General features: G+C 65.7%; 106 protein-coding genes, 3 tRNA genes and 1 pseudogene (1 of these 110 only partly in view). 71 read left to right on the plus strand and 39 right to left on the minus strand.

The window, feature by feature from the left end:
* Positions 1-652, minus strand: partial view of an inositol monophosphatase family protein gene (locus tag ACOCMH_RS22220; RefSeq protein WP_427313030.1) — the 5' portion only. Its footprint begins 170 nt before the window's first position; the window shows 652 of its 822 coding nt (coding positions 1-652); the start codon lies at positions 650-652; its stop codon lies beyond the left edge, outside the window.
* A gap of 213 nt (positions 653-865) precedes the next feature.
* Between ACOCMH_RS22220 and ACOCMH_RS22225 the strand changes: the two genes are divergently transcribed.
* On the plus strand, positions 866-1,684 hold the full coding sequence (locus ACOCMH_RS22225) for an RNA methyltransferase (protein WP_427313342.1): 819 nt from the start codon (positions 866-868) through the stop codon (positions 1,682-1,684).
* A gap of 305 nt (positions 1,685-1,989) precedes the next feature.
* Positions 1,990-2,733: a serine O-acetyltransferase gene (gene cysE / locus ACOCMH_RS22230; protein ID WP_427313031.1), complete on the plus strand. Its 744-nt coding sequence runs from the start codon at positions 1,990-1,992 to the stop codon at positions 2,731-2,733.
* 49 nt (positions 2,734-2,782) lie between these two features.
* Here the strand turns inward: cysE and ACOCMH_RS22235 are convergent, their stop codons facing one another.
* From ACOCMH_RS22235 to ACOCMH_RS22250, 4 genes are all read right to left on the minus strand, one after another.
* On the minus strand, positions 2,783-3,580 hold the full coding sequence (locus ACOCMH_RS22235) for a UDP-2,3-diacylglucosamine diphosphatase (RefSeq protein ID WP_427313032.1): 798 nt from the start codon (positions 3,578-3,580) through the stop codon (positions 2,783-2,785).
* A 66-nt stretch (positions 3,581-3,646) separates the two neighbouring features.
* Positions 3,647-4,147, minus strand: a complete 501-nt coding sequence (locus ACOCMH_RS22240; protein ID WP_427313033.1) for a peptidylprolyl isomerase — start codon at positions 4,145-4,147, stop codon at positions 3,647-3,649.
* Between the two features lie 22 nt (positions 4,148-4,169).
* Positions 4,170-4,754, minus strand: a complete 585-nt coding sequence (locus ACOCMH_RS22245; RefSeq protein WP_171517299.1) for a peptidylprolyl isomerase — start codon at positions 4,752-4,754, stop codon at positions 4,170-4,172.
* A 70-nt stretch (positions 4,755-4,824) separates the two neighbouring features.
* Positions 4,825-5,535, minus strand: coding sequence for a tetratricopeptide repeat protein (locus ACOCMH_RS22250; RefSeq protein WP_427313034.1), 711 nt, complete (start codon positions 5,533-5,535; stop codon positions 4,825-4,827).
* A gap of 270 nt (positions 5,536-5,805) precedes the next feature.
* Between ACOCMH_RS22250 and cysS the strand changes: the two genes are divergently transcribed.
* The 7 genes from cysS (at position 5,806) to ACOCMH_RS22285 (ending at position 13,501) form a co-directional block, all read left to right on the plus strand.
* A complete protein-coding gene (gene cysS, locus ACOCMH_RS22255) occupies positions 5,806-7,194 on the plus strand; it encodes a cysteine--tRNA ligase (RefSeq protein WP_427313035.1) in 1,389 nt (462 codons plus the stop codon).
* The gene (locus tag ACOCMH_RS22260; RefSeq protein WP_427313036.1) at positions 7,191-8,042 is read left to right on the plus strand and encodes a DNA-3-methyladenine glycosylase family protein; all 852 of its coding nucleotides are present in this window, start codon (positions 7,191-7,193) and stop codon (positions 8,040-8,042) included. Before cysS ends, ACOCMH_RS22260 begins: the two co-directional genes overlap by 4 nt.
* 114 nt (positions 8,043-8,156) lie before the next feature.
* Positions 8,157-9,128 carry an acetyl-CoA carboxylase carboxyltransferase subunit alpha gene (locus ACOCMH_RS22265; RefSeq protein ID WP_171517295.1) on the plus strand — a complete coding sequence of 324 codons (972 nt, stop codon included), beginning with the start codon at positions 8,157-8,159 and terminating at the stop codon, positions 9,126-9,128.
* Positions 9,094-10,548: a tRNA lysidine(34) synthetase TilS gene (gene tilS / locus ACOCMH_RS22270; RefSeq protein WP_427313037.1), complete on the plus strand. Its 1,455-nt coding sequence runs from the start codon at positions 9,094-9,096 to the stop codon at positions 10,546-10,548. The genes ACOCMH_RS22265 and tilS overlap by 35 nt, the downstream gene beginning before the upstream one ends.
* A 154-nt stretch (positions 10,549-10,702) precedes the next feature.
* Positions 10,703-11,956 carry an aspartate kinase gene (locus tag ACOCMH_RS22275; protein WP_427313038.1) on the plus strand — a complete coding sequence of 418 codons (1,254 nt, stop codon included), beginning with the start codon at positions 10,703-10,705 and terminating at the stop codon, positions 11,954-11,956.
* Positions 11,957-12,082: 126 nt separating this feature from the next.
* Positions 12,083-12,176 (plus strand) — tRNA-Ser (locus ACOCMH_RS22280).
* Positions 12,177-12,286: 110 nt separating this feature from the next.
* Positions 12,287-13,501 carry a DUF6538 domain-containing protein gene (locus ACOCMH_RS22285; protein WP_427313039.1) on the plus strand — a complete coding sequence of 405 codons (1,215 nt, stop codon included), beginning with the start codon at positions 12,287-12,289 and terminating at the stop codon, positions 13,499-13,501.
* Between the two features lie 1,165 nt (positions 13,502-14,666).
* Here ACOCMH_RS22285 and ACOCMH_RS22290 read toward each other — a convergent pair.
* Positions 14,667-15,368, minus strand: coding sequence for a hypothetical protein (locus ACOCMH_RS22290; RefSeq protein ID WP_427313040.1), 702 nt, complete (start codon positions 15,366-15,368; stop codon positions 14,667-14,669).
* Positions 15,369-15,417: 49 nt separating this feature from the next.
* Positions 15,418-16,134: a hypothetical protein gene (locus ACOCMH_RS22295; protein ID WP_427313041.1), complete on the minus strand. Its 717-nt coding sequence runs from the start codon at positions 16,132-16,134 to the stop codon at positions 15,418-15,420.
* A gap of 332 nt (positions 16,135-16,466) precedes the next feature.
* Between ACOCMH_RS22295 and ACOCMH_RS22300 the strand changes: the two genes are divergently transcribed.
* From ACOCMH_RS22300 to ACOCMH_RS22330, 7 genes are all read left to right on the plus strand, one after another.
* Entirely contained in the window at positions 16,467-17,078 is a 612-nt protein-coding gene (locus ACOCMH_RS22300; protein ID WP_427313042.1) for a recombinase family protein, read from the plus strand.
* A gap of 592 nt (positions 17,079-17,670) precedes the next feature.
* The gene (locus ACOCMH_RS22305; protein ID WP_427313043.1) at positions 17,671-18,171 is read left to right on the plus strand and encodes a hypothetical protein; all 501 of its coding nucleotides are present in this window, start codon (positions 17,671-17,673) and stop codon (positions 18,169-18,171) included.
* A gap of 348 nt (positions 18,172-18,519) precedes the next feature.
* Entirely contained in the window at positions 18,520-19,095 is a 576-nt protein-coding gene (locus ACOCMH_RS22310) for a hypothetical protein (protein WP_427313044.1), read from the plus strand.
* 594 nt (positions 19,096-19,689) lie between these two features.
* Positions 19,690-19,881, plus strand: coding sequence for a hypothetical protein (locus ACOCMH_RS22315; protein ID WP_427313045.1), 192 nt, complete (start codon positions 19,690-19,692; stop codon positions 19,879-19,881).
* A gap of 351 nt (positions 19,882-20,232) precedes the next feature.
* Positions 20,233-22,599, plus strand: a complete 2,367-nt coding sequence (locus tag ACOCMH_RS22320) for a hypothetical protein (protein ID WP_427313046.1) — start codon at positions 20,233-20,235, stop codon at positions 22,597-22,599.
* Between the two features lie 109 nt (positions 22,600-22,708).
* Positions 22,709-23,284: a hypothetical protein gene (locus ACOCMH_RS22325; protein WP_427313047.1), complete on the plus strand. Its 576-nt coding sequence runs from the start codon at positions 22,709-22,711 to the stop codon at positions 23,282-23,284.
* A 147-nt stretch (positions 23,285-23,431) separates the two neighbouring features.
* A complete protein-coding gene (locus ACOCMH_RS22330) occupies positions 23,432-24,301 on the plus strand; it encodes a restriction endonuclease (RefSeq protein ID WP_427313048.1) in 870 nt (289 codons plus the stop codon).
* A 7-nt stretch (positions 24,302-24,308) separates the two neighbouring features.
* Here ACOCMH_RS22330 and ACOCMH_RS22335 read toward each other — a convergent pair whose 3' ends face one another.
* Positions 24,309-25,373, minus strand: a complete 1,065-nt coding sequence (locus tag ACOCMH_RS22335) for a site-specific integrase (RefSeq protein ID WP_427313049.1) — start codon at positions 25,371-25,373, stop codon at positions 24,309-24,311.
* 273 nt (positions 25,374-25,646) lie between these two features.
* Positions 25,647-25,901 carry a hypothetical protein gene (locus ACOCMH_RS22340; RefSeq protein WP_427313050.1) on the minus strand — a complete coding sequence of 85 codons (255 nt, stop codon included), beginning with the start codon at positions 25,899-25,901 and terminating at the stop codon, positions 25,647-25,649.
* 75 nt (positions 25,902-25,976) lie between these two features.
* Here ACOCMH_RS22340 and ACOCMH_RS22345 point away from each other — a divergent pair, with 75 nt between their 5' ends.
* From ACOCMH_RS22345 to ACOCMH_RS22360, 4 genes are all read left to right on the plus strand, one after another.
* Positions 25,977-26,900 (plus strand): adenylate/guanylate cyclase domain-containing protein, encoded by a 924-nt coding sequence (locus ACOCMH_RS22345; protein WP_427313051.1) that lies wholly within the window; start codon positions 25,977-25,979, stop codon positions 26,898-26,900.
* A 212-nt stretch (positions 26,901-27,112) separates the two neighbouring features.
* The gene (locus ACOCMH_RS22350) at positions 27,113-30,616 is read left to right on the plus strand and encodes a pyruvate carboxylase (protein WP_427313052.1); all 3,504 of its coding nucleotides are present in this window, start codon (positions 27,113-27,115) and stop codon (positions 30,614-30,616) included.
* Between the two features lie 262 nt (positions 30,617-30,878).
* Positions 30,879-31,454 carry an acyloxyacyl hydrolase gene (locus ACOCMH_RS22355; protein ID WP_427313053.1) on the plus strand — a complete coding sequence of 192 codons (576 nt, stop codon included), beginning with the start codon at positions 30,879-30,881 and terminating at the stop codon, positions 31,452-31,454.
* A gap of 138 nt (positions 31,455-31,592) precedes the next feature.
* The gene (locus tag ACOCMH_RS22360; RefSeq protein WP_427313054.1) at positions 31,593-32,468 is read left to right on the plus strand and encodes a pirin family protein; all 876 of its coding nucleotides are present in this window, start codon (positions 31,593-31,595) and stop codon (positions 32,466-32,468) included.
* Between the two features lie 50 nt (positions 32,469-32,518).
* Here ACOCMH_RS22360 and ACOCMH_RS22365 read toward each other — a convergent pair whose 3' ends face one another.
* Both ACOCMH_RS22365 and ACOCMH_RS22370 read right to left on the minus strand, forming a co-directional pair.
* The gene (locus tag ACOCMH_RS22365) at positions 32,519-32,917 is read right to left on the minus strand and encodes a Zn-ribbon domain-containing OB-fold protein (protein WP_427313055.1); all 399 of its coding nucleotides are present in this window, start codon (positions 32,915-32,917) and stop codon (positions 32,519-32,521) included.
* Positions 32,918-32,934: 17 nt separating this feature from the next.
* On the minus strand, positions 32,935-34,101 hold the full coding sequence (locus ACOCMH_RS22370; RefSeq protein ID WP_427313056.1) for a thiolase domain-containing protein: 1,167 nt from the start codon (positions 34,099-34,101) through the stop codon (positions 32,935-32,937).
* 244 nt (positions 34,102-34,345) lie between these two features.
* On the opposite strand from ACOCMH_RS22370, the gene ACOCMH_RS22375 reads away from it, so the two are divergent.
* The 8 genes from ACOCMH_RS22375 (at position 34,346) to ACOCMH_RS22410 (ending at position 42,940) form a co-directional block, all read left to right on the plus strand.
* A complete protein-coding gene (locus ACOCMH_RS22375; RefSeq protein WP_427313057.1) occupies positions 34,346-35,104 on the plus strand; it encodes an IclR family transcriptional regulator in 759 nt (252 codons plus the stop codon).
* Positions 35,105-35,287: 183 nt separating this feature from the next.
* Positions 35,288-36,937: an ABC transporter substrate-binding protein gene (locus tag ACOCMH_RS22380; protein WP_427313058.1), complete on the plus strand. Its 1,650-nt coding sequence runs from the start codon at positions 35,288-35,290 to the stop codon at positions 36,935-36,937.
* Positions 36,938-36,967: 30 nt separating this feature from the next.
* Positions 36,968-37,939, plus strand: coding sequence for an ABC transporter permease (locus ACOCMH_RS22385; protein WP_427313059.1), 972 nt, complete (start codon positions 36,968-36,970; stop codon positions 37,937-37,939).
* A 70-nt stretch (positions 37,940-38,009) separates the two neighbouring features.
* Positions 38,010-38,957 (plus strand): ABC transporter permease, encoded by a 948-nt coding sequence (locus ACOCMH_RS22390; RefSeq protein WP_427313060.1) that lies wholly within the window; start codon positions 38,010-38,012, stop codon positions 38,955-38,957.
* A 10-nt stretch (positions 38,958-38,967) separates the two neighbouring features.
* Positions 38,968-39,930: an ABC transporter ATP-binding protein gene (locus ACOCMH_RS22395; protein ID WP_427313061.1), complete on the plus strand. Its 963-nt coding sequence runs from the start codon at positions 38,968-38,970 to the stop codon at positions 39,928-39,930.
* Positions 39,927-40,886 (plus strand): ABC transporter ATP-binding protein, encoded by a 960-nt coding sequence (locus ACOCMH_RS22400; RefSeq protein ID WP_427313062.1) that lies wholly within the window; start codon positions 39,927-39,929, stop codon positions 40,884-40,886. The genes ACOCMH_RS22395 and ACOCMH_RS22400 overlap by 4 nt, the downstream gene beginning before the upstream one ends.
* A 165-nt stretch (positions 40,887-41,051) precedes the next feature.
* Positions 41,052-42,089, plus strand: a complete 1,038-nt coding sequence (locus ACOCMH_RS22405; protein WP_427313063.1) for a porin — start codon at positions 41,052-41,054, stop codon at positions 42,087-42,089.
* A gap of 2 nt (positions 42,090-42,091) precedes the next feature.
* Positions 42,092-42,940, plus strand: a complete 849-nt coding sequence (locus ACOCMH_RS22410; protein WP_427313064.1) for an N-formylglutamate amidohydrolase — start codon at positions 42,092-42,094, stop codon at positions 42,938-42,940.
* A 10-nt stretch (positions 42,941-42,950) separates the two neighbouring features.
* Here ACOCMH_RS22410 and ACOCMH_RS22415 read toward each other — a convergent pair whose 3' ends face one another.
* Genes ACOCMH_RS22415 through wrbA form a run of 3 tightly spaced genes read right to left on the minus strand, consistent with a single transcriptional unit; the run spans position 42,951 to position 45,395 of the window.
* Positions 42,951-44,369: an FAD-binding oxidoreductase gene (locus tag ACOCMH_RS22415; RefSeq protein WP_427313065.1), complete on the minus strand. Its 1,419-nt coding sequence runs from the start codon at positions 44,367-44,369 to the stop codon at positions 42,951-42,953.
* Between the two features lie 19 nt (positions 44,370-44,388).
* Positions 44,389-44,796: a DUF2069 domain-containing protein gene (locus ACOCMH_RS22420; protein ID WP_427313066.1), complete on the minus strand. Its 408-nt coding sequence runs from the start codon at positions 44,794-44,796 to the stop codon at positions 44,389-44,391.
* A complete protein-coding gene (gene wrbA / locus ACOCMH_RS22425) occupies positions 44,793-45,395 on the minus strand; it encodes an NAD(P)H:quinone oxidoreductase (protein WP_171517277.1) in 603 nt (200 codons plus the stop codon). Before wrbA ends, ACOCMH_RS22420 begins: the two co-directional genes overlap by 4 nt.
* Positions 45,396-45,579: 184 nt before the next feature.
* Here wrbA and ACOCMH_RS22430 point away from each other — a divergent pair, with 184 nt between their 5' ends.
* Positions 45,580-46,926, plus strand: coding sequence for a YihY family inner membrane protein (locus ACOCMH_RS22430; protein ID WP_427313067.1), 1,347 nt, complete (start codon positions 45,580-45,582; stop codon positions 46,924-46,926).
* Positions 46,927-47,385: 459 nt separating this feature from the next.
* Here ACOCMH_RS22430 and ACOCMH_RS22435 read toward each other — a convergent pair whose 3' ends face one another.
* The 3 genes from ACOCMH_RS22435 to ACOCMH_RS22445 form a co-directional block, all read right to left on the minus strand.
* Positions 47,386-47,703: an Mpo1-like protein gene (locus tag ACOCMH_RS22435; RefSeq protein ID WP_427313068.1), complete on the minus strand. Its 318-nt coding sequence runs from the start codon at positions 47,701-47,703 to the stop codon at positions 47,386-47,388.
* A 102-nt stretch (positions 47,704-47,805) separates the two neighbouring features.
* On the minus strand, positions 47,806-48,630 hold the full coding sequence (locus tag ACOCMH_RS22440; protein ID WP_427313069.1) for an alpha/beta fold hydrolase: 825 nt from the start codon (positions 48,628-48,630) through the stop codon (positions 47,806-47,808).
* Positions 48,630-49,952, minus strand: coding sequence for an O-acetylhomoserine aminocarboxypropyltransferase (locus ACOCMH_RS22445; protein WP_427313070.1), 1,323 nt, complete (start codon positions 49,950-49,952; stop codon positions 48,630-48,632). Before ACOCMH_RS22445 ends, ACOCMH_RS22440 begins: the two co-directional genes overlap by 1 nt.
* Positions 49,953-50,197: 245 nt before the next feature.
* On the opposite strand from ACOCMH_RS22445, the gene ACOCMH_RS22450 reads away from it, so the two are divergent.
* From ACOCMH_RS22450 to ACOCMH_RS22470, 5 genes and pseudogenes are all read left to right on the plus strand, one after another.
* The gene (locus ACOCMH_RS22450; RefSeq protein ID WP_171517272.1) at positions 50,198-50,644 is read left to right on the plus strand and encodes a CBS domain-containing protein; all 447 of its coding nucleotides are present in this window, start codon (positions 50,198-50,200) and stop codon (positions 50,642-50,644) included.
* Between the two features lie 151 nt (positions 50,645-50,795).
* Entirely contained in the window at positions 50,796-52,694 is a 1,899-nt protein-coding gene (locus ACOCMH_RS22455) for an MFS transporter (RefSeq protein ID WP_427313071.1), read from the plus strand.
* Positions 52,695-52,717: 23 nt separating this feature from the next.
* Positions 52,718-53,453, plus strand: a pseudogene (locus ACOCMH_RS22460) (glutathione S-transferase C-terminal domain-containing protein).
* A gap of 85 nt (positions 53,454-53,538) precedes the next feature.
* Complete coding sequence (gene aroC, locus ACOCMH_RS22465; RefSeq protein WP_427313072.1) at positions 53,539-54,648, plus strand: chorismate synthase; 1,110 nt, start codon at positions 53,539-53,541, stop codon at positions 54,646-54,648.
* Position 54,649: 1 nt separating this feature from the next.
* Complete coding sequence (locus tag ACOCMH_RS22470) at positions 54,650-55,885, plus strand: MFS transporter (RefSeq protein WP_427313073.1); 1,236 nt, start codon at positions 54,650-54,652, stop codon at positions 55,883-55,885.
* Positions 55,886-55,899: 14 nt separating this feature from the next.
* Here the strand turns inward: ACOCMH_RS22470 and ACOCMH_RS22475 are convergent, their stop codons facing one another.
* Both ACOCMH_RS22475 and ACOCMH_RS22480 read right to left on the minus strand, forming a co-directional pair.
* Positions 55,900-56,946: a porin gene (locus ACOCMH_RS22475; RefSeq protein WP_427313074.1), complete on the minus strand. Its 1,047-nt coding sequence runs from the start codon at positions 56,944-56,946 to the stop codon at positions 55,900-55,902.
* A 95-nt stretch (positions 56,947-57,041) separates the two neighbouring features.
* Positions 57,042-58,475, minus strand: a complete 1,434-nt coding sequence (locus ACOCMH_RS22480; RefSeq protein ID WP_427313075.1) for an aldehyde dehydrogenase family protein — start codon at positions 58,473-58,475, stop codon at positions 57,042-57,044.
* Between the two features lie 66 nt (positions 58,476-58,541).
* Between ACOCMH_RS22480 and ACOCMH_RS22485 the strand changes: the two genes are divergently transcribed.
* From ACOCMH_RS22485 to ACOCMH_RS22515, 7 genes are all read left to right on the plus strand, one after another.
* Positions 58,542-59,195: a GntR family transcriptional regulator gene (locus ACOCMH_RS22485; RefSeq protein WP_427313076.1), complete on the plus strand. Its 654-nt coding sequence runs from the start codon at positions 58,542-58,544 to the stop codon at positions 59,193-59,195.
* A gap of 60 nt (positions 59,196-59,255) precedes the next feature.
* On the plus strand, positions 59,256-60,242 hold the full coding sequence (locus tag ACOCMH_RS22490) for a Bug family tripartite tricarboxylate transporter substrate binding protein (RefSeq protein WP_427313077.1): 987 nt from the start codon (positions 59,256-59,258) through the stop codon (positions 60,240-60,242).
* Positions 60,243-60,254: 12 nt separating this feature from the next.
* Complete coding sequence (locus ACOCMH_RS22495; protein ID WP_427313078.1) at positions 60,255-61,442, plus strand: mandelate racemase/muconate lactonizing enzyme family protein; 1,188 nt, start codon at positions 60,255-60,257, stop codon at positions 61,440-61,442.
* Positions 61,443-61,457: 15 nt separating this feature from the next.
* Complete coding sequence (locus ACOCMH_RS22500) at positions 61,458-62,183, plus strand: ribonuclease activity regulator RraA (RefSeq protein ID WP_427313079.1); 726 nt, start codon at positions 61,458-61,460, stop codon at positions 62,181-62,183.
* The gene (locus ACOCMH_RS22505) at positions 62,176-62,997 is read left to right on the plus strand and encodes an NAD-dependent epimerase/dehydratase family protein (protein WP_427313080.1); all 822 of its coding nucleotides are present in this window, start codon (positions 62,176-62,178) and stop codon (positions 62,995-62,997) included. Before ACOCMH_RS22500 ends, ACOCMH_RS22505 begins: the two co-directional genes overlap by 8 nt.
* The gene (locus ACOCMH_RS22510; protein WP_427313081.1) at positions 62,966-63,892 is read left to right on the plus strand and encodes an SMP-30/gluconolactonase/LRE family protein; all 927 of its coding nucleotides are present in this window, start codon (positions 62,966-62,968) and stop codon (positions 63,890-63,892) included. The genes ACOCMH_RS22505 and ACOCMH_RS22510 overlap by 32 nt, the downstream gene beginning before the upstream one ends.
* 110 nt (positions 63,893-64,002) lie before the next feature.
* Complete coding sequence (locus ACOCMH_RS22515; RefSeq protein WP_427313082.1) at positions 64,003-65,745, plus strand: hypothetical protein; 1,743 nt, start codon at positions 64,003-64,005, stop codon at positions 65,743-65,745.
* Between the two features lie 52 nt (positions 65,746-65,797).
* On the opposite strand, the gene ACOCMH_RS22520 is transcribed toward ACOCMH_RS22515, so the two are convergent.
* Both ACOCMH_RS22520 and ACOCMH_RS22525 read right to left on the minus strand, forming a co-directional pair.
* Positions 65,798-66,904: an NAD(P)/FAD-dependent oxidoreductase gene (locus ACOCMH_RS22520; protein ID WP_427313083.1), complete on the minus strand. Its 1,107-nt coding sequence runs from the start codon at positions 66,902-66,904 to the stop codon at positions 65,798-65,800.
* Between the two features lie 37 nt (positions 66,905-66,941).
* Entirely contained in the window at positions 66,942-67,658 is a 717-nt protein-coding gene (locus tag ACOCMH_RS22525; protein WP_427313084.1) for a FadR/GntR family transcriptional regulator, read from the minus strand.
* 251 nt (positions 67,659-67,909) lie between these two features.
* Between ACOCMH_RS22525 and ACOCMH_RS22530 the strand changes: the two genes are divergently transcribed.
* The 3 genes from ACOCMH_RS22530 to ACOCMH_RS22540 all read left to right on the plus strand — a co-directional run bounded on the left by ACOCMH_RS22530 (position 67,910) and on the right by ACOCMH_RS22540 (position 71,035).
* Positions 67,910-68,800 carry a flagellar brake protein gene (locus tag ACOCMH_RS22530; RefSeq protein WP_427313085.1) on the plus strand — a complete coding sequence of 297 codons (891 nt, stop codon included), beginning with the start codon at positions 67,910-67,912 and terminating at the stop codon, positions 68,798-68,800.
* Between the two features lie 89 nt (positions 68,801-68,889).
* A complete protein-coding gene (locus tag ACOCMH_RS22535) occupies positions 68,890-70,002 on the plus strand; it encodes an esterase/lipase family protein (protein ID WP_427313086.1) in 1,113 nt (370 codons plus the stop codon).
* Positions 69,989-71,035, plus strand: a complete 1,047-nt coding sequence (locus ACOCMH_RS22540) for a lipase secretion chaperone (RefSeq protein ID WP_427313087.1) — start codon at positions 69,989-69,991, stop codon at positions 71,033-71,035. The genes ACOCMH_RS22535 and ACOCMH_RS22540 overlap by 14 nt, the downstream gene beginning before the upstream one ends.
* A gap of 75 nt (positions 71,036-71,110) precedes the next feature.
* On the opposite strand, the gene ACOCMH_RS22545 is transcribed toward ACOCMH_RS22540, so the two are convergent.
* Positions 71,111-72,799: a 4Fe-4S dicluster domain-containing protein gene (locus ACOCMH_RS22545; protein WP_427313088.1), complete on the minus strand. Its 1,689-nt coding sequence runs from the start codon at positions 72,797-72,799 to the stop codon at positions 71,111-71,113.
* A 340-nt stretch (positions 72,800-73,139) separates the two neighbouring features.
* Between ACOCMH_RS22545 and ACOCMH_RS22550 the strand changes: the two genes are divergently transcribed.
* The 5 genes from ACOCMH_RS22550 (at position 73,140) to ACOCMH_RS22570 (ending at position 77,643) form a co-directional block, all read left to right on the plus strand.
* On the plus strand, positions 73,140-73,925 hold the full coding sequence (locus ACOCMH_RS22550; protein WP_427313089.1) for an SDR family oxidoreductase: 786 nt from the start codon (positions 73,140-73,142) through the stop codon (positions 73,923-73,925).
* 267 nt (positions 73,926-74,192) lie between these two features.
* On the plus strand, positions 74,193-74,795 hold the full coding sequence (locus tag ACOCMH_RS22555; protein WP_427313090.1) for a TRAP transporter small permease: 603 nt from the start codon (positions 74,193-74,195) through the stop codon (positions 74,793-74,795).
* Positions 74,792-76,096 (plus strand): TRAP transporter large permease, encoded by a 1,305-nt coding sequence (locus ACOCMH_RS22560; RefSeq protein ID WP_427313091.1) that lies wholly within the window; start codon positions 74,792-74,794, stop codon positions 76,094-76,096. The genes ACOCMH_RS22555 and ACOCMH_RS22560 overlap by 4 nt, the downstream gene beginning before the upstream one ends.
* Before the next feature lie 64 nt (positions 76,097-76,160).
* Positions 76,161-77,189, plus strand: a complete 1,029-nt coding sequence (locus tag ACOCMH_RS22565) for a DctP family TRAP transporter solute-binding subunit (RefSeq protein WP_427313092.1) — start codon at positions 76,161-76,163, stop codon at positions 77,187-77,189.
* Positions 77,190-77,241: 52 nt separating this feature from the next.
* A complete protein-coding gene (locus tag ACOCMH_RS22570; RefSeq protein ID WP_427313093.1) occupies positions 77,242-77,643 on the plus strand; it encodes an acyl-CoA thioesterase in 402 nt (133 codons plus the stop codon).
* Between the two features lie 233 nt (positions 77,644-77,876).
* On the opposite strand, the gene ACOCMH_RS22575 is transcribed toward ACOCMH_RS22570, so the two are convergent.
* Positions 77,877-78,422 (minus strand): PAS and helix-turn-helix domain-containing protein, encoded by a 546-nt coding sequence (locus tag ACOCMH_RS22575; RefSeq protein WP_171517248.1) that lies wholly within the window; start codon positions 78,420-78,422, stop codon positions 77,877-77,879.
* Between the two features lie 170 nt (positions 78,423-78,592).
* On the opposite strand from ACOCMH_RS22575, the gene ACOCMH_RS22580 reads away from it, so the two are divergent.
* Both ACOCMH_RS22580 and ACOCMH_RS22585 read left to right on the plus strand, forming a co-directional pair.
* Positions 78,593-79,294, plus strand: a complete 702-nt coding sequence (locus tag ACOCMH_RS22580) for a CoA transferase subunit A (protein WP_427313094.1) — start codon at positions 78,593-78,595, stop codon at positions 79,292-79,294.
* 11 nt (positions 79,295-79,305) lie between these two features.
* Positions 79,306-79,944: a CoA transferase subunit B gene (locus tag ACOCMH_RS22585; protein ID WP_171517246.1), complete on the plus strand. Its 639-nt coding sequence runs from the start codon at positions 79,306-79,308 to the stop codon at positions 79,942-79,944.
* A 239-nt stretch (positions 79,945-80,183) separates the two neighbouring features.
* Here the strand turns inward: ACOCMH_RS22585 and ACOCMH_RS22590 are convergent, their stop codons facing one another.
* Together ACOCMH_RS22590 and ACOCMH_RS22595 are read right to left on the minus strand one after the other, a co-directional pair.
* Positions 80,184-80,672: a DUF411 domain-containing protein gene (locus ACOCMH_RS22590; protein ID WP_427313095.1), complete on the minus strand. Its 489-nt coding sequence runs from the start codon at positions 80,670-80,672 to the stop codon at positions 80,184-80,186.
* Between the two features lie 23 nt (positions 80,673-80,695).
* Positions 80,696-81,472, minus strand: a complete 777-nt coding sequence (locus tag ACOCMH_RS22595; protein WP_427313096.1) for a 3-hydroxybutyrate dehydrogenase — start codon at positions 81,470-81,472, stop codon at positions 80,696-80,698.
* A gap of 217 nt (positions 81,473-81,689) precedes the next feature.
* Between ACOCMH_RS22595 and ACOCMH_RS22600 the strand changes: the two genes are divergently transcribed.
* The 15 genes from ACOCMH_RS22600 to ACOCMH_RS22670 all read left to right on the plus strand — a co-directional run bounded on the left by ACOCMH_RS22600 (position 81,690) and on the right by ACOCMH_RS22670 (position 97,039).
* A complete protein-coding gene (locus ACOCMH_RS22600) occupies positions 81,690-82,568 on the plus strand; it encodes an alpha/beta fold hydrolase (protein WP_427313097.1) in 879 nt (292 codons plus the stop codon).
* Between the two features lie 51 nt (positions 82,569-82,619).
* Positions 82,620-82,982, plus strand: a complete 363-nt coding sequence (locus tag ACOCMH_RS22605) for a RidA family protein (RefSeq protein WP_116336675.1) — start codon at positions 82,620-82,622, stop codon at positions 82,980-82,982.
* 15 nt (positions 82,983-82,997) lie between these two features.
* Complete coding sequence (locus tag ACOCMH_RS22610) at positions 82,998-85,226, plus strand: RelA/SpoT family protein (protein ID WP_427313098.1); 2,229 nt, start codon at positions 82,998-83,000, stop codon at positions 85,224-85,226.
* A 21-nt stretch (positions 85,227-85,247) separates the two neighbouring features.
* Positions 85,248-85,324 (plus strand) — tRNA-Val (locus tag ACOCMH_RS22615).
* 355 nt (positions 85,325-85,679) lie between these two features.
* On the plus strand, positions 85,680-87,587 hold the full coding sequence (gene thrS, locus ACOCMH_RS22620; protein WP_427313099.1) for a threonine--tRNA ligase: 1,908 nt from the start codon (positions 85,680-85,682) through the stop codon (positions 87,585-87,587).
* 48 nt (positions 87,588-87,635) lie between these two features.
* The gene (gene infC, locus ACOCMH_RS22625) at positions 87,636-88,157 is read left to right on the plus strand and encodes a translation initiation factor IF-3 (protein WP_171517362.1); all 522 of its coding nucleotides are present in this window, start codon (positions 87,636-87,638) and stop codon (positions 88,155-88,157) included.
* Positions 88,158-88,324: 167 nt separating this feature from the next.
* Entirely contained in the window at positions 88,325-88,522 is a 198-nt protein-coding gene (gene rpmI, locus ACOCMH_RS22630) for a 50S ribosomal protein L35 (RefSeq protein WP_006575466.1), read from the plus strand.
* Between the two features lie 28 nt (positions 88,523-88,550).
* Positions 88,551-88,907: a 50S ribosomal protein L20 gene (gene rplT / locus ACOCMH_RS22635; protein ID WP_008650487.1), complete on the plus strand. Its 357-nt coding sequence runs from the start codon at positions 88,551-88,553 to the stop codon at positions 88,905-88,907.
* A 239-nt stretch (positions 88,908-89,146) separates the two neighbouring features.
* Positions 89,147-90,178, plus strand: a complete 1,032-nt coding sequence (gene pheS, locus ACOCMH_RS22640) for a phenylalanine--tRNA ligase subunit alpha (RefSeq protein WP_427313100.1) — start codon at positions 89,147-89,149, stop codon at positions 90,176-90,178.
* A gap of 59 nt (positions 90,179-90,237) precedes the next feature.
* Entirely contained in the window at positions 90,238-92,685 is a 2,448-nt protein-coding gene (pheT, locus tag ACOCMH_RS22645) for a phenylalanine--tRNA ligase subunit beta (RefSeq protein ID WP_427313101.1), read from the plus strand.
* A gap of 87 nt (positions 92,686-92,772) precedes the next feature.
* A complete protein-coding gene (locus ACOCMH_RS22650; protein WP_171517236.1) occupies positions 92,773-93,180 on the plus strand; it encodes an integration host factor subunit alpha in 408 nt (135 codons plus the stop codon).
* Between the two features lie 114 nt (positions 93,181-93,294).
* On the plus strand, positions 93,295-93,720 hold the full coding sequence (locus ACOCMH_RS22655) for a MerR family transcriptional regulator (protein ID WP_427313102.1): 426 nt from the start codon (positions 93,295-93,297) through the stop codon (positions 93,718-93,720).
* A 55-nt stretch (positions 93,721-93,775) separates the two neighbouring features.
* Positions 93,776-93,852: transfer RNA gene (locus ACOCMH_RS22660), tRNA-Pro, on the plus strand.
* Between the two features lie 134 nt (positions 93,853-93,986).
* Positions 93,987-95,669 carry a tyrosine-type recombinase/integrase gene (locus tag ACOCMH_RS22665; protein ID WP_427313103.1) on the plus strand — a complete coding sequence of 561 codons (1,683 nt, stop codon included), beginning with the start codon at positions 93,987-93,989 and terminating at the stop codon, positions 95,667-95,669.
* A gap of 701 nt (positions 95,670-96,370) precedes the next feature.
* On the plus strand, positions 96,371-97,039 hold the full coding sequence (locus ACOCMH_RS22670; RefSeq protein WP_427313104.1) for a hypothetical protein: 669 nt from the start codon (positions 96,371-96,373) through the stop codon (positions 97,037-97,039).
* 601 nt (positions 97,040-97,640) lie between these two features.
* On the opposite strand, the gene ACOCMH_RS22675 is transcribed toward ACOCMH_RS22670, so the two are convergent.
* The gene (locus ACOCMH_RS22675; protein ID WP_427313105.1) at positions 97,641-98,648 is read right to left on the minus strand and encodes a hypothetical protein; all 1,008 of its coding nucleotides are present in this window, start codon (positions 98,646-98,648) and stop codon (positions 97,641-97,643) included.
* A 1,426-nt stretch (positions 98,649-100,074) separates the two neighbouring features.
* Here ACOCMH_RS22675 and ACOCMH_RS22680 point away from each other — a divergent pair.
* Entirely contained in the window at positions 100,075-100,656 is a 582-nt protein-coding gene (locus tag ACOCMH_RS22680; RefSeq protein WP_427313106.1) for a recombinase family protein, read from the plus strand.
* A gap of 217 nt (positions 100,657-100,873) precedes the next feature.
* Here ACOCMH_RS22680 and ACOCMH_RS22685 read toward each other — a convergent pair whose 3' ends face one another.
* The 10 genes from ACOCMH_RS22685 to ACOCMH_RS22730 all read right to left on the minus strand — a co-directional run bounded on the left by ACOCMH_RS22685 (position 100,874) and on the right by ACOCMH_RS22730 (position 108,061).
* Complete coding sequence (locus ACOCMH_RS22685; protein ID WP_427313107.1) at positions 100,874-101,092, minus strand: hypothetical protein; 219 nt, start codon at positions 101,090-101,092, stop codon at positions 100,874-100,876.
* 235 nt (positions 101,093-101,327) lie between these two features.
* Positions 101,328-101,975 carry a hypothetical protein gene (locus tag ACOCMH_RS22690; protein ID WP_427313108.1) on the minus strand — a complete coding sequence of 216 codons (648 nt, stop codon included), beginning with the start codon at positions 101,973-101,975 and terminating at the stop codon, positions 101,328-101,330.
* Between the two features lie 529 nt (positions 101,976-102,504).
* Entirely contained in the window at positions 102,505-102,819 is a 315-nt protein-coding gene (locus ACOCMH_RS22695) for a hypothetical protein (protein WP_427313109.1), read from the minus strand.
* A gap of 2 nt (positions 102,820-102,821) precedes the next feature.
* Positions 102,822-103,226 (minus strand): hypothetical protein, encoded by a 405-nt coding sequence (locus ACOCMH_RS22700; protein WP_427313110.1) that lies wholly within the window; start codon positions 103,224-103,226, stop codon positions 102,822-102,824.
* Positions 103,223-103,858, minus strand: a complete 636-nt coding sequence (locus tag ACOCMH_RS22705; RefSeq protein WP_427313111.1) for a pentapeptide repeat-containing protein — start codon at positions 103,856-103,858, stop codon at positions 103,223-103,225. The genes ACOCMH_RS22700 and ACOCMH_RS22705 overlap by 4 nt, the downstream gene beginning before the upstream one ends.
* A gap of 864 nt (positions 103,859-104,722) precedes the next feature.
* Positions 104,723-104,950, minus strand: a complete 228-nt coding sequence (locus tag ACOCMH_RS22710; RefSeq protein WP_427313112.1) for a DUF2188 domain-containing protein — start codon at positions 104,948-104,950, stop codon at positions 104,723-104,725.
* 202 nt (positions 104,951-105,152) lie between these two features.
* Positions 105,153-105,374 (minus strand): DUF2188 domain-containing protein, encoded by a 222-nt coding sequence (locus tag ACOCMH_RS22715; protein WP_427313113.1) that lies wholly within the window; start codon positions 105,372-105,374, stop codon positions 105,153-105,155.
* A 66-nt stretch (positions 105,375-105,440) separates the two neighbouring features.
* Positions 105,441-105,662, minus strand: coding sequence for a DUF2188 domain-containing protein (locus ACOCMH_RS22720; RefSeq protein WP_427313114.1), 222 nt, complete (start codon positions 105,660-105,662; stop codon positions 105,441-105,443).
* A 1,357-nt stretch (positions 105,663-107,019) separates the two neighbouring features.
* A complete protein-coding gene (locus ACOCMH_RS22725) occupies positions 107,020-107,460 on the minus strand; it encodes a hypothetical protein (protein ID WP_427313115.1) in 441 nt (146 codons plus the stop codon).
* Positions 107,461-107,755: 295 nt separating this feature from the next.
* On the minus strand, positions 107,756-108,061 hold the full coding sequence (locus ACOCMH_RS22730; RefSeq protein WP_427313116.1) for a BRO-N domain-containing protein: 306 nt from the start codon (positions 108,059-108,061) through the stop codon (positions 107,756-107,758).
* Positions 108,062-108,395: 334 nt separating this feature from the next.
* Between ACOCMH_RS22730 and ACOCMH_RS22735 the strand changes: the two genes are divergently transcribed.
* The 3 genes from ACOCMH_RS22735 (at position 108,396) to ACOCMH_RS22745 (ending at position 109,773) form a co-directional block, all read left to right on the plus strand.
* Complete coding sequence (locus ACOCMH_RS22735) at positions 108,396-109,001, plus strand: recombinase family protein (RefSeq protein ID WP_427313117.1); 606 nt, start codon at positions 108,396-108,398, stop codon at positions 108,999-109,001.
* A 16-nt stretch (positions 109,002-109,017) separates the two neighbouring features.
* Positions 109,018-109,278, plus strand: a complete 261-nt coding sequence (locus tag ACOCMH_RS22740; protein ID WP_427313118.1) for a hypothetical protein — start codon at positions 109,018-109,020, stop codon at positions 109,276-109,278.
* A gap of 354 nt (positions 109,279-109,632) precedes the next feature.
* Positions 109,633-109,773, plus strand: coding sequence for a hypothetical protein (locus ACOCMH_RS22745; RefSeq protein ID WP_181487009.1), 141 nt, complete (start codon positions 109,633-109,635; stop codon positions 109,771-109,773).
* Positions 109,774-109,788: 15 nt separating this feature from the next.
* Here the strand turns inward: ACOCMH_RS22745 and ACOCMH_RS22750 are convergent, their stop codons facing one another.
* From ACOCMH_RS22750 to ACOCMH_RS22760, 3 genes are all read right to left on the minus strand, one after another.
* Positions 109,789-110,013, minus strand: a complete 225-nt coding sequence (locus ACOCMH_RS22750) for a DUF2188 domain-containing protein (protein ID WP_427313119.1) — start codon at positions 110,011-110,013, stop codon at positions 109,789-109,791.
* Between the two features lie 261 nt (positions 110,014-110,274).
* The gene (locus ACOCMH_RS22755; RefSeq protein WP_427313120.1) at positions 110,275-110,781 is read right to left on the minus strand and encodes a cupin domain-containing protein; all 507 of its coding nucleotides are present in this window, start codon (positions 110,779-110,781) and stop codon (positions 110,275-110,277) included.
* Positions 110,782-110,825: 44 nt separating this feature from the next.
* A complete protein-coding gene (locus tag ACOCMH_RS22760; protein ID WP_171514753.1) occupies positions 110,826-111,086 on the minus strand; it encodes a hypothetical protein in 261 nt (86 codons plus the stop codon).
* A gap of 182 nt (positions 111,087-111,268) precedes the next feature.
* Here ACOCMH_RS22760 and ACOCMH_RS22765 point away from each other — a divergent pair, with 182 nt between their 5' ends.
* Positions 111,269-111,655 carry a hypothetical protein gene (locus ACOCMH_RS22765; protein WP_427313121.1) on the plus strand — a complete coding sequence of 129 codons (387 nt, stop codon included), beginning with the start codon at positions 111,269-111,271 and terminating at the stop codon, positions 111,653-111,655.
* The last annotated feature ends 424 nt before the right edge of the window (positions 111,656-112,079 follow it).

Below are 112,079 nucleotides of genomic sequence, written 5' to 3' on the forward strand. Positions count from 1 at the left end.
CGGCCATGTCCCACGGCTGCAGGCCGCGCTCGAAGAAGCCGTCGAGGCGGCCGCAGGCCACGTAGGCCAGGTCCAGCGCCGCGGCGCCCGGGCGGCGCAGGCCGGCGCAGCTGCGCGTCATCAGCGAGAAGATCTCGAGGTACTCTTCCACGCCCTCCAGGTCGCGGAACGGGAAGCCCGTGCCGATCAGGCAGTCGGCCAGCTTGTCGCGGCGGGTGACGCGGATGCGCCGGTTGTTCAGGAAGGCGCCGGCGCCCTTGGTGGCGGTGAACAGCTCGTCGCGGGTCGGGTCGTAGACCACCGCCTGCACGGGCGTGCCGCGGTGCAGCTGGGCGATCGAGACCGCGTATTGCGGGAAGCCGTGGATGAAGTTGGTGGTACCGTCGAGCGGGTCGATGACCCAGGTGTATTCGTGGCCGGCTTCGTCCTCGGCCCAGGACTGGCCGGACTCTTCCGCTAGAATGCCGTGTTCCGGGTAGGCCGTGCGCAGGATCTCGATGATCGCGGCTTCGGCGGCGCGGTCCACCTCGGTGACGAAATCGTTGTGTTGCTTGCGCGAGACGCGCACCAGATCGACGTCGAGCGACGCGCGGTTGATGATGGATCCCGCCTTGCGGGCCGCCTTGATGGCGATATTGAGCATCGGATGCATGAATCTCTCCAGGCCGGCCACGACCGCGCGGCGGGGCGCCAAAGCGCCGCACGCCCGCTCATGGGCAGCTGACAACACAACGGATTGTAGAAGAACGTGGGGCGTCGCCGGGGCTGAGTGGTTCTGCGGCAAAACGTCCTGCAATTGTGCCGTGAACGTCTCGCGGCCATGAACAAACCTGGCGCCGCGCCAAAGAAGAACCCCGAATTGTATATGAACCCGGCCATGGATACGAGCCAGCCCGCCATCCCTTCCACCAACGGCGATGTCTTCGACCGCGTGCGCTTCGTGCTGGTGGAAACCAGCCATCCCGGCAACGTGGGCTCGGTGGCACGGGCCATTAAGACCATGGGCTTCGGCAGCCTGGTGCTGGTGTCCCCGCGCGAGCCGGAGGTGCTGCGGCATCCCGACGCCGTGGCCATGGCCAGCGGCGCCGACGACGTGCTGGCCGCGGCCGTGATCGTCGACCAGGTTGACGCAGCCCTGGCAGGGGCCGCGCTGACCGTGGCCATGACCGCGCGCCAGCGCGAGTTCGGCCCGCCGCGGCTGCTGCCACGCGCCGCTGCCGCACGGGCGCGCCAGACGCTCTCGGGCAGCAGCGGCGTCGCCTTCGTGTTCGGCAACGAGCGCTATGGCCTGCCTAACGAGGTGGTCGAGCGCTGCAACGCCGTGACCCATATCCCCGCCAATCCCGCCTACGCCTCGCTGAATCTGGCGCAGGCCGTGCAGTTGATCGCCTATGAGATGCGCCTGGCGCTGCTCGAGGCGGCCCCGGACGCGGGCGCCAATATCGGCTATGCTGGCGAGCCGGCCACGGCCGAACAGGTCGAGGCCATGTTCGGGCACCTGCAGAGCGGGCTGGAGGCGATCGGTTTTCTCGATCCGTCCAATCCGCGCAAGCTGATGACCCGGCTGCGCCGGCTGCTGGCACGCAGCGGCCTGGAGCGCGAGGAAGTGAACATCCTGCGCGGCATCGCCAAGCACATGCTGGTTGCCGCGCGGAACCAGCCTGGTCCGCCAGCGGACCGGTGACAGGAGCAAAGGACTGTGGCAGCAACCCGTACTGATGCGATGTGGGACCAGGCTGGCGCATGCCGATGCGGCGCGGCCGGGGGCCCTGTCGCCGCGGGTTGGCGCATGCCTGGTCGATGTTGATCGCGGCATCGAAGCAATGTCCCTGGCGGATCAGGGGCCAAACGCCGGCGCCGCAAGGCGGGCCGGTAAATCCCTTACACTCCTGATCCTGTCTTCACCGGCCCCCGACCTCGCCGGCGACCCTGCCCCGGGCCCTGGCCCGCGTGGCGCGGCGCACGGCGCGGCACCACGACACGACCAAGATGTTCTCTCGCCTGAAGGAAGATATCGACACGATCATGCTGCGCGATCCCGCCGCGCGCAGCCGCCTGGAAGTCCTGACCTGTTATCCGGGCTTGCATGCGGTGCTGTTGCACCGGCTGGCGCACGCGTGCTGGCGCGCGGGCTGGCACTGGCTGGGCCGCTGGATTTCGCACTGGTCGCGCTTTTTCACCGGCATCGAGATCCATCCGGCGGCAACGCTGGGCCGGCGCGTGTTCATCGACCACGGCATGGGCGTGGTGATCGGCGAGACCGCGCAGATCGGCGACGACTGCACCATCTACCAGGGCGTGACGCTGGGCGGCACGTCGCTGTACAAGGGCCAGAAGCGGCATCCGACCCTGGGCGCCGGCGTGGTGGTCAGCGCGGGCGCCAAGGTGCTGGGCGGATTCGAGGTGGGCGACGGCGCGCGCGTGGGCTCCAACGCGGTGGTGCTCAAGCCGGTGCCGCCGGGCGCGACCGCCGTCGGCATTCCGGCCCGCGTCATCCTGCCGGACGCGCCGTCGGTGCAGCAGGGCGCCAGGCAGGAGTTCTCCGCCTACGGCATTACGCCGAACGCGGACGACCCGGTATCGCTGGCGCTCAAGGGCCTGATCGACAATGCCGCGCTCCAGCATGACCGCATCGAGGCGGTGCTGGCCGCGCTCGACCGGCTTGGCGAACACCTGGAGAACACGCCGAACGACCCGTTCGATGCGAGCGAGCTGCGCAAGCTGATGAAGTAACGAAGCAACGTAACGGCGGTAACGGCGTGCGCGAACGGGCTGGCGCTGATCAGTCCGTCTGCGGCAGCAGCCGGAACCCGTCCTCATCCAGCTGCAGCACCGCGGCGCGCGGATGCGCGCCATCCAGGTCCCAGTCGGTCAGCACCCAGCGCACCCCCGCGGCGTCTTCATGGCGGGCGGGACGATGGGTATGACCATGGACCAGCAGCGACGCGTCAGCGGCGCCGAGCAACTCCGCCGCGGCCGCGGGGGCCACATCACCATAGACCATCGGTACTGCAGCGCCCGTGCTGCGTTGCCTGGCACGGTTGCCTTCGCTGTCCGCGCGCAGCTTGCGGGCTACCGCCAGGCGTGCCCGCAGCGGCAGCGCCAGGAACACGCGCTGCACCCAGCGCTTGCGGGTCCAGCGCCGAAACCGGTTGTAGCGTTCGTCGTCGATGCACAGCATGTCGCCGTGGCTCAGCACGACGCGCTGGCCGGCGCAATCGATGACGGTGGGGTCGGGCAGCAGCGTGGCGCCGGCGGCGCCGGCAAAGCGCCGGCCCAGCAGGAAGTCGCGGTTGCCGTGCATCAGGTACACCGCCACGCCGCGCGCGGCCAGTGCGCGCAGGGCGAGCGCCACGCGTTGCGCGAACGGCGCATCGGTTTCTTCGTCGCCGACCCAGAATTCAAAGAAGTCGCCCAGGATGAACAGCGTGCGCGCGTGCGCGGCGGCGCGCTCGAGGGTGCGCTCGAAGGCCGCCAGCGTGCGCGGCATGCCGGGCGTGAGATGCAGGTCTGAAATGAACCACGCCGGCGCCTGTACCTCGAGGGGACCGGCCACCGGCGTGTGGGAGATTGCGGTCATGCGTGGTGTCGGGAGAAAAAGGCCGGCACGCGGGCGCGCACGGCACCGCAATCGGCGGGCATCGGCTTACTCGACGATGACGGCCTTCTCGATCACCACGTCTTCCAGCGGCACGTCCTGGTGGAAGCCCGAGCTGCCGGTGCGCACGCCCTTGATCTGCTCGACCACGTCGGTGCCGTCGACTACCTTGCCGAACACGGCATAGCCGAAGCCCTGAGGGGTGGGCGACGAGAAGTTGAGGAAGTCGTTGTCGACCACGTTGATGAAGAACTGCGCGGTGGCCGAGTGCGGCGCATTGGTGCGCGCCATCGCTACGGTGTAGCGGTCGTTCTTCAGGCCGTTGCCGGCTTCGTTTTCGATCGGGGCATCGGTGTCCTTCTGCTTCATGCCGGGCTCGAAGCCGCCGCCCTGGATCATGAAGTTCTTGATCACACGGTGGAAGATGGTGTTGTCGTAATGGCCCTTGCGGACATACGACAGGAAGTTCTCCACCGATTTCGGGGCCTTTTCGGCGTCGAGTTCCAGGGTGATCACACCCTTGTTGGTCTGGAGCTGTACCTTGGACATGGCGGTTTCCTCTGTTCGGTAATTATTTGACGACGGTGGCCGACTCGATCACGATCGGCGCGGCCGGCACATTGCGCATGGGCCCGTAGGCGGTGGTCGGCACGGTCTTGATCTTGTCGATCGTGTCCATGCCTTCCACCACCTTGCCGAAGACGGCATAGCCATTGCCGTCCGGCTGCGGATAGTCGAGATTCGGATTATCCACCACATTGACGAAGAACTGCGCGGTGGCCGAATCCGGGTTGCTGGTGCGCGCCATGGCGACCGTGCCGGCCTTGTTCTTCAGGCCGTTGCGGGCTTCCAGCGGGATCGGCGCGCGCGTCGGCTTTTCCTTCATGTCGCGGTCAAAGCCGCCGCCCTGCACCATGAAGCCGTTGATCACGCGGTGGAAGATGGTGCCACTGTAGAAGCCGCTCTTCACATATTCCAGGAAGTTCGCGACGGTCTTGGGCGCGGCGTCGGGATAGAGCTCGACCGTGAACTTGCCGGCGCTGGTGACGAACTGGACGCGCTCGGCGGCCTTCTGCTGGGCCAGCGCGCTGAACGAGGTCAACGCCAGGGCGCCGGCGGTCAGGCCGGCCAGGAGGATGCGACGGGAACGGATCATGAATGGAACTCCGGTAAGTCGGGATGGACACGGCCCGGCGTACGGCGCCGGGCCATGCGGATGGAGGTTGTCAGTTCGCAGCGGGGGCGCTGGCAGGAGACTGGTGCCCGGCCGGCGCCGCCTTGCGGCCCGTGGCCGCCGGTGCCGGCTTCGGTGGCGCTGCCACTGCGGACGCCGGGGCCAGCTGGCGCAGTCCGGCACTGGCGCGGGCATCGCCCGGATTGCGGCGCAGCGCTTCGGTGTAGGCCTGCTCGGCCAGGCGGCGGTAGACGTCGCCCAGATTGGTGTAGCCCACGGCAAAAGCGGGCTTGACCTCGGTGGCGAGCAGCAATTCGGCCTCCGCGCGCTTCAGGTCGCCGCGCTTGGCATAGAGCAGCGCCAGGTTGTTGTGCGGCTCGGGCAGTTCGGGGAAGTCCTGCGCCATCTCGGCAAAGGCGTGGATCGCATCGTCCTCGCGGCCGGCCTGGGCCAGCGCCCAGGCGCGCTGGAAGCGGGCCTGGGCATTGCGCGGATTGGCGGCCAGCACGCGGTCAAAGCCCTTGATGGCGTCCTCATAGCGGCGCGCGTTGGCGGCTTGCTGGGCTTCGCCCATGCCCGGGTCGGTCGACTGGACGCCGCCCACCGGCGAGGTCGGCACTGCCAGCGACAGCGGGCCGTTCTGCGCGGACGCGGGGCCTGCCAGCGCCGCGGCCAGGGCCAGCAGCGGCAGTACGGTGCGAGATCCGCGCCGGGCGCGCGCGGCGGAGACGGCGAAAAACGGGGAGGGCAGCGGCAGGCTCATTGAGGACGGGTCCGTTATACTCCGCGGCATTCTAGCAAAGCGGCCGGTGCGGCACGAAGGCGGCGCCGCACCGGCCGTGGCGAACGGCCTGCAGGCGCGGCTTGCGCGCGCGCAAGCCGGCCGAGCCGCGTGCCCGACTCGCGCACCGCCTTCCGGTAAGATATGGGGCGCGACGGCATTGCGCCAGTGGCGGCGTTCGCGCCGGCGGCCGCGGCCCGCGCTGCCTGTCGTGTGGAACCGGCAGACTCCTCTCACCACTCACTTCGTTTCATGCAGCCTTTGAACATCTACAACACGCTCGCGCGTGAGAAGCAGCCATTCGTGCCAATCGAACCCGGCAAGGTCCGCATGTATGTGTGCGGCATGACCGTGTACGACTACTGTCACGTCGGCCACGCGCGCGTTATGGTGGTGTTCGACATGGTGCACCGGTGGCTGCGCGCCGCCGGCTACGAGGTGACGTATGTGCAGAACATCACCGACATCGACGACAAGATCATCCGCCGCGCGGTCGAGAACGGCGAGACCATCGGCGAGCTGACCACACGCTTCATCCAGTACATGCACGAGGATGCCGCGGCGCTGGGCGTGATCCGTCCCGACCACGAGCCGCGCGCCACCGACTACGTGCCGCAGATGCTCGACATGATCGGCAAGCTCGAGGCCAAGGGCCTGGCCTACCAGGCCAGCGACGGCGACGTGAATTACTCGGTGCGCAAGTTTGGCGGCTACGGCAAGCTGTCGGGCAAGTCGCTGGAAGACCTGCGCGCCGGCGAGCGCGTCAGCGCCAACGACGCCAAGCAGGACCCGCTCGACTTCGTGCTGTGGAAATCCGCCAAGGCCAGCGAACCGCCCGAGAGCAAGTGGGACTCCAAATGGGGCGCCGGCCGCCCCGGCTGGCACATTGAATGCTCCGCGATGAGCTGCGCGCTGCTGGGCGAGCATTTCGACATCCATGGGGGCGGGGCGGACCTGCAGTTCCCGCACCACGAGAACGAGATCGCGCAGTCCGAAGGCGCCAGCGGCAAGCCCTTCGTCAACCTGTGGATGCACAACGGCTTCGTGCGCATCAACGACGAGAAAATGTCCAAGTCGCTTGGCAATTTTTTCACCATCCGCGAAGTCCTGAAGGCGTACGACGCCGAGGTTGTGCGCTTCTTCATCCTGCGCGCGCACTACCGCAGCCCGCTGAACTACAGCGACGCGCACCTGGACGATGCGCGCCACGCCCTGACGCGCCTGTACACCGCGCTCAAGGACAGCCAGCCGGGCGGCTGCGCGGTGGACTGGGACGAGCCCCACGCGAAGCGCTTTGCCGAGGCCATGGGCGACGACTTCAACACGCCGATCGCGATGTCGGTGCTGTTCGACCTCGCCAGCGAAATCAACCGCACCGGCTCGACCGCGGCCGCGCGCCAGCTCAAAGGGCTGGCCGGCACGCTGGGCCTGCTCGAGCGCGATCCGCATACCTTCCTGCAGGGCGGCACGCCCGACCACGGCCCGACGCCTGATGAGATCGAGAAGCTGATCGCGGCGCGCAAGAGCGCCAAGGCCGGGCGCAATTTCGCCGAGGCAGACCGCATCCGCGCGCAACTGCTGGAAGCGGGCATCGTGCTGGAAGACAAGCCGGGCGGTGCCACCGAGTGGAGGCGTGCTTGAACGCTGCCGCGCGCAAGCCCGCCACCGCCACGCCGCCCGCCACCGCCGGCCGGGCCAAGGCGGCCGGCCCGCGCCCGGGCAAGGCCGGCGCCAAAGAAGCGCCGCTGCCGGACGGCAAGGACACCAGCAGGGACGCCACACGGCTTGCGGCAAAGACCGCGCGCAACGCCAAGGCCGTGCTGCCCGAGGCGCAAGCGGTGCCAGTGCCGGTCGAGACCGTGGTCGACGCGGTGCGCCCCGCCTACTGGGATGAGGCGTGCGCCGACCTGATGAAGCGCGACCGCATCCTGCGCAAGATGATCCCGACCTACGGCCCCGCGCACCTGGTGTCGCGCGGCGACCCGTTCGTCACGCTGGCGCGCGCGGTGGTGGGCCAGCAGATCTCGGTCAAGGCGGCGCAGTCGGTGTGGGAGCGGCTGCACGCGGTCTGTCCCAGGCTGGCGCCGGCGCAGTTCCTGCGCGCCGGTCCGGAAAAACTGGCCGGTTGCGGCGTGTCCAAGCGCAAGGCGGAATACCTGATCGACCTGGCCGAGCACTTCAAGGCCGGCACCGTGCACGTCGCGCAGTGGGCGCAGATGGACGATGAGGCCGTCATCGCCGAGCTGACGCAGATCCGCGGCATCGGCCGCTGGACCGCCGAGATGTTCCTGATGTTCAACCTGATGCGGCCCAACGTGCTGCCGCTCGACGACGTCGGCCTGATCAACGCCATCTCCGCCAATTACTTCAGCGGCGAACCGGTCACGCGCAGCGAGGCGCGCGAGGTGGCCGCCAACTGGGAGCCCTGGCGCACGGTGGCCACATGGTATATGTGGCGCAGCCTCGACCCGTTGCCTGTGACGTATTAAGCATCACAACCACAGAATTTAAACGCGGGTGCATTCCGCGCTATACGGGAGGCGCTAAGATAGCGGCCAAATCCGGTAGAATGCGCCCCTTCACAGACAGGTACGTGTGATTTTATGAAAACCACCTTCCTGGATTTTGAGCAGCCCATTGCCGAACTCGAGGCAAAGATCGAAGAACTGCGCTTTGTGCAGGACGATTCGGCTGTCGATATTTCCGAAGAGATTTCGCGGCTGGCCGGCAAGAGCCAGCAGCTGACCAAAGACATCTACGCCAACCTGACCCCATGGCAGGTTGCGCAAATCGCCCGCCACCCCCAGCGCCCCTATACGCTGGACTACGTGCGCGAGATCTTTACCGATTTCCACGAACTGCACGGCGACCGCACCTTTGCCGACGACCTGTCGATCATCGGCGGCCTGGCGCGCTTCAATGGCCAGTCGTGCATGGTGATCGGGCACCAGAAGGGCCGCGACACGAAAGAGCGCGCCCTGCGCAATTTCGGCATGCCCAAGCCCGAGGGCTACCGCAAGGCCAAGCGCCTGATGGAACTGGCGGACAAATTCGGCCTGCCGATCTTCACCTTCGTTGACACCCCGGGCGCATTCCCCGGCATCGACGCCGAAGAGCGCGGGCAGTCCGAGGCCATCGGCCACAACCTGTATGTGATGGCCGGCCTGAAGGTGCCGCTGATCGCCACCATCATCGGCGAGGGCGGTTCGGGCGGTGCGCTGGCCATTGCCGTGGGCGACGTGGTGCAGATGCTGCAGTTCGCCACCTACGCCGTGATCTCGCCGGAAGGCTGCGCCTCGATCCTGTGGAAGACCGCCGAGAAGGCCCCCGAAGCCGCCGAGGCGCTGGGCCTGACTGCGCACCGACTGAAGGCGCTGGGCCTGATCGACAAGATCGTGAGCGAACCGCTGGGCGGCGCGCACCGCGACTACAAGGGCATGGCGGCGATGCTCAAGCGCTCGCTGGCCGAGTCGCTGCGCCAGTTCCAGGGTATGAGCGTGAAAGAGCTGCAGGCGCGCCGCTACGAGCGCCTGCTGGCCTATGGCAAGTTCAAGGAAACCGGCGTTCAGGACTGACCCGTCCGCCCCGCTGACCGACAAGGTCGCACAGGCCCTCCAGGCCGGTGCGGCCTTTGTTGTTTCTGGCGGCGCCACGGCGGGTGCCGCGACGGTCGCGGTAGCGCTGTCGGGCGGGCGCGACTCGGTCGCGCTGCTGCATGCCGCGCGCGTGGCGGCTGCCCAGGTGGGCGAGGGCGCGCGCGTGGTGGCGCTGCACGTCCACCACGGCCTTCAGGCCGAGGCCGATGACTGGGACCGCTTCTGCGCCGCGCTGTGCGCGCAGTGGCAGGTCGGTTATTTCGTGCGGCGCGTGTCGGTGCGGCCGGCGGCGGGCGAGGGCGTGGAAGCGGCCGCACGCCGCGCGCGCTATGCCGCGCTGGCGGCGATGTGCGCCGACAGCGGCGCGCGCCTGCTGCTGTTTGCGCACCACCAGGACGACCAGGTCGAAACCGTGCTGCTGCGGCTGTTCCGCGGCGCCGGCGTGGCCGGCATGGCGGGCATGCCGGCCATGCGACCGCTCGATGCGCACAGCGGCGTGATGCTGCTGCGGCCGTGGCTTGACGTGCCCCGCGCCGGCATCGAGGCTTACTGCGCCGCCAACGGGCTGCAATGGGTCGACGATCCGTCCAATGCCGATGACCGCTACGCGCGCAATGCCTTGCGCGCGCAACTGCCGGCGCTGCAGGCGGCGTTTCCGGCGCTGGCGGCCAACGTGGTGCAGGCGGCCGCGCATCTTGCCCAGGCGGGCGCGCTGATCGACCAGCTGGCCGCGACCACGCTGGCTACATTGGTGCGTGCCGGCCGCGACGCCGACACGCTGTCCGAGCTTGACCTGGCCGGCCTGCGCGCATTGCCCGCGGGGCAGGAAGATGCGGTGCTGCGCTACTGGCTGCGCGACCTCGGCGTGCGCGCGCCCTCTACCGCGCGCCTTGCGGCGATGCGCGAGCAACTGGTCGCGCACGCCGGCGGCGAACCGGCCATCGCGCATGAGGGCCTGGTGCTGCGCCGCTTCCGCGAGCGCGTGCTGGCCTGCGTGCCGCCGCCGGCGGTGGCGCCGGCGCCCGTGATGCTGGACTGGCGCGGCGAAGCCCGCATCGTCGTGCCCGCCTGGCGCGGCGAACTGCATTTCTTCCGCGATGACACCTTCGGCGTGCCCGAAGCCGTGCTGCGGCAGCCGCTGCGCCTGGCCGCGCGCAGCGGCGGCGAGCGCATCGTGCTGCGCCCCGGCGGACCCGCCCGGGCGCTCAAGCAAGCCTGCCAGGAGGCCGGCATCCCGGCCTGGCGCCGGGCCTGGCTGCCGCTGCTATGGGCCGGCGATACGCTGGTACTGGCCGCCGGCCTGGGCATGCATCGCCGCTGGCCGGACGCCGCACCGGCGCCGCGGTGGCGCGTGGCATGGGCCGCGCAGGCGCCGGCCGCGGCGCCGCCGGCGAGTTGATACGCGTCCGCGGCCGATCCCTTCGCCGCCGCTGACTGCCGCCAGCCGCCGGCATCACATCGATGTGCCGCCGGCAGCTTCCGTGCGCCTTGCCTGACCGGGCTGGTTCGTGTATTTTCAAGGGCTTTGCATAATCGCTGGCGTCGACAACAAGATGGCTCTCATCGTTCACAAATACGGCGGCACTTCGATGGGTTCCACGGAACGCATCAAGAATGTCGCCAAGCGCGTGGCCAAGTGGCACCGCGCCGGTCACCGCGTAGTCGTGGTGCCTTCGGCCATGTCGGGCGAGACCAATCGCCTGCTCGGACTTGCCAAGGAAATTTCGCCGCTGCCCAATCCGCGTGAACTGGACATGCTCGCCTCCACCGGCGAACAGGCCAGCGTGGCACTGCTGGCGATCGCCCTGCACGGCGAGGACATCGACGCCGTCAGCTACACCGGCTGGCAGGTTCCGGTGAAGACCGACTCGTCGTACACCAAGGCCCGCATCGAATCCATCGATGACGAGCGCATCCTGGGTGACCTCGACGCCGGCCGCGTGGTCGTGATCACCGGCTTCCAGGGTATCGACGACGACGGCAACATCACCACGCTGGGCCGCGGCGGCTCCGACACCTCGGCCGTGGCCATCGCCGCCGCGATCGAGGCCGACGAGTGCCTGATCTACACCGACGTCGACGGCGTCTACACTACCGACCCGCGCGTGGTCGAGGACGCCCGCCGCCTGGACCAGATCACCTTCGAGGAAATGCTGGAAATGGCCAGCCTGGGCTCCAAGGTGCTGCAGATCCGCTCGGTGGAATTCGCCGGCAAGTACCGCGTGAAGACCCGCGTGCTGTCGTCGCTGACCGACCCGCTTATGCCGCTCGAGCAGGAAATGCACTCGGGCACGCTGATCACTTTTGAGGAAGAAGACTCCACCATGGAAGCCGCTGTCATCTCCGGCATCGCCTTTGCCCGCGACGAAGCCAAGATCACCGTCCTGGGCGTGCCCGACAAGCCCGGCATCGCCTACCAGATCCTGGGCCCGGTCGCCGACGCCAACATCGACGTCGACATGATCATCCAGAACCAGTCCGTCGACGGCAAGACCGACTTCACCTTCACCGTGCCGCGCGGCGAGTACCAGCGCGCGCTGGCCATCCTGAACGATGGCGTGAAGTCGCACATCGGCGCCGGCAGCGTGTCGGGCGACCCGAAGGTGTCGAAGGTGTCGGTGGTCGGCGTGGGCATGCGTTCGCACGTGGGCATCGCCAGCAAGATGTTCCGCACGCTGTCGGAAGAGGGCATCAACATCCAGATGATCTCCACCTCGGAAATCAAGATCTCGGTGCTGATCGACGAGAAGTACATGGAACTGGCCGTGCGCGCGCTGCACAAGGCCTTCGAACTGGAACAGGCGTGATCCGTTCGTGAACACTTCTGGCGGCGCGGTTTTTGTGTTGTGTCATCGATTTTTTGTTGACCACCACGCACGGCGCCGCTAGAATACGCGCTTCGTTGTGTGGCTCCCTCGCACAACGCAAGTTTGGGAGACGTGGCCGAGAGGTCGAAGGCACTCCCCTGCTAAGGGAGCATCCGGGCCAAAACCTGGATCGAGGGTTCGAATCCCTCCGTCTCCGCCAGCAATGGCGAATGTGGACCCCAGCCCTTGAGGGGGCTGGGGAATCCGCTAAGAGACACTGCTACACCGCTGCACCTTCCGCGTGTAACTTACACCGACAGGAAGCCAGCGATGCACATCACCCGCCGCCAAGGCGTCTATTACTTCCGCAAGAAAGTCCCCGTTGATCTCGTTGCCGTCTATGGCAAGCGGGAGATCATCTATAGCCTCCGCACCAAAGAACGCCCCGTAGCAGCCCGCCTCGCGCTTCGCGCTGCTGTCCAGCTCGATGACGAGTTCGGCCTAAAGCGAGGCGAACCAGTCGCTCCCAAGCAGAGTGCTGTAACACCGGACCCGGCAACGTCTGTAAGCCCGCAGGGCGGGGCCGAGAGGGCTGCGCCGAAGGCGAGTAAAGTCACACTGGCCTGCCTCATCCCCATCTGGCGACGCGAAAACAAACCCACTGACAAGACGGCTGACGCGGTAGCCCGTGCTGTAACCGAGGTGGGCAACCCTGACATCCGAACAATCACGCGGGTGGCCGTAGCTGCCATGCGGGACATCTGGCTGGAGCGTGGTAATACCGCTGCCACCGTTACCAAGAAGGTCGGCTTCATCCGTCTGCTTCTGACGGTGGCCCGCAATCGCGGCCTCATCGAGAGCAATCCCGCCGAAGGGATGGCGTTGCCTGCAGATGCTCGCGCCGTGGAACTGCGGCACCCGTTCTCAACTGAGCAGGTAGAGGCGATCCTCACGGCCACGGCGCACTATCGGGACACGGACCCAGCGAAGTTCTGGATTCCCCGGCTCGGTCATCTGACTGGGGCGCGGCTAAATGAGCTATGCCAGCTTCGTACCTGCGACATCGTGACCAAGGAAGGCTTCTGCGGGCTCCAGTTGACTGATCGCGGCGACTACATGCCTGGCGTCCCCATGACGCTGAAGAACGCAGCCTCGCGCCGCTGGGTGCCCCTGGCGCCGTCCCTGCTCCCGTTTGCGGAATGGGCGGCGGCCCTACCTCCCGGCCCCATCTTCGGGTTGAAGCCGAACAAGTACGGTATCGTGTCTGATAGCGTAAGCAAGTGGTTCGGGAAATTGCTGCGCGAGAACCTGAAAATCGGGGACAGCCGCCTGACCTTTCACAGTTTGCGGCACGGCATGGCCGACATGCTACGTGTTGCGGCCGTGCCTGATGCCGTGCGGCATGCCATCCTCGGGCATGCAGAGCAGGGCACCTCTGGAGCGTACGGGAGCGGGGAACTGCCGGCGCGATTGTTGGCGGAGGCCATCAAAAGGCTGTCTAGCGGTGGCCCGGGGAAGGCAGCTTCGACGGTGCGGGCCGGCTAACGCCGGCCCGCCTCATCAGGTCACGATGGTCATGAGGATCAAGGCAACAGCCCTAAGGCAGGCTGCCACGTCCACTCTCACATCCACCTTCACAGTAACTTTCGCCATTGTTTACACTCAGGGAAAGCCTGTGGCCACAGGCAGTTAGCCTGGTTGAACTTGTACCCCGCCCTAGCTGGCGGCTGCGGTCGGCTGTCTAGAATCGCGTCCCGCGCTGCGTCCGCGTTTTCCGCCGGCACCGCCGACGGGCACTTTCACAGGCAGCTGGCGCCCTTAAGGCTGGTGGCGGGCATCCGCCCGGTCACTCCATACAGGCGCGTCACCTTGAGCAGCTTGCGAGGCTGCAACCGGGCTTCGCATTCCCAGCATGTGGAGCATACCAGAAGCAACCCGGTTGCCTGCCTCACCTTGCCTCGATGCGAATTGCATCGGGCGTGCGCATGGCCCACATGGGGCACGCCGGGGCGTAGGGGGCGGTGATGGGATACCCATCAATCGGCTGATCGAAGCGGATGTATGTTTAACTAATCCGACCTAGGCGTTCGGAAAAATTTCGCGCTGGCGGAGTAGAATTCAGCGAACAAGTCACATGGTAAGTCGAATGCTACAACCCCCGACAGATTCACTGCACAAATTTTGCGCAGTTGGCGGAATTGTCCTCGCATCTACAGGTGTCTGGGATACTTTGCAGGAGTTCGAGAAGTACGAGACTGTGAACGTCCAGCTTCTTGGTCGAGTTAATGAGATTCGCGAACATTATCGCGAGTTCGCAGAGGGCGTTAATGCCATGTCCGACTTGAAGCGGGACATGGAGCGCACATCTGACAAGAACATTGAGAAAGCCCTCCGCGCTGAATTCTTCCGGATTGAACGACGGATTGAGTCGCACAAATCTTTTATGGACTCCGTGAACGTACACAGCGACCCACTACTCCAGAAGGCGGCGGTAGCCGACAAGTTGTGGCGATTCCATTTGGCGCTAGGTATCTTTTGCGGCCTTGTTGGCGCTGCGGTATCTGGTTGGGGGTTTTCTCGGTGGGCGAAGGAGAGTTATAAGAAAGCCGGCCTCGGGACTGGTGTGCGGAAGTTCGGGGATAGGCCGTAGGCCGCTATCGCTGCGATTCGCGGGAGGGTAGCAAGTGGATAGAGGGGGCATTGCGCCCGACTAGGCCTCCGAAAGGCCGAGTTGCAAACGCAAGAATGGAAACTCGTGCACGCATAGTCGTTGAATCCGCTGAAAAATGCCAACATCGTTTCCATGTGTCCCGAGGGCTAAATAGTAGTTCTGACCGTTCTTCTTTGCGTAGACAATCCATTCTCCAGTCATCTGTTGGTCTGCTGCCCGGCGTCGATAGTTTCCTAGTACCGCATCGTCGATAACTTCGCGTAGTATTTCCTCAGTCATTATCTCGGATTCCTGATCTGCTGGCCTGACTCTTGATTCAAGTGCTGGCATCCCGTATTTGTGCAGAGCCTTTTGCATGTTGATAGCAAAAGATCGAAGTCCCTCCTGCCTGTAGTGCTTGTGCCAAAGCCCGGCCAATGGCTTACGCGTGAACGGGGTGGGCGCCTTTGTTAAGCTGTTTGGTCCGTGGCCTTCGAGGTGGCGAAGTTCGTCCATAACCCGGTATGGTTGCCCCAGTCCACGCGATGTGGTTGAAAGGACGAGAAGGTCGATCACGAAGACAACGCTGTATCGGCCAGGGGCGAGGGCCGGAAGCCCTAATTGCTCTGCAAAAAAGGCAAGCTCCCGAGTGCGATCCTCGCCATTCACCATTACTTGTTTGAAATGATCGTGCGCCATGCTGTTAGGTGGCGTTGTGCCATCCATTGTTACCATTGCCCCAGAGTGAGAGGCATGTTTCATTGCGACTGCGGTGATCGCCGTCGTGGATTTCAGTCCTGGCGGGGTGGCTCTATAGGAGTGGTTGTAGCTGTTGAGCAAACGCCAGGATGCGTTCGTGCGAGACTGCGATCAGCGCAAGTGTGTCTTGGGCACTCCGCTCAAAGCGAAACTCAACCCAGTCGAACTCCTGCTGTACTGGCACACCTAGCTTTGCTGCCACTTCGTCGGCGTGATCTAAGTTTGATACTGTCACGGGGTATTGAGGCAGAGCTACACCGTTGATGCTGCCGCCCATGAACGTGATGCTCGAATTGCGCATCAGAACTGCATTCCCGCCGATACGCAGGCTATTGCCAGGCGAATTCACCCGCTCCTGCGGGGATAGTCTGTTATGTTTGTTGAAGTTCGTCTGTTCGCATAGCGTGACCAGCCACCTATCGCCACAGGCGAACGGCTGAATAGATTTCATCAGACTGAACACGGCGGGTGCACCGGTTTCCAGCTTCGGTAGGTTCTTTTCAATGGACCTGTGGAATGTTTTTTCCTTTTCGCCAAACGGAAAATATACCTTCTCACGCTCGCCGGGAGGCGGGCAATACCTCTCCCGGACGTCTTGGCCGCAGTATTCAAGCGCGCTGCGGAGGTGTTCAAGTGCCGATTTCACGGTTGGCTTCAATGCCTCCTTGATGTCGGGCGCCGACTTCGCTTCCTCGTAAACCCTTTCCAGTCTTTGTCGGCAATCCGCTGTCTCATTTAGTAGGGCGGTGATGTCGTCGTAGCGGCTCATTGTTTAGCGGCATGCGCGTGAGTTTGGTGATGTAAGTGTAATGGACTGAATTTTGATTGGCATTTCTGCGGTACCACACACCGCGCACGCGAGGCCAACTTCCCCCCGTAGGCACCCACCCGAACGCGCCCGCAAATCGCGCATGAAACGCCTAGCGCCCGTGCCCGCATGAAACGCGACACATGGATAGGCTACACATGGCCGGATAGCCCCACTCCGAATACGTCCGATTACGGAGCAGCGCGGAACCGCTCCGTAGACTGTCACGAAAATCCTTGACACGGGATTCGGAGCGCATACAATTCGGAGCACCCATTACGGAGCAACTGACCATGACTGCACGCACGTACCTGTACACCCGAGTCTCAACCGAGGAGCAGACCACGGAGAACCAACGCCTACTAGCCGAGCAGGCCGGGTACAAGGTCGAGGCTCGCCGCATGCATGCCGAGGTAATCAGCGGCACGGTGCCGGCGATGGAGCGGCCCGTGTTCGCCAAGCTGGTGGACAAGTTGGAGGAGGGGGACACACTGGTAGTTGCCAAGCTGGACCGGCTGGGCCGGAATGCCGCCGACATCGACCGCACGGTAGAGATGCTGCGCGGCATGGGTGTGCGGGTAGTGGTGCTGGACTTGCCCGTGATGGAAGTGACCAGCGCGGCGGGGGACTTGGTGCGCCGCATGTTCGCAGCCTTTGCACAGTTCGAGCGGGACCAGCTTGTGGAGCGCACCCACGCTGGGCTGGCACGGGCTAAGGCAGAGGGGAAGGTGCTGGGTCGGAAGCGCGGCCTTGCCAAGTACGCCGAGGAGCACGGGCGCGAGTTGGGGGACGTGGTGGCCGAGGTGCTGGCCCGCAAGGCGGCAGGCGAATCCTTGCGCGAGCTAGGCAAGGTGTACGGCGTGAGCGGGCAGACGATCCTGCGCGAGATTCAGCCCGCCGACTGAGCGTGGATAGCTCGCCTTGAGGCTGGCAGCGCATGCTGGGGCGAGCGGTAGGACGGCCGGCCGCGCCCCACCCGTACAGACTGTTGCAAGCACCCACTAAAGCCCAGCGCTGTTACAAAAATGTCCGGCAGGGGACACTGTGGCGGACGCGGGCGGGTGGCATGCCTGAGATTTTCCCTCACTTCCGCTACCCGGAAACCCGCGTAGTAGAGCCGTTTTCTCCGTTTTCCCTGAATACATACAACGTCAGAAGCAACGGGAGTCCCTGCGTCACCTGCCTTGTAGTGTGCCCGCCGTGGGTACATCGATTGTTCTTGATGGGGTGCTGGAGGACGCCTAGGATGCGGTCCTCGCGTAGACAAACGCGACTGGGCTTGGCCGCCTGGAACCCAAAGACGCACAGCCGCCAAGCGCGGAGCTATCATCTGTGCGCTGCCTCCGCACGCCCCGTTCAATGGCGGGCCGGGGGCGGGGACACCTTCGGGTGTGCCGGCATCCTTTGGGGCCGGTCGGCCAACCCCGCCTTCGGTCCGCCTCCCGTATCTTGGCCGATGCGCGGCGGACCTCCAACGATCCCAAAGGAGGCCGCACCATGCGCCACGCAGTTCCCCATACCGCTCAGCAACAACTCCACGCCAAAGCCTACAGCCAGGACGAACACGAAGCCGCCTACAGCCTCGGACAGTTCGGGGCCAAGTATTGGCCCGCCGCACGCAAGGCCATGCCCGAGGGCAGCACGCTGCAGGACTGGCGTGACCAATGCGCACGAGACTTCATCGCTAACATGAGCGCGGAGGGGCATGGGTTGCTGCCGTCAATGCTGGCCGGGTTCTATGACGAGGCGGATGAACGCTATGGCCTTGGGGAGTTGACCTCAGAATCGCGCCGTGCTATCGCTACCGGCGACACTGTGCTGTGCATTGACGCGGAGGACGCTGAGGAGTGGTTGACCCTTGGCAAGGCGTACCGGGTGCATGCCGTCGAGGGTGGCGCGCTGGACACTGAACGCGGGGCGTGCGCGATTCTGGTCATCACCGACGACAGCGGCGACACGGCAGGGCGGCACCACGCATCGCACTTCGTGACCGTCTGACCGCACCCGCACGACGGGACGGTGTTGGGGGCTGGGCCTTCGGGCTGGCCCTTTTTCATTGGGCGCGGGGGATCCCTATTTTGTTTTCGTTCCCTGACGCAGATAAGGACCGCCCGGCCTGATCGGACGACCGGGGAATAGGCAATTTGTTTTCGTCCTCTGACCGAGACAGAGAACCGCCCTTCCCCTTCTGGGAGCAGGGCAGCAGTAGTCCATCCCTCCCGGCAAAGCTGAGATTCCCCCTCACTTCGCCTCCCCACTAACCCGCATAGTAGAGCCATTTCCGTCATTTTCCCTGAATACTTACAGGGAGGACGCCGCTCGTCTATGCCCATAAGGAATCATCACATGAGCACCATGAGCGAAACCGTATCTCGAGCCCTCGACCGTGAATCCCTCGCGGCATGGACTGTTAGGCGAACCCGTGCGGGCAGGATCAAGCGACTAGCTGATTACGTGGACATGGCTACAGGCGAGGTCATCCCCGCCGCTGAAGCATCCATCCCTTTGTTGGACTTGCGCACGAAGCTGGCAGAAAAGGAGGCAGCCCTGAATAGCCTACGCCCTGAAGTCCGGGCCTTTGCGTACTTCGTGCTGTGCTTCGCAAATAAGCGTCGCGGTATCACCCCTGGCATTTACACACTGTGTCATTGGTACGCCGACATTACCGGAAAGCGTGCCGACAATGTACGCCGCTATGTCCCGAAGTTGGAACAGGCAGGAATCCTTGCCGGGGAGAACCTGCTAGGCAAGCTGTGGCAGCGTACCGCCGGCAAGCCATCAGAGTGCATGGGCGAGGAGGCCATTGCGGCTTGCCGATACCAGCAGATCAAGTGGAAGCTGGGACAGGGCCGCAAAGCCTCGGGATGCGACAGGGACGCCGCCAACGATCCCGCTTACGCTATCCCCGCCATCCTGCATTGACGTTATGCCCAAGGGACAAGGCACACGTAAGCACGACCCCCGGTGGACGCTGTACGGAACCCAGCCAAGGGCGAGAGTCCTATCCCGCCGTATCCGGGACATTGCCCGCCAGGATCGCGCCTTTGCCGATGAACTGCGCAAGCGCACGGAACCCGCCCGGATTGATGCCCTTGTGGAGGGTCGGGGCACCTTCTGGAGTGAGACACCGTGCCCGCGCTGTGGCAGCCCGCATCGGCGTGTCTATGACCGGTCCTGCTGGACGTGCTGGAGCACCCGCCACCGCAAGCCGGAAGTATGGGACGCCATCCGGGATGGCCGTGGCTACTTCGGGGCCAAACGCAGTAGGGCAGGATGGCTTGATCACCAGGACGTGCGACGGCGCATCCGAGCCGGCGAGTACCACAGCATCACCGAGGGCGAGATCGCCGCCCGCGAGCACCCGGATGGCAGGCTAGAGATTGTCCAGCCCCAGCCGCTTCAATGCCCCGACATGCGGGCGATTCATCCATCCCGACTATTTCAGCTAATGCATCAGCACCCCGCTCTTGTGGAGGTGCTGCGCTGCGCTGGGTGGTCTATCGACTGAGAGCAAACATGAGCACTACCACCACACACCCGCTCGAAGCGGACACTCAAGAGCGCGCCTTCTTTGAGAGCACCGCCAGCAGCAACGCCAAGGCGGCATATCGCCGCGCAGTCCTGCGCACTACTGGCTGGCTGCCTAGCTGGGCCGAGCGCAAGCGCGCCGGACGGAAGCCCAAGGCAGGCACGAAGGGGCAGCAATGATCGACGCCGTTCTACGCAGGGCAGCCAAAGCCGATGCACGCTCGACGCGTGAACGGCGAGCGCGCAGTTACAGGGCACAACGGCAAGCTGAACTGGCCCTGTCGCATAGTCAAGCAGACACGCGTAACGCCTCCATGACCGCCGATAGGATCGCGGGAATGAGCACTCAAGAGATCGCGGGGAAGTACAACGTGCCCGCCAGCCTCGTGTCGCTCATTACCGCTACCTGCGAGGAGTTTTGTGCGTAGCTGACGCACCCACCGCAAAACACGTTCAAGCTCCGGCCCGGCGCCGGGGTTCTTATTTCTTGGCCGCCGCTTACGCGGCACGCCTGATACAAGGAGATTCACAATGGCACTTCCCGATTCCTTCGCTCTCAATCCTAGCGGAGAGGTAGTTCTACAGGACGCGGTCCAGACGGGTGGTCCAGCCACCCAAATCGACGGGGGCGGGGCAGGGTCTGCGCCGCAGGCCGTGGGCGCGCACCAAGTTGCGACGAACTGGCAGGGCATCGCGGAGACGGGTTACAAGACCCTCGATGCGGTGAACCGCCTCGCCGACGGCGCGCTGAAGCCCTACGTCGAACGGATGGAGAAGCAGCAGTTCTACGAAGGGATGTCCAAGGTCGTGCAGGGGCAGACGCTCCAGCAGATTGCGAAGGACGACCCGTGGTACATGAACATCTTCGGCCCGTCTGCCACGGTACGCGGTGCGCAGGCAATGACCGCGACCACCGCGCTCCAGCAGGCCGAGACGGAGTTCCTGTCCAACATGGACACGCTGCGCCAGCAGTCGCCGGATCAGGTGCGCGGCTTCCTCGTGCAGCAGGCGTCGAGCCTGGGAAACACAGGCGACCCGCTTGTGGACGCCACGATTCAAGCCAAGATGGCCGAGTCGTGGGGACCCATGCTGAAGACCCACATGCGCGAGCACCTCGCATGGCAGCAGCAGGACATGATGCAGAAGCAGACGAACAACAACGTCAGCATCGCACAGGGCCTGACTGCGCAGCGCCGGGCCGCATCTACCGGGTGGGACCCAGCGGAGCAGGCAGCGGCCTACGAGAACGCATGGCAGTCGGCTGCGCCCGCACCGGGGCAGTCCCGCGATTCATGGAACCGGGGCATGCTGCAGTCGCTAACGGCATCCCTCCAGGGCGGCCACTTCGACTACTTCAACGCCATCAAGGCAAGCCCGCTGTGGAAGCAACTCGACACGCGGGGCCGCGAGGCGCTGGAGGAGCACCTGCCCATGTACGTCATGAAGGACGCGCAGAGCAACCCGGCCACCACGCAGATTACCAACAACCTCGCCGGCTTCGAGTTCAACCTCGCCCACGGCGGCAGCGGCATCTCGACCGTCGGGGAGTTGGACAAGGCCATCGACCAGTACAACGATCAGTACAAGGAACGCACTGGCGCAGAGGGGCAGCTAATCAACAACGCTCGCCGGGCAGAGTTGCACAAGCAGTGGATGGCGGGGAAGGCTCACCTACAGCAGGCCATTGCCCGGTCACAGGCAGGGGACGCGAAGGCGCTGGATTCGGCGTATTGGGTTGCACAAGCATTCACCACGGGGAACTACGCTTCTCTGAAGGGGATTGAGCTGGATCGTAGCGCCGTTGCGGCAACAATGGACGAGTTGTTCAATGCCGAGGTGGGCAGCAACGATCCGCAGAGGGTCAACAACTACTTCCGCCGCGCTGCTCAGTCGTCGTCCGAGGAGAAGCTACGCAGTCCGAAGTTCGAGATGATGCTGCACACGGGAGTGAACGGCTTCCTGTCAGGCGGCAGTGCCGAACCGACGAAGGAGCAGATTCAGGCGATCCGCTGGGCCGGGGCCATGTACAAGGCCGGAGACAACGGCCCCGAGGCGCTGTCCGCGTACCTGGGCGCTGACCGTGCCGCCAAGGTGGCCGGGTTCCTGAACGCAGGTGTCAACCTCGATGACCCCAAGGCCATCGTGGAGTGGCGTAAGGCGATGCAGGCCGGCGCAGTGCCGGACATGAGTGCGAGCGCCGATGAACGAAAGCGCGTACATAGCGTTGTGGCCGCCGAGAATCCTGGCTGGCTGAAACAGTTGAACCCGTTCGCCGGTCCTGGCGCCCTCACCCCATACAAGCCGGACGCCGAGACTGTGGAGGCGCTGGCCCGCAGCGTAGAGCGGGACGCGATCCGATACTCCCGCGCCTTCCACATTTCTGTGGAGGAGGCCACGAAGATCAAGCTGGGCGAGGCCCTCAAGAACGCCGACCTCATCGGCGGGGCCATCGTGCCGGCACAGGCCAACGTGGACGGAGACCGCTCGCTCGCCGCCGCAGTGAACCGACTTGCCAAGGTGCCGCAGAGCTCCGTCGTGTACCAGGACGCGGTGAAGAACGTCGTCGCCAACCAGCTTACCGCCAACGTAGCGGCAGCCGGCGGCGACATGCGGAACTTCAGCGCGGGCGACTGGCGCGTGCGCAGTGGGCAGCAAGTAGGGAACGGGATGGTCATGCTATTCCTGATGCATAAGGACCAGACGAAGGCCGCCATGCTTGGTATGAAGATCATCACGCTGCACCCGAATGCGGTGGTGGACGAAATCAACCGCCTCGACAAGGAACGCGGCACCCGCAAGCCTAGTGATGGGCCACAGCAGTCACCGGCACTCGATCCCGAAGGATTCGAGAGCAAGCGACGTGAGGCCATGCGTAAGGCGGGCATCTTGACCGACTAATGCAGACGCGGCTGGGCATAGCTGGTGCCTGGACGCGGTCGGCTGCCGTGGGCAACTACAAGCAAGCGAGGGGCCGCCGTTGTGCGGCCCTTTCTCATTGGAGACTCATATGAAACAGCCCTTTAGCCATACCGCCAATTTGGGCGAGGGTGGCTGGGATATTGGCGGCGCGAGACGGCTCAGCCGCGCTGAGGCGCAATGGCGTGGCCTAACCCGCTTTTTCACCGGCAGGCCTTGCAAGCGCGGGCACATCTCCCAAAGATTTACGAGTAGCGCGGGGTGCGTCAAATGCAAGCAACTACGGGACGCTTCCGCAGCCTACCGCGAAAAGGCCGCCCAATATCGGGAGGCCAACCGTGGGGCGGAACGCAATCGCACCATTGTTTATCGCATCACCGTCCGTATGGGCCGACCGATGGTCGCCGCCTATGACCAGAAGGCATGTGAAGCGATCTATGCCGCGTGCCCCGATGGAATGCAGGTAGACCACATTGTCCCGCTTGAAGGCGATGTTGTCTCCGGCTTGCACGTGGCGTGGAACCTCCAGTACATGACGGCGGAACAGAACGGTTTGAAGGGCAAATTCTTTGATCCCAACGCACCGGTTCACGGGCCTGTTACATGGTCACCCTCCGGCAGTGGGGTGTTGGGGGCGAGCAACGGGAGGCGCGGCATTCTCAGTTAGATTCGCAGGTGGCTGGGGGCGCGGCGCGTGCCTACAGCACTGTCAGATAACTATAAAGAGGTTGGATCAATGGGTCGCAGGAGAAACGAGCCGTCGCTTAGCGAGATACTGCTGGACGCCCCTTGGTGGGTATCGGCAGCACTTGCCGTGGCTGCCTACATTGTGTTCCATGGCGTGTTGCCCGCCGTATTCGCGCAGAACCCGTTCCTCACCGGCATTGCGGTGATGAGCCAGTCGTTAGCATGGATTCCAACGGCGATGTTCGGATTCCTGGGCTTGCTGTCGTACATCCGAGAGCGGCGGAGCACACAACAGGAACCCTCGCTTAGGGCACAGCGATCCCGTTCTAGCCGGCCACTGTCATCGCCTCGGTCAGGCTTCCCGGACGCTAGGGGGCAAGCGGATGCGCCCGTCGAATCAAAGGAAGTCGGCGCGCCGGTACGAGCGGCGGCGTCATCCGAGAAGCCAGAAATCAATGGCTGGACACTTGATGCGCTCAAGCTTCTGGAGTGGAAGCGATTCGAGCAGCTTTGCGTTGGATACTATGAGGCTACGGGGTTCACCGTCACGACGGTCCCGCACGGCCCGGACGGCGGTATCGACGCGACACTGTACAAGGCAGGTATTGATGCTCCCGTGGCTGTGGTTCAGTGCAAAGCATGGCACAAGCCGGTGAAGGTGGAGCAGGTACGGGCACTCGGCGGTGTCATGCACGAGCGCAAAGTGCGGCGGGGCGTCTTCTGGTCACTGTCAGGCTATGTCGGAAGGCCAGTGCAGGAATCGGCAGAGCGGGCCGGCATCCAGTTGCTCGACGGTGCAGCCATCATCGAACGGATTCGTGCACTGGATCAGTACAAGCAGGCGACGTTGCTGGCACAGGCATTCAAGGGCGATTACCGGACGCCGACATGTGCCGCATGCGGGGTGAAGCTAGTTGAGCGCGAAGGGAAGGGCGGGCCGTTTTGGGGATGCCGGAACTACCCCCGGTGTAAGGTCACACTGGCCCGAGCCACATAGCCGCGAATCAGTCCAGCTTCGCTGCCAGGTCCTTGACTTGGAGATGCGTGTACCGGGCCAGCATTCGAGGGTCCTTGTGGCCTGTGATCGTTGACACTTCCATTTGGGACAGGCCCTTCTCGAAAAGGCGGCTGGTGGCCTCGTGCCGCAGATCATGGAAGCGGAAGTTCTGCAACCCGGCCCGCTTCACCATGCGCGTGAACGCCAGCTTGAATGCGTTAATGGTGAGGCCGGGGAAGACAGGGCCTGAATCGAGTTCTCCGGTGCAGCCGAGTTCATAGGCTGCGACTTGCCGCAGGGTGAGCAATACCGCCATTGCCCGCCTGGACAAGGGGACACCACGCGGAGTGCCGTTCTTCGTCTCGGTGAGTTGGATCGAACGATGCGCGAAGCTGACGCGCTCCCACTCTAGCCCTAGAATTTCCCCACGCCGCATCGCTGTTTCCAGTGCCAAGTCCACGATGGAAACAATGTACGGGTTGCGCGTCTCCTCGCCGGCCCGCCGCAATGCTCCTTCCTCTGCCGGCGAGAGTCTGCGCACGCGCCCTGGGGGATTATGTGGGCGGCGCACGGCGATCAGGACGCTCTTGCAGAACGCGACATCCCACTCGTTAGCGGCAAGCTTGAACGCCGCGTTCAGGATGTTCAGTTCTCGGTTGACTGTGCTGGGTGCAACGTCCCGAAGACGCTGCTCCATCCATTCCTTGATGTCTCGCCGGTTCAGATTCTCAAGATGGATGCGGGCAAGCGGGTACTTGAGGATGCTGCGTATGTGATGAGTCTCGGCTTCCGCCCCCTTCTTGCGGACGGTCTCCTCGCGCAGGTTCCGGTGCAGCAGATCAGCCACTATGCGTGGCCTCTCCTTGAATTCCTCCACCAGCCGCGCATGCGCCTGTTGCCTCGCAGTCTCTCGTGAACGGGCTTTCAATTCCGGCTCGGTGGCGCGGAGCCAAGCCTCTGCTTCCTCGTGGCTGGGGAAGGTGCGAGAGATGATCTTGAAGCCACTAATGCGAATCTTGGCCTGATACGTGACGACGCCCTTACCGCTGGTGCGTTTGATGATGGTGCCCATTTCCGTTCATCCGGTTATCAGTGGATGCACAGGTAATGGGCGCTTTCCGTGCCGGTCCTCGGTGCCGATGATGTGCCCCGCGATGAGTGCGGGCGCGCCCATTTTGCGCCGATCTAATGGCCCCACTGTGGCTAGGGGAACTGTTACACTAACGTCTTCCGCGTGGAACACGCGGTGTAACAGTCAAGAATGAGACGTGGCCGAGGGAGCGGCGAGTGCAACGAGCCGCAAAGCCTTGCGCAGCAAGGCATACAGGTCGAAGGCACTCCCCTGCTAAGGGAGCATCCGGGCCAAAACCTGGATCGAGGGTTCGAATCCCTCCGTCTCCGCCAATGACAACCGTCCTTGGCGGCGGAACCCCGGAAGATCGCGGTCTTCCGGGGTTTTGTTTTTTCCGGGCCAGCAAGGCGCATCGCGCGCCATGGGCGAGCTGCCGGCGTTGCGCCCAATCTTGCCCTGCGTCGCGTTCGCGCATGTCCTGCCATTGCTGCGCCACGCAGCATCCAGATTCATATTGAGCATCAGCATTCCGGGTGCCAGAATTCCCTACATGCGGAGCGGGCCCCGGCAACAGGGCGGGGCCGGCTGACCGGACGGATCGGGATGCACATGGACCAGTTGCACCACGCATCGGAGGGGTCGGTACTGTTCGCGGATGTCAGCGGCAGTTCGCGGCTCTATGAAAGGGCGGGCAACGCCGCCGCCCTTGCCGCGGTCGGCCGTTGTCTGGGTGCGATGAAAGCCTGTTCCGAGGCATCGCAAGGCAGGCTGGTCAAGACCATCGGCGACGAGGTCATGGTGCTGTTTCCCTGTGCCGAGCAGGCCTTGCAGGCGGCATTGGACATGCAGCGGGCGGTCGCCGAACTACCACCGGTGGCCGGCTTCGCCATGTCGTCCCATATCGGTTTCCACCATGGCCCGGTGCTGTCCGACGCCTCCGGCGATGTCTTCGGCGATGCCGTGAATCTCGCTGCCCGGCTGGCCGGACTTGCCGCGCGCGGACAGATCATCACCAGCAAGGATGCGGTGGCGGACCTGCCCGCGCCGTTGCGCCAGATGACGCGCTACCTTTACCCGATCCAGGTGCGCGGCAGGGCGCAACCGGTGGAGTTGTACGAGGCGATCTGGCAGCCGGCTACCGATCTGACGCTGGTCGCGGGATTCAAAGAGCCGCTGCTGAACGCCGCCCTGCTTACGTTGCGCTATCGGGACACCGTGGTCGAAATGAACGCCGCCTCCGCGCCGGTTACCATCGGGCGTGACGCCGGCATGACGATCGTGGTGTCGGACCGCCTGGCGTCCCGCTTCCAGGCCATGGCCGAGCCCCGCGCCGGCCGCTATGTGCTGATCGACAGAAGCTCGAACGGCACCCATGTCTGCATGGACGGCGGCGAGCCATTCATTTTGCGCCGCGATGAGGTCACGTTGAGGGGACACGGGTGGATCGGGTTTGGCCAGTGGACGGGGCCCAGCGCGGCGTGCATCGAATTTGCCCTGCACGTGGACAAGACCGCTGTAGCGCGATAGCCGGACGGCGGGCGAAATGCGGGAAATGCAGTTTTGAATTCCATGTGACTGGTCTCGGTTGAAAATCCTCTTGTAAATCAGCAAGAGGGCCGGTGGCTCGTTTCTTGCGCCCGCTGGGTTGCAGGCGCATGCTGGATCCCGCCTGCCCTCCGCCATTTCCATCACCCGACCTTCCGCGGCCATTGCGCACGGAGGGAATTTCGCTGCCGCCCATGGACTACCGCCCGATCCAATCCCTGCTGATTGCCAACCGCTCCGAGATCTCGATCCGCGTGATGCGCGCGGCCGCCGAGATGAACGTCCGCACGGTGGCGATCTATTCGAAGGAAGACCGCCTTGCGCTGCATCGCTTCAAGGCCGACGAGAGCTACCTGGTCGGCGCGGGCAAGAAGCCGCTGGCGGCGTATCTGGACATCGACGACATCCTGCGCATTGCCAGGCAGGCGCAAGTCGACGCGATCCATCCCGGCTATGGCTTCCTGTCGGAGAACCCGGATTTCGCGCAGGCCGTGATCGATGCCGGCATCCGCTGGATCGGCCCGTCGCCCGAGGTGATGCGCAAGCTCGGCAACAAGGTGGCGGCGCGCAACGCGGCGATCGCGGCGGGCGTGCCGGTGATGCCGGCCACCGATCCGTTGCCCCATGACCTTGAGGCATGCAAGCGCCTGGCCGCGGGCGTCGGTTATCCGCTGATGCTAAAGGCCAGCTGGGGCGGCGGCGGACGCGGCATGCGCGTGCTGGAGGGCGAGCAGGACCTGGAAGGGGCGCTCGCGGCCGCGCGCCGCGAGGCGCTGGCCGCGTTCGGCAACGACGAGGTCTACGTCGAAAAGCTGGTGCGCAACGCGCGCCACGTCGAAGTGCAGGTGCTGGGCGACACGCACGGCAACCTGGTGCACCTGTACGAGCGCGACTGCACGGTGCAGCGGCGCAACCAGAAGGTGGTCGAACGCGCGCCCGCGCCGTATCTGGACGCTGCCGGCCGCGCCGCGCTGTGCGAGTCGGCGCTGCGCCTGATGCGCGCGGTCGGCTACACCCATGCCGGCACGGTCGAGTTCCTGATGGATGCGGACTCGGGCCAGTTCTATTTCATCGAAGTCAACCCGCGCATCCAGGTCGAGCACACGGTCACCGAGATGGTCACCGGGATCGATATCGTCAAGGCGCAGATCCGGATCACTGAAGGCGGCCATATCGGCATGACCGAGAACACGCGCGATGCCGACGGCAAGATCGTGGTGCGCGCCGCGGGCGTGCCGCTCCAGCAGGACATCCATCTGAACGGCCACGCGCTGCAATGCCGGATCACCACCGAGGATCCGGAAAACGGCTTCCTGCCGGACTATGGCCGCCTCACCGCGTATCGCAGCGCCGCGGGCTTCGGCGTGCGGCTCGATGCGGGCACCGCCTATGGCGGCGCGGTGATCACGCCGTACTACGACTCGCTGCTGGTCAAGGTCACTACCTGGGCGCCGACCGCGCCGGAATCGATGCGGCGCATGGACCGGGCGCTGCGCGAGTTCCGTATCCGCGGGGTCGCGTCCAACCTGCAGTTCCTCGAGAACGTCATCAACCATCCCGCGTTCCGCGCCGGCGACGTCACCACGCGCTTTATCGACAAGACGCCGGAACTGCTGGAATTCACCAAGCGCCTGGACCGCGCCACCAAGCTGCTGCGCTACCTGGGCGAGATCAGCGTCAACGGGCACGCCGAGATGAGCGGGCGCACGCTGCCATCGCTGCCGCTGCCCGCGCCGGTGCTGCCGGCCATCGATACCAGCGGGGCGCTGCCGTACGGCACGCGCGACCGGCTGCGCGAGCTCGGCGCGGAGAAGTTCTCGCGCTGGATGCTGGAACAGAAGCCGGTGCTGCTGACCGACACCACCATGCGCGACGCGCACCAGTCGCTGTTCGCCACGCGCATGCGCACCGCCGACATGCTGCCGATCGCACCGTTCTACGCGCGCGAGCTGTCGCAGCTGTTCTCGCTGGAATGCTGGGGCGGCGCCACCTTCGACGTGGCGCTGCGCTTCCTCAAGGAAGACCCGTGGCAGCGCCTGGAGCAGTTGCGCGAGCGTGTGCCGAACGTGCTGTTCCAGATGCTGCTGCGCGGCTCCAATGCGGTGGGCTACACCAACTATGCGGACAACGTGGTGCGCTTCTTCGTGCGCCAGGCGGCCAGCGCGGGCGTGGACCTGTTCCGCGTGTTCGATTCGCTCAACTGGGTGCGCAACATGCGCGTGGCGATCGATGCCGTGCGCGAAAGCGGCGCGCTGTGCGAAGGCGCGATCTGCTACACCGGCGACCTGTTCGACCCGAAGCGCGCCAAGTACGACCTGAAGTACTACGTCGGCATCGCGCGCGAGCTGCAGCAGGCCGGCGTGAACGTACTGGGCATCAAGGACATGGCGGGCATCTGCCGTCCGCAAGCGGCCGCAGCGCTGGTCAGGGCGCTCAAGGAAGAGACCGGGCTGCCGGTGCATTTCCACACGCACGACACCAGCGGCATCTCGGCCGCCTCGGCGCTGGCCGCGATCGAGGCCGGCTGCGATGCGGTCGATGGTGCGCTCGACGCGATGAGCGGGCTGACCTCGCAACCCAACCTGTCGAGCATCGCCGCGGCGCTGGCTGGCAGCGAGCGCGATCCGGGCCTGAACCTGGAGCGCCTGCACGAGGCGTCGATGTACTGGGAAGGGGTGCGCCGCTACTACGCGCCGTTCGAATCCGAGATCCGCGCCGGCACCGCCGATGTGTACCGCCATGAAATGCCCGGCGGCCAGTACACCAACCTGCGCGAGCAGGCGCGCGCGCTCGGCATCGAGCACCGCTGGACCGAGGTGTCGCGTGCCTATGCCGAGGTCAACCAGATGTTCGGCGACATCGTCAAAGTGACGCCGACCTCCAAGGTGGTCGGCGACCTGGCGCTGATGATGGTGGCCAACGACCTGAACGCCGCCGACGTGTGCGACCCGGCCAAGGAGATTGCCTTCCCGGAATCGGTGGTGTCGCTGTTCAAGGGCGAACTGGGCTTCCCGCCCGACGGCTTCCCCGCGGCGCTGTCGCGCAAGGTGCTGCGCGGCGAGCCGCCGGCGCCGTACCGGCCCGGCGACCAGATCCCCCCGGTCGACCTCGACGCGGCGCGCGCCGCGGGCGCAGCGGCATGCGAGCAGCCGCTCGACGACCGGCAACTGGCCTCGTACCTGATGTATCCCAAGCAGGCTGCCGAATACCACGCGCATGTGCGCCAGTACAGCGATACCGCGGTGGTGCCCACGCCGGCGTACCTGTACGGCCTGCAGCCGCAGGAAGAGGTGGCCATCGACATCGAGCCCGGCAAGACGCTGCTGGTCTCGCTGCAAGGCACCCACCCGGACGCCGACGAAGGCAAGATCAAGGTCCAGTTCGAACTGAACGGGCAGTCGCGCACCACGCTGGTGGCGCAGCGCAGTACCGCGCAAGCCGCGGCGGCGCGCCAGGGGCGGCCGGTTGCCGAGCCCGATAATCCGCTGCATGTGGCCGCGCCGATGCCGGGTTCGATCGTGACCGTGGCGGTGCAGCCTGGCCAGCGCGTGGCCGCCGGCACCACGCTGCTGGCGCTGGAGGCGATGAAGATGGAGACCCATATCGCCGCCGACCGCGACTGCGAGATTGCCGCGGTGCATGTGAAGGCCGGGGATCGGGTGGCGGCGAAGGATTTGCTGGTCGAGCTGAAGGGCTGACCCGGGCGGTGTGGCACGCCGCGGCGGGCGTGGGCCAGGCAGTGGACCCCGGAAGACCCCGGTCTTTGCGGGGTTTTTTGGTTTTGGATGCGGCGCGCATGCGTGGTCTCGTCATGCGCATTGCCACATTGTTCCGGCATTGGAACACTGTGTTTGCCTGGCGCGGGCTTCTTCAATGTCGGGGCGCTGCTATCGTGTTGAGCCGTGATCAAAGCCAAGTGGTGGCGCCACCCATCACGGGGGCGCGGCCCGACAGATACGGATGTCAGAGAAGAAGAACACCTTGTCAGGGAGGCTGCAGCGCGCGGCCGCGTTGCCGTTTGCGGCCTGCCTGCTGGCGCTGCCTTGCGTTGCCGGCGCGGCACCGTTTTCGCTGCAGGCGGGCTATGGGCGTGACAACCGGCACGGCGTCGAGAAGTACGAAGTGTCGGCGCGCTGGGACGATATCGTGCAGTGGCAGCTGTCGAGCCGGCTGGCGCTGGCGCTGGACGGCGAGGTCAATGTTGCCAACTGGCGCGCGCTGTCGTCGCGGCCGTCGAGCCAGTTGACCGAGTTCGGCGTGTCGCCGATCTTGCGGCTCAGCTATGCGGGGGAATATGCCACGCCGTTTGTCGAGGCCTCGGTGGGCTTGCGCGTGCTGACCCACACCGAGATCGCCGGCGGCCATCGCATGGGTTCGGCGTTCCAGTTTTCGGACATGGTGGGTGTCGGCGTCGCCTTCGGCAAGGCGCAGCGGCTGGCGATCGGCTACCGCTTCCAGCACCTGTCCAATGCCGGGATCCAGGAACCCAATCCCGGCACCAACTTCAGCATGGGCTACCTGCGCTACCGCTTCTGACGCGGCGGCCTGCGCCATCGTTCCAGCCGCAGGACGCTGCATCGCAATCCCGCCGCCTACCGCTCGCTGGGCGCGCCACCTATCATCGCGTCATGGATCATTGCCTGCCACGCGTGCCGGGCATTCTCGGAGATCAACATGAAGCGCATTCTGGGTGTCTACAGCGCACCGCGTCCGCACTGGGTCGGAGATGGTTTCCCGGTGCGTTCGATGTTCTCGTACACCAGCCACGGCAAGCAGCTCAGCCCGTTCCTGCTGCTCGACTACGCCGGCCCGGCCGATTTCACACCGACGCAGCGCCCGCGCGGGGTGGGCCAGCATCCGCACCGCGGCTTCGAGACCGTGACCATCGTCTACAAGGGCGAGGTCGCGCATCGCGACTCGACCGGGCAGGGCGGCGTCATCGGTCCGGGCGACGTGCAATGGATGACGGCGGGCGCCGGCATCCTGCACGAGGAGTTCCATTCGCCCGCCTTTACGCAGAGCGGCGGCGCGCTCGAGATGGTGCAGCTGTGGGTCAACCTGCCGGCCCGCGACAAGATGGCCGCGCCGGGCTACCAGGCAATCGCCGACCGCGATATCCCGGTAGTGCCGATGCCCGACGGCGCCGGCACGGTGCGCGTGATCGCCGGCGAGTACGAGGGCAAGCGCGGCCCGGCGCGGACCTTTACGCCGATGCACGTGTGGGACATGCGCCTGAACCAGGGTGCCAGCACGCGGCTGGCGTTGCCCGAAGGCTGGCATACCGCGCTGGTGGTGCTGCGCGGCAAGGTCACGGTCAACGCCGAGGCCACCGTGCGCGATGCCGAGATGGTGGTGCTGGAGGGTGCCGGCGACGATGTCAATCTCGAAGCCGGCACCGATGCGGTGGTGCTGCTGCTCAGCGGCGAGCCGATCGACGAGCCTATCGTCGGCCACGGCCCGTTCGTGATGAACACCGAGGCGCAGATTGCCGAGGCGTTCAGCGACTTCAGCAGCGGCAGGTTCGGCAGCATGGCCGCCGGCCGGCAGTAAGCCACCGGCGGCAGGGGGCCGGCGCAGCGCCGGCTGCCTGCCGCGCCGCCTCAGGCGAGCGTGAAGGTCGGCACCGGCGCGCCGCCGTCGCTGGGCGAGAACTTGACCTGTACCTTCTGGCCGATCCGCACCGTGTCGAGATCGCAATCGACGATATGGGTCATCATGGTCACGCCTTCGTCGAGCTTCACGTAGGCGATGCAGAACGGGTTGGGGCCAGCGCGGCGCGTCACGCTGAAGGTATAGATGGTGCCGCGGCCGCTGGCCTGCTTCCATGAGGTGGTGCCCATGCAGAACGGGCACAGCACGCGCGGATACCAGTGGGGCTTGCCGCACTCGTCGCAGACCTTGACCAGCAGCTTGCCTTCGCGCGCGGCCTGCCAGAACGGCAGGTTGTCGGGCTGTTCGTCGGGTGCCTTGTAGACGGCGGGGATGTGGGGGGTCGTCATGTCAGTGCTCCCGCGCTTTATTCACGTTCAAGGATCAGGGTGGCGCTGCCATGGCGCGAGCCCAGGTAGCCGCCGGTGCCCTGCGCCAGCGCGAGGTCGCAATTGGCGACCTGCACCGCGGGATGGGCCTCGCCGCGCAGCTGGCGCACGGCTTCGATGACCTTGGTGATGCCGCCGCGATTCGCCGGGTGGTTGTTGCACAGGCCGCCGCCATCGGTATTGAACGGCAGCTTGCCGACGCCCGAGATCAGGTTGCCGTCGGCGACGAACTTGCCGCCTTCGCCCTTCTTGCAGAAGCCCAGGTCTTCCAGCTGCATCAGCACGGTGATGGTGAAGCTGTCGTAGATCGACGCGTACTTGATATCGGCCGGGGTCACGCCCGCTTCGGCAAATGCCGTGGCGCCCGAGAAGCGCGCGCCGGACCAGCTCAGGTCGACTTCGCCGCCGAGCTGGCCCTTGATGTACTCGCCAGCACCCAGGATTTTGACCTTGGGCCGCTGCAGCGTGGCGGCGATTTCGGGGCGCGCCACGATCAGCGCGCCGCCGCCATCCGAGACCACGCAGCAATCCAGCTTGTGCAGCGGATCCGAGATCATCGGCGAGTTCAGCACGTCTTCGACCGTGACCACGTCGCGCAGCATCGCGTGAGGATTGTGCTGCGCGTGGTGCGACGCGGCCACCTTGACCCAGGCCAGCTGCTCGGCGGTGGTGCCGTAGTCGTGCATATGGCGCATCGCCGCCATCGCGTACAGGTTGACGGTGACCGGGCTGAATGGGCTTTCGAACGGCAGGTCGGGCAGGTTGGCGCCCCAGTTGCGTGCCTGCGTGCCGGTGGAGCCTTCCGAACGTGGGCGGCCCGCCAGCGTGATCAGCGCGACGTTGCACTTGCCGGCGGCGATGGCCTGCGCGGCGTGCGAGACATGGACCAGGTAGGCCGAACCGCCGGTGTCGGTGGAGTCCACATGGCGCACCTTCAGGCCGAGGTAGTCGACCATGTTGACCGCGCCCAGCCCGGGCGCGTCGCCGGCGCAGAAGTAGCCGTCGACGTCGGCCAGCGTCAGGCCGGCGTCCTGCAGCGCGCCCTTGGCGCTCTCGGCGTGCAGCTGCGCCACGGTCTTGTCGGGCGCCTTGCGGGTCGGGTGCTCGTAGGCCCCGACGATATAGGCCTTGCCGTTGATGCTCATCTGTTCTCCTTCGGTGCGTCAGGTGGTGCCAGCGCGGGGGCGGGCGGGCGCGAGGCTGGCACGGCGATCACGACAGTATTGCTTAGCTGGCCCGCTGCGTTGTATTCGGAAGTGCCGAAGGGTGTATTCGGTGAAGGCTGGGGCGCGGCCATCGAAGCCGGGCGTGGAGCACTTGCGGCGCGAACGATTGCGGCGACCGCTACAATCTGCGCTGGACATTTCTGAATCTAGACGAAAAGGATCGATGACCTACATCGTTGAAGCGGTGGATGAGGCCCTGGGCTTGCTGATGCTGGTGGCAGAGCACCCATCGCTGGGCGTGACCGAACTGGCACGGCGCGCCGGACTGACCAAGGCGCGCGCGTTCCGCCTGCTGACCACGCTGGAGCACCGCGGCCTGATCGCGCGCGAGTCGCCGGCGGCGGTCTACAAGCTCAGCTACAACGCGCTGCTGGTGGGCAATGCCGCGCGCGAGCAGTTCGACCTGGTCAAGCTGGTGGGCCCGCGGCTGGCGGCGATCGGCGCTGCCTGCGGCGAGAACGTGATCGTGCGCGTGCGCGACGGGCTCGAGTCGGTCTGCGTGGCGCGGCACGAGTCGACGCAATCGGTGCGGGTGCATACCGAGATCGGCAACCGCCGGCCGCTGCATGTGGGGGCTTCCGGCAAGCTGCTGCTGGCCTTCGCCGCACCGGATGTGGTTGACGCGGTGCTGGCGCAACAGCTGGAACGCTTCACGGCCAAGACCATCATCGAGCCCCAGGCCTTGCGCGAGGAACTGGCGGCGATCCGCGCCGCCGGCTATGCCGTGTCGGTGGGCGAGCGCGATGCCGACGCCGTCTCTGCCGCGGCTCCGCTGCGCGACCATAGCGGCGCGGCGGTGGCGTCGCTGAGCATTGCCAGCCCGGCCAGCCGCACCACGCCGCAGGCGCTGGACCGGCATGTGGCGATGGTGGTGGCGGAGGCTGCCAGCCTGTCCCGGGCGCTCGGCTACACGGGCGGCTGAACCCGGTTTCGCGCGGCACGTGCCGCGCATTGCCTCCGTCAATACGGCGCTTCGGCGCCGTTTTTTTTCGCCTTGCGCGCCTCGCGGGGGTAAACCCTGCTTAACGGCAGGGGGCTCGATGTCTTATCCTTCGATACACGGTATCACTGAATGAAACAAAGTTTCGGGAAACGAACCCCCACCATGCCCAGTCCTGTCGTCAACCTGGCGTCGCGCATCGCTGCCGCTGCGCTGGTCGCGCTATTGGCCAGCGCGGCGCTGCTCGCGGGCGCGCACGCCGCCCCGGCCACCCCGGCCGCCGACCTGCGCATCGGCTACAAGGCCGAGATCAGCGCCGCGGATCCCCATGTGCTCGACGCCGCGGGGCGCAACCTGTGGGGCCATGTGTACGAGACCCTGGTCGGCCTGGACAACGCGCTGCGCCCGGTGCCGCTGCTGGCCACCGCCTGGCGCCAGCTGGATGACCGCACCTGGGAGTTCCAGCTGCGTCCCGGGGTGCGCTTCAGCAATGGCGAGCCGTTTACCGCCGAAGACGCGCGCTATTCGGTCGAGCGCGCCATGACGCTGCCGGGCGCGCGCACCTTCCGCACCTACCTGAAGTCGGTCGCGGCGGTAGAGGTCACGGGGCCGCTGGCCTTGCGGGTGCGCACGCGCTCGCCCAACCCGGTGCTGCCGCAGAACATCGGGATGGTGGCGATGCTGCCGCGCTCGCTCGGCCCCGCCGTGCGCGAGGCCGATTTCGCCCATGGCAATGCCGCCATCGGCACCGGTCCGTACCGGCTGGTGGCGTGGGAGCATGGCCAGCAGCTGACGCTGTCGCGCAATCCGGACTACTGGGGCGGGCCGCAGCCATGGCAGCGAGTGGTGTTCCAGTTCATCCCGAAGGAGCCGGCGCGGGCCTCGGCGCTGCTGTCGGGGCTGGTGGACGTGATCGACGCCTCGTCGGCCAGCATTGCCGAAGCCTTTGCGCGCACCAATGGCCGCATCCGCACCGTTTCCGCCACCTCGTACATGCTGAACTACCTGCAGCTGGACCAGGCCCGTGCGGTGTCGCCCTATGTGCGCGACCACGCGGGCCAGCCGCTGGCCGCCAACCCGTTGCGCGATGCGCGGGTGCGGCGGGCGATCAGCCTGGCGATCGACCGCGACCTGATCGCGGCGCGCGTGACCAAGGGCGATTCGGTGCCGGCCGGGCAGATGGTGCCGCAGGGCTTCTTCGGCTTCGCCCCGGCGGTGGCGGCGCCGCGCGCCGACGTGGCCCGGGCGCGCTGGCTGCTGGCGCAGGCCGGCTATCCGGAGGGCTTCCGCCTGACGCTGCATTGCCCCAACGACCGCTACCTGAACGACGCCAAGACCTGCGAGGCGGTCGGCCAGATGCTGACCCGCGCCGGCATCCGCACCGAGGTGCGCACGCTGCCGTATTCGGTCTATATCACCCGTGCCACCTCCGGCGGCGCCGGCGGCAAGCCCGAGTTCAGCGCCTTCCTGCTTGGCATCGGCGCGGTCAGCGGCGATTCGCTGGAGCCGCTGGTCGCGGTGGCGCATGCGCAGGACAAGGCCGCCGGCCTGGGGGCCAACAACCGCAGCGGCTATGCCAACGCCGCCGTCGACGCACTGATCGGGCAGGCCATGCGCACCATGGCGCCGGCCCCGCGCGAGCTGGCGCAGCAAGGCGCGGCGGAACGGCTCGCGGCCGACGCCGGCATCGTGCCGCTGCATCACCTGCGCGCCGCCTGGGCCTATCGCGACGGGCTCGCCGTGCAGCCGCGCAGCGACGGCTTCACCTATGCCGGCAATATCCGCCCGGCATCGCCGGCCCTTCCGCAACGCTGACCACGCCACCCCGTATCCCGCCTTCCTCCTATGCTTGAAACCCTACTCAAACGGCTGCTGCAGAGCGTTGCGGTGCTGTGGATCATGTCGGTGCTGACCTTCTGCGCGGTCAACCTGATCGGCGATCCGGTGCACCTGCTGGTCAGCCCCACCGCCACCGAGCAGGAGATCACCGAAGCGCGCCATGCGCTCGGCCTGGATCTGCCCGTGACCCGCCAGTACCTGCGTTTTCTCGCGGGCGCGCTGCACGGCGACCTCGGCGATTCCTTTGTCTACAACCGGCCCGCGATCGAGCTGATCGTCAGCCGCGTGCCGGCCACGCTGGAGCTGGCGGTGACGGCGCTGCTGCTGTCGCTGGGCATCGGCATCCCGATGGGCGTCTATGCCGGCCTGAAGCCGCACAGCCGGCTGGCGCGGGTGCTGATGGCGGCATCGCTCGGCGGCGTGATCATGCCGACCTTCTGGATCGGCATGATCGGCATCCTGGTGTTCTCGGTGAACCTGGGCTGGCTGCCGTCGGGCGGGCGCGGGCCGGTCAGCACGGTGCTGGGCGTGCCGCTGTCGGTGACCAGCTGGGAGGGCATCCGCTTCCTGCTGCTGCCGGCGCTGACCCTGTCCCTGTTCAAGATCTCGCTGGTGGCGCGGCTGACCGAGGCCGGCACGCGCGAGGTGGCGGGGCAGGAGTACATCAAGTTTGCGCGCGCCAAGGGCGTTGGCGGCGCGCGGCTGGTGCTGCGCCACGTGGTGCCCAATGTGCTGATCCCGATCGTGACCGTGGTCGGGCTGGAGTTCGGCCACCTGATCGCGTTCTCGGTGGTGACCGAGTCGGTGTTCTCCTGGCCCGGCATGGGCAAGCTGATCATCGATTCGGTGCTGGCGCTGGACCGCCCGGTGGTGGTGGCGTACCTGCTGGTCACGCTGCTGCTGTTCGTGGTGCTGAACCTGGTGGTCGACCTGCTGTACGTGGTGCTCGACCCGCGCCTGCGGCACAAGGCGGCCTAGCCCGCACCGCCGCATCCATTCCCCGCAATCGAAGGCCGCAAGCCGAAGACTGAAGAACGAGACTGAACCGATGTCCCTGCCTCTATCCGAAACCGATGAAGCCGGTCCCGCGTTGCCCGCGGTCGCGCCGGCGCCCGCCGCCGCGCCGCCGGCACGGCCTTCGCTGCTGCGGCGCTTCTGCGGCAATCGCGTTTCCGCCGCCGCGCTCGCGCTGCTGCTGGCGCTGCTGCTGGTGGCCGTGCTGGCCCATGCGCTCAGCCCGCAGAACCCCTATGACCTCGCCACGGTGTCGGTGATCGATGCCGAACTGCCGCCGGGCAGCACGGGCTATGACGACCAGGCGCATTACTGGCTCGGCACCGACGGCGCCGGGCGCGACCTGCTCAGCGCCATCTTCTACGGCATCCGCATCAGCGTGGGCGTGGGCGTGATCAGCGCGGTGGTGGCGCTGATGGTGGGCAGCGCGGTAGGGCTGGCCGCGGCCTATTTCGGCGGCATGGCGGACGCCGCCATCATGCGCGTGGTCGACCTGCAGCTGAGCCTGCCGGCGGTGCTGGTGGCGCTGATCCTGCTGGCGGTGCTGGGGCAGGGCGTGGACAAGACCCTGCTGGCGCTGGTGATCGTGCAGTGGGCCTACTTTGCCCGCACCGTGCGCGGCGCGGCGCAGGTGGAGCGGCGCAAGGAGTATGTCGAGGCCGCGCTCGGCCAGGGGCTGCCGGCGCTGCGCGTGATGTTCCGCCATATCCTGCCCAACTGCATGGCGCCGCTGGTGGTGACCGCCACGCTGCAGATTGCGCATGCGATCACGCTGGAGGCCACCATGAGCTTCCTCGGCATCGGCCTGCCGCGCACGCAGCCGTCGCTGGGCATGCTGATCGCCAATGGCTTCGAATACATGCTGTCGAACAAGTACTGGATCAGCGTGTTCCCGGGCGTGGCCCTGGTGCTGCTGATCGGCTCGATCAACCTGGTGGGCGACCGCCTGCGCCGCGTGCTCAACCCGCGGCTGGAAGCGTAAGGAGCCCGGCATGGCACTACTGGAAGTTTCCGGGCTGAGCACCAGCTTCGCGTTCGCGCATGGCTCGGTCAAGGCGGTCGATGGCGTGTCGTTCGCGCTGGAGCCGGGCGAGATCCTGGGGATCGTGGGCGAGTCCGGCTCGGGCAAATCGGTGACGGCGTTCTCGCTGATGAACCTGCTGGATCCACCCGGGCGCGTCACCGGCGGCTCGGTCCGCTTCAAGGGACAGGAGTTGCTGGCGTGTTCGCCGCGCCAGTGGCAGGCGCTGCGCGGCGATCGCATCGCGATGGTGTTCCAGGACCCGATGATGTCGCTCAACCCGGTCATGCGCGTGGGCGACCAGCTGGCCGAGACCGTGCTGGTGCACCATCGCCGCAGCCGCGCGCAGGCGCAGGCGCAGGCGGTCGATGCGCTGGCGCGCGTCGGCATTCCGGCGCCGCGGGAGCGCATGCGCGCGTACCCGCACGAGCTGTCCGGCGGCATGCGCCAGCGCGTGGCGATCGCCAACGCGCTGATCAACCAGCCCGACCTGATCATCGCGGACGAGCCTACCACCGCGCTGGACGTCACCATCCAGGCGCAGATCCTCTACGAGATGAAGCAACTGGTGCGCGCGACCGGCGCCGCGGCGATCTGGATCAGCCACGACCTGGCCGTGGTCAAGGACCTGGTCGACCGCGTCTGCGTGATGTACGCGGGCCGGGTGGTGGAGCAGGGCCCGGTCGCCGAGCTGATCGCGCGGCCGCTGCATCCGTACACGCGCGGCTTGCTCGATTCGCTGCCTACCCCGGCCATGCGCGGCGCCACACTGCGCGCGATTCCGGGGGCGGCGCCGGCGCTGGCCGCGCTGCCGCCGGGCTGTGCCTTCGCGCCGCGCTGCCCGCGCGCGCAGGCCGCGTGCGGCACGACCCCTGTCGAAACCACTGTGCGCGGCCGCACGCTGCGCTGCTTTTATCCCCTGGAGGCGGCATGACGGTCATGCTCGAAGCGCACAACCTGCAGAAGCGCTTTCTGCTCAAGCCCGGACTGCTCGCGCGCATGGCCGGCAAGCCGGCGCAGGCGGTGCATGCCGTCAATGATGTCTCGCTGCAGGTGCGCCAGGGCGAGGTGCTGGGCGTAGTCGGCGAATCCGGCTGCGGCAAGTCCACGCTGGGCCGCATGCTGGCAGGCCTGCTGCCGCAGACCGGCGGCGACATCGCATGGGAGGGCCAGCGCGCCGACCTCGCTTCGCCCGCCTATCACCGCGCGGTGCAGATGGTGTTCCAGAACCCGTATGCGTCGCTGAACCCGCGCCTGCGCATCGGCCAGGCCATCACCGAAGGCGCGGTCTACCATGGCCTGGTCAGGCGCTCGCGCGCCGCGTCGGCCGCCGGCGAACTGCTGCAGCAGGTGGGACTCGATCCGGGCTACGCCGAGCGCTTTCCGCACGAGTTCTCGGGCGGGCAGCGCCAGCGCGTGGCGATTGCGCGCGCACTGGCGCTGCGCCCGCGCCTGCTGATCTGCGACGAGGCCGTCTCCGCGCTCGACGTCTCGGTGCAGGCGCAGATCATCAACCTGTTCATGCAGCTGCGCCGCGAGCACGCGCTGACCTACGTCTTCATTAGCCACAACCTGGCGGTGGTGGAGCATATGTCGGACCGCGTGGTGATCATGTACCTGGGCCGCATTGTCGAAAGCGGCCCCGCGCGCGAGGTATTCGCGGCGCCCAACCATCCCTATACGCGCGCGCTGCTGGCCGACGCGCCGCGCCTGGGCGCCAGTCCTCCCGCGCACCAGCCGATCCGCGGCGAATTGCCCAGCCCGCTGGCGCCGCCGGGTGGCTGCGCCTTCCATCCGCGCTGCCCGCACGCGAGCGCGCGCTGCACGGCGCAGGTGCCGCTGCTGCGCGATATCGGCGGCCGCCTGTCCGCGTGCCACCTCAATGACTAGATAGCCGCCGCCCGGCGCGCCCCGCTCACGCTGCCTGTTGAACGGTGTCATCCCGCCTGCGCGGGATGGCGGGGGAGCGTGCGCGCTGCGCGGGCAGGCGATGAGGCAGTTGCGGCCACAGAAGGGAGCTTTTTGCATGACAGACCACGCACAGGGAGCAGCAGCATGAACGGTATCCACACCCGGCGCGCACTCGGACGCGCCTGCCTCGGCGGCGCGCTGGCGTTGCTGTCGGCCGCGGCCGACGCAACGGTGACGCTGTATGGCCGCATCGACACCGATATCGAATACCAGAAGGCGCCGGAAGGCGGCGCCACGCAGATGACGGACAACGCTTCACGCTGGGGCATGCGCGGCAGCGAAGACCTGGGCGGCGGGCTGCGCGCGGCGTTTGGCCTGGAGCAGGGCTTTGGCGCCGACAACGGTGTCGCCACCAATCCGCAGTTCCGCAACGCCTTTGTCGGCCTGCAAGGCGGCTTCGGCGCGATCGCGCTGGGGCGGCTGGATTCGGCGACGATCGTGGGTTCGCCGATCTATTCGCAGGTGACGCAGAACATCGACTTCGCCATCCACGATGCCGGCGCCACCGCGATCGGCACCAAGGTGCTGAATGCGCGCAACCGCGTGTCGAACGCGCTTGGCTATATGACGCCGACCTTCGGCGGCTTCTCGGTGCGGGCGCGGGTGAACCTGGCGGGTCCCGACCCGGCGACGCCCAGCACCCGGCCGCCGGTGCAGGCGGAGGACGATTTCCGGCAATTCGACCTCGGCCTGAATTACGCCGCCGGCAACTTCGCCGCGGGCCTAGGTTATTCGCGCGATGCCAAGCGCGGCGGCCTGGTGGCCAATGATTTCCGCGACAAGGTGCAGGCCGCGGCTTCGTACGACTTCACCGTCGTCAACCTGTACGGCATCGTCGGGCGCGACCGCTACGCCGGCACCGCGACGACGCGTACCGACGTGCCGTACTGGCTGGTCGGCTTCACCGTGCCCTACGGCGCCCACCAGCTCACCGTGAACTATATGCAGCGCGCGGTGCAGCGCGACCCGCAGGGCCGGCTCAGCAAGGTGCAGGCCGGCTACGGCTACAGCCTGAGCAAGCGCACCATGCCCTATGTCTTCTTTGACCGCGAGGATCCCAACTCGCATCGGCCCGGCGACACCGTGACCACGGTCGGCCTGGGCATCCAGCACAGATTCTGATCATGGCACTTCCCTATACGCTGACTGAACCGGCCGCGGCGGCACTGCCGCTGGTGGTGGACTCGCCGCACAGCGGCCTGCTGCATGTCGAGACCCTGCCGCTCGCCGCACCGCCCGAGGCCCTGCTGAGCGGCTGGGACGCCTATGTCGACCAGCTTTTCGCGCACGCGCCGCGGGTGGGCGGCACCTTGCTGTGCGCGGATTTTCCGCGCTGGCTGGTCGACGTCAACCGCGCCCGCGACGATATCGATCCCGAGCTGATCGATGGCGCCATGCCCTATGCCGTGCGGCCCAGCGACAAGTCCGGGCGCGGCATGGGCGTGCTGCGCCGGCTGGCGCTGCCGGGCGTGCCGGTCTATGCCGCGACCCTGTCGCCGCACATGGCGGAATACCTGCTCAAAACCTACTACGACCCGTACCACGCCGCGCTGTCCGGCCTGCTGGCGCAGCACCATGCGCGCGCAGGCGCGGTGTGGCATCTCGACTGCCATTCGATGAAATCGCGCGGCAATGCCATGAATGTCGACAACGGCGCGGCGCGGCCGGATGTTGTCGTCAGCAACGGCGATGGCGCCACTTGTTCGGCGGGGTTTGTCGAGCTGGTGGCGGAGTGCCTGCGCGGCTTCGGCTACAAGGTGGGCGTCAACTGGCCGTACAAGGGCGCGCAACTGATCCGCGCGTATGCCGATCCCGCGCAAGGACGGCACAGCCTGCAGATCGAGATCAACCGCGCGCTGTACATGGACGAGGCCACGCTGGCGCAGCATGCCGGCTTCGCGGCGCTGCGCGGCCATCTCGACGAGCTGCTGGAGCATGTCGCGGCCTACATCCACACCGCACTGCGCGGATGAGGGGGCGCGCTCAGATCACCTTGCCGGGGTTCATCAGCCCGAGCGGATCCAGCGCGCCCTTGATCGCCCGCATCATGGCCAGCTCGACCTCGCTCTTGTAGTGCCGGTTTTCCTCGCGCTTGAGCTGGCCGAGGCCGTGCTCGGCGGAGATCGAGCCGTTATGCGAGCGTACGCTGTCGTGCACGATGCGGTTGACCTGGTCCTGGTGCGCCAGGAACGCATCGTGGTCGACGCCCGCGGGCGGTGCGACGTTGTAGTGCAGGTTGCCGTCACCAAGATGGCCGAAGGTCACCATGCGCGCGCCGGGAAAGGCGTTCTGCAGCAGCGCGTCGGTGTGCTCGATGAAGTCGGCGACGCGCGATACCGGCACGGCGATATCGTGCTTGATGTTCTTGCCATCTTCCACCTGCGCCAGCGGGATATGCTCGCGCAGGTTCCAGAAGTCGCGCGACTGCTGCACCGATTCGGCCACCACCGCGTCGGTGACCACGCCGGCGTCGAAGGCGGCCGACATCATGGTCTCGAACACGCCGCGCGTATGGGCTTCGCTTTCGCCGTCGGACAGTTCCAGCAGCACCAGCTGCGGATGCATCTGCGCGAACGGATAGCGCAGCTGCGTGAAGTGCCGCGTCACCAGCGTCATGCTGAGCGCCGACATCAGTTCGAAGCCGGTCAGCATGGCGCCCGCGTGCGATTGGGCGATGGCGAGCAGCGCCAGCGCGGCGCGCGGGCTCTGCACCGCGGCCAGCGCGGTGACCGACGCGCGCGGCAGCGGGAACAGCTTCATCACCGCGGCGGTGATCAGGCCCAGCGTGCCTTCGGCGCCGATAAAGAGGTCGCGCAGGTCATAGCCGGTGTTGTCCTTGCGCAGGCCGCGCAGGCCATGCCAGGTTTCTCCGGATGGCGTCACCACTTCCAGCCCCAGGCAGAGTTCGCGGGTGTTGCCGTAGCGCAGCACCGCGGTGCCGCCGGCATTGGTCGACAGGTTGCCGCCGATGGTGCAGCTGCCTTCGGCCGCCAGGCTCAGCGGAAACAGGCGGCCGTGCTCGCGCGCCACCTCCTGCAACTGCTGCAGCACCACGCCGGCTTCGACCGTGATGGTGTTGTTCAGCGGATCGACCTGCCGGATGCGGTTCAGCCGCTGCAGCGAAATCACGACCTGCGTCTGGCCCGCCACCGGCGTGGCGCCGCCGCATAGCCCGGTGTTGCCGCCCTGAGGCACCATGGCAATCTTGTGCGCGTGGCACGCATGGACCACTTCGGCGACTTCCCCGGTGCTGCCGGGACGCAGCACCGCCAGCGCCTCGCCGCGGTAGCGCTTGCGCCAGTCGGTCAGATAGGGCGCCTGGTCGGCCGCATCGGTCAGCACGTGCTGCGGGCCCAGCGCGGCGCGGCACAGCGTGAGGAAGGAGTCTTGAGGCGAGGTCATGGCGATGGCGGGAGAGGATTCAGGGCTTGGGCGCGGCGGCCTTGCCGGCCGCGCGCGCGCGGCGCTTGTACGGACGCAGGTACAGGATGGTGCTGGTGAAAAACACCAGCGTCAGCGCCACCTCCACCCACGCCAGCGTGGACGAGGGCGCGCGGTCGCTGGTGGCGCGCACGATGCCTTCGGTGAAGAACAGCAGGATCAGCATCGACGACCACTGCATGGTGTAGCGGTTGCGCGTGAGCACGCCGCGCAGCGGCAGCAGCAGCGGCAGGAACTTGAGGATCAGCCATGAGCCGCCCGGCCGCAGCGGGGCCAGCCACCATTCCCAGGCAATGCACAGTACCAGCAGCGCCAGCAGGCTGCCCGCGCTGAGCCGGTACAGCCAGGGGCTGTGCAGGGCCTGGTCGGTGTCCGCCGCGGCCGTCATGCCTGCGCTCCGGCCAGGCGCAGCGCGGTCTGCGCCAGCCTGCGGCCCATGGCCAGGGCCAGCGCCGATTCGTCTTCGGTGACGGGCCCGCGGTTGTCGCCGTGGGCATGGTGGCTGGGGCCGTAGGGCGTGCCGCCGGAGGCCGTGGTCATCAGGCCCTTCTCGGAATAGGGCAGCCCCAGGATCAGCATGCCGTGGTGCAGCAGCGGCAGCATCATCGACAGCAGCGTGGTCTCCTGTCCGCCATGCAGGCTGCCGGTGGCGGTGAAGACGCAGGCGGGCTTGCCGGTGAGCGCGCCCGACAGCCACTGGGCCACGGTGCCGTCGAGGAAGTACTTCATCGGTGCGGCCATGTTGCCGAAGCGGGTGGGACTGCCCAGCGCCAGCCCGGCGCATTCCTCGAGGTCGCGCAACTCGGCATAGGGCGGGCCGTCGGCCGGGATATCGGGCGCGGTGGCCTCGCACACGGTCGAAACCGGCGGTACCGTGCGCAGGCGGGCCTGGGCGCCGGCAACGCTGTCGATGCCGGTGGCGATCAGTTCGGCAAGTTTGCGGGTGCTGCCGTGGCGGCTGTAGTACAGGACGAGGATCTCGGTCATGGAGCGGGACGGCCGGCGGTGAAAGGGCGGCGAAGGGGTGATGCGGGAGGATGCCGGCAACAATGCGCGTATTATAGATGCGCCCCCCGCGCCATCTCCCGATGGCCTCGCGCTGCACGCGCAACGGGGCCGCCCAAAGACTCGACAGACGATCCGAACAACCAGATCAGGAGGTTGCTTGCGCATGATTGGAGCCCGCGTCGCCCGCCTGCGCCGGGAGTGGAACCTGCAGAAGGTACGCGCCCTGGCGCGCTACGCGCTGCGCCGCGCCAGTGAAGACCGGCTGCCGCAGGTCTCGGCCAGCCTGACCTTCACCACCGTGCTGGCGGTGGTGCCGGTGCTGACCGTGGCGTTCGCGCTGCTGGCCGCGTTCCCGGTGTTCCGCGATTTCCGCAACGCCATCGAGGCGTTCCTGTTCCAGAACCTGATCCCCGGCAACGTCAGCGAATCGATCCAGCGCTATCTCGGCATGTTCGCCAAGAGCGCGCGCGGGCTGACCGCGATGGGCCTGGGCGGGCTGATGGTCACCTCGGTGCTGACCATGCTGACCGTGGAAGACGCGCTCAATGCGATCTGGCGCGTCAAGCAGCGCCGCCCGCTGGCGCAGCGGGTGCTGGTGTTCTGGGCGGTGCTGACCTTCGGGCCGGTGCTGATCGGCGCGAGCCTGTCGATCAGTTCCTACCTGATCTCGATCTCGGCGGGCTATGTCGGCACCATGCCAGTGGGGCTGGGCCTGCTGGTGGGCGCGGCGCCGGTGCTGCTGTCGGCGCTGGCCTTTGCCTTCCTGTACACGGCGGTGCCTAATGCCTATGTCGAGTGGCGCGATGCCATCGTCGCCGGGCTGGTGGCCGCGGTGGCATTCGAGTTCGCCAAGCGCGGCTTCGGCTATTTCATCACCGAGATTCCCGCTTATACCGCCGTCTATGGCACCTTCGCCGCGCTGCCGCTGTTCCTGCTGTGGATCTACCTGAGCTGGCTGGTGACGCTGCTGGGGGCGACCATCGCCGCCAACCTGCCGGTGATCCGGCAGGGCTACTGGCGGCGCCGCAGCTTTGCCGGCAGCGAGTTCTTCGACGCGCTGGGCGTGCTGCTGCTGCTCTACCGCGCCCGCGATGAAGTGCCGCGCAGCGTCGGCGAGCTCGACCTGAGCCGCAAGCTGCGGGTCGAGGCCGACTACCTGGCCAGCCTGCTGGGCAAGCTCAAGGCCATGCACCTGGTCGGCCGCCTGCAGCAAGAGCGCGGCCAGGCCCACTGGGCGCTGCTGTGCGACCCGTCGCAGGTCACGCTGCGCATGCTGCATGACCGACTGGTGCTGAACCTGCCGCGGCTGCCGCGCACGGCGCTGGCGCAGCATCTGCGCGGAGCCGATGCGCTCAAGTCGGTCCTCGATAATCCGCAACTGGACCAGACGCTGGAAGCCGTGTTCCGGCAGCAGCCGGTGGATTTGCCGCCCACGGCGGGCGATGGCGACGGTCAGCGCCAGCGGCGTGCGCTGGAGGTGGTGCCACCGGGGTGGCATGGGCAGGTTTGATTCTTGATTAGGCTCGCTGGCTGGCGCTTGATCCCCGCTATTGAACAATCCCAATGAGGCTGTAGACAGCCTGCTGCCGGCCGTATCGCGGGGACGCCTGCGGCTGCTGCGCAGGTTCAATAGGCGCTGGCGGGCATTGGGCGTTTGCGCGCAGCGCAGCCGAAGGCGTTCCTACGACAAGGCCCGCAGCAGGGACCACCCACCGCTCTGGGCTCGTTCAACCATCCCTTCAACGCCCCACCCACCGTCGCGCACCCCTGCGGCAGGCAATCTAGCTTTGTGAGGAAGCGAAGCCCCGTACGAAAACCCCCAGGCACACTACGATAAGACATGCCGCCCGCAGGGCAGTAAACGCGCTTTTTGGTTACTTTTTGTCGCTCGGACAAAAAGTGACCCGCCCAGCAGGGCGGAACCAGGCGGCTCAAAAGCCGACAGCATGTCACCAACAGCAATCGCCAATCAAAAAGAAACCCTCCCCCGCCAAATATCCAAATACATCACCCAATCCCCCATCAAGCTATAAACCGGATGCCGAAACGTAGCCGGCCGATTCTTCTCGAACCCAAAGTGCCCAACCCAGGCGAACGCATACCCCGCCACCACCGCGGCCAGCAGCCACCTGGCATTGCCGGTCACGACCAGCGCCACCAGGCATAGCAGCGCCACTGTCGAACCGGCGAAATGCAGCCGCCGGCAAGTACGGTTCTGGTGTTCGCTCAGGTAGTAGGGATAAAAAGCAGCGAAATTCTCAAACTCGCGCGCGCGGGCATGGGCCATGGCTGTCTCCGGCAGGTCTGGTTTGCTGCAGTGTAGACCTTCAGCGCATGGCTGTAGCGGGGACGGCCGCCGGCGTGGCAGGCCGCCCCGGGGGACCGTGTGTCAGCCAGCCGCCACCACCTTGCGCGCAAACGCCGCCAGCGCATCCAGCACCTCGTCCGGGCGCTCGCCCATCAGCGCATGGCCGCAGGGGACCGTCACCACGCTGGCGCTGGTCATCTTGCCGGCGAGCGCCTGAGCCGCCTTGGGCGAGGTCATCATGTCCTTGCTGCCGGTGATAAACAGCGCGGGGCAGGTCGCCGCCGCGGCGGCTTCCTCGCCATGGGCATAGGCGTTGCAGGCCGAGAAATCGTTGTAGAACACATGCGCCTGCGGGTTATTGCGCGATACGCGCTCCATCAGCCGCTGGCTGCCGCCATGCATCCACGCGCCCGGTCCCGGCGACGACGGCTTGTTGGCGAGGCTCGAGTGCGACCACGCATTGACCATGGCGATGGCATCGCCCTCGCGGTTTAGCGAAGCGTCCAGCAGCGCGTCCGACACCTTCATCGGATACGCCGTGGCCAGCAGCCCGATGCCGCGCACCGCCTGCGGATGCCGCGCCGCGCATTCCAGCGCGATCAGCGAGCCCATGCTGTGGCCGAACACCAGGGCCGGCGCCTTGACGCCGGCGGCGGCCACCAGCGCCATGACCCAGTCCGCCATGGCCTCGACCGTGGCCAGCGGCGCGCCCTTGCTGCGGTTGTGGCCAGGCAGGTCCACCGCCAGCACCGAGAAGCCATGGTTGGCAAACCAGCGCGTCTGCAGGGCCCACACGCTGTGGTCGTTCTGCGCGCCGTGGACAAAGACGGCGCAGGGCAGGGCGGGGTCGAAGGGTTTGCCGCCGGTATAGGCGTAGGCCGGCTGGCCGGCAAGGTTCAGTTCCATCAGGCTTGCCCTCCCTTGTTGCCGGCACCCGCGCCCATGGCCTTCTCGGCCGCCTTCAGGCCGCGCTTGAGATCGTCGATCAGGTCGTCAGCATCTTCCAGGCCGACCGACAGCCGGATGGTGCCTTCGGTGATGCCCGCCGATTGCAGCGCGGCCGCATCCATGCGGAAGTGCGTGGTCGACGCCGGGTGGATCACCAGCGAGCGCGCGTCGCCGACGTTGGCCAGGTGCGAGAACAGCGCCAGGCTTTCGATAAAGCGCTGGCCGGCAGCGCGGTTGCCCTTCAGGTTGAAGCTGAACACCGCGCCGCAGCCGCGCGGCAGCAGCCGCTTGGCCAGTTCGTAGTCGGGGTGAGACTCCAGCTCCGGGTACGACACCGATTCCACCATCGGATGCGACACCAGGAACTGCACCACCTTGCGGGTGTTGTCGACATGGCGGCTCATGCGCAACGGCAGCGTCTCCACCCCCTGCAGCAGCTGCCACGCCGCCATCGGGTTCATGCACGCGCCGAAATCGCGCAGCCCTTCGCGGCGCGCGCGCAGCAGGAACGGCGCCACCGTGCTTTCCTCGGTGAACACCATGTTGTGGAAGCCCTCGTACGGCTCGGACAGCTCCGGGAAGCGCCCCGAGGCTTCGAAGTCGAAGGTGCCGCCTTCGACCAGCACGCCGCCGATGGTGGTGCCGTGGCCGCCCAGGAACTTGGTGGCCGAGTGGTAGAGCAGGCCGGCGCCATGGTCGAACGGCCGCAGCAGGTAGGGCGTGGTGAAGGTGGAATCGACCAGCAGCGGGATGCCGTGGTCCTGGCCCAGTTGCGCCAGGGTCGGGATGTCGAGCACGTCCAGCCCGGGATTGCTCAGCGTCTCGCCGAACAGCAGCCGGGTCTCGGGCCGGATCGCGGCGCGCCAGGCGTCGAGGTCGCGCGCCTTGACGAAGGTGGTCTCGATGCCGAAGCGGCGCAGCGTGTAGTGCAGCAGGTTGTGCGAGCCGCCGTACAGCGCCGACGACGCCACGATATGCGAGCCCGCGCCCATCAGCGTGGCCACCGCCAGGTGCAGCGCGGCCTGGCCCGAGGCCGTGGCGATGGCGCCGGCGCCGTTCTCGAGCGCGGCGATGCGCTCCTCGAGCACGGCCACGGTGGGATTGGAGATGCGGGAATAAACGTGCCCTGCGCGTTCCATGTTGAACAGCGACGCGGCGTGCTCGCTGTCGCGGAACACGAACGACGTGGTCAGGTGGATCGGGGTGGCGCGGGCCCCGGTGGCGGGGTCGGGCGCGGCGCCGGCGTGCAGCGCCAGCGTGTCGAAACGGGTTCCGGACATGGTCGGTCGGCCTTGAGTTGTCTCCGGCCAGCATCGTAGCATCGTGCGCCCGGCCACGCGCGGTGGTGGCCCGCAAACCGGCCTCCCGCTTTACTTTGGCGGCGGGTTTGGGCTAGCATCGGCCAACGGGCAACGCGCCCGCACACCCCCAGACAGAAAACAATGTGACCGGAATCGCCCGCGCCAGCGGCCGCGGCGATGCCCTCAGTTTCAGCTCGGTTAGAGCGCAGGCAGCGGAGACCACCATGAAAGTCAGCGACATCCTCCAGATCAAGGGCAATACGCTCTACACCGTGACGCCTGACACCTCCTTGCTGGTCGCCGTGCACACCATGGCCGAGCACGATATCGGCTCGCTGGTGGTGATGGAATACGGCGACCTGGTCGGCATGCTGACCTTCCGCGAGATCATCGAGACGCTGGCGCGCAACAACGGCAACGTCGGCACCACCAGCATCCGCAAGGTGATGGACGATGCGCCGCTGACCTGCACCATGGAAACCGACGTCAACGAGGTGCGGCGCATGATGCTGGAGCGTCACACCCGCTACCTGCCGGTGCTCGACAACCGCACGCTGATGGGCGTGATCTCCTTCTACGACGTCGCCAAGGCCGTGGTCGAGGACCAGAGCTTCGAGAACAAGATGCTCAAGGCCTATATCCGCGACTGGCCGGAAGAGCGCGCCGAGTGATGGCGCCGGGCTCCCCGGGCTGAAGCCGCCTGCGGAAATACCCTCGGTTGGCGCCACCCGGCCGCGGCAAGGTGGCGGCAAGGCCGCGGCTGCGGCACACTAGCCGGCGTTTCCATTTCCGTTGGCGGTCGCCCGACCGACCGGCCCATCCATGAGCCAACCCAGCCAGTTCCGACTGCTCGGCCTGCGCCGCTTCGCGCCGTTCTTCTGGACCCAGTTCCTGGGGGCGATGAACGACAACGTGTTCAAGGTCGCCTTCACCTCGCTGGTGACCTACCACACGGCGCTGTTCGAGGGCGTCGACGCGCGCAGCGCGGCGTTCCTGATCTCGGCCATCTTTATCGCGCCGTTCGTGCTGTTCTCGGCCACCAGCGGGCAGATTGCCGACAAGCTGGAGAAGTCGCGGCTGATCCGGCTGGTCAAGTCGCTGGAAATCGCCATCATGGTGCTGGGGCTGGCCGGCTTTGCGTGGCACAGCGCGCCGCTGCTCTACACCGGCACCTTCCTGATGGGGCTGCATTCCACGCTGTTCGGGCCGGTCAAGTTTGCCTACCTGCCGCAACACCTGGACGAAAGCGAACTGGTCGGCGGCAACGGGCTGGTCGAGATGGGCACCTTCGTCGCGATCCTGATCGGGACGCTGATCGGCGGCGAACTGGCCGGCCTGCAGCAGGGCGGCACCATCGTCGGGCCGATGTACGTGGGCGCGGTGTGCGTGGCCATTGCCATAGGCGGGCGGCTGGTGTCGGGCCGGATCCCGGCGTCGCCGGCGCCACAGCCGGACCTGCGCATCAACTGGAACCCGTTTTCCGAGACCTGGCGCAACCTCGTGCTGGCGCGCGGCAACCGCACCGTGTTCCTGAGCCTGCTCGGCATCTCGTGGCTGTGGTTCCTCGGCGCGACCTTCCTCACCTCGTTCTTCAGCTATGCGAAGGACGTGCTCGGCGGCGACCAGAACGTGGTGACGCTGCTGCTGGCGGTGTTCTCGCTGGGCATCGGCACCGGTTCGCTGCTGTGCGAGCGCCTGTCCGGGCGCCATGTCGAGATCGGCCTGGTGCCGTTCGGCTCGATCGGCATGACCGTGTTCGCGGTCGACCTGTACTTTGCCAGTCAGGGGCAGGCGCCGGCCGCGCTCAGCGGCATCGGCGCCTTTTTGACCGCGCCGCACCACTGGCGCGTGCTGGCCGACCTGTTCCTGCTGGCCATGTTCGGCGGCTTCTACAGCGTGCCGCTGTACGCGCTGATCCAGAGCCGCAGCGCGCCGACGCACCGCGCCCGCATCATCGCCGCCAACAACATCCTGAACAGCTTCTTCATGATCGCCGCGTCGCTGCTCGGCGTGGCGATGACGCGGGCGGGCTACAGCATTCCGCAGCTGTTCCTGGTGGTGGGGCTGCTCAATGCCGTGGTGGCGGTCTATATCTATTCGCTGGTGCCGGAATTCCTGCTGCGCTTTATCGCGTGGATCCTGGTCCATACCCTCTATCGGCTGCGCCGCATCAACGCCGAGCGCATCCCCGCCGACGGCCCGGCGGTGCTGGTGTGCAACCACGTCAGCTTTGCCGATGCGGTGGTGCTGATGGCGTGCAGCCCGCGCCCGGTGCGCTTCCTGATGGACCACAACATCTTCAAGGTGCCGCTGCTGTCGTGGTTCTTCCGCCAGGCGCGGGCGATCCCGATCGCGCCGGCGCACCAGGATCCGGAGATGCTCAGGCGCGCCTACGACAGCGTGGCCCAGGCGCTGGACGAGGGCGACCTGGTCTGCATCTTCCCGGAAGGCAAGATCACTGCCACCGGCGACATCAATCCGTTCAAGCAGGGCGTGCAGCAGATCATCCGGCGCACGCCGGTGCCAGTGGTGCCGATGGCGCTGCGCGGGCTGTGGGGCAGCTTCTTTTCGCGCAAGGGCGCGCCGGCGATGTCGCGGCCGTTCCGGCGCGGCATTTTGAACCGGCTGGAGCTGGTGGTAGGCGAGCCGGTGCCGCCCGAGGCCGCCACCCCGGAAGGGCTGCAGCAGATGGTGCAGGCGTTGCGCGGCGACTGGCGCTAGCTGACGAAAAAAAGGCGATCTCGATGATTACCCTCTATACCTTCGGCCCCCGCCTTCGGGCTGCCCGATGCCAGTCCGTTCGTCACCAAGGCCGAGATGCTGCTCAAGCTGGCCGGCCTGCCGTACCACGCGCGGCCGGGCAACCTGCGGCGCGCGCCCAAGGGCAAGCTGCCGTACCTGGACGACATGGGCCGGATCGTGGCCGATTCCACCATGATCCGCTGGCATATCGAGAAGACCTACCACATCGATTTCGACGAGGGCCTGAGCCCGGCCGAGCGCGGCATCGCCTGGGCCGCCGAGAAGCTGATGGAGGACCATCTCTACTGGGCGGTGGCGCGGGTGCGCTGGCTGGACCAGGCCAATTTCGACAAGGGACCGGCGCAGTTCTTCCGCAGCGTGCCGGCACCGGTGCGCGGCCTGGCCGAGCGGCTGGTGCGCTACAAGGTGCGCAAGACGCTGTGGGGGCAGGGCCTGGGCCGGCATAGCGAGGAAGAGCTGGTGGCGCTGGCCAGCAAGGGCGTGACCTCGATCGCCGATATCCTGGGCGACAAGCGCTACCTGATGGGCAACCGGCCGTGCGGGGCCGATGCCACGCTGTTTGCCTTTGCCGGCAGCCTGCTGTGCCCCGTATTCGACACCCCGATCCGCACCGCGGCGGAGGGACATGCCAACCTGGTGGCCTATATGGCGCGGATGCGGGCCGAGTTCTACCCTGAGCTGGCCGGGCAGCCGGTGCCACAGAGCGCCGCCGCCTGACCCGGCAGGTGCCGCCAGGGGGCGCCCGAGCCCGGCCATTGGCCTTACAATGGAGGCCGTCCCCAATTCCTGTGCGGTTTCCATCATGTCCGGCAACACCCTTGGCCTGCTTTTCACTGTCACCACTTTCGGCGAATCGCACGGGCCCGCCATCGGCGCGGTGGTGGACGGCTGCCCGCCGGGGCTGGCGCTGACCGAGGCCGATATCCAGGGCGACCTGGACCGCCGCAAGCCCGGCACCTCGCGCCACGTCACCCAGCGCAAGGAACCCGACCAGGTCGAGATCCTGTCGGGCGTGTTCGAAGGCAAGACCACCGGCACCCCGATCTGCCTGCTGATCCGCAACACCGACCAGCGCAGCAAGGACTACGGCAATATCGTCGAGACCTTCCGCCCGGGCCATGCCGACTACACCTACTGGCAGAAATACGGCATTCGCGACCATCGCGGCGGCGGCCGTTCGTCGGCGCGCCTGACCGCGCCGGTGGTGGCGGCCGGCGCGGTGGCCAAGAAGTGGCTGCGCGAGCAGTACGGCACCGAGATCCGGGGCTATATGTCGCAGCTGGGCGAGATCGCGGTGCCGTTCACCGACTGGTCGCATGTCCCGGAGAACCCGTTCTTCGCCGCCAATGCTGACATCATCCCCGAGCTGGAAACCTATATGGACGCGCTGCGCCGCGACGGCGACTCGGTCGGCGCGCGCATCGAAGTGGTGGCCAGCCACGTGCCGGTGGGCCTGGGCGAGCCGCTGTTCGACAAGCTCGACGCCGATATCGCGCACGCCATGATGGGCATCAACGCGGTCAAGGGCGTCGAGATCGGCGCCGGCTTCGACAGCGTCGCGCAGCGCGGCAGCGTCCATGGCGACGAGCTGACCGCGGCGGGCTTCCGCACCAACAACGCCGGCGGCGTGCTGGGCGGCATCTCCACCGGCCAGGACGTCACCGTGTCGCTGGCGATCAAGCCGACTTCATCGATCCGCACCCCGCGCGAATCGATCGACAAGGGCGGCAATGCCGCTACCGTCGAAACCTTCGGCCGCCACGATCCGTGCGTGGGCATCCGCGCCACGCCGATCGCCGAGGCCATGCTGGCGCTGGTGCTGATCGACCACGCGCTGCGCAACCGCGCCCAGTGCGGCGACGTCCGCGTCGACACGCCGCGCATCCCCGCGCAGGCCGGCCAGACCCGCTGACTTGACGCCGCACCGCGCGGGCGGCGGCGGGGCCGGCGGCCCCGACTATGCCCGCTTCGGGCTCTTCTACCTGGGCTATTACGGCTACGTCGGCCTGATCTCGCCCTACGTCAGCCTGTACTTTGCCGACCGCGGCTTCAACCCCGTGCAGATCGGCGTGCTGATGGCGAGCTTCCAGGTCAGCCGCATCGTCGGCCCCTACCTGTGGGGCTGGCTGTCCGACGTGATGCACACGCGCGTGCGCATCCTGCGCGTGAGCGCGTTCACGTCGCTGCTGGCGTTTCTGATGCTGCCCGGCGTCGGCAGCTACGGCGGCATGATGGCGATGATGCTGACGCTGAGCCTGCTGACCAGCGCGATGTCGCCGCTGGGCGATGCCCTGACCATTTCCACGCTGCGCCGCCACGGCGCCTTCGACCACAGCTACGGCCGCATCCGCATGTTCGGCTCGCTCGGCTTTATCGGGGCGGTGCTGGCCGGCGGGGCGCTGTTCGAGGCGGTCGGCATGCGCGCGTTCCCGTGGGTGGCGAGCGTGCTGCTGGCGATCCTGGCCGGGGTGGTGCTGACCATGCGCGATGCCGCCGACGATGGCCCGCGCACCACGCCGCCGCGCGCCTTGCCGCTGCTGCGCCGCCCGGACGTGGCCTGGTTCCTGGCCTCGGCCTTCCTGATGATGTTCGCGCACGCCGCGCTCTACGTGTTCTATTCGCTGTGGCTGGAGACGCTGGGCTACAGCAAGCTGGCCATCGGCGCGATGTGGACCATCGGCGTGGTCGCCGAGATCGTCTTCTTCTACTACCAGGGCCTGCTGTTCGCGCGTTTTGCGTTGCGCACCATCCTGGCGGGTACCTTCGTGCTGGCGGCGCTGCGCTTCGGGCTGACCGGCTACTTCGCGCAGTGGGTGTGGCTGATGGCGCTGGTGCAGGTGCTGCACGCCGCGACCTTCGCCGCGCACCACAGCGCCAGCCTGAAGCGCCTGCAAGCCTGGTTTGCCGGGCCGCTGCAGGGACGCGGGCAGGCGCTGTACACCGGCATCTCGTACGGCGTCGGCGGCACGCTGGGCGGGCTGGCGATGGGCTGGACCTGGAACGCGCTGGCGCCGGCGCATACCTTCGGGCTCGCCGCCGTCGCCGCGGCGGCCGGGGCCTGCTGCGCCGCGATGAGCTTTCGCGCGGAAGGCCGCCCGGCTGGCGCCGGCGGCGCAGTCAGCCGTGGCGACACCATGCCGGGCAGTTAGAGCCGGCCAGGGCGTCAGAACTTGTGGCGCAGCCCGGTAGTGACGCCAATGCGGTTGCCATGGCCGAAGAACGGCGTGACGAAGTTGGGCCGCGACGCCAGCGTGCGCCACGTCCCCGTCAACGACGAGTAATCGGCTTCGAGGTAGACATCGGTGCGCTTGCTGAGGTTGTAGTCCACCATCATGGCCGCGGTATAGCGGTTGCCGCCGTCGCCGTTGATCTTCATGCGGTCGTAGGTGCCGGTGAGATAGAACGTCCAGGCATCGTCGAAGGCGTGCTTCAGCCCGGCGTAGTAGGCGTTGTCGCGATAGCCCGCCTGGTCATAGGTGCTGCGCGTGAAGCCGGCGTTGAACAGGGTCTTGCCCCAGCGATAGGTGCCGCCCGCCGACCACACCTGCTGGTCGCTCACGGGCACGGCGGTGCCGAAGTAGGTGGCCGTGTCGCGCATGATCTGGTAGCCACCGGCCAGCTTGACGTTGCCGCTGCTGTAGGTGACGCTCGCGCCCGTCGACGAGGACGCCGGGAAGCTGCCGGCGACTTCGCCAAAGGCATGCTGCGCGGCGACCGTGACCGGCCCGAATACGCCGGAGTACTTGAGCATGTTGTCCTGCCGCACGCCGCCGGTGTAGTTGCCGCTCTGGAACGCGATCAGGCCCAGGTTGGGCAGCGCCATGGTGTCGTAGCTGGCGATGAGTTCATGGATCACGGTGAAGTCCCGCCCCAGCTTGAGGCTGCCGAAATCCCCGCCGAGGCCGACGAAAGCCTTGCGCCCGAACAGCCGCCCGCCCTGCGAGGCCATGCCCGTGTCCGGCAGGAAACCGTTCTCCAGCACGAAGAACGCGCGGTAGCCGTTGCCGAGCGTTTCGGTGCCCTGCATGCCGAAGCGCGTGCCGGTGAGTACGCCGTCGCCCATCTGGACCTTGCCGTCGCCGGCGGCGTTCTCATGGGTGGTGTAGCGGATCGTGGTGTCGATGAGCCCGTACAGCGAAACGCTGCTCTGAGCCAGGGCAGGCGTTGCGAATCCGCATGCCAGGCAAAGCGGCACGATGAGTTTCTTCATGTTGTCTCCGTGATGGATATAAGAATTTTCCAGGGCGGCAGGCGCCCCGGACGGTACTGCGGACAAGGGTTGGCCGTGATCGGCCGTGGTTGGTGTCAGGCCCGGATGTAGCTGGTCTTGCCTGCGGTAAAGAATTCGCGTGCGGCCCATCCTTGTTCGTGCGGGCCGTATGACGAGGCCTTGGTGCCGCCGAACGGGACGTGATAATCGACGCCGGCGGTGGCGGTATTGACCATCACCATGCCGGCGCGCAGGTGGCGCCGGAAGCGGCGCGCCTGCGCCAGCGAGCGTGTGCACACGCCCGCCGACAGGCCGAACGGGGTGTCGTTGGCAAGCGCGAGCGCATGGTCGTTGTCGCGCGCGCGCAGCACCGTCGCGACCGGCCCGAAGATTTCTTCCTGCGAGATGCGCATGCCGCTCTCGCATTGCAGGAACAGCGCCGGTGACAGATAAAAGCCGTCGCTGGCGCCCTGCAGCCGTTCGCCGCCGCACGCCAGCACGGCGCCTTCCTCGCGGCCGATGGCGACGTAGCGCAGGTCCTTCTCGAGCTGGCCAGCGTCGACGACCGGGCCGATCTCGGTGGCCGGGTCCAGTGCATGGCCGACGCGAAGCCGCTGCGTCGCCTCAAGCAGCGCCGCGGCGAAGCGGTCGTGGATGTCGGCGGTCACGATGATCCGCGACGACGCGGTGCAGCGCTGCCCGGTGGAGTGGAAGGCGCCCTGCACGGCGGCGTCGACCGCCACGGCAAGGTCCGCGTCGCCCAGTACCACCAGCGGGTTCTTGCCGCCCATCTCCAGTTGCAGGCGCGTGCCGGTGCCGCCAAGCGCCTGCGCAATGCGCCGGCCAGTGGCTTCCGACCCGGTAAAAGACACTGCCGCGACCCCGGGCGCGGTGGTCAGGACCTGGCCCAGATCCGCGCCGCGGCCGAGCACCAGGTTGAAGACGCCGTCCGGCAAGCCGCTGCGCGACAGGATTTCCGCGAGCGCCCAGGCCGAGCCGGGTACCAGTTCGGCCGGCTTGAACACCACGCAGTTGCCGAACGCCAGCGCCGGCGCGATCTTCCACGCCGGGATGGCGATGGGGAAGTTCCACGGCGTAATGATGGCGACCACGCCGACCGGTTCGGCGGTGACCTCAACGTCGATGCCCGGCCGCACCGATGCCACCAGCTGTCCGTGCGGCCGCAGCGCTTCCTGCGCGAAGTACTTGAAGATCTGTCCCGCGCGTACCACCTCGCCGATCGACTCGCGCAGTGTCTTGCCTTCCTCGCGCGCCAGCAGTTGTCCCAGTTCTTGCTGGCGCGCCAGGATTTCATTGCCGACGCGATCGAGGATATCCGCCCGCAGCTGCACGGGGCTTTCGGACCACGCCCCAAACGCGGCGCTGGCTGCCGCGACGGCCTCCTGCGCCAGCGCAGGGGTGGCCAGCGCGGCCTCGCCAATGTGATCCGACAAGTCGGACGGATTGCGGTTGGGTTCACGCTGTTCGCTGTCGACCCAGCGGCCGTTGATGTAGTTCTGATATCGCATTTGGATTTTGGAAAATCCAGTGTATAGTAAGCTCGTGCTTTACCAAACGCAACCGGGTTTCCCTCCATGCAACGCATCAACACTCCCACCTACGTCCGCCTGCGCGAACAGATCCGCGCCGACATTGCCGCCGGCATCTGGCCGCTCGGCGCGCACATCACGCTGGCGCAGATGGTGGAGCGCTACGAGGTCAGCCTGAACCCGGTGCGCGAGGCGCTGCTGCACCTGCAGGGCGAGGGCATCATCGACATGCAGATGCACCGCGGCGCGGTGATCCCCACGGTCGACGCGGTGTACATCGCCAACATCTACGACATGCGCGGGGCGATCGAGCAGATGCTCGCGGCCAAGGTCGCGGCGCTGGCCACGCCGCAGGACATCGAGCGCATCGAGGCGGCGCGCCTGCACTACGAGGACATCGTCAGCGGCGACGACACCGGCGCCAGCGTGGCGGCAAACCGCGAGTTCCACCGGGTCTTCAACCAGGTGGCCGGCAACCAGCCCGCCGTGGACGTGCTCGGTTCGCGCTCCAGCCTGGTCGATGCGCTGCGCCGCTCGCTCGGCTATGGCCCGCAGCGCAAGGACGCGGTGATCGCCCAGCACCGCAAGCTGGTGGCAGCGGTGCGCAAGGGCGACGGCGCGCTGGCCGCGCGCATCGCACTGGAGCACGCCGAATCGGCGCGCGACGACTTGCTGCGCATGATCGAAACACCGCATTAAGCCGTGGCGCCCGCGCGGCGCCACGAAACTGTTCCAAACCTGAACCAGGAGACAGCCGACATGAAGTTCGGTAAGGGCGCCGTGCGCCTAGCGTTTTCATTCACCGCAGCCCTCGGGCTGGTCCATGCGGCCGGCGCTGCCCCCGCACCGTATCCGTCCAGGCCGATCCAGTTGATCGTCGGCTTTGCCCCCGGCGGCGCGGCCGACACCATGGCGCGCGCGGTCGCCGAGGAAATGTCCAAGACCCTGGGCCAGCCGGTGGTGGTGGACAACCGCAGCGGCGCCTCGGGCAATATCGCCACCCAGGCCGCGCTGGCCGCGGCGCCGGATGGCTATTCGGTAATCTTCGCTGCCATCCACCTCGCCACCAATCCGTCGTTGATCGGCGTGCCCTACAACCCGCGCACCGATCTGGCGATGGTGGGCCAGATGACCAGCGTGCCCGTGTTCATGCTGGCGGCAGCGTCGTCGCCGTACCGTTCGGCGGCCGACGTCATCGCGGCGTCGCGCAAGCTGGAGGGGGGTGTCAAGGTCGGCAGCGGCGGCATCGGCACCTCGTCGCACCTGGCGCTCGAACTGCTCAAGCGCGCCGAGCACATGCCGGCGCTGCATATTCCCTACCGCGGCGGTACACCAGCACTGCAGGGCCTGATGTCAGGCGAGGTGGACGTGATGTTCGACCTGGGCTCGGGGACGCTCAAGTCCTACATTGATTCGGGCAAGGTGCGGCCCCTGGCGGTGATGCAGGCCACCGCGGTAAGCGGCGTCAAGGCGCCGCCGGCGCCGGCCGCGGGCTTGCCCAAGGAGACCTATATCCGCAGCTGGCAGGGCCTGGCGGTGAAGGCCGGCACGCCGCCGGCCGTCATCGACAAGCTGCATGCGGCGCTCAACGCGGCCATGCGCCAGCCGGCGGTGCAGGCCCGGGCCCAGGCCATGGGCATGGAGCCCGCCGCCAGCGCGACCCCGGCGGATTTCCAGAAGCTCTACCTGGACGAACTGGCACGCTGGAGCGGGTTCATCAAGGCAGCGAACATCAAGCCGCAATAAGCGCCAGACACGATGAAAATCACGCAGGTCAACATTCACCTTATGCAGGCCGGCGCCCCCAGCCACACGGCATGGGGCGGGGCGGGCAAGAGCGCGCTGGCGACGGGGCGCAACTGGCTGTTCGTCGAAATTGCCACCGATGAAGGCCTGGTCGGCATCGGCGAAGGTTCCGGCTGGCCACGCGTGGTCGCGGCCGGCATGCCGGACCTGGCGCCATTGCTGGCGGGCGAGGATCCGTTCCAGACCGAGCGCCTTCACCAGAAGCTGCGCGTGGCGCTGATGGGGCACGGCCACACCGGCGTGGTCGGCGCCGGAGCGCTGGCGGCGCTGGACACGGCGCTATGGGATATCAAGGCCCAGGCGCTGGGCCGCCCGCTGCACGACCTGCTCGGCGGCGCGCTGCGCCAGCGCGTGTCCTATTACGCGCACGTCAAGGATGCCGAGACCGCGCGCGCCGCAGTGGCGCGCGGCGTGCGCGCGGTCAAGGTCGGCGGCACGCAGCAGATCGTCGAGCGGGCGTGGGCCGTGCGCGAAGCGATCGGGCCGGAGATCGACCTGATCGTCGACCTGCACGGTCCGGCCTGGCTGACCGGTGCCGACGCCGTGGCGGTCGGGCGGGCGCTTGAAGGCGCGCACCTGCTGTTCCTGGAAGAGCCGGTTGGTCCCGACGATGATCACGGCTGGCGCCGCGTGCGCGACCGCGTCGCGCTGCCGCTTGCCGCCGGCGAACGGCTCGGCACGCTGGCCGAGTTCGACCGGCTGATGGCGAGCGGCCTGGTAGACATCGTCCAGCCCGATACCGGCCGCACCGGCGGGCCGACCCAATTGAAGAAGATTGCCGCGCTGGCCGAAGCCCGCTCGCTGCTGCTGGCGCCGCATTCCGGCTCGCTCGGCCCGGTGGCCGAATTCGCCGCGGTGCACTGGATCGCGACCTCGCCGAATGGCCTCATTCTGGAGCGCCTGGAGCCGGACTGGCCCGGCAAGGCGCAGGCCGTCACCCGTACGCTGCAGGCCGACGACGGCCACATCGTGGTGCCCGACGGCCCCGGTCTCGGCACCGGCCTGGACCATGCCTTCATCGCCGCGCATCCGAGCGCGCGCAATGTCGCGCTGCCGGCCGGCGGCTGGGAGCCCGGCACTGCGCAGGAAACCCCGTATCTGCAGGCACGGCGCACCCGCGCACGCCTGACGCAATCGTAGCAAGGAGACCCTTCCATGACTCTGTCCGATGCCTCGCGCGACATCCTGTTGCGCGTATCCACCGCCACGCTGACCACCATCCTGTTCAAGCGCGGCTTCCGCAATGTGTTCCTGCAGGGGCTCAAGCCGCTCAATCCGTCGGCGTGCCGCTTCGTCGGACCCGCGTTCACGCTGCGCTATATCCCGGCGCGCGAGGATCTCGACGCGATCACGGCGTTCGAGGATCCGCGCCATCCGCAGCGCGTGGCCATCGAAGAATGCCCGGCCGGCCATGTGCTGGTGATGGACAGCCGCGGCGACGCCACCGCGGCGTCGTCCGGCAACCTGCTGATCACCCGGCTGTGGCATCGCGGCGGTGCCGGCGTGGTCACCGACGGCGGCTTCCGCGACAGCCCAGAGATCGCGGCGATGAACTTCCCCGCCTGGCACACGCGTCCGTCCGCACCGACCAACCTGATCCGGCACCATGCCGTCGACCTGCAGCTGCCGATTGCCTGCGCCGGCGTCAGCATCTATCCCGGCGACATCATGGTGGCCGATGCCGAGGGCATCGTCTGCATCCCGCAGCACCTGGCCGAAGAGGTCGCGCGCGAAGCGGTCGGGCAGACCATGTACGAGGACTGGGTCAACCAGAAGATCCTGGCCGGCGCGGCCCTGCCCGGGCTGTATCCGCTGCTCGACCCGGCCCTGCAGCAGGAATACGCGCAATGGCAGGCGCAGGAGAGCCACCGCTATGCCTGAGCCGCGCTTGCCGATTGTGGTGCTGACTGGCGCGGCGGGACGCCTGGCGCAGCATGTGCGGCCGATGCTGGCGTCCGCGTGCCGCGAGGTGCGCCTCTGCGACGTGCGGCCCGTCACGCCGCAGGCCGTCAACGAGCGCGCTTTCCAGTGCGCGCTGGACGATGCCGGCCAGCTGCCCGCGCTGCTCGCCGGCGCCGACATGGTGGTCCACTTTGCCGGCTATCCGCGTGAAGCCGCATGGGACGTGATCCTGCCGGCCAACGTCACCAGCGTCGCCAACCTGTGGGAGGCGGCGCGCGCGGCGGGGGTGCAGCGCATCCTCTACGCCAGTTCCAACCATGCCATGGGCCTGTATCCGCGCGCCACTACGGTCGGCAGCGACGACCTGCCGCGGCCGGATTCGCGCTATGGCGTGTCCAAGGTGTTCATGGAAGCGGTGGCGGGCCTGTATGCGCAGAAGTTCGGCCTGAAGGGCTTCGGCATGCGCATCGGCCACTGCTCGCCCGAGCCGCTCGACGCACGCATGCTGGCGCACTGGATCAGCCCGCGCGACCTGGCGCAGCTGGTGCGTGTCGGCATGGACGCCGACTACGACGAGGCCATCGTCTATGGCGTGTCGGACAACGCCGCGAGCTGGTGGGACAACGCGCGCGCCCATGCACTCGGCTACCGGCCACAGGATTCGGCCGACCGCTATCGCGAGGCGCTGCAGCACAAGGTCAGCAATGACCCGCTGGCAGAACATTTCCAGGGCGGCGACTTTGCCGCGGCGGAGTTCAATCGTGATCGTTCCGGTTTCGACGTCGACCGTTGAGTCGCTGGCAGGCCGCACCGCGCAAGGGCTGGCGTGGCGCCAGTTCCGGGTCGCCAACCGCGTGGGCGAATGCCCGATCTGGTCCGATGGGCGCCTGACCTGGATCGACGTGCGCGCGCCCGCGCTCCACGCGCTGGATCCGGCATCGGCAACGCTGACCACCTGGGCGCTGCCGAAGCCGGTGGGCGCGCATGGCCTGTGCGCCGATGGCAGCATCATCCTGGCCCTGCGCGACGAACTGGCGATCTTCGACCCCGCGCGCGCATCATTGCGCACCCTGGCGCTGCCGGAGCCGGATCGTCCGCACAACCGGCTCAACGAAGGGCGCGTGTCCCCCTGCGGTTCCTGGTTCGTGTTCGGGTCGATGGACGACTCGGGCGCGGCGGGGCCAACCGGACAGCTCCACGCCTGGCATCGGCAACACGGCTGCCGCGTGCTGCTGGACGGCCTGCACATCGCCAACGGCTTTGCCTGGTCGGTCGACGGGCAAACCTTCCACTTCTCCGACAGCAAGGCCGGGGTGGTGTACCGGGCGCGCTGGCAGCCGCAAAGCGGCACGCTTGCCGAGATCACCCCATGGGTCACCGCCGGCGAGGGCATCGGCCGGCCCGACGGGGCCTTTATCGACGCGCACGGCAACTACTGGTCGGCCGGCGTGTCGGCCGGCTGCATCAACGTCTATGCGCCCACCGGCGCGCGCATCCGCACGCTGGCGCTGCCATGCCAGGCGCCCAGCATGGTTTGCCCGGGCCCGCGCGGCTCGGTCTTCGTCACGTCGCTGGTGCGTCCGCAATGGGCGCCCGAGGACATCAGGCCCGAGGACGGGCAGCTGTTCCAGCTGGCGGACGTGCTGGCCGCGGACGCGCCGGCAACGGTCCGCCTGCGGCTGACGTAGCGGCGCACCAATCGTTTCTTCGTGTCGCTGTGGGTTGCGATCCGGTACCGCGGTGGCGGCGCCGGAGGACGGCGCGCGGCGGTACTACTACAACCACAAAGAGGAGCAGCATGAAGATTCGCAACTACGTAAGACTGGCCGGGGCAGTGAGCCTGGCGTTGGCCCTGGCCGCCTGTGGCGGCGATGACCCGGCCGAGGCCGGGCCGCCCCCGACCGCCGGCGCCACGCGGCCGGCCGAGCCGCCGCCCGCGGCGTCGCAGCCCGCGCCCGACAAGCCGGCGCTGAATCCCCCGGTCAGCGCTGCAACGCGCGCCATTTTGGACGCCGATCCGGCCAGCTATGCCGCGCTCGCGCCGGTCGCCGAGCCTGGCTACACGCTGCTCGGCCGCATCCAGCCGCGCACCAGCGCCGAATTACGGGCACAGGGCCTGACCAGCCACCTGATGATCGGCGGCGAGACCACGGACCGCAACTTCAGCGTGTTTGCGAACTGGCGCGAGTATCTGAATCCGCTCGGCACCACCCGCGTGCGCATCCAGTCTGGCTGGAACGACATCGAACAGGTCATCACCACGCCCGCCACCTACAACTTCGCCAAGCTCGACGAGATCGTCGACGGCGCCCTCGAGCAGAAGCACGAGCCCATGGTGTTCCTGGGTTATGGCAACGTGCGCGCGGGCTGTACCGACTGCGGCGGCGCGGGTCTCGGCGGCAGCTTCCCGACCGGAGCGGGCAAGGCGCGCTTCCTGCAGTTCGTCGCCGCCACGGTGACGCGGTACAAGGACAAGGTCACCGACTGGCAGATCTGGAACGAGCCCACCAAGGACCTCGACACCTACAAGACCCTGATCGTGGAGACGGCAAAGCTTATCAAGCAGATCCAGCCCAATGCCAAGCTGACGATCGGCTCGTGGTACACCGTGCATTACGCGTTGTCGTGCCTGGAGAACTGCAATGATTCGGCCGAGGTGCAGGACGCGCGCAACTACATCCTGACGTCGCTCAAGTATTTTTATGACAACAAGGGGCCCACGGTGCCGTCGGAGGACGTCTACGTGGCGTTCCATCCGTACACGACCAGCGTCGACTACGACCAGAATCCGTGGGATGCGCGCAGCATGGACAACTTCCTGGCGCTGGTGCGGGGCTACGGCTTCAAGCCGCGCATGGACGAGAACGGCGCGCCGTCGACGCCGTGCATGACCTATGCGATGTGCGACAACGGCACCAAGGCGTGGACCGAGAAGAACCAGGCCAAGTACAACCTGCGCCGCGTCCTCGGCGATCTCGCGCGCGGCATCGAGACCAGCATGTTCACGATCTCGGACCTGCACTACAACGATGCCAAGAACACCAAGGGGCTGCTCACCACCGGGGTGTGGGATCCCAACCTCGATACGCCGTTCCTGAATGGCGACCAGCGCATTGGCGGCAAGAAGATCGTCTATGGCGCCTTCCAGAATGTGACCGCGCTGTTCGACAGCCGCATGGAGCCGGTACCCGCCCACGGCTGCACCGCGCCCGCGGGTTATACCGCCCATGCCTGGCGGCAGCGCAAGGGTGGCGTGGACGCGACCGTGATCGGGGTCTGGAAAATGACCCGCTTGCCGGTGGCCGACACGGCCGAGCCGCGCGCGGTGGTGCAGGTGTCATGCAATGGGATCGGCTTCGGCGGCATGGCGGCGACCGGCGCCGCACCGCGCTACGTCGACATGATGGATGGCCGCGTCTATGACATGCCCGCCGGCAGCATCTCCGCCAATGCGCCCGGGGCCGTGACGCTGTCGGTGCCGGTGGCCGACTGGCCTGCGCTGGTGGTCGACGCGCGGGTCATCGAAGGCGCGTTGCGCTAGCAAGCGGCCGGGGCGGCGTCGGGTCAGGTGGCACCCGGCGCCGCGGCGCGCTTCAGCCCAGCGCGGCGCAGACCCGCTCGGCAATCGCCAGCGACGAGGTCAACCCCGGCGATTCGATGCCGAACAGGTGAACCAGCCCCGGCACGCCGTGCACGACCGGGCCGTCGATGCGGAAATCCGCCGCCGCTTCGTGCGGGCCGCTGATCTTGGGGCGGATGCCGGCATAGCCGGGCTGCAGCGCGCCGTCGGCCAGCCCCGGCCAGTAGCGGCGCACCTCGTCATAGAAACCGTCCGCGTCAGCCGGATCCACGCCGTATTCGATCTCGTCGATCCAGCGCACATTGGGACCGAAGCGCGCCTGGCCGCCCAGGTCGATGGTCAGGTGCACGCCCAGTCCGGCCGCCTCCGGCACGGGATAGATCAGCCGTGAGAATGGCGCGCGGCCGGCCAGCGTGAAATAGCAGCCCTTGGCGTAGTACTGCGGCGGGATATGGGCCGCGGGCATGCCGTCGATGCGGCGCGCCAGTTCCGGTGCCGTGAGCCCCGCCGAATTCACCACCGTGCGCGCCAGCAGCGTGGTGGCGCTGCCGTCCTCCGCGCCGATTTCCAGCCGGATGCCGTCCGCCGTGACCGCGCCGCCCAGCACCGGCGACTGCACCGCCAGCATCGCGCCCGCGTTTTCCGCATCGCCCAGCAGCGCCGTCATCAGGCCATGGCTGTCGACGATGCCGGTCGACGGCGACAGCAGCGCCGCATGGCACTGCAGTTGCGGCTCCAGCGCTTGGGCTTCGGCGCGGCTGAGCAGGCGCAGATCGTCGACGCCATTGGCAGCGGCCTTGGCGCGGATGCCTTCGAGCGTGGCCACCTGGGCCTCGCTGGTAGCGACGATCAGCTTGCCGCAGCGCTGGTGCGCGACGTGGCGGCTGGCGCAGTAGTCATACAGCATGGCCTTGCCGCGCACGCACAGCTGCGCCTTCAGCGAGCCGGCCGGATAGTAGATGCCGGCATGGATGACCTCGCTGTTGCGCGCGCTGGTGATGGTGCCGAAGGCATTCTCGGCCTCGAGGATGATGACTTCGCGGCCTTGCAGCGCCAGCGCGCGCGCCACCGCCAGTCCCACCACGCCGGCGCCGATCACGACGCAATCCACTGTTTCCATGTTGTTCCTTGCTGCAGGGGTCTCGATGAATGGGGGCTCAGGCCGGCAGGCCCAGGCGCGTGGCGGCCGCCGCGAGGTGTTGCTGCGCGGCGTGGCGCGCCGCGGCGGCGTCGCCGGCGGCAATGGCCGCGGCCAGCGCGGCATGCTCGTGGTCGGCCGCGCGCGGCGCGCCGGTGGCGGCGCTCAGCCGTGCGGTGTTCTCCCACGCGCGCTGCCGCGCGGCCAGCATCTGCTGGCCGACGAAATCCGTCAGGCCGGTAAAGCAGGGGTTGTGCGCGGCTTCGGCAATGGCATGGTGGAACGCCATGTCGGCGGCGGCGGCGCTGGCCATGTCGCCGTGCCCGTCGGCCTGCGCCTGCATCGCCGCCAGCGCGGCGCGGATCGCCTCGACGTCGGCGCCGGTGCGACGCTGCGCCGCCATTTCCGCGCAGGCGGTTTCCACCACCCGGCGCAGCTCGAACAGCTGCGCCAGCGTCGGGCCGCCATCGGGCGCGCTGGCCACGCGCCAGGCCTGGCCGCCGGGGGTCTCGGACACATAGGCGCCGGAGCCTTTGCGGGTAACGAGCACGCCGTCGGCCTTCAACTGGGCGATGGCCTCGCGCACGATGGGGCGGCTGACGCCGAAGCCATCGGCCAGCGCGGACTCGGACGGCAGCCGGGCGCCCGCGCCATAGCGGCCGGCGAGGATATCGTCGTGCAGGGTCTGCGCGATACGGGTGGCAAGCGAAGCCGGGCGGGGCAGGAGCGTGGTCATGTCGATCAATATGTCAGGCTGTCTGACAGCATTGCGCCATTTTGTCCCCAGCTTTGCCACGCGTCAAGCTTGCCGCGAGTAATCGATGCTACACATACGGCTTCGGTGTCTATCGCGCCGGACTAAACTTCCGCGCGCGGACGCCGATAGAAGCCCAATACAGGTGGCGGAGCCCGTGCCTGAGTTTTTGCGCCGTCCCGGGCTCGTCGTGTGCCCCTGGGCGTTCATGCCCGGGCCAACTGCAAACAGCCATGATCCAGCTCACCCCTAACGATCTTCCCGTCGGCCACCCGCTGCCCTGGTCATTGCTAGATGGCGAGGGCAACCTGGTGCTTGGCAGCGGCAACATCATTCCCGATGCGCGCGACCTGGCGCTGGTGTTCCGCCACGGCACGGTCTGCCGCGACGATAGCGGCGCCGACGACGCCGACGACGACCTGCGCCCCGCCACCGGGCCGCTCGGCCTGCAGGTCGGCACGCTGCTGCACGTCAAGCTCGATGGCGCGGCCGCGCGCCCGGCCGCCAGTCGCCTGATCGGCTTTATCGAGCAAGGTCTCTTTGTCACCTGGCCGCAACTGGGCGGGCGCGACCTGCCGCTGAAGGCCGGCGACGCCGTGCTGCTGCGCGGCTTCTCCGGGCACGCCATCCACAGTTTTGCGTCGACCATCACCGCCGTGTGTCGCAGCCCGTTCCGTTACCTGGTGCTGTCCGCGCCGGTACAGCAGCACGCGACGCCGGTGCGCAAGGCGGCGCGCGTGCCGACCCGCCTGGCCGCCTACCTGACCGAACCCGGCGACGACGACGGCATCGGCAGCAGCGCCGCGCGCCTGTCCCTGCTGTCCGACCTCAGCACCGGCGGCGCGCTGGTGCAGACCACCACCCCGGCACCCGCGCCAGGCACCCGCGTGCGGCTGCGCTTCAATCTGCGTACCGCATCGCTGGACAGCGAGGTGGTGATCGATGGCTGGGTCCGCGTCGCGCCGTCCGGCGCAGCCGGCGAAGATGCCGAGTTCCCGGCGTTCGGCGTGGCCTTCGATGTGCTGGCCGAGCGCGAACTGACGCTGCTGCAGTGCTACATCTACGAACAGCTGCTGGCCACCACCCGCATGCCCGTGCAGCCCGCCGCGGTAGCGGCCGTTTAGAGGGAATCCGCTAATGTTTTGATTGTCTCCTCGCGGCGGGCCGTCTTTACTGCTTCCAACATAAAAAGACCCACCACCGAGGAGACCAGATGGAGCATGGCGGACACCACCCGTGCGGGCCACGCGCGCCCGTAGCCGGCGCACAGCAGACCCGCAACCCGCTGCGCAGACTTGCAGGCACCGCCGCGGCGCTGGCCGCGGCGGCCATGCTGGCGCAGCCAGCGCCCGCTGTCGCCGCGGACGGCGACTACGCCAGGACGCGCTACCCGATCGTGCTGGTCCACGGCCTGACCGGCGCGGCGAAGATGGCCGGCGTGCTCGACTACTGGTATGGCATTCCCGAAGTGCTGCGAGCCCATGGCGCGCGGGTCTACGTGGCCACGGTGCCGTCGTTCAACAGCGATGCCGAGCGCGCGCTGGCGCTGCAGGCCTATGTGCGCGCGGTCAAGCTGGACAGCGGTGCCGACAAGGTCAACCTGATCGGCCATAGCCAGGGCGGGCCCACCTCGCGCGTGCTGGCGGCGATGTCGCCGCAGGACGTGGCCTCGGTCACCACCATCGGCAGCCCGCACCGCGGCAGCGAAGTGGCCGACACCGTGCTCGACCTGATCCAGGGCGTCGGCAATATCCCGATCGCCGGCCCGGTGCTGGTCGGCATCATCCAGGGCGTATTCGATACGGTCGGCTGGTTCAACGGCATCAGCAACGGGCAGGCGCTGGACCAGGATGCGCTGGCCTCGCTCAAGGTCCTCAGCACGCGCGGCGCCGCCGAGCAGAATGCGCGGCTCGATGCCACGCTGGTGCCGGGCACGCCGTCGGCGCTGGGGCCGGACTGCGATAGCGCCGGCGCTGCCGCGGAGCAGCGCCAGGCGCGCGACGCCGCGGGCAACCTCGTCACCCATGTCCAGGCCGCCTATTCGTGGACCGGGCAGGGCGGCCCGCTCAGCCTGCTGCGCTCCAACCTGCTGGACCCGTCCACGGTGATGATGTCGACCTCGGCGGGGCTGATGGCGCTGAAGGGTGCCGGCGCCAACGACGGACTGGTCTCGGTCTGCAGCAGCAAGTGGGGCCGGGTGCTGGCCACCGGCTATTACTGGAACCATCTCGACGAGGTCAACCAGATGGCCGGCCTGTACCAGGATGTCGATCCGCGCACGGTCATCCTCAACCACGCCAACCGCCTGCGCAATGACCAGCTCTGAACGCTTGCCGCGGCTCTGGCTGGCCTTGCTGCCGGCCGGCGCCGCGGCGGCAGCGGTGTACGTTCTGACGGCACCGTCGGGCCAGCCGCCGGTGCCGCCGCGCCCGGCAGCGGTCGTCGCCGCGCGTCCGGCCGCGCCGTCAGTGGAGGCCGTGCGCGCCGGCGTTTCCGCGTGGCCATCGCTGTCCGGCGTGGAGATGCCGGCGGGTCCCGAAGCCGATGCCGCGGGCAACCTGCGGCTGACGCGCGCGCTGCGCACTTACTTCGACTATTTTCTCAGCGCGCGCCACGACGCCGGCGGCATCGATGCGCTCGAGCCGCTGGTGCATGACGATATCCGCCGCCGCGTGCCGCAGCCCGCGGCGGGGCAGGCCTGGCAACTGTGGCGGCGCTACGTGGCGTATCTGGCTGAAGTACGGCCCCAGGCCGCGCGCAAGCCGCTGGCCGATGCGGGCGGGACACTCGATGCGCAGCAGCTGCAGCAGCTGCGCGCGCTGCTGGCGCAGCGCAATGCGGCGCGGCAGCGCTGGCTGCCCGAGGTCGCGCAGGCCTGGTTCGGCGATGAGCAGGCCTATGACGAAGCCATGCTGGCGCGGCTCGAGATCGCCGCGCAGCCCGGCCTGGATGACGCGCAGCGCCGGCAACGGCTGGCTGACCTCGACGCCACGCTGCCCGAGCCCGTGCGCGCGGCGCGGCAAGCCAGCGCGCGCCCGCAGGCGATCAGCGCCACCATCGCCGAGCTGGAGGTAGCCGGGCGCAGCGCCCAGGATATCGGTGCGGCGCTGGCGCAGGCGTACGGCCCGGAGGTGGCGCAGCGCTACCAGCAGCAGGCGCAGGCCGAGCAATCGTGGCAACAGCGCTACGACGATTACGCCGCGCGCCGGGCGCAGCTCGAGGCCTTTCCGGGGCTGTCCGCGCAGGACCGGCGCCAGCAGCTCGACCTGCTGCGCAGCCAGGCCTTCGCCAGCCGCAGCGAGGCGCTGCAGGCCGAGGTGGTCGACCAGGCGATGGCGGCGCGGCGGCAGGCGCGCTGACGAACGCCGCCGCCAAAAAAAACGGCACCGGGGATCCGGTGCCGTCTTCGCTTGCCAGCGCGCTCTGCGGCCGGCTTACATGCCGACGTAGTTCGGGCCGCCGCCGCCTTCCGGCGTCACCCAGACGATGTTCTGGGTCGGGTCCTTGATGTCGCAAGTCTTGCAGTGCACGCAATTCTGCGCGTTGATCTGCAGGCGCTCCTTGCCGGAGGCCTCGTCCAGCACGAACTCATACACGCCGGCCGGGCAGTAGCGCGACTCGGGGCCGGCGTACTTGTCCCAGTTGATGTCGACGGGCACGCTGGCATCCTTCAGTGTCAGGTGCGCCGGCTGGTTTTCTTCATGGTTGGTATTGCTGATGAAGACCGAGCTGAGGCGGTCGAAAGTCAGCTTGCCATCCGGCTTCGGGTAATCGATCTTCTGGCACTCGGCCGCCGGCTTCAGGTAGACATGGTCCGGCTTGACGCGGTGGATGGTCCAGGGCGGGTTGCGGATGCCCAGCTTGGGCAGCAGCCATTGCTCGATGCCGGTCATCAGCGTGGCGGTGGTGCGGCCCTTCTTGAACCACTGCTTGAAGTTCTTGGCCTGCAGCAACTCCTTGTACAACCAGCTCTGCTCGAACGCGGCCGGGTAGGCGCTCAGCTCGTCGTGCTGGCGGCCGGCCTGCAGCGCGTCATAGGCGGCCTCGGCGGCCAGCATGCCGGTCTTGATCGCGGCGTGGCTGCCCTTGATGCGCGATGCATTCAGGTAGCCAGCATCGCAGCCGACCAGCGCTCCGCCCGGGAATACGGTCTTGGGCAGCGACAGCAGGCCGCCGGCGGTGATGGCGCGCGCGCCGTACGACAGCCGCTTGCCGCCTTCGAAGTACTGGCGGATTTCCGGATGGGTCTTGAAGCGCTGGAATTCCTCGAACGGCGACAGCCACGGGTTGGTGTAGTCCAGTCCGACCACAAAGCCGACCGCGACCTTGTTGTCTTCCATGTGGTACAGGAACGAGCCGCCGTAGGTCGCCGGATCCAGCGGCCAGCCGGCGGTGTGCACCACCAGGCCGGGCTTGTGCTTGGCCGGATCGATTTCCCACAGTTCCTTCAGGCCGATGCCGTAGCTCTGCGGATCTTTGCCGGTGTCGAGGCCGAATTTCTCGATCAGCTGCTTGCCCAGGTGGCCGCGCGCGCCTTCGGCGAAGATCGTGTACTTGGCATGCAGCTCCATGCCCAGCTGGAAGTTCTCGGTGGGCTCGCCTTCCTTGTTGATGCCCATATTGCCGGTGGCCACGCCCTTGACCGAGCCGTCTTCGTTGTACAGCACCTCGGCAGCGGGGAAGCCCGGGAAGATCTCGACGCCGAGCGCCTCGGCCTGCTGGCCCAGCCAGCGCACGAAGTTCGACAGGCTGACGATGTAGTTGCCTTCGTTGTGGAAGCACTCGGGCAGCAGGGCGTTCGGGGTTCCCTTGGAGCCGCTTTCGTTCAGGAACAGGAACTTGTCTTCGGTGACCGCCTGGTTCAGCGGCGCACCCAGTTCCTTCCAGTTCGGGATCAGCTCATTGAGCGCGCGCGGATCCATGATGGCGCCCGACAGGATATGCGCGCCGGGCTCGGAGCCCTTTTCCAGCACGCACACGTTGACGTCGGCGCCTTTCTCCTGCGCGAGTTGCTTCAGGCGGATGGCCGTGGCCAGGCCGGCGGGGCCGCCGCCGACGATGACCACGTCGTATTCCATGGCTTCGCGCGGGCCGAACTGCTCCAGGAGCTGTTGCTGATCCATTGTCTCTAACCCTCTGTTTCTTTGCTGCTAGCTGGCAATTGTGGGAAATGCGGTGATCGTTGTGCTGAGAGCCCGGCCCGGCGCGGCGGGGAGCCACCGGGGAAACCGCCGGGGAGTTGGCGGCGTTTTCGGTTTCGAACCGCGCGGGAACGGCACCGGTAGGCGTCCGAATCGCGCGTTTTCCCTCTTTCCCTTTGCGGGCCAAGTTCTTAGAATCTCCGGCATTGTCCGGGACTCGCCACCCACAGGCAAGGATTTTTTTGGAACGGTCGTTCTTTTTTTTGATATGCTGCCTTCTGCTCCCGAAGAGGCCGGAGGGGCTCCCGCACAAGAGGTAATCATGGGTTTGTCGATCAATCTGGAAGGCAAGGTGGCGCTGGTGACCGGCGCCTCGAGCGGGCTGGGCTCGCGTTTCGCCACGGTGCTCGCTTCCGCCGGCGCCAAGGTGGTGCTGGCCTCGCGCCGCACCGAGCGGCTCAAGGAGTTGCGCGCCGCGATCGAGGCCGAGGGCGGCAGCGCCCACGTGGTGCGCCTGGACGTGACCGACCCGGACAGCATCCGCGCCGCGGTGGCGCACGCCGAGACCGAAGCCGGCGCCATCGATATCCTGGTCAACAACTCCGGCGTGTCGACCACGCAGAAGCTGACCGAGGTGGCCCCGGAAGACTTCGATTTCGTCTTCGATACCAACACCCGCGGCGCCTTTTTCGTCGCCCAGGAAGTGGCCAAGCGCATGATCGCGCGCGCCAAGGGTGCCGAGCGCAACGGCAGTCCGCTGCCGCAGGCGCGCATCGTCAATATCGCTTCGGTGGCCGGGCTGAAGGTGCTGTCGCAGATCGGCGTCTATTGCATGAGCAAGGCGGCCGTGGTGCAGATGACCAAGGCCATGGCACTGGAATGGGCGCGCCATGGCATCAATTCCAACGCTATCTGCCCGGGTTATATCGATACCGATATCAATCATCACCACTGGGACTCGGACGCCGGGCAGAAGCTGATCCAGATGCTGCCGCGCAAGCGCCTGGGCAAGCCGGAAGACCTCGATGGCCTGTTGCTGCTGCTGGCCTCGGACCAGTCCCAGTTCATCAACGGTGCGGTCATCACCGCTGACGACGGCATGGTCTGAGCCTGGCGCGCTGACACCGGGGGCGCAAGGCCCCCTGCATCCCGCCCACGCGCCAAAAGCGCCGCGGGATGCCTGACCGCCAACCCTAGGCTGATCCGGTCCCCGCGGGCGCGCCGTCGTCAGCACGCGTCAATCTTCAGAAATTTCGTGCGTGGCAGGCCAGTCTTGGCATAATCCGCCATGTCTGCAGATTAAGTCTTTACATACAAGTAAAAATACGCCGCGGTGGCCGCATGGCCCGAGCGGCCCGGACCGGAGGCCGGGGAGATGGAGCAACAAGAAGAGGCACGGCGCAATGCCGTGCCGCAACACGTCGTCGATTCCGCGGTGATCCCGCAGGCCGCCGACGAAGCGCAGGACGCTGAATTCCGGGTATCGCCCCGCCTCGAGGACTGGATTGGCGTGATCGTGATGGTGCTGCTGGTCGGCATCACCTTCGCCAACGTGGTGGTCCGCTATTTCACCGACGAGTCGTTTGCCTGGACCGAGGAGTTCTCGGTCTTCCTGATGATCGTGCTGGCGCTGGTGGCCGGCAGCGCCGCGGTGGCGCGCGACCGCAATATCCGCATCGAATTCTTCTTCGAACGCGGCAGCGCCGCGCGGCAGCGGCGCCTGGCGATCCTGTCGGCGCTGGCGGTGGCGGTGATGTTTATCGCGCTGGCTGTGCTGGGCGCGCGCATCACCTGGGACGAATACACCTTCGGCGAGACCTCGCCGGGCATCGGCGTGCCAAGCTGGTGGTACTCGGTCTGGCTGCCGGTGCTGTCGGCCGGGATCGCGCTGCGCGCGCTGGCCCTGATGGCGCGCAACGTGCGCGCGCTCAAGGCGCTGCATGCCGGCAAGGGTGCACAGTCGGAGCGTGCGCCATGACCCTGGTTGCCATCATCCTGTTCGTGGTCTTTATCGGCCTGATGCTGCTGGGCGTGCCGATCGGCGTGTCGCTGGGCCTGGGCGGCCTGGTTGCGATCGGCCTGTCCAATCTCGATACGCAGATGTTCGGCCTGCTGGCGGTGCCGCAGAATTTCTATGCCGGCCTGGCCAAGTATCCGCTGCTGGCGATCCCGATGTTCGTGCTGGTGGGCTCGATCTTCGACCGCTCCGGCGTGGCGCAGCGGCTGGTGACGTTTGCCATTGCCATCGTCGGCCGCGGCCCCGGCATGCTGCCGCTGGTGGCGATCCTGGTGGCGATGTTCCTCGGCGGCATCTCCGGCTCCGGCCCGGCCAACGCGGCCGCGGTGGGCGGGGTGATGATCGCGGCGATGTCGCGCGCGGGCTATCCCGGCTCGTACAGCGCGGCGGTGGTCGGCGCGGCCGCGGCCACAGATATCCTGATCCCGCCGTCGGTGGCCTTCATCATCTACAGCGTACTGGTGCCGGGCGCCTCGGTGCCGGCGCTGTTCGCCGCCGGCATGATCCCGGGCGTGCTGGCCGGCATCGCGCTGATCGTGCCGGCGGTGTGGCTGGCGCGCAAGCACAACATGGGCGCCGCCGAGGCCGCGCTGCCGCGGCCACCGTTCTGGAAGAGCCTGCGCGAGGCCGCGTGGGGCCTGGTGGCGCCGTTCCTGATCCTGGGCGGCATGCGCGCCGGCTGGTTCACGCCGACCGAGGCCGCAGTGGTGGCGGTGGTCTATGGCCTGTTCGTCGGCATGGTGGTGTACCGCAGCATCGGCATGAAGGACCTGTTCGTGATCTTCCAGGAAGCCGCCGAGACCTCCGCGGTGATCCTGCTGGTGGTGGCGCTGGCCGGCATCTTCGCCTACGCGCTGTCGACGCTGGGCGTGATCGACCCGCTGGCGCAGGCGATCTCCAACTCCGGGCTGGGCGAGTACGGCGTGCTGGCGCTGATCGTGCTGCTGCTGATGACGGTGGGCATGTTCCTCGACGGCATCTCGATCTTCCTGATCTTCGTGCCGCTGCTGCTGCCGATCGCCAATGCCTTCCACTGGAACCCGGTGTGGTTCGGCGTGGTGCTGACGCTGAAGGTGGCGCTGGGCCAGTTCACGCCGCCGCTGGCCGTGAACCTGATGGTGTCGTGCCGGATTGCCCGCGTGCGCATGGAAGAAACCGTGCCCTGGGTGATCTGGATGCTGCTGGCGATGTTTATCGCCATGCTGATGGTGCTGGCCTATCCGCCGCTGGCGACGTGGCTGCCTGACTACCTCGGCTATTGATCGCCGTGGACTTCTTCTTTGCATTCACCAACAAGAACTGACGCTTTTCCCCCGAGGAGATGAAATGAAACGTCGTGCCCTGATGCTTGCAACGGCCGCTGCCATTGCCGCTTCCGCCTTCGCCCCCGCCGGCGCGATGGCCCAGACCTACAAGTCCGAGTACAAGATGTCGCTGGTGCTCGGCCCGGCCTTCCCGTGGGGCAAGGGCGGCGAGATCTGGGCCGACCTGGTCAGGCAGCGCACCAACGGCCGCATCAATATCAAGCTGTACCCGGGCACCTCGCTGGTGGCCGGCGACCAGACCCGCGAATTCTCGGCGATCCGCCAGGGCGTGATCGACATGGCGGTGGGCTCGACCATCAACTGGTCGCCGCAGGTCAAGGAACTGAACCTGTTCTCGCTGCCGTTCCTGATGCCCGACTACAAGGCGCTCGACGCGCTCACGCAGGGCGAGGTCGGCAAGTCGATCTTCGCCACGCTGGAGAAGGCCGGCGTGGTGCCGCTGGCCTGGGGCGAGAACGGCTTCCGCGAGGTGTCGAATTCCAAGCGCGAGATCCGCAAGCCGGAAGACCTCAAGGGCATGAAGCTGCGTGTGGTCGGTTCGCCGCTGTATATCGAAACCTTCAACGCGCTGGGCGCCAACCCGACCCAGATGAGCTGGGCCGATGCCCAGCCGGCGATGGCCTCGGGCGCGGTCGACGGCCAGGAGAACCCGCAGTCGGTGTTTGCCGCCGCCAAGCTGTACACGGTGGGCCAGAAGTTTGTCACCACCTGGGGCTACGTGGCGGATCCGCTGATCTTCGTGGTCAACAAGCAGATCTGGGAAAGCTGGACCCCGGCCGACCGCGAGATCGTCAAGCAGGCCGCCATCGATGCCGGCAAGCAGGAAATCGCCCTGGCCCGCAAGGGGCTGGCCGAGGCCGGCGCGCCCGCGTGGAAGGACATGGAGGCGCACGGCGTCAAGGTCACGCACCTGACCCCGGCCGAGCATGACGCCTTCCGCAAGGCCACCGCCAAGGTCTACGACAAGTGGAAGAAGCAGATCGGCACCGACCTCGTCACCAAGGCAGAAGGCGCGATCGCCAAGCGCTAAATCACCAGGCAGGCCCGCCGGCATCGGCGGGCCTGTTGCGTTGGAGGCTGAGATGAAACACGTCTATACGGCCGTGATGCCGATCCGCTGGGGCGACATGGACGCGATGGGCCATGTCAACAACACCGTCTATTTCCAGTACCTGGAGCAGGCGCGCATCGAGTGGTTCGCGTCGCTTGGTCGCGGCGGCAAGGATGCGCAAGGGCAGGGGCCGGTCATCATCAATGCGCACATGACCTTCCTGAAGCAGCTGCGCTATCCGGGCGAGATCGAATGCCGGGTCTATGCCGGGCAGCTGGGGCGCACCAGCTTCGAGACGCGCATGGAGATCCGTCGCACCGACATGCCCGATGTGGTGTGGGCCGAGGGCGGGGCCAAGGTGGTGTGGTGCGATTACGCGCTGGAGAAATCGGTGCCGGTGCCGGCGGAGATCCGGGAGGTCGTCGAAGGCTGACGGTTTGCTCCCCTCTCCCGCTTGCGGGAGAGGGGCAGGGGGTGAGGGCAGGAGGCTCAAAGGCTGAGGCCCGTGGGTTAAAACAATTGGCTTCGCTTGATCGGGTTCCTCGCTAGCCCACCCCTCACCCCGGCCCTCTCCCATGAGGGGAGAGGGAGAACACCTTGCTTGGGCGAGTTCGGGCGGCATGGGAGCACCCAACACCGCTCTTCCTTTTTCGCGTGTGGGTTGAGTCAGTGGTGCACCAATCGCTGCACCAGGTCCACCGACGTACTCGCCCCATACTTCTTCATCAACCGCGCCCGATAGATATCGACCGTGCGCGGGCTGATCGCCAGCAGCTTGCCGATCTGCTTGCTGGTCTTGCCTTCCACCAGTTGCGCCGCGATCTCGCGTTCGCGCGCGGTCAGTTCGGCGGTGACCTGGCGCTTCTGCGACAGGTCTTCGAAAGTCCAGATCCCGGCGCCCAGCGGCTGCGTGCGTTCCAGCGCCCGGCCAGTGACGTGGCACCAGAACAATTCCCCGCCGGCGCGTTTCATGATGCGCTCGTCCGAATACATGCCATGCTTGTTCATGATCGGCGCGATGCGCGCGCCGGTGCGCTCGAACTCGTCGGCGGTGGGGTAGAGCACCTGGAACGACTGGCCGAGCAGCGCCTCGCGCGTGGTGCCGAAGATGCGGCAGACCTCTTCGTTGCAGTCCTCGATCACGCGCTCGCGTGACAGCACCAGGCCCACGGGGGCGAGCTGGAAGGCGGTCTGGTAGTCGATAGCGGGCATCTGCTTATGTATTTTTACGTAATGGCGTAGCCGGCTGTGCTTGCGTATGCTGTCGGTCGGACGAGAACCGGCGCCCGTCGCCGATTGTACCGTTACAATTTCCCTGCGTCGCCCGCCGCACCACCCGCTGGCGGGGAGATCGACAGGGACTACCGAGGAAGGAGCGAAGCATGAACAAGGTCTACGCCAGCGCCGCAGAAGCGCTTGCAGGCGTCGTCCGCGACGGCCAGACGATCGCTGTGGGCGGTTTCGGCCTGTGCGGCATCCCCGAGGCGCTGATCGCCGCGCTGCGTGACAGCGGCGCCGGGCAGCTCACCTGCATCTCCAACAACGCCGGCGTCGACGGCTTCGGCCTGGGGCTGCTGCTGGCCACGCGCCAGATCCGCAAGATGATCTCGTCCTACGTGGGCGAGAACAAGGAGTTCGAGCGCCAGTACCTGGCCGGCGAACTCGAGCTGGAATTCACCCCGCAAGGCACGCTGGCCGAAAAGCTGCGCGCCGGTGGCTCGGGCATCCCGGCCTTCTTCACCAAGACCGGTGTCGGCACCATCGTCGCCGAAGGCAAGGAAATCCGCGAATTCGACGGCGAGAAGTACGTGATGGAACGCTCGCTGACCGCCGACGTCGCGCTGGTCAAGGCCTGGAAGGCCGACAAGGCCGGCAACCTGGTGTTCCGCCGCACCGCGCGCAACTTCAACCCGATGTGCGCGATGGCGGGCAAGGTCACCGTGGCCGAGGTCGAGCAGATCGTCGAGACCGGTGAACTCGATCCGGACGAGATCCACCTGGCCGGCATCTTCGTGCAGCGCCTGGTGCTCAACGCCAACCCCGAGAAACGCATCGAGCAGCGCACTGTGCGCGCGGCCAGCTAAGGAGACCCATCATGGCATGGACACGTGACGAAATGGCCGCGCGCGCCGCGGCCGAGCTGCAGGACGGTTTCTACGTCAACCTGGGCATCGGGCTGCCGACGCTGGTGGCCAACTGGGTGCCGGAAGGCATGGAAGTGTGGCTGCAATCCGAGAACGGCCTGCTCGGCATCGGCCCGTTCCCGACCGAGGCCGAGGTCGACGCCGACATGATCAACGCCGGCAAGCAGACCGTAACCACGCTGCCGGGCTCGTCGATCTTCTCGTCGGCCGACTCGTTCGCGATGATCCGCGGCGGCCACATCAACCTGGCGATCCTGGGCGCGATGCAGGTCAGCGAGAAGGGCGACCTGGCCAACTGGATGATCCCCGGCAAGATGGTCAAGGGCATGGGCGGCGCGATGGACCTGGTCGCGGGCGTCGGCCGCGTGGTGGTGCTGATGGAACACACCGCCAAGAAGAAGGACGGCACCGAGGACATCAAGATCCTGAAGCAGTGCAACCTGCCGCTGACCGGCGTGGGCGTGGTAAACCGCATCATCACCGACCTCGGTGTGATCGACGTGACCGCGGACGGCCTGAAGCTGGTTGAAACCGCACCGGGCGTCAGCCGCGAGGAAATCCAGGCGAAGACCGGGGCGCCGCTGCTGTAAGCAAGCGTACGGCATTGCCTGGCAGGCCCTGTGGCGCATTGCGCCACAGGGCTTTTTTCATTTGGTGTCCTGGGACCTGGCTACGCGGATCGGCCGTGCGGGCGGTCAAGCGCCACCACCGCGAATGCACCGAGGGCGAGACCGCGTCGGTATGGCGGGAAGGCGAAGCGGCGCTGGAACGCCTTGCGGGGGTGTAGGGCAGGCCGGACGCGCGAGCGCGCATCCGGCGGGGCGGCGCGTCAGGCCGCCGGCTTGTGGTAGCGGGTGAACACCGAGGCCGCGCCGTCGGCCTTGACCAGCAGCACGTCGAAGGGATCCTTGCGCGGACCCTGTTCCATGCCCGGCGAGCCGACCGGCATGCCTGGTACCGCCAGCCCGACCGCCTTCGGTTTGGCGGCCAGCAGCTTGCGGATATCGGCGGCAGGCACGTGCCCCTCGATCGCATAGCCACCGATGTAGCCGGTGTGGCAGGAACCGAAGCGCTCCGGCATGCCGAAGCGCTTGCGGTAGTCGCCGGTATCCTCGACGTCATGCACCGTCACGGCGAAGCCATTGGCGCGCAGGTGCTTGACCCAATCCTCGCAGCAGCCGCACAGCGGGCTCTTGTAGACCTCGATGGCCGGGGCTTTGGCTTGCGCAAGCGCATCGGCCGCGGGCCCGAGCACGCCCACGGCGAGCGTGCCGAGCGCCAGCGCGCCCAGGGTGCCGAGAAAACGTCGTCGTTGCATTCGTTGCTCCTGGTGCTGCGGCCTTATTGCGCGACCCAGCCGCCATCCATGTTCCAGATTGCCCCGCGCACCTGGCGGGCCGCGTCGGACGACAGGAACACGGCCAGCGCGCCCAGCTCGTCGGGCGTGACGAACTCGCCCGAGGGCTGCTTCTCCAGCACCAGTTCGCGCTTGGCCTGCTCGACCGGGATGCCTTCCTTCTGCGCGCGTGCTTCGACCTGCTTCTGCACCAGCGGCGTCAGCACCCAGCCCGGGCAGATCGCGTTGGCGGTCACGCCGGTCTGTGCGGTTTCCAGCGCGGTCACCTTGGTGAAACCGACGATGCCGTGCTTGGCCGCCACGTAGGCCGATTTCTGTGCCGACGCCACCAGACCGTGCGTCGAGGCCACGTTGATGATGCGGCCCCAGTTCTTCTGGCGCATGCCGGGCAGCGCGAGGCGGGTGGTGTGGAAGGCCGAGGTCAGGTTGATGGCGATGATGGCGTCCCAGCGCTCGGTGGGAAAATCCTCGATCGGCGCCACATGCTGGATGCCGGCATTGTTGACCAGGATGTCGGCACCGCCGAAGTCGGCCTGCGCATAGCGCATCATGTCCTCGATCTCTGCCGACTTGCTCATGTCCGCGCCGTGGTAGCCGACCTGGATGCCCTGGCCGGCCTGCGCGATTTCGTTCTTTGCGGCGTCCGCGTCACCAAAGCCGTTGACGATGATGTTGGCGCCCTGGGCCGCCAGTGCCTTTGCGATGCCGAGCCCGATACCGCTGGTCGAGCCCGTCACCAGAGCGGTCTTGCCTTTGAGCATGTAAGCCTCCGTCGAGAGAGATTCCACAGGAAGGAAAGGCGGCCCGGATGGTCCGTACCGCCTGGTCTGGCTCAACCGCGCACCAGCATGTGGCGCGTGCGGTGGCGCAGACGGTGTGCTGTGGCATTGTACCCGGTGCGGCGTACAATCCAGTTTTGCTCATCTACCGGCAGCGCCCGCTTTTTCGCGGTCCCGGCCGGTCCGTCAGGGAGTCCAGATGTCTGCCAGTCCGCGCCTCGGTTTTGTCCAGTGCATCAGTCCGGCGGGCCTGCACCGCATGGCCTACCACGAGTGGGGCGACCCCGCCAATCCGCGCGTGCTGGTGTGCGCGCATGGCCTGACGCGCACCGGCCGCGACTTCGACGCCGTCGCCAGCGCACTGTGCGGCGACTATCGCGTGGTCTGCCCCGACGTGGTGGGGCGCGGCCGCTCCGGATGGCTGGCCAATCCCGACGGCTACATCGTGCCGCAATACGTGTCCGACATGGTCACGCTGATTGCGCGGCTCAATGTCGAGAAGGTGGACTGGTTCGGCACCTCGATGGGCGGCCTGATCGGCATGGGCCTGGCCGGGTTGCCAAATTCGCCGGTGCGCAAGCTGCTGCTCAATGACGTGGGCCCCAAGATTGCGCTGTCGGCGGTGGAGCGCATCGGCGCCTACCTTGGGCTCCCGGTACGCTTCAAGACCTTCGAGGAAGGGCTGGCGTACCTGCAGACCATCAGTGCTTCGTTCGGGCGCCACACGCCGGAACAGTGGCGTGAACTCAACGCCGCGATCCTCAAGCCGGTGCAGGGTGCCGATGGCCTGGAATGGGGCTTGCATTACGATCCGCAGCTGGCGGTGCCGTTCCGCAAGTCCACGCCGGAAGCGGTGGCGGCGGGCGAAGCCGCGTTGTGGCGTGGCTTCGAGGCCATCGAAGCGCCGGTGCTGGTGGTGCGCGGCGCGCAGTCCGACCTGCTGCTGCGCGAGACCGTGGCCGAGATGGTGGCGCGCGGCAAGCATGTGAGCGCGGTCGAAGTCCCGGAAGTGGGGCACGCCCCGACCTTTGTCGATCCGGCGCAGATCGCGATCGCCCGGCAGTTCTTTGTCGGGTGAGTTGGCGCGCATCTCGCGGCGGACCTGTTTTTTATCGATCAACGCATTGTCATGAGTAACCTTGAACTGAAGCGCGCCCACGTGGGCAAGCGGTTGTCCGAATACGCGGTCTACAACGGCGTGGTCTACCTGGCCGGGCAAGTGCCCGAGGTCGATCCCAAGGCCGATATCCGTGGCCAGACGCGCGAGGTGCTCGGCCATATCGATCGCCTGCTGGCCGAGGCCGGCAGCGACAAGACCCGCATCCTGTCGTGCCAGATTTTCCTGACCAACATCGACCTGATCGGCGCGATGAACGAGGTCTGGGACGCCTGGGTGCCGCAAGGCAACACGCCGCCGCGCGCCACCGTCGAAGCCCGCCTGGCCAATCCCGATTACCTGATCGAAGTGGTGGTGACCGCTGCGCTCAACTGATGCAGGCGCTGTGACATGGTGACGTCGACCGACCTGGCTGGCCGGGTCGCGGGCATTCCGGATACCGAGCTGGTTGAGCGCGCACTGGCGTACGTGCGTGCGCACGGCGCCGGCGTGGCGCTGCCTACGGGCGAGACCGTGCAGTCGCACGCGGAGGGGATGCTGCGCATCCTCGACGGCCTGCGCGTGGACGATTCCGCGCGTGCGGCCGCGTGCCTGTTCGGTCTGGCGGCATTCGTGCCCGGCACCGAAGCCGAGATCGAGCCGCGCTTCGGCGAAGAAGTGGCGCGGCTGGTCAATGGCGTGCGGCAGCTGCTGCGCATCGGTGCCATTGCCGGCAATCGCCCTGACGTGGAAGCGGCCGCGCCGTCAAAGAACGAAGCGCAGGCGCGCCACGAGCAGGTCGAGGCGCTGCGCAAGATGCTGCTGGCGTTCGCGCAGGACATCCGCGTGGTGCTGGTGCGGCTGGCCTCGCGGCTGCAGACGCTGCGCTGGCTGGCCGAGACCAAGCAGGCGCCATTGCCTGGCGTGGCGCGCGAAACGCTCGACATCTACGCGCCGCTTGCGAACCGGCTCGGCATCTGGCAGATGAAGTGGGAGCTGGAGGACCTGGCCTTCCGCTTCGAGCAGCCCGATACCTACAAGCGCATCGCCAGGCTGCTGGATGAAAAGCGCATCGAGCGCGAGGGCTATATCGCCGGCGCGATCGCGCGGCTGCAGTCCGAGTTGGCCACTGCCGGCATCCGCGCCGAGGTCAGCGGGCGGCCCAAGCACATCTACAGCATCTGGAAAAAGATGCGGGGCAAGGAGCTGGATTTTGCCGACCTGTACGATGTGCGCGCCTTCCGCGTGATCGTCGACGATATCAAGGACTGCTATACGGTGCTGGGTATCGTCCACCATATCTGGCAGCCGATCCCGCGCGAGTTCGACGACTATATCTCGCGGCCCAAGGCCAACGGCTACAAGTCGCTGCACACGGTGGTGATCGGCGATGACGGCCGCGCCTTCGAGGTGCAGATCCGCACGCACGAGATGCACCACTTCGCCGAATACGGCGTGGCCGCGCACTGGCGCTACAAAGAGGCGGGCAGCCGCGGCTATGCCGGGCAATTCTCCGCCAGCGAGCGCTATGACGAGAAGATTGCCTGGCTGCGCCAGTTGCTGGCGTGGAAGGACGACGCCGACCACAGCGTGGCGCACGACGAATCGTGGGAGCAGATCAAGCACGCCGCGATCGACGACCACATCTACGTGCTGACGCCGCAGGCGCGCGTGGTGGCGCTGCCGCAGGGCGCAACCGCGGTGGACTTTGCCTACTACCTGCACAGCGACCTCGGCCACCGCTGCCGCGGCGCGCGCGTCGACGGCACCATGGTGCCGCTGAACACGCCGCTCAAGAACGGCCAGACCGTGGAGATCATCGCGGTCAAGCAGGGCGGCCCGTCGCGCGACTGGCTTAACGCCGACCTGGGCTACCTGGCCAGCAGCCGCGCGCGCGCCAAGGTACGCGCGTGGTTCAACGCGATGGACTCGCAGGAAACCATCGCGCAGGGCCGCGCGCTGATCGACAAGACGCTGCAGCGCGAAGGCAAGACCGCGGTCAAGCTGGAAGACCTGGCGACGCGGCTGAACTTCAAGACGCCCGACGAACTGTTCGCCGCGGTGGCCAAGGACGAGTTCAGCCTGCGCCATGTCGAGCACGCGCTGCGCCACCCTGAGGGCGAAGTCCAGGCGCCGCTGAGCGAGGAAGACGCCGTCACCAAGAAGAGCCGCGCCACCAGCGTGGCGCGTGGCGCCAAGAGCGGCGTGCTGGTGGTGGGCGTGGATTCGCTGATGACGCAGATGTCGCGCTGCTGCAAGCCTGCGCCGCCGGACGAGATCGTCGGTTTTGTCACGCGCGGACGCGGCGTGTCGATCCATCGCCGCAACTGCCATACCTTCCAGCAGCTGTCGGCACGCGCGCCGGAACGCGTGATCCAGACCGAGTGGGGCCAGAAGAGCCACGCCGCGGTCTACCCGGTCGACATCCATGTCGAGGCCATCGACCGGCAGGGCTTGCTGCGCGACATCTCCGAAGTGCTGTCGCGCGAAAAGATCAACGTCACCGGCGTCAAGACACTGTCCAGCAAGGGCGTGGCGCGCATGCAGTTCACCGCCGAGGTCTCCGAGGCCACGCAGCTGCAACGGGCGCTGCTGCTGATCGAAGAGGTCCAGGGGGTCTTGCAGGCGAAAAGAAAGTGATGCTATACTTGCGGCTTCGCTAGGCTCGTAGCTCAGCTGGTTAGAGCACCACCTTGACATGGTGGGGGTCGTTGGTTCGAGTCCAATCGAGCCTACCAACGAATTGCAGTAAAGCAGTAAAAAGCAGTACGGCAAGTCCGATTCAACCCCATACGGAACGGAAGGGCACCATGGTTATGACACCGCGAACTACTACCGCTGGCAAGCGACAGTAGTCGAGGTGCGCCTTCGACCCGGTTGGATCGGGTTTGACAAAGAGAAACGCGGCCTTGGCCGCGTTTTTTTTCGTCTGTCGCCTGCCAGCGCCCTGCTAAGCTGCCGGCTTTCCCGTGCGGCAAGGCGGGCACAAAGAACAGATCGCCAGCGCGCAGGCATGCGGGCCGGCGCCACAAGATGCAGTTTGATCCGCCCACGCACGCGCAAGACGCCGCGGGCGGAACCTGGAGAGTCGAAATGATCGCAATCACGCTGCCGGACGGGTCCCGCCGCGAGTTTCCCGGCCCGGTAACGGTTGCCGAAGTGGCGCAAAGCATCGGCGCTGGCCTGGCCAAGGCCGCGCTGGCCGGCAAGGTGGACGGCCAGCTGGTCGACACCAGCTACAAGATCGACCGTGATGCGGGACTGGCCATCGTCACGGACAAGGATGCCGACGGCGTCGATGTGATCCGCCACTCCACGGCCCACTTGCTGGCCTATGCCGTCAAGGAGCTGTATCCGGAGGCGCAGGTAACGATCGGGCCGGTGATCGAAAACGGCTTCTACTACGACTTCGCCTACAAGCGTCCCTTCACGCCGGAAGACCTCGCCGCCATCGAGAAGAAGATGACGGAGCTGGCCCGCAAGGACGAAAAAGTCACGCGCGAAGTGTGGAACCGCGACGAAGCGGTGGCGCTGTTCGAGTCGATGGGCGAGAAGTACAAGGCCGAGATCATCGGCTCGATCCCGGCCGACCAGGAAATCGGCCTGTACCGCGAAGGCAATTTCGTCGACCTGTGCCGCGGCCCGCACGTGCCGTCGACGGGCAAGCTCAAGGTCTTCAAGCTGATGAAGGTGGCGGGCGCCTACTGGCGCGGCGACGCCAACAACGAGATGCTCCAGCGCATCTACGGCACCGCCTGGGCGAAGAAGGAAGACCAGGAGGCCTACCTGCACATGCTGGAAGAGGCCGAGAAGCGCGACCACCGCAAGCTGGGCAAGACGCTGGACCTGTTCCACCTGCAGGAAGAGGCGCCCGGCATGGTGTTCTGGCATCCGAAGGGCTGGCAGGTGTGGCAGGCTGTCGAGCAGTACATGCGCGGCCGCCTGACGGACGCCGGGTACGACGAAGTGCGCACGCCGCAGGTGATGGACCGTTCGCTGTGGGAGAAATCCGGCCACTGGGAGAACTACAAGGAGAACATGTTCGTCACGGAGTCGGAGAAGCGCGACTACGCGATCAAGCCGATGAACTGCCCTGGCCATGTGCAGATCTTCAACCACGGCCTGCGTTCGTACCGCGACCTGCCGCTGCGCCTGGCCGAGTTCGGCGCCTGCCATCGCAATGAGCCGTCCGGCGCGCTGCACGGCCTGATGCGCGTGCGCGGCTTCGTGCAGGACGATGCGCACATCTTCTGCACGGAAGAGCAGATCGTGGCCGAGGCCAAGGCCTTCAACGAACTGGCGTTCTCGGTCTATGACGACTTCGGCTTCAAGGATGTGAAGGTCAAGCTGTCGCTGCGCCCGGACCAGCGCGCCGGCTCGGACGAGGTCTGGGACCATGCCGAGGAAGGCCTGCGCCTGGCGCTGCGCGCCTGCGGCGTGGACTGGGAAGAGCTGCCGGGCGAGGGCGCCTTCTATGGCCCCAAGGTCGAATACCACATCAAGGACGCGATCGGCCGCTCGTGGCAATGCGGCACGCTGCAGCTCGACTTGGTGCTGCCGGAACGCCTGGGTGCCGAATACGTCTCCGAGGACAATTCGCGCAAGCGCCCGGTGATGCTCCATCGCGCCATCCTGGGCTCGTTCGAGCGCTTCCTGGGCATTCTGCTGGAAAACCACGCCGGCGCGCTGCCCGCATGGCTGGCCCCGGACCAGGTTGTGGTCATGAATATTGCGGATTCGCAGGCAGAATACGCCGAAAGCGTCGTGCAATTGCTGCAAAAACAAGGGTTTAGGGCAAAGGCCGATTTGCGTAACGAGAAAATTACGTATAAAATCCGCGAGCATTCGCTTCAAAAGATCCCCTACCTGCTGGTAGTGGGCGACAAGGAGCGGGATGCCAATCAAGTGGCCGTGCGTGCCCGTGGCAACGTGGATCTGGGTGTAATGCCTGTCTCCGCGTTTGTTGAGCGTCTGCAAAACGACGTCGCCAGCAAAGCCTGATGGGTGATGAGCACGGCTTGTTTTTTTGTCTTCTTGAGGTAACGCAACATCGCTACGGACAAAGGTCATCGCATCAACCGGGAAATCAGCGCGCCTGAGCTGCGCCTGGTAGGGGTTGATAACGAGCAGCTCGGCATCGTCAAGTTCATGGACGCGCTCCGGCTGGCTGAAGATAAGGACTTGGACCTGGTGGAGATCGCGCCGAACGCGGTTCCTCCCGTCGCCCGGATCATGGATTACGGGAAGTTCAAGTACGAAGAAGCCAAGCGCGCCCACGAGGCGAAGCTGAAGCAGAAGATCATCCAGGTCAAGGAAGTCAAGTTCCGGCCGGGCACGGATGATGGCGACTACAACGTCAAGCTGCGCAACCTGAAGCGCTTCCTGGAAGATGGCGACAAGACCAAGATCACGCTGCGGTTCCGTGGTCGCGAGATGGCGCACCAGGAAATCGGCGTGCGTGTGCTCGAACGCCTGAAGGCGGACCTGGAAGAAATCGGCCAGGTCGAGCAGATGCCGAAGATGGAAGGGCGCCAGATGGTGATGGTGATCGCCCCCAAGAAGAAGAAGTAATTCCTGCGCGGTGCAGCGGCCGGGATGCCAGGCATCCCGGCGTTGCTTCGTGCGGAAATCGCGCGCGGTCCGCAAGGGCCATCGTGCAACAACAAGTGGATGCGGGTCTTGCAAGCGTCGGCGTGAGCCGTCCACCTGCATGCATGTCATATGAGCTGGAGTTTTTCATGCCGAAGATGAAGACGAAGAAAAGCGCCTCCAAGCGCTTTACTGCCCGTCCGAACGGTTCGTTCAAGCGTGGCCAGGCCTTCAAGCGTCACATCCTGACCAAGAAGACCACCAAGAACAAGCGTCAACTGCGCGGTACCCAGGACGTCCATGAGACGAACCTGAAGTCGGTGCGCGCGATGATGCCTTACGCATAACCCCTGACGACAACGAAAGGAGAATTACATGCCTCGAGTAAAGCGTGGGGTCACTGCACGGGCCCGCCACAAGAAAGTCATCGACGCTGCCAAGGGTTACCGCGGCCGTCGCAATAATGTCTACCGCATCGCCAAGCAGGCGGTCATGCGTGCTGGCCAGTACGCGTACCGCGATCGCCGCAACAAGAAGCGCGTGTTCCGCGCGCTGTGGATTGCGCGTATCAATGCCGCGACGCGTGAGCATGGCATGACCTACAGCGTGTTCATGAACGGTCTGAAGAAGGCCTCGATTGAACTGGACCGCAAGGTGCTGTCGGACATGGCTATTCACGACAAGCCTGCCTTTGCCGCCATCGTCAACCAGGTGAAAGCCACCGTTGCCTGATGCCGGCTGCGGCGGCGCGTAAGCGCCGTCGGGCAAGCACCGACCGCAAGGTCGACCGCTGACCGCAAGGTCCGCTGAAACGGGGCTCCTCACCGAGCCCCGTTTTCATTTGCGGTTCCGGATACTGTTTTGCGTCTGTCCTCGAGACGGCATCCGGAAACGCATACCGCACGTAGTGCCAACCCCACGTCGCCCCGGCTCCGCGCCGACCGACGCCAGAACACGCCACGACCGCCGCCATGTCTCAGGATCTGGATCAAATTGTCGCCGCTGCCCAGGCCGCCTTCGCCGCCGCCAACGACAACGCCACGCTGGAAAACGAAAAGGCCCGCTTCCTGGGCAAGACCGGCGCCCTGACCGAACTGCTCAAGGGCCTGGGCAAGCTCGACCCGGAAACCCGCAAGACGGAAGGCGCGCGCATCAACCAGGTCAAGCAGCAGGTAGAGGCTGCGCTGCAGGCGCGACGCCAGGCGCTGGCCGACGCGCTGATGAATGCGCGCCTGGCCGCCGAGGCCATCGACGTCACGCTGCCGGGCCGCGCGGTGGCCCGCGGCAGCCTGCATCCGGTGATGCGCACCTGGGAGCGTGTCGAGCAGATCTTCGGCTCGATCGGCTTCGACGTGGCCGACGGCCCGGAGATCGAAACCGACTGGATGAACTTCACCGCGCTGAACAACCCGGACAACCATCCGGCGCGTTCGATGCAGGACACGTTCTATGTGGACGGCCGCGACAGCGACGACAAGCTCTTGCTGCTGCGCACGCATACCAGCCCGATGCAGGTGCGCTACGCAAAGATGCATGTCGAGAAGTACGCCGGCAAGGCGATGCCGCCGATCAAGGTGATCTGCCCGGGCCGTACCTACCGCGTCGACAGCGATGCCACCCACTCGCCGATGTTCAACCAGGTTGAAGGCCTGTGGATCGGCGAGGACGTCAGCTTTGCCGACCTGAAGGGCGTGTACACCGACTTCCTGCGCAAGTTCTTCGAGCGCGACGACATCCAGGTGCGCTTCCGTCCGTCGTATTTTCCGTTCACCGAGCCGTCGGCCGAAATCGACATGGCCTTCGGCAATGGCAAATGGCTGGAAATCTCCGGTTCGGGCCAGGTGCACCCGAACGTGCTGCGCAACATGGGCCTCGATCCCGAGCGCTATATCGGTTTCGCGTTCGGCTCCGGCCTCGAGCGCCTGACCATGCTGCGCTATGGCATCAACGACCTGCGCCTGTTCTTCGAGGGCGACGTGCGCTTCCTGCGCCAGTTCGCCTGAGCGGCGCCGCGTCAAATTCGTCACCGACTACACAGAATACTTACCGGATCAGAAGCGCCATGCAATTCTCGGAATCCTGGCTTCGCACCTTCGCCAACCCTGAAAAGATCTCTACCGACGCGCTGTCGCACAGCCTGACCATGGCCGGGCTGGAAGTGGAAGAGGTGGGCCCGGTCGCGCCGCCGTTCGACAAGGTGGTGGTCGCGCACGTGCTGTCGACCGAGCGCCATCCCAACGCCGACCGCCTCAACGTGTGCCAGGTCGATGCCGGCACCGGCGAGACCCTGCAGATCGTCTGCGGCGCGCCCAACGTCAAGCCCGGCATCAAGGTGCCGTGCGCGCTGGTGGGCGCGGTGCTGCCGCCGGGCGAAGACGGCGGCAAGCCGTTCGAGATCAAGGTCGGCAAGCTGCGTGGCGTGGACAGCTACGGCATGCTGTGCTCGGCGCGCGAACTGAAGCTGTCGGAAGACCACGGCGGCCTGATGGTGCTGCCGGAAGACGCGCCCGTGGGCCAGAACATCCGCCAGTACCTGGACCTCGACGACCAGGTCTTCGTCATCAAGCTGACCCCGAACAAGGCCGACTGCCTGTCGATCCACGGCGTGGCGCGCGAAGTGTCGGCACTGACCGGCGCCGCGCTGAACCTGCCCGACATGGCGCCGGTGCCGGTGACGATCCAGGACAAGCTGCCGGTCAAGGTGTCGGCGCCTGACCTGTGCGGCCGCTTCTCCGGCCGCATCATCCGCGGCGTCAACGCACGCGCCGCCACCCCGCTGTGGATGGTGCAGCGGCTGGAGCGTTCGGGCCAGCGCAGCGTCTCGGCGCTGGTCGACATTTCCAACTACGTGATGCTCGAACTGGGCCGTCCCTCGCACGTGTTCGACCTGCACAAGATCCACGGCGGCCTGGACGTGCGCTGGGGCCGCAAGGGCGAGCAGATCAAGCTGCTGAACGGCAACACCATCGAGGTCGACGAGCAGGTCGGCGTGATCGCCGACGACAAGGTAATCGAAAGCCTGGCCGGCATCATGGGCGGCGACAGCACCGCTGTCACGCTGGATACCACCGACATCTACCTCGAGGCTGCCTTCTGGTGGCCGGCCGCGATCCAGGGCCGCAGCCGCCGCTACAACTTCTCGACCGACGCCGGACACCGTTTCGAGCGCGGCGTCGACTACGCCACCACGGTCGAGCATATCGAGCGCATCACCGCACTGATCCTCGAGATCTGCGGCGGCCAGGCCGGCCCGGTGGACGACCACGTGGTCAACCTGCCGGTGCGCAAGCCGGTCAGCCTGCGCGTCGCGCGCGCCGAGCGCGTGCTTGGCATCGAGCTGTCGCCGGCGGCCATCGCCGACGTGTTCCAGCGTCTGCAACTGCCGTTCACGCGCGCGCAGGGCGCCGAAGGCGAAGTGTTCGAGGTCACGCCGCCGAGCTATCGCTTCGATATCGAGATCGAGGAAGACCTGATCGAGGAAGTCGCGCGCATCTACGGTTTCGAGCGCATCCCGGCGCGCCCGCCGGTTGCCGAAAGCGAAATGCGCCCGACCAACGAAGCCAGTCGCTCCACCCACGTGGTGCGCCACGCCGTGGCCGCGCGCGACTACCAGGAAGTGATCAACTTCGCCTTCGTCGAAGAGAAGTGGGAGCGTGATTTCGCCGCCAACGACAAGCCGATCCGCCTGCTGAACCCGATCGCCAGCCAGCTGGCGGTGATGCGCTCGACGCTGATCGGCGGGCTGGTCGACAAGGTGCGCTACAACCTGAACCGCAAGGCCGCGCGCGTGCGCCTGTTCGAAGTGGGCCGCGTGTTCCATCGCGACGCCAAGGTCGACGACGGCGGCCTGACCGTGGCCGGGTATGACCAGCCGATGATGGCCGCCGGCATTGCCTACGGCCCGGCGTTCGAAGAGCAGTGGGGCATCGCCACGCGCAACGTCGACTTCTTCGACGTGAAGGGCGATGTCGAGGCGCTGTTCCATCCGCGCGTGCCGCGCTTCGAGCCGGTAGCGCACCCGGCGCTGCATCCGGGCCGCGCCGCGCGCGTGCTGCTCGACGGCAAGCCGGTGGGCGTGGTCGGCGAACTGCATCCGCGCTGGCTGCAGGAATATGAGCTGGCGCATGCGCCGGTGCTGTTCGAATTGCAGCTCGACGCGCTGCGCGGCGCCGGCCTGCCGGCGTACACCGAGATCTCGAAGTTCCCGGCCGCCGTGCGTGACCTCGCCGTGGTCGTGAAGCAATCGGTACGCGTGCAGAACTTGCTCGATACCATGCGTGCGGCGCTGGAAAAACAGGGTTATGGCCGCTTCTGCCAGGGCCTGGTGCTGTTCGACGAGTTCCGTCCCAAGGGGGCTTCCACGGCCATCGGCGCGGACGAGAAAAGCCTTGCGTTCCGGGTGACCTTGCAAGATACTGGGTCGACCCTCCAGGACGAAACCGTCGACAGCGCGGTGCGCTGCATGGTCGACGCGCTGGCCGAAGCCTTCCAGGCGCGGCTGCGCGGCTGATCGGTCGCCATGACCGACGCAGCGCGATAAACAGGGCGCCCGGGCCTGCCCCGGGCGGATCGCCAGACAGACACTCGAGCGATCGACATGAATGATCGAGACGCGAATTCCATGACCGCTGCAGCACTGGGTGAGATGAGCGACCGGCAAGCATCCTTTGACGAAGCCATGCCGGACGCCCGCGCGACCGAAGTTCCCACGCTGACCAAGGCCGAGCTTGCCGAGATGCTGTTCGACCAGGTCGGCCTGAACAAGCGGGAATCGAAGGACATGGTCGAGGCCTTCTTCGATGTCATCCGTGAAGCGCTGGAGCAGGGCGACAGCGTCAAGCTTTCCGGCTTCGGCAACTTCCAGTTGCGCGACAAGCCGCAGCGGCCCGGCCGCAATCCCAAGACCGGCGAAGTCATCCCGATCACCGCGCGCCGCGTGGTGACGTTCCACGCCAGCCAGAAGCTCAAGGGCCTGGTCGAAGAACGCGCCGGCATCGCCGGCTGACCCGTCACCCGAACGGCGGATTGCTTCCCGAAGCCGGCATCGGTATGCTTCTGGGCGCGCGCGAGGCGCGCCAACCTTCTGGCCGGCATGGCCTGACGCTCGTCTACACACTGCATGTCGGACAAACCCAGTGACCGCATCGCGTTGCCGCCAATCCCGGCCAAGCGCTACTTCACCATCGGCGAAGTCAGCGAGCTTTGCGCCGTCAAGCCGCACGTGCTGCGCTACTGGGAACAGGAGTTCACGCAACTCAAGCCGGTCAAGCGCCGTGGCAACCGCCGTTATTACCAGCACCATGAAGTCCTGCTGATCCGCCGCATCCGCGAGCTGCTTTACGAGCAGGGCTTCACCATCAACGGCGCGCGCAACCGCCTCGACGAGGGCCGTCATCACAGCGCGGCGACGGCAGCGCAAGAGTCGATGGAAGCCGCCGCGGACAAGGCGCCGGCACTGTCGGTCGACATCGCCGGCTTGCGCAATGCGCTGGTCGACGTGCAGCACCTGTTGGCACAGCTTCGCGAGATTGCGAAGCACGGATAATTTCCACGTCAGGAGCTAGTCATACGAGAAATGCTTCTGATATAATCTTTTGCTTCGGGGCGTAGCGCAGCCTGGTAGCGTACCTGCATGGGGTGCAGGTGGTCGGAGGTTCAAATCCTCTCGCCCCGACCAGGACATAAGGCCCGGGAATCCAAGCCAGTATTGGGAAAGCCAGTACACGCAAGGGTTCCCGGGCTTTTCCGTTTTCGGGTGTGTCTATGGAGTGTGTCAATCCGCTGTGCAAAAATGCGGAGATGCCACAAGCCATGCCAGTAGCCCTTCCTGCCGGAGTCCATCTCAGAGGCTCCACCTTCCACCTTCGCATCGGCGTCCCCCAGGACATCCGACACCTTTGGCCTTCGCAGTCAAACGGCAAGCCAGCCACGGATGCCTACCGGGCAAGTCTTGGAACTAGGGACCGCAATGAAGCGGCCGCACGGGCTCACTCGATCATCGCTGAGTACCGGCGCAAGTTCGAAGATATGCGGGCAGGTGCCCGTTCTGCTGCCCCCACGCCGATCACGAAAGACTTGATCGACTACATCGTGCAGAAGACTGAGCGGGATGTACTTGCTCTAGACGATCTTCTACGTAGCAACCCGCGCTATTTTGCCGACATGGTTCATTCCACAGCCTCCCGAGGCATCTTCACGGGCAGACCGGTCTTCCATGAAGCGTGGGACGCTGTCGGCGAGTACCTCGACCCCGAGCAATACGAGAATGCCAGTGACATCCATAGGGCCATCGTCCGCCTGCTGAGAACGGACATGATGGTGGGGAGGCTCGACGCAGCGAGGCGAGTCTCTGAGGCCGCGTGCGCTGCACTGTCGATCCGCGTGGACTGGACTCAGCCGCAGGCCCGGATGTCCCTGCAACGAATACTCGGGGCCATGGTGCGAGCATGGCAGAACGTGGAGAAACGAGATTCCGGGGAACCTGTAGAGACGCCCCAAGCGCCGCCTGTGCCGAACGTGGCGATGCCCGAAGAGCCCGAGGAGGCGCCCAAGACACTCAGGGACGTTGTGCCCATGTGGGTCTCCCGCAATGCCCCCAAAGAAAACGCCGTAGGACGCAGCGAGAAGGCGCTGGCACTGTTTGAGCAGGCGGTGGGTCTCGTGCCCCTTTCCGCGCTTACAAAGACCGTGGGGGCGCGTTTCGTCGACTTTCTGCTTGCCCCTGAGCGCGGTTGGACCCGTAAGACTGCCAGCAACCACGCCGCCTGTATCACGGCACTGGTCAACGTGGCGGTGAAGGCTGACCTGCTGGAGCGGAACCCCCTCGATCTCTCATTCGATAAGACGGTCGGAGCCAAAACCAGAGAGCCTTGGACCGACGATGAGCTAAGACGCATGCTTTCCCATCCATTGTTCTCGGAACGAATGGACGAAACTCCTCAGTGGCAGGACGTGGCTCCGACCGATGGCCGCGCCGCGTTGCTTCTGCTATTGCATACCGGCGCCCGTATTGGGGAAATCGCGCAGCTACGGAAGGAGGACTTCCAGACCCGCAGCGGGATCGTAGTCATACGGATTACCCCCGATGCGGGCACCGTGAAGACTGATGAGTCTCGCGTCGTCCCACTAGCTGGACATCTTCGGGACGACCCGTGGTTCGCTCAGTGGCTACAGGCGACCATGGGCGGCACCGGGCCCGCCTTCCCGTCAGCCTGTGGGAGGGCCCGAGGCCCTGGCGACACAATGGGGCAATGGTTCCGGCAGTTCCGGGCAGCCGCTGCGCTCCCGCAGGGCAGGCTGGAGGGCTCGCATAAGTTTCGCCATTGGCTCCGGTCAGCACTGGCCGAGAAGCATGTGGGGGAGGCCACAATGGATTCCATTACCGGCCATAGTGCTCAGGGGTCGGCTGGCCGCAAAGTGTACACAGCAGATGCTTCGATCCCGATCATGCTTGAGGCACTGGACCGCGTTAGCTGGCCCCAAAAAGCTAAGTAAGTTTTGCGGCGGCTCACTTGGTTCTAGCGCTGCAATGGATTAACCACAGACACAACATGAATTCAGTGGCAGCCGTCGCATCCGAAGTCGAATCTCGCACATTGGTGGCACGGGGAAAGATTGCATGGGAACAACTAAAAGAAGACGCCCCCAGAAGGCGCGCCCTTTCCCGAGGTGCGGGGGCTAAGGCTAAGGAACGTCGCCGCGAGTCCGAGCGCAATCATCGACGGTGGTGGCTGCAGGTTGGACAGGCGTTGATAGTAGGTAAGCGGATGGCTAAGACGGACCACGCTTACTATGCATGGCTAACTGCTAGCGGCTTTGAAGATGTACCAAGATCGGCACGTCAAGACGCGATATGGTTTGCGTCGAACGTGGCAAGTCTTGGGGAGCTACCAGATGGCCTAGCGAGTCCCGGAACCATCAGGCAGTGGGCATACAAGCGTGCGAAGGTGTCTCCGATAGCCACAAGCCCTCCACATCATGTTGATGTGGTACTGCATAAGGGAACGCGCGTGGAGGTTCCTCAGCGCAATGCGGTTCCTGGCCGACTAAAGCAGCAAGGCGCTGGCAATCTCCCGGATACTGGGCGTGTGGCTGACCTCTTGCTGGAAGCCTCGGAGCACATGCAGCGTGGCGTGGATCTTCTGCGTGAGGTTGCGCAATTAATACAACAGCCCAAGCCTAATCCTTGATTTCACATGCCCCAACCGGTTGACCATCGCTTCCCAGAGCCCATCCGAGAAATATGGGCGACCATTTCAGCCGACGTCGTTTGGCTACATGGCCGCTGGATCATTTATCGCCAACTTTTCGGTACCAGCAAAGACCGCGTTGATCTGTTCAATGAAACAGCAGGGACCGTCGCGTCTATCTTGCAGGACGTGCTGTTGCGTGACGTGCAAATAGCGGTTAGCAAATTGGGAGATCGTGCTGCATCTGGGCAAAACAGGAACCTGACCCTCCGGCGGCTACAGGTCGAACTACGCAACGCAGGCGAGACCGATGTGGCCGATCAAATGGAGCCGCTGCTTGAGACATTTGAATCCGCAAGTAAGGCGGTCAGAAACCGGCGCAATAAATGGCTCGCCCACAGTGACCTCAAAACGCTACTCGGGGCACGGGAAGAGCCGCTACATGGGCCGTCGCGGCGCGAAATTGAAACCATCCTGACCGCTCTCCGGGCCGTGATGCATTGCGTAGAACTTAAATACACAGGCGGAACGACTGCATACGAGCACTTCGTAATGGACCATACCGGCGACCACGTCATCAACGCGTTCGCCAGAGCGAAGCGATACGAAGAACTCGTTAAAGCAGGCCGAATTCCCAGAGACGACTTCCGTACTCGATATCCCGGCGGCCTATGAAGAGCACTTGGGCCGGTTCGCCCGATGATGGCGCAGCGGGTTGCAGAGATCGCGCGTACCCCCTGTCGATCCGCGTAGTCTGGCTCTTCGGAAGATTTGGTGGCGCGTGGAAGTCCTGCATTGGGCGAGCTAAAGGACGACGCCTAGAAATCGGGCACCGCTCCTGCGGGCAGCAGCCAGGCCTAGGGAGCGGCGCGAGCGCTTGCAGAATGAGCGCAGACGCTGGTGACTTGAGGTTGTGCAGACATTGATGGCCGGGAAGCGAATGAGCAATACGGGCCACGCCTACAAGGGCGTACAAGCAAACGCACCCAACTTCGCCCCCTCCACCGAATTTGTACTCAACCGAATCAGCAATGGGTGACTTATCGCAAAACCTGGAGATTTCAGCGGCGGAGCCTGACGCCACTAGCGCACTAGAGCAGCAAGCGGCCGCCAATTCTTCCCTCCTATGCGGCAGGCGGCCTAGCCTCTTGCTATAAGCCTCGATGCACATGCTGCGGAGTATGGGCCTAATACACGAGGTGGTATAAGTTACCCGGAAATCCCAGTCCAACCCTCCGCTAACGCCGTACTCTTCAGTATCACGTAGCTTTCACGCTCACTCCGCCTTCCCTAGTGCTTTCGGCAGTAGCTCAATGACTGACTTCACGCTGCTCCCCGACTCGTTCGCCGCAGATTTTGTGTATCCCGTATCCTGAGCAGAAAAGATGCACTGAGAAGCATGAGTAAGTACGATATCCTTATTGTCAGGGTTCCTTGAGCCGTCCGCTAGTGCCTTAAACGTCTTCAGGGCGTTTTCGCGATGCCTGTTGATGATTTCGTTGTGCCGATGAGCTTGAAAGTTCTTTACGCAAACACCAAGCAGATAGGCTAAGGTAGCGAAAACCATGACTTTACCCGCGACCAATTGAATAGCCTGGAAGCTGGAATGAGGTTCAAGGGCAGGAATATACGCGGCAATAATTGTCAAGAGGGCGAAGACACCTACCGCGATTGCGGTGCCGTACACCCACTTTTGCCAGCTTCCCGCTTCCTCCTTATGCATTTGTGCCTCATCGTGGAAATATAATGCCTGCTGAGACACACCTTGTTCGGCGGCGACGCGCCGGACCTCTGCCAGAATACCCCCGGCGTCTGCCCTCGCTTTATCAAGGTCATCAGTAATGTCCGAAGCCTTGTCCTTGATGCCTTGAATCACACCTCGGGCTTCAGATTCAAGCAGCTGCACATCTGTAGCCTTGCTTACGCCATATGCAATGTACTGCCACAAGGTTGTGAAAGTGGTCTGGTAGCTCGCCTTTACGCGCTCAATGAGGTTATCGCGGTTCGCCCTCGGGTTGCTGTCGTCCATGCTGAACTTCAGGATGGCCTCGAACGTGCTGAAGTCCGCATTGGCGACGTTTGTTATCGGCTGCAACAGGGAGTCCGGCAGGTCCTCTAGGGTTGACAGGGTTACTCGCCTGTACAACTCGATAAGCTTCTGTGCTGGCTTGACGGCATCCTGGAAATTCAATGCACCTAGGTCCTCTCGACGTACCAAGCTTGACGCCTCGAATTGCTGCATTCTCGTAATAGACTTTACGGCAGTGTCGTAGGTTTCGGTCATTGGTGTCCCCGTCATAGAAAGTGAAGTAATGATACATAATCTTCGGTGTGCCTACGGACGATTATCAGCCCCTCAAAGGGTTTTTAGAGCGTCGCAGGGCTCGACATGGCAATGGAGGGATTGGCTCGCCATCCCTATGCCAGTTTAGGTCCAGTGAGCGCAGGAACTGGGGGTTCATCCCCATGAATCGCCCAAGCTCCGCCGCTGTGAACGTGGGCCCATCGAGGCCGTCCGCAAGGCTCACGACGTTGTTCCGCTTATTGTTCTGCTGCTCGATGTTTGTGGCCCACCGGCAATTGTCGGGACAATAGGGTCCGTTGATGTCCCGGCGTTCCAAGGAGTGCCTGGGGCTCGGGCGAGGCCCCATGTCCGCCAAGAACCGCTTAAAGTCTTCTCGCCACTCGGGACACACGTTTATCCCTCGGCCCCCGTAGTCCGCGTAGGACTCCTGTTTCGGGTTGGTGCAACGCTGGATCATATCGACCCAAGCCGTGTACTCGGTTGGCTGCCGTTCCCGCCGTAGCTTAGCGTTCCCAATCAGGACGTCACGCTTCTCTTGGTATCGGTTGCGGTATCGCTCTTGGTAGAGCCGCTTGTTCCTGACGCTGATGCAGACCTTACATAGCCGCTTGTTGCCGTAGTAGTTGGAGACGGGTTTCGGAAGATTGCACCCCCCACATACGCGGACTGCTTCGGCCGTGCTCACGCCTTACCTCCATTGGCAACACGAATAGCGCGGGCAGCGCTGGTCCTCCTGTTGTGTCTCTGCGGGTTCTTTTGGTAGTTCGCGGCAGCAGCTGCACGGCAGCATGTCTTGCAGCTTCCCCGGAAGTTGCGGTTGTCTCCTGGGGACCGGTAGAAGTGGCTGTCGTCTTCTGGAAGCAGGCGGCCACACGGGCCACCGCATTTCTTCAATGCCATGTGTTGTCTCTTGTGAAAAAAAATGGGATCGCAGGAATCACCTCGGACTGTCATGTGAGGCCGTGCGGTATGTGTGTGCGAGGGCGAAGCCCCGAGCGGCCTAAGGGCCTTCTGTCTCTTGCACCACAAGACAGGTGCGAGCAAATGCGCGTGGTTAAACCTAAGGGCGCCGTTGTCTCTGCGAGGCACTGGGTCAGCTAGGCGATCTCATGGCTTCTGGGGGCCCCACGGGCGCGTAGATGCCCATTGACAAGCGGGGTACATCCGCGTGCACCGCCCGAAGACTTGTAGCTCCGCTGGTGGTCAAGGCCCCCAGAGCCAGGACGACCACGATGATCTAGCGGCGGTACATCCCGCCAGGCCTAAGTGCCCACGCCCGAAGACTGGTAGCTCAATAGTCACTACCTGTGCGCTATGGTTCATCACTATGGCTCACTCCGTCGTTGACACTATCATTTGAGCTAGGCATACTGACCCCCTATCTTCTGAGCCACCGGGGGTGCCTGTGTCAACGATCAACTACTACCGAGTATCGACCAAGGATCAGTCCATTGAGGCGCAGCGCCAGCGTCTCGGGGTAGCGGACCACGAGTTCTCCGACGAAGGCGTGAGCGGCGGCGTACCGGCTGAACAGCGACCTGGGTTCGCCAAGCTGCTGTCCTTTGTCCGCGAGGGCGATGTGATCCGTGTCTACGCGCTAGACCGCCTCGGGCGCGATGCCTTGGACGTTCAGAAGGTTGTCCGGGACCTCATCACCCGTGGGGTAACACTGGACGTCCACGGGATCGGCCAGATTGCCAAGGGGGTCGGAGAGATCATCGTGGCAGTCTTGGCTCAGGTTGCGGACCTTGAGCGCCAGCGGATCAATGAGCGGGCCGAAGCTGGCCGCGATGCCGCGCGGAAGGCACTGGCTGCGACGGGCCGCACCCATCGCGGGAAGCTCTCGCTGGGCCAGTCCCCGAAGGCTGACGCCGCAATGGTGATCCAGTGGCGGAAGGACAATCAGGCATCCATCAGCGCCACGGCGAAGCACTTCGGACTCAGCGACGCGACGGTCAAGCGGTACGCGGCGGCAGTGCGCGGCTGACCCCAAGGGTCTCAGGACTCGCTGGGCACTCTCGGAGTGGGGAGAGACCCTTAGCCTTGCCATGAACGCCCGGGGGCGGCACGGGGGGATTCGCGTCGCGCGGCCCGGCACACCATGTCACGCATTTTCTGGGGATTTTTTTACGGCGCACTACCGAAGACCTCATAGGCTCAGTGCTACCCAGTAACACGGAGGTCCAAGTGGGTCTCCAAGCCGCTCACGCTGCCCGACGAATACGCGCGGTGAACAGTGTTTCCGCGTCAGTTACGTCGATCAAATCGCCGTCCTTGGCGTCGCTTAGTATGGCGCCTACTGACACTGCATCATCCGTATCAGCAACAGGAGCGAAGACATCCCCTGAAGCGTCGATGACCCAGCGCGTCTTCGTGATCCTCGGAAACTTGGCGCGTACATAGCGGTAATCAGTGATCTTCATACGGATGACGCGAGACGCATCGTACCGGTCGGGAATCTCAACGACTTGGGCGGCATGGTCGAATCGCCGTTGCCATGGGTCAGCCGAGCGGCGGCGGTCGTGAAGGCTTGCCATCCGGCCGCGCAGTTCTCCAGTGACCGGAAGGTGTGCAGCCGGGACACGGGGCTGTCGAGATGGGCGCTTCTGCCGTGATGCTGGTAGGTTAGGATTGTCTGACATTGAGATTTTCCCGTAACTACAGTCCTGCGACATCGGCTATAACCAGGAACTTCGGGGTAAAGGATTGGGAGTTGACGGCGAACGGGATGCTGTCACGCGCTAGTACCCAGTCGCAACTGGCACCATTGCCAAGGTGCCGCGCCCCGCAGGAAAACACGGCGGTCCTCTCGATGTCGGCGGCGTAGGTTTCGCTCCTGAATCCGGGGTCGCTTGTAGTGACCGCATAGTCGCCTAGGGGCAACCCGGCCCACACCAGAGGGACGGCCCCAATCGGGATGACCTTCGCCAGCTTCAGCGGAGACAACTGATCCCCAAAGACCTTCACGCCGAAGGCGTTGAAAATCTCGAGGCCGTAGTTCTGCGTCGCCCACTCTGGCGTGTCGAAGACATAGACAGTGGCAAACGTCGGGTCCGAAGCGCGAAAAGTGTAAGTCCACGTCCCGTTTCCGTTGTTCGTTGATGTTAGAGCGTAGATCGGGGCGTCCGCCTTCCAGAAGACCATTGGGGACGTCGCAGCAAACGTAATGCTTCCGTTGAACGCCTGTGCGCCAGTTGCAGGTGTCTGCACGGCAATCTGCGTTTTATGGCGCAGCGACATAGCGGCCCAGTTTTCATCTATCTGGACCGTGCCCCAATCGTTGAAGACGGTGATTCCGGCTGTCATTCAGTGGACTCCGTAACGGATTAGGCAGTTGATGCGCTGAGGGTTGCCCGGCGTCGGCAAGTAGGTCCACGAGATCGTGGAGCCGCTAATGGACACCAGCGGAGGGGAGAACCAGCCTATCGGGTTCTCCAACGACGTGAGGACGAAGAACGCTTCACCCGTATCAGTCCCGGGGATAGTGATGGAACCGTCAGCTCCGTTGGTGACCACGGCACCAGTGAACCGCCCAACTCGGTCTCCCAGTGACAGCTTCAGATTGCCCGCTGAGTCAAATGTCTGTAGACCGGCGGGCATCCCTACTCCGTGCGCCCGTCAAGTTCCCCGGCTGTCTTACCAACATTGCTTGGGTTAATGCTATCGGTGAGACATGCCAACGCAGCAGGTGCCAACTGACCAGGCCACACGAATGAGTGCGATTCGAACGTGCGGGTGGCATAGGAGAACATGGCTGGCGAGGTGTATCCCTCGAAGATTACTGAGGTCACTCGGTTGTGGCGGTCAGCTAGGAGCGTGTAGGTCTTCATAGCGCCTAGTCGCAAAACTCGAAGTCTTTGCCAGCAGGCGTGAAGTGTCCGTTGTCCATTACAGAGACGTGCTCCATATTCGCTGCCACGAGGTCGGCATAAGCAGGCGTATATGTGCCGTCCCGCTCATCTCGCTTGGAGAGGTCGAATTGGACGGAAGCATGGCTGCCAATGCTCGCCTGGGCCTCGCTGGACGAATCGCGCTCTATAGGCGCCTCCGCAAACTTGTAGCTACGCGAGCTGGGCACAGGCTGTCCGTTATGTGCATAGACTTCACGGTAGAGACCCGTCGCCGGGTCTCGGATGAGCAACGTATCCATGTTCAGCCCTCGTAGTTGACCCAAAAGCTGCGATCCACGGGAGTCAGCTTAGGCACCACAGTGGTAGGAGCGCCGGGGAGGTTCTCATGCGCTGACGGAAGGCACGCTTCTACGGCCTGACACACGCGGCGCAGCGTATCCCACGCTCTACCATAATGCGGCGAAGCCGGGTCTCGGATAGCGTTGGCGGCCCAATGGACGGCACCGCCCCATGCACCCAAGGAGCGCTCACCCGGCCAGTATGCTTCCGCCAGAGCAGCCAGTTTCTCGGCCAGTTCGTTACGGTCGCCAAAGGGGTCATCAAGCGCGATCTTGAATGGAATCAGGAATGCCTGGATACGCTCATACGTAGCCTTATCCCGCAGTGACTCGGGAGCGCTTACGACCTTGGTGTTCTTCGCGCTCACTTGGCGTCCTCCAGTTCATCGCGGAGATGCGGGTACTTTTCCAGCAAGTCCGATGTGATGGTGCGCGTATTCGAGTATCGCTGGATGACATCTATCGGTGTCTTTGTGCCTGCCATGCAGTCCGAGTCAAACGCCATACGACCGCAGTTTGCCAGCAGCATGTCAGCCCCCTTGAAGGACCCCTGCTGGGCGTCTGCGTGGCTGAAATCAGCGGATCGTAGATCGGCGTCATTGAAGACAGCCCGGCGAATCTTAGCGCCGCTGAAGCTGGCCTTCTTAGCCAGAATGTTGTCCGCAATGAGGCCATCGGCCTGGGCGGAGACGAAGCACGCGCCTCGGACGTCTGCGGCGCTAATACAGGCATAAGAGAGGTCGCAGTGAGCGAAATAGCCACCGCGAGCCTGCATACCATCCAAACGGGCACTGTAGAACGACGTGCCTTCGAAGTTCGTGTTGTCCGCGAACTTGGCTTCGCGGAGGTCTAGGCCAGAAAGGTCCAGATGTGCGAGACTGCCGCCTTCGCGGCTGTGCTGCTCAAGGGCCGCCCGGATGCCTTGCGGGCTATTAGCCGGCGCGACGAGTTCGAGGCCAGGATTGAAGAATTGCCGGCCACGGATTTTCAGTTGGTACATGGGATCAATGGGAGTTTCGGGGTTCCACGGGAGGGCGCCCGTGGTCGCGGGGCCGCGCTGGGATGCGCGGTGTCTTGAAGGTCTTGGGACGGGTCTCGATTGGAAATAGACCCCCAGCGAACGCCGGGGGCCAAGCTGCAGGGCAGCTGAACAACAACCGAAACACCCGGTGTCCCGACCGGGTAGGGCACCGACCTGCTCGTAGGGGCAGATCAGCAAATGAGGGGTAGGGCGGCGTCTCTCGACGTTTGCCCTGAGAGCGCACAGTTCCCGTAGTGCGCATTCTTTCCTTGCAACCACAACTCGCTCCCCAGAGCCCGATGGTTTATCGGGAGGGGGCTTGTGTCCGTCCCAGCATCTGTCTCGCTGGGACTAACTTCTTTGAAGCACACGGAGTCCTGCGTAGTCAGTCCAGCGCCATGGGGGCGTTGGCAGAAAATAGGGTCCTCTACCTTGTGCTGATTTGTTAATGGACGTGCAAGGCAGGCTCAAGCTGGCCGCTAATGGGGCTTCATTTCCTCATTCAATGATGGCGATGAGTAACACGGACGCCATGGCGACTGCCCTGCAAGCTATATCCGTCGCCATGGTCCCGTAGAGCATGGTCCCTACCTCTTATAGATAAATAGGGACCCAGAGAACTACCTTGTGCTGATTTATTCAGTCCCTGCGGTCATCATCGTGATTCGCATCAAGAGAGACAGCTGCTGATACTGGAAACGTCGGGCGTAGGTCAGCCATGACGGCACATGGGGAGTCATCGAGGGCATGCCCTAAGGGCCAAAATGGAATGGGCCCTGACTGCGTGTCAGGGCCCGTATTGGTTACTGCAGTTACTACTCCCCTTGAATCTCTTGTGGTCCTTCAATATTCCTTGGCAGGAGCCATGGTGCAGCGACGAAAGTCCAGCTCGCTATCTTTCGTTCCGACACCATGAATCATCAAGAGCGCATCATGCTCAATTGCCCTGTGAACGCCCGCTGCGATTGCGGCATTGCGCGACGGGTAGGTGGTGGGTTGTTCAACGCCGTCGATCTCAACGGCCCAACGAGCATCCTCAGTAGGCCGTACCTGAACGGTGATCGTTGCCATACAAGTCCCTCCTGGTCGGAGTGATCATGTTTTAGTTGTAGGAGAAAATCCCAAAAGGGACTATAGGACGCGAACCATTTTGGCCGAGGCAGGGCAACATATGCATTAAGCGGCGCACAATTGAAGCCGCAGACGTCGCCAAAACGCCGTCCGCTTACTACGAATCGCGTCCCCTGCTTTCAGGTTGTAGCCATAGTGACCGCTACCCAACGACGTCTGCGGGATTGATGCTCTCCGCGCGAAGCCGCACGCCACCGGCCAGAGGCTGGATGTGAAGCTCAATGTTTTCCCGGCGGGCTCGCGCCCAACCGGCACTGATTGCGGCTTCGAGCGTAGGAAACATCTGACGCGGCTCCGACGTGCCGTCTATTTCGAGCGCCCAGCCGTGTTCGGCGGGCACGACGTTAATACTCTTCGCTGGCACCGATTGCTCCTAAGGTCGTCGCAGGCAATGCTGCGGCGGCAGATGCCACCCCGTGCTGAAAGCGTATCACCTCTTGATGTCGCGCGGGTCGTTGCCGAACGAGTTGCGCTCCCGGATCTGGCCGTCGCGGCCGTGGATCAATAGATCCCCCTTTCGCTGTTTGGCCTTTTCCGTGCCTGAAGCGATAGCTTCTTCCTGCGTTTGAAAAATCTCGCGGCCGTGTCCTCCGTCGACGACAACGGCCCATCGGTCCCCGGTAGCCACAACGTGAACGTTACTGCCTGGCATGGTCGGCTCCCCCTTGAAGTTATTGGCCGGTCTCTGCGCGTCGCTTGGTCGACCGTATCAGATCCTAGAAAAAAGCCCCCGGCCAAGTGGTCGAGGGCGATGAAGCAGCCGGCTTCGCGGAGACCGTCACGTACATCCTCACATGGATGGCGATTGTCAACATCCCCCAAATCGTGGGACTTGGTGACAATGGCTGTCTCCGGAGGTTGATGGGGCCACTCTCTACTCGACGACAGCGGACGCTATCGGACGCCAGTCCGACAAAAGCCCCATAGCGGGACGGAGTCGGGGGCCTAGAATAAAGAGGATCTCCCACGGGGCATCGACGGGGCGCCAGTGATGTGAGGAACTAGCGCTTCCCCCTTTGCCCTTTCCAAAATGCCCGCCGTAGTGCGGGCTTTTTTTTGTGCCAGGCCGCGACATGCAGATTGAGCCATCAACCGTCCATTTCAGGCTTCAGCTTCGCTTCTCCTGTCTTGAGGAAAATGCTCCGTTCCACGGGTCGTCGCTGTACAAAATGGAGTAATCGGTCGGGAACAGGTTCTTGAAGGGTTCCGGGTATTGGAAGGCAGGGACGGGCTCCAACTCGCCTTTTTCGTTTACCCGGAAAACCTCGACGAGCCGAGCGTTGCCGTCGAGGCCTTGTCCGAAGACGTAGTAGTAAGTACTTGTGTTCCAACTCAGTGACCGAGCCTTGTATGGCCCTATGATGCCGAGCGGCACGCTGTAACTTAGGCATGCGTCACGCGCTTCACGAAGGTATTGCCCCTTGGTAAGCCGCTTTATGCGGAGAGGATGAGCGTCGGGAACCCGGCGTGGCGCATTCATAACGTCTTTACTCGCAGGCGTGGCGGCCCTAGGTGGTGTCGGCGCCGTGCTATGTGAACTTGTCATAGCGCCTAAAGAGGCACAAGGCTGGGGTTCCGTCCATGCTGGCGCTGGTATGCACCTCTCACCGGCCAACGCCTGTTGTTGCATCACTACTTCCCTTGCCGCTCCGTTATTTTTAAGGCCGGTGCGCCAGGAATGTATACCCAGCATTGGCAGGGGTGCCAAATCCTTGCAGCTCGTCCCGGATCTGGTAGCCCTTTCCCTCCCATGACATCCACCTAGCATGGGTGCCAAAATCGTAGACCCGCACCGGCTGCTCGGTTTCATCCAGGATGTAATGCCGGATCCCGGTCTGGGCCTATGGGGCAGGGTAACGAGCAAAGGCGCTGGTGGGCGAGGTGGTGCCAGATAAGAGAGGCATGTCTATACTGTATGAATATACAGTGCCTGGCTATGTCGTTCACCGTTACCGGGCCACAGCGTCCCACCTACGAAATCTCCACGGAGTTCGTCTGCTATACGTGCTCTAAGCCGCGCATTTACATGGAGCCGGCCTATGGCTGGGACTACATGAAGTTCGACTGCCCGGTGAACCGGTACGCGCCGCTGCTTCACTCTTGCCCGTGTTACAGCCGAGAGCCTGGGGTGGATTGACGGTAGATGGCTCGGTAATTTGGTAGGCGTCGGGGTAGTTGAAATGGCAGGGGCCGTTTGTGCCAGTCAGGCCGGCGCCCATGTTCTGCTTCAGCCGGTCGGGCATCTGCGCATGGGAGACGTCGCGGATGCGTGGCGAGGCCAGCATCTTGGCGAGGTCCGAGGCGGCCTGATCGGACGCCAGCGGGTTCACGTAGCCCGTCTGGGACGATGAGTCCCGCAGGGCCGCGTAGGGAGTCCCGGGCTGCTGCACGAGGGCGGACAGCGCGACGTCCATATCCTTGTCGATCACGTCGGGAACGGAGCGGCCCACGCGGCTCAGAGAGTGAGGTGCGCTTGTGCTCGGCGTGTGTGGCATGAACCGGTGCGGCGTAGGGTAGTCACCCTGTGCTGATTTATTCGCGGCCTACCGTAATAGGGTTCGCCACGCTTACGCACGAGGTCAGCATCGTGACCCACTCGGCGTCTTGGACATCGGCGTGGAGCCTGGCGATCTCTGCGTCCTTCTCGGCCAACTGGGCACGGGCGTCAGCCAAGAGTTGCGCCGTGCCCGCTTCGGGGTCAGCAAGAACCTCGCGGGCCTTGGCGTCGGTGAAGTAGACACCGCGCTAGCGGATGGCGGGCAGGACCTCCGAGGTGACCCAGCGACGGAATGTGCGGGCCACGGGCTTTGTTGAGCCGAAGACCAGGCAGTAGAGTCCGGATTCGTTCACCGCTGTCGGCGCCTTTCCTCGCAAACCTACCGAAACGGTACGTTTATCTTCAGGGTCCACGTGCCGGGCAACGTCTCGGGTCACGTTCTGGTGTCCGAGAACCTTGCAGACATCGGCGGCGACGAACCACGGCGCACCGTCGATCTCTACCGCACGGAGACGGAGGCCCGGCGTGAACTCAAAGCTCTGTACTTGATTCATGGTGTCAGATTCCTTGTCAGCGATTCGCTTTACCTTTGCTGCGAACATGGAATCGTATTGCTTGCGAATCAATGACGGCACGTACGAGCACGGTGGCCCATGACATCTTTAGGTGTCACCGTGGGACACGTAGAGGGCTTCTCCTATAGACATAGAGCAGCCCAGCGATCTTACCTTGTGCTGATTTATTCGAGACGGGCCGTAGCGGCGCGAAGGCAAGGCCGAGCCGACGGGTCGGGTTCACACCTCGGTTGGTGTTCCACTAGGGTTGACATGAATTCGGAACAGCCTATAATTCGGAACATCAATTCAACGGAACGGAGTGCGGCACTGAATGAGACGAATCTACTACGGGCGCGTATCTGCTCTGGACAGGCAGACCGCTGCCAGCCAATACGCCGATGCTGACGAACAAGGCATCAAACACAGCGACGTATTCATTGATGAGGGAGTGGGCGGCTATCACGTTTCGCCGTCCGAGCGGCCGCAATGGCAACACGTAGAGCGAGGCCTACGCAAAGGTAGTGTTCTCGTGATCCGCTGGCTAGATCGCATCTCGCGCCGCTATGACGAACTGCACGAAACGATGCAGCGATTGATGAAGAAGGGCGTTCGCGTGGAATGCACTCTTAATGGCATGGTGCTCGATGGGCAAGAAGCCGACCCCACACGAAAGGCTGTCCGGGACGCCATTTTGGCATTCATAGCGGCGCAAGGTGAGGCGGACTACCGGTATCGCCGGGAAAATCAGGCCCAAGGCATCGCCGCTGCCAGGCAGGCGGGAAAGTACAAGGGACGTAAGCCTGCGGTGGACTATGCAGAGGTCCGGGCCTACCACGCAGAACACGGTGGCTCCGTACGTGCCTTGGCCGAGCATTTTGGCGTAGGGGTCGCCACGATTTCCCGCGCACTCAATTCTGACGACACAAGTTCCAAATAACTCAACGAGGATCGCCATGAACACAACGCAAGCAACGACCGTACACGACCTGCCCTCCCACGTTATTGCAGCGGTTACCCAAGCTGCTGGACTCGCCGCGCGTCGCTTGAGGCGTGAGTGGGGAGTTCAAATCGGTCGCGAAGCCCTTCTCTCAGACGGGATCGAGTTTGCGCAGCAGCAGGCGCGGGAATCGGGGGGCCGTCATCCTGAGCCGGAGCACAGCGAATTCTTCAAGTCCATCATGGTGGACGTGCTGGTCGAGCGGCACACGACGTAACACCGGGCACGTCGGATAATCATAAGGGCTCGCCTAAACGCGGGCTCTTTTTGTTTGCGCCGGGCATGCTACACTGGATCACACTGTGTCAATTGGCACGGCGGTTTTGACAGACACATCGCCCGGAAAGCCTTATTCCACTGTAGGTTTGATGAGGTTCAAATCCTCTCGCCCCGACCAGACAAAGAAACCCGCTTGGTGAATTGCCAAGCGGGTTTTTTATTTTCATGCGCGCTTTTGCATGTTGTCGCGCGTCGCTGTTTTTCGATTCAGCCCGCTGCACCTATAGTGGTGGCTACAGTGGACTTCACACCCGACAGGACATCGCGTCCTGTCATCGCGACGGAGGCGGCAATGACGGACAAGGGCAACGGGATCGCCGGCACCACATGCATCGCCTTGGCAGTAGCCGGCCTGGCACTGACCGCATCGCTGGTGCTTGCCTATTACGCGACGCGTGCGCGCGTGGAGGGGCCGCGCGCCAGCGGTGGCTGACGCGCCGTGCTCAGGTCAGCCCGGGATATCGCGAGGATCATTGCCAAAGCTGTTGCGCATCCGGATGCGGCCGTCGCGGCCGTGGACGAGCAGTTCTGCATGGAGCTGCCGGGCTTTCTCGGTGCCCGCTGCGATCGCGTCTTCTTGCGTCGCGTAGAGTTGGCGCCCGCCCGCGCCATCTTCGGATTCAATGGCCCAGCCGTTGTCGAGCGGTACGACGTGGATGTTTTTGGTCGGCATGGTGCACCTCCGTGGTGGAAGATGCCCTAGTCTCCACGCTGCTTTCAGCGGCCGGTATCGGTGACCGTCTGACAACTCCAGTGTCTTTTGAGGCGCAGCTCCCCGCGTTGACAACGTGGCCCGCGCGGGCCGGAAATCTGAAAAGGCGCCGGGATACGGGGATGCTCCGGGCATGGGCCCCAAGCGGGTGCACGTAGACTGGTCTGGCTGTACTCAACAGCCCGCCCGCACCCCGCCGCGGCGGGCTGTTTTTTTGCGGCGCTATCGGAGCAGCCTCTGCAACCGCATGTCATGTCCGCGCACGAGGCCGACAAGCGTCGCGGCGCTTGCCAGTTCGAATTCGCTGAACTGGAAGGCGGGCGACACGGTGCAGCCGACCAGCGTAAAGTCCACGTGGTCGCCAGCGTCCACGCGTTCGGCGGCAAACCATTGGCCAGCCGGCACCAACGCCTGAAAGGCCGCGCCGGGATGTCGCAGCGGGTCGCCCAGGCGCTGGGTGACGAGGGTGCCGTTGACGATCCGGTGCACGTCCACCGGCGAGCCCACGTGGTAGTGCCACAGCTCGTCGGAGCGGATGCGATGCCAGGCGGAATAGTCGTTGCCGCAAAGCATGTAGTGGATCGCGGTGCAGGCTTCGCGCGTGCGCCCGTCCTGGCATGCGACGCGTTCCGTGCTGCGATAGGTTTCCCGGTAGTAGCCGCCTTCCGGGTGCGGCTGCAGCTCGAGTGCGAGGATCAGTTGGCGGGCGGTCGGGCTCAGGTCTGGCATGGGGGCATGGCGCGCGGCGCATTGGCGGCATCGGAAGACGTAGCTTAAAGCAGGGCGAAGCGCGCCTGCGCGGGGCCGACCAGCGCCGGGCGGCTTACCGGATAGCGGTGGCGCATGCCCTGCACCTCGAACGACAGGAAGTCCGGCGTCCAGCGCAGCGATTGCAGCTGGCGTGGCTCGATGCCGTCGACCAGGATGGCGCCGGCGTTCACGCAAACACTGCCGCAGCGCAGGCGCACGGATTCGGTGTCGTCGCCGAAGTAATAGGCTTCAAGGAGGATGGAATCGGACTGGTACAAGGGCATGGCAGTGTCCTGATACTGTATGGATGTACAGTATAGCCGCGGCATGCCGTTCGGTCATCCTCCCGATTCTCAATTTCGGCGCTCCGGCCGGTACCTGTGCGCAGCCTGGTATAACCTGAAACCGATGACAGGCGCCCATGACGCTGTCTTGCCGTGAACGCCGGGTCGCCACAGGAGATGCCATGGCCGGGTGCGGAAGCAAAGCCTGCTGGTTCGGACTGGGTGTGCTGCTTGGCGCGGGCGCCGGCAGCGCAATGGCGTGGTCTGCACGCACCGCTGCCGGTCAGCGCGAACCGCATCAGTCCGACGCGCCGCTGCTGCCGGCCGATGTCACCTCGGACCAGGTGCTCACCGACGCCGCCACCGACGTGGTGGAATACCGCGGCTTCGTCATCCACGTGTTCTGCCATGCGCTCGGCATGGGGCGGTTCAAGGCGCTATGCGATATCTGGGAATCGGGCGCCGTGGTACTGGAGGGCGGGGCGCCGCCGACCACCCATGCCACCGCGGAGCAGGCGCGCTCCGCGGCGATTGCGTGGGCCCAGCAATGGGTGCAGCGCAATGGTTGAAGGTCCGGGCCGTGCCGGCCAGGCCGGCGGAATTGCGGCAAATCGCCCGCTGGCCGCTGACTGGCCTGATAATCGCGCCTGCGTACGCGCGGACCGCTTCGGTGGCGGGCCGTGCGCGTGCCGGCAAACGCTTGGCACAATCCTCCAGGAGAATTCATGTTTGTTTGTGGGAACCAGGCTTGCGGCGCTCGCTGGGAGCAGGACGAAGTGCAGATCCGCGATGAAGGCCAGGGACTCGTGTTCCGCTGCCCGCAGTGCGGGGCCCGCAACCACGTCGAGGCTCGCACGGCGGCGGATGGCAGCACCAGGTATCGCCAGGTGGCCGCCAAGGCAGCGGCGAAGGGACCTGCGAAGGTAGCAGAGAGGGTAGCGGAGAAGGCACCGGCGAAGCGGCCATCGCAGGCGAAGCCACCGGCACGGGGCC

The organism is Cupriavidus sp. H39, from assembly GCF_050271075.1.
Lineage (GTDB): Bacteria > Pseudomonadota > Gammaproteobacteria > Burkholderiales > Burkholderiaceae > Cupriavidus > Cupriavidus necator_B.

What these genes read in the sequence shown, in the direction of transcription:
- ACOCMH_RS22225 (WP_427313342.1), top strand. Translation starts at nt 866, where the DNA reads ATGAACCCGGCCATGGATACGAGCCAGCCCGCCATCCCTTCCACCAAC.
- cysE (WP_427313031.1), top strand. Translation starts at nt 1,990, where the DNA reads ATGTTCTCTCGCCTGAAGGAAGATATCGACACGATCATGCTGCGCGAT.
- ACOCMH_RS22235 (WP_427313032.1), bottom strand. Translation starts at nt 3,580, where the DNA reads ATGACCGCAATCTCCCACACGCCGGTGGCCGGTCCCCTCGAGGTACAG.
- ACOCMH_RS22240 (WP_427313033.1), bottom strand. Translation starts at nt 4,147, where the DNA reads ATGTCCAAGGTACAGCTCCAGACCAACAAGGGTGTGATCACCCTGGAA.
- ACOCMH_RS22245 (WP_171517299.1), bottom strand. Translation starts at nt 4,754, where the DNA reads ATGATCCGTTCCCGTCGCATCCTCCTGGCCGGCCTGACCGCCGGCGCC.
- ACOCMH_RS22250 (WP_427313034.1), bottom strand. Translation starts at nt 5,535, where the DNA reads ATGAGCCTGCCGCTGCCCTCCCCGTTTTTCGCCGTCTCCGCCGCGCGC.
- cysS (WP_427313035.1), top strand. Translation starts at nt 5,806, where the DNA reads ATGCAGCCTTTGAACATCTACAACACGCTCGCGCGTGAGAAGCAGCCA.
- ACOCMH_RS22265 (WP_171517295.1), top strand. Translation starts at nt 8,157, where the DNA reads ATGAAAACCACCTTCCTGGATTTTGAGCAGCCCATTGCCGAACTCGAG.
- tilS (WP_427313037.1), top strand. Translation starts at nt 9,094, where the DNA reads ATGGCAAGTTCAAGGAAACCGGCGTTCAGGACTGACCCGTCCGCCCCG.
- ACOCMH_RS22275 (WP_427313038.1), top strand. Translation starts at nt 10,703, where the DNA reads ATGGCTCTCATCGTTCACAAATACGGCGGCACTTCGATGGGTTCCACG.
- ACOCMH_RS22285 (WP_427313039.1), top strand. Translation starts at nt 12,287, where the DNA reads ATGCACATCACCCGCCGCCAAGGCGTCTATTACTTCCGCAAGAAAGTC.
- ACOCMH_RS22290 (WP_427313040.1), bottom strand. Translation starts at nt 15,368, where the DNA reads ATGAAACATGCCTCTCACTCTGGGGCAATGGTAACAATGGATGGCACA.
- ACOCMH_RS22295 (WP_427313041.1), bottom strand. Translation starts at nt 16,134, where the DNA reads ATGAGCCGCTACGACGACATCACCGCCCTACTAAATGAGACAGCGGAT.
- ACOCMH_RS22300 (WP_427313042.1), top strand. Translation starts at nt 16,467, where the DNA reads ATGACTGCACGCACGTACCTGTACACCCGAGTCTCAACCGAGGAGCAG.
- ACOCMH_RS22305 (WP_427313043.1), top strand. Translation starts at nt 17,671, where the DNA reads ATGCGCCACGCAGTTCCCCATACCGCTCAGCAACAACTCCACGCCAAA.
- ACOCMH_RS22310 (WP_427313044.1), top strand. Translation starts at nt 18,520, where the DNA reads ATGAGCACCATGAGCGAAACCGTATCTCGAGCCCTCGACCGTGAATCC.
- ACOCMH_RS22315 (WP_427313045.1), top strand. Translation starts at nt 19,690, where the DNA reads ATGAGCACTACCACCACACACCCGCTCGAAGCGGACACTCAAGAGCGC.
- ACOCMH_RS22320 (WP_427313046.1), top strand. Translation starts at nt 20,233, where the DNA reads ATGGCACTTCCCGATTCCTTCGCTCTCAATCCTAGCGGAGAGGTAGTT.
- ACOCMH_RS22325 (WP_427313047.1), top strand. Translation starts at nt 22,709, where the DNA reads ATGAAACAGCCCTTTAGCCATACCGCCAATTTGGGCGAGGGTGGCTGG.
- ACOCMH_RS22335 (WP_427313049.1), bottom strand. Translation starts at nt 25,373, where the DNA reads ATGGGCACCATCATCAAACGCACCAGCGGTAAGGGCGTCGTCACGTAT.
- ACOCMH_RS22340 (WP_427313050.1), bottom strand. Translation starts at nt 25,901, where the DNA reads ATGCTGATGCTCAATATGAATCTGGATGCTGCGTGGCGCAGCAATGGC.
- ACOCMH_RS22345 (WP_427313051.1), top strand. Translation starts at nt 25,977, where the DNA reads ATGCACATGGACCAGTTGCACCACGCATCGGAGGGGTCGGTACTGTTC.
- ACOCMH_RS22350 (WP_427313052.1), top strand. Translation starts at nt 27,113, where the DNA reads ATGGACTACCGCCCGATCCAATCCCTGCTGATTGCCAACCGCTCCGAG.
- ACOCMH_RS22355 (WP_427313053.1), top strand. Translation starts at nt 30,879, where the DNA reads ATGTCAGAGAAGAAGAACACCTTGTCAGGGAGGCTGCAGCGCGCGGCC.
- ACOCMH_RS22360 (WP_427313054.1), top strand. Translation starts at nt 31,593, where the DNA reads ATGAAGCGCATTCTGGGTGTCTACAGCGCACCGCGTCCGCACTGGGTC.
- ACOCMH_RS22365 (WP_427313055.1), bottom strand. Translation starts at nt 32,917, where the DNA reads ATGACGACCCCCCACATCCCCGCCGTCTACAAGGCACCCGACGAACAG.
- ACOCMH_RS22370 (WP_427313056.1), bottom strand. Translation starts at nt 34,101, where the DNA reads ATGAGCATCAACGGCAAGGCCTATATCGTCGGGGCCTACGAGCACCCG.
- ACOCMH_RS22375 (WP_427313057.1), top strand. Translation starts at nt 34,346, where the DNA reads ATGACCTACATCGTTGAAGCGGTGGATGAGGCCCTGGGCTTGCTGATG.
- ACOCMH_RS22380 (WP_427313058.1), top strand. Translation starts at nt 35,288, where the DNA reads ATGCCCAGTCCTGTCGTCAACCTGGCGTCGCGCATCGCTGCCGCTGCG.
- ACOCMH_RS22385 (WP_427313059.1), top strand. Translation starts at nt 36,968, where the DNA reads ATGCTTGAAACCCTACTCAAACGGCTGCTGCAGAGCGTTGCGGTGCTG.
- ACOCMH_RS22390 (WP_427313060.1), top strand. Translation starts at nt 38,010, where the DNA reads ATGTCCCTGCCTCTATCCGAAACCGATGAAGCCGGTCCCGCGTTGCCC.
- ACOCMH_RS22395 (WP_427313061.1), top strand. Translation starts at nt 38,968, where the DNA reads ATGGCACTACTGGAAGTTTCCGGGCTGAGCACCAGCTTCGCGTTCGCG.
- ACOCMH_RS22400 (WP_427313062.1), top strand. Translation starts at nt 39,927, where the DNA reads ATGACGGTCATGCTCGAAGCGCACAACCTGCAGAAGCGCTTTCTGCTC.
- ACOCMH_RS22405 (WP_427313063.1), top strand. Translation starts at nt 41,052, where the DNA reads ATGAACGGTATCCACACCCGGCGCGCACTCGGACGCGCCTGCCTCGGC.
- ACOCMH_RS22410 (WP_427313064.1), top strand. Translation starts at nt 42,092, where the DNA reads ATGGCACTTCCCTATACGCTGACTGAACCGGCCGCGGCGGCACTGCCG.
- ACOCMH_RS22415 (WP_427313065.1), bottom strand. Translation starts at nt 44,369, where the DNA reads ATGACCTCGCCTCAAGACTCCTTCCTCACGCTGTGCCGCGCCGCGCTG.
- ACOCMH_RS22420 (WP_427313066.1), bottom strand. Translation starts at nt 44,796, where the DNA reads ATGACGGCCGCGGCGGACACCGACCAGGCCCTGCACAGCCCCTGGCTG.
- wrbA (WP_171517277.1), bottom strand. Translation starts at nt 45,395, where the DNA reads ATGACCGAGATCCTCGTCCTGTACTACAGCCGCCACGGCAGCACCCGC.
- ACOCMH_RS22430 (WP_427313067.1), top strand. Translation starts at nt 45,580, where the DNA reads ATGATTGGAGCCCGCGTCGCCCGCCTGCGCCGGGAGTGGAACCTGCAG.
- ACOCMH_RS22435 (WP_427313068.1), bottom strand. Translation starts at nt 47,703, where the DNA reads ATGGCCCATGCCCGCGCGCGCGAGTTTGAGAATTTCGCTGCTTTTTAT.
- ACOCMH_RS22440 (WP_427313069.1), bottom strand. Translation starts at nt 48,630, where the DNA reads ATGGAACTGAACCTTGCCGGCCAGCCGGCCTACGCCTATACCGGCGGC.
- ACOCMH_RS22445 (WP_427313070.1), bottom strand. Translation starts at nt 49,952, where the DNA reads ATGTCCGGAACCCGTTTCGACACGCTGGCGCTGCACGCCGGCGCCGCG.
- ACOCMH_RS22450 (WP_171517272.1), top strand. Translation starts at nt 50,198, where the DNA reads ATGAAAGTCAGCGACATCCTCCAGATCAAGGGCAATACGCTCTACACC.
- ACOCMH_RS22455 (WP_427313071.1), top strand. Translation starts at nt 50,796, where the DNA reads ATGAGCCAACCCAGCCAGTTCCGACTGCTCGGCCTGCGCCGCTTCGCG.
- aroC (WP_427313072.1), top strand. Translation starts at nt 53,539, where the DNA reads ATGTCCGGCAACACCCTTGGCCTGCTTTTCACTGTCACCACTTTCGGC.
- ACOCMH_RS22475 (WP_427313074.1), bottom strand. Translation starts at nt 56,946, where the DNA reads ATGAAGAAACTCATCGTGCCGCTTTGCCTGGCATGCGGATTCGCAACG.
- ACOCMH_RS22480 (WP_427313075.1), bottom strand. Translation starts at nt 58,475, where the DNA reads ATGCGATATCAGAACTACATCAACGGCCGCTGGGTCGACAGCGAACAG.
- ACOCMH_RS22485 (WP_427313076.1), top strand. Translation starts at nt 58,542, where the DNA reads ATGCAACGCATCAACACTCCCACCTACGTCCGCCTGCGCGAACAGATC.
- ACOCMH_RS22490 (WP_427313077.1), top strand. Translation starts at nt 59,256, where the DNA reads ATGAAGTTCGGTAAGGGCGCCGTGCGCCTAGCGTTTTCATTCACCGCA.
- ACOCMH_RS22495 (WP_427313078.1), top strand. Translation starts at nt 60,255, where the DNA reads ATGAAAATCACGCAGGTCAACATTCACCTTATGCAGGCCGGCGCCCCC.
- ACOCMH_RS22500 (WP_427313079.1), top strand. Translation starts at nt 61,458, where the DNA reads ATGACTCTGTCCGATGCCTCGCGCGACATCCTGTTGCGCGTATCCACC.
- ACOCMH_RS22505 (WP_427313080.1), top strand. Translation starts at nt 62,176, where the DNA reads ATGCCTGAGCCGCGCTTGCCGATTGTGGTGCTGACTGGCGCGGCGGGA.
- ACOCMH_RS22515 (WP_427313082.1), top strand. Translation starts at nt 64,003, where the DNA reads ATGAAGATTCGCAACTACGTAAGACTGGCCGGGGCAGTGAGCCTGGCG.
- ACOCMH_RS22520 (WP_427313083.1), bottom strand. Translation starts at nt 66,904, where the DNA reads ATGGAAACAGTGGATTGCGTCGTGATCGGCGCCGGCGTGGTGGGACTG.
- ACOCMH_RS22525 (WP_427313084.1), bottom strand. Translation starts at nt 67,658, where the DNA reads ATGACCACGCTCCTGCCCCGCCCGGCTTCGCTTGCCACCCGTATCGCG.
- ACOCMH_RS22530 (WP_427313085.1), top strand. Translation starts at nt 67,910, where the DNA reads ATGATCCAGCTCACCCCTAACGATCTTCCCGTCGGCCACCCGCTGCCC.
- ACOCMH_RS22535 (WP_427313086.1), top strand. Translation starts at nt 68,890, where the DNA reads ATGGAGCATGGCGGACACCACCCGTGCGGGCCACGCGCGCCCGTAGCC.
- ACOCMH_RS22540 (WP_427313087.1), top strand. Translation starts at nt 69,989, where the DNA reads ATGACCAGCTCTGAACGCTTGCCGCGGCTCTGGCTGGCCTTGCTGCCG.
- ACOCMH_RS22545 (WP_427313088.1), bottom strand. Translation starts at nt 72,799, where the DNA reads ATGGATCAGCAACAGCTCCTGGAGCAGTTCGGCCCGCGCGAAGCCATG.
- ACOCMH_RS22550 (WP_427313089.1), top strand. Translation starts at nt 73,140, where the DNA reads ATGGGTTTGTCGATCAATCTGGAAGGCAAGGTGGCGCTGGTGACCGGC.
- ACOCMH_RS22555 (WP_427313090.1), top strand. Translation starts at nt 74,193, where the DNA reads ATGGAGCAACAAGAAGAGGCACGGCGCAATGCCGTGCCGCAACACGTC.
- ACOCMH_RS22560 (WP_427313091.1), top strand. Translation starts at nt 74,792, where the DNA reads ATGACCCTGGTTGCCATCATCCTGTTCGTGGTCTTTATCGGCCTGATG.
- ACOCMH_RS22565 (WP_427313092.1), top strand. Translation starts at nt 76,161, where the DNA reads ATGAAACGTCGTGCCCTGATGCTTGCAACGGCCGCTGCCATTGCCGCT.
- ACOCMH_RS22570 (WP_427313093.1), top strand. Translation starts at nt 77,242, where the DNA reads ATGAAACACGTCTATACGGCCGTGATGCCGATCCGCTGGGGCGACATG.
- ACOCMH_RS22575 (WP_171517248.1), bottom strand. Translation starts at nt 78,422, where the DNA reads ATGCCCGCTATCGACTACCAGACCGCCTTCCAGCTCGCCCCCGTGGGC.
- ACOCMH_RS22580 (WP_427313094.1), top strand. Translation starts at nt 78,593, where the DNA reads ATGAACAAGGTCTACGCCAGCGCCGCAGAAGCGCTTGCAGGCGTCGTC.
- ACOCMH_RS22585 (WP_171517246.1), top strand. Translation starts at nt 79,306, where the DNA reads ATGGCATGGACACGTGACGAAATGGCCGCGCGCGCCGCGGCCGAGCTG.
- ACOCMH_RS22590 (WP_427313095.1), bottom strand. Translation starts at nt 80,672, where the DNA reads ATGCAACGACGACGTTTTCTCGGCACCCTGGGCGCGCTGGCGCTCGGC.
- ACOCMH_RS22595 (WP_427313096.1), bottom strand. Translation starts at nt 81,472, where the DNA reads ATGCTCAAAGGCAAGACCGCTCTGGTGACGGGCTCGACCAGCGGTATC.
- ACOCMH_RS22600 (WP_427313097.1), top strand. Translation starts at nt 81,690, where the DNA reads ATGTCTGCCAGTCCGCGCCTCGGTTTTGTCCAGTGCATCAGTCCGGCG.
- ACOCMH_RS22605 (WP_116336675.1), top strand. Translation starts at nt 82,620, where the DNA reads ATGAGTAACCTTGAACTGAAGCGCGCCCACGTGGGCAAGCGGTTGTCC.
- ACOCMH_RS22610 (WP_427313098.1), top strand. Translation starts at nt 82,998, where the DNA reads ATGGTGACGTCGACCGACCTGGCTGGCCGGGTCGCGGGCATTCCGGAT.
- thrS (WP_427313099.1), top strand. Translation starts at nt 85,680, where the DNA reads ATGATCGCAATCACGCTGCCGGACGGGTCCCGCCGCGAGTTTCCCGGC.
- rpmI (WP_006575466.1), top strand. Translation starts at nt 88,325, where the DNA reads ATGCCGAAGATGAAGACGAAGAAAAGCGCCTCCAAGCGCTTTACTGCC.
- rplT (WP_008650487.1), top strand. Translation starts at nt 88,551, where the DNA reads ATGCCTCGAGTAAAGCGTGGGGTCACTGCACGGGCCCGCCACAAGAAA.
- pheS (WP_427313100.1), top strand. Translation starts at nt 89,147, where the DNA reads ATGTCTCAGGATCTGGATCAAATTGTCGCCGCTGCCCAGGCCGCCTTC.
- pheT (WP_427313101.1), top strand. Translation starts at nt 90,238, where the DNA reads ATGCAATTCTCGGAATCCTGGCTTCGCACCTTCGCCAACCCTGAAAAG.
- ACOCMH_RS22650 (WP_171517236.1), top strand. Translation starts at nt 92,773, where the DNA reads ATGAATGATCGAGACGCGAATTCCATGACCGCTGCAGCACTGGGTGAG.
- ACOCMH_RS22655 (WP_427313102.1), top strand. Translation starts at nt 93,295, where the DNA reads ATGTCGGACAAACCCAGTGACCGCATCGCGTTGCCGCCAATCCCGGCC.
- ACOCMH_RS22665 (WP_427313103.1), top strand. Translation starts at nt 93,987, where the DNA reads ATGCCAGTAGCCCTTCCTGCCGGAGTCCATCTCAGAGGCTCCACCTTC.
- ACOCMH_RS22670 (WP_427313104.1), top strand. Translation starts at nt 96,371, where the DNA reads ATGCCCCAACCGGTTGACCATCGCTTCCCAGAGCCCATCCGAGAAATA.
- ACOCMH_RS22675 (WP_427313105.1), bottom strand. Translation starts at nt 98,648, where the DNA reads ATGACCGAAACCTACGACACTGCCGTAAAGTCTATTACGAGAATGCAG.
- ACOCMH_RS22685 (WP_427313107.1), bottom strand. Translation starts at nt 101,092, where the DNA reads ATGAAGATCACTGATTACCGCTATGTACGCGCCAAGTTTCCGAGGATC.
- ACOCMH_RS22690 (WP_427313108.1), bottom strand. Translation starts at nt 101,975, where the DNA reads ATGACAGCCGGAATCACCGTCTTCAACGATTGGGGCACGGTCCAGATA.
- ACOCMH_RS22695 (WP_427313109.1), bottom strand. Translation starts at nt 102,819, where the DNA reads ATGGATACGTTGCTCATCCGAGACCCGGCGACGGGTCTCTACCGTGAA.
- ACOCMH_RS22705 (WP_427313111.1), bottom strand. Translation starts at nt 103,858, where the DNA reads ATGTACCAACTGAAAATCCGTGGCCGGCAATTCTTCAATCCTGGCCTC.
- ACOCMH_RS22710 (WP_427313112.1), bottom strand. Translation starts at nt 104,950, where the DNA reads ATGGCAACGATCACCGTTCAGGTACGGCCTACTGAGGATGCTCGTTGG.
- ACOCMH_RS22720 (WP_427313114.1), bottom strand. Translation starts at nt 105,662, where the DNA reads ATGCCAGGCAGTAACGTTCACGTTGTGGCTACCGGGGACCGATGGGCC.
- ACOCMH_RS22730 (WP_427313116.1), bottom strand. Translation starts at nt 108,061, where the DNA reads ATGAATCAAGTACAGAGCTTTGAGTTCACGCCGGGCCTCCGTCTCCGT.
- ACOCMH_RS22735 (WP_427313117.1), top strand. Translation starts at nt 108,396, where the DNA reads ATGAGACGAATCTACTACGGGCGCGTATCTGCTCTGGACAGGCAGACC.
- ACOCMH_RS22740 (WP_427313118.1), top strand. Translation starts at nt 109,018, where the DNA reads ATGAACACAACGCAAGCAACGACCGTACACGACCTGCCCTCCCACGTT.
- ACOCMH_RS22745 (WP_181487009.1), top strand. Translation starts at nt 109,633, where the DNA reads ATGACGGACAAGGGCAACGGGATCGCCGGCACCACATGCATCGCCTTG.
- ACOCMH_RS22750 (WP_427313119.1), bottom strand. Translation starts at nt 110,013, where the DNA reads ATGCCGACCAAAAACATCCACGTCGTACCGCTCGACAACGGCTGGGCC.
- ACOCMH_RS22755 (WP_427313120.1), bottom strand. Translation starts at nt 110,781, where the DNA reads ATGCCAGACCTGAGCCCGACCGCCCGCCAACTGATCCTCGCACTCGAG.
- ACOCMH_RS22760 (WP_171514753.1), bottom strand. Translation starts at nt 111,086, where the DNA reads ATGCCCTTGTACCAGTCCGATTCCATCCTCCTTGAAGCCTATTACTTC.
- ACOCMH_RS22765 (WP_427313121.1), top strand. Translation starts at nt 111,269, where the DNA reads ATGGCCGGGTGCGGAAGCAAAGCCTGCTGGTTCGGACTGGGTGTGCTG.